At 60.7% G+C, this 113885-nt stretch carries 103 protein-coding genes, 1 tRNA gene, 1 pseudogene and 1 riboswitch (2 of these 106 cut by a window edge); of the genes and pseudogenes, 35 read left to right on the plus strand and 70 right to left on the minus strand.

Features of this window, described 5'->3' with window-relative positions; translation table 11 throughout:
- On the plus strand, nt 1-1780 hold the 3' portion of the coding sequence (locus AC5ZG1_RS06790) for a TonB-dependent receptor plug domain-containing protein (protein WP_496132362.1). The gene continues 68 nt to the left of window position 1, outside the view; only the last 1780 of its 1848 coding nucleotides appear in the window; the start codon falls outside the window, past its left edge; it ends in the stop codon at nt 1778-1780.
- Between the two features lie 31 nt (nt 1781-1811).
- Here AC5ZG1_RS06790 and cobD read toward each other — a convergent pair whose 3' ends face one another.
- Nucleotides 1812-2801: a threonine-phosphate decarboxylase CobD gene (gene cobD, locus AC5ZG1_RS06795; RefSeq protein WP_496132363.1), complete on the minus strand. Its 990-nt coding sequence runs from the start codon at nt 2799-2801 to the stop codon at nt 1812-1814.
- A gap of 9 nt (nt 2802-2810) precedes the next feature.
- Between cobD and AC5ZG1_RS06800 the strand changes: the two genes are divergently transcribed.
- Both AC5ZG1_RS06800 and cbiB read left to right on the plus strand, forming a co-directional pair.
- Nucleotides 2811-3692, plus strand: coding sequence for an ABC transporter substrate-binding protein (locus AC5ZG1_RS06800; protein WP_496132364.1), 882 nt, complete (start codon nt 2811-2813; stop codon nt 3690-3692).
- A gap of 1 nt (nt 3693) precedes the next feature.
- Complete coding sequence (gene cbiB, locus AC5ZG1_RS06805) at nt 3694-4665, plus strand: adenosylcobinamide-phosphate synthase CbiB (protein ID WP_496132365.1); 972 nt, start codon at nt 3694-3696, stop codon at nt 4663-4665.
- Here the strand turns inward: cbiB and AC5ZG1_RS06810 are convergent.
- The 6 genes from AC5ZG1_RS06810 to AC5ZG1_RS06835 are packed head-to-tail and all read right to left on the minus strand — an operon-like array spanning nt 4638 to nt 12476.
- Complete coding sequence (locus AC5ZG1_RS06810) at nt 4638-6125, minus strand: cobyric acid synthase (protein WP_130222914.1); 1488 nt, start codon at nt 6123-6125, stop codon at nt 4638-4640. The genes cbiB and AC5ZG1_RS06810 overlap by 28 nt on opposite strands.
- On the minus strand, nt 6125-6751 hold the full coding sequence (cobO, locus tag AC5ZG1_RS06815; protein WP_464344393.1) for a cob(I)yrinic acid a,c-diamide adenosyltransferase: 627 nt from the start codon (nt 6749-6751) through the stop codon (nt 6125-6127). The genes AC5ZG1_RS06810 and cobO overlap by 1 nt, the downstream gene beginning before the upstream one ends.
- A complete protein-coding gene (gene cobN / locus AC5ZG1_RS06820) occupies nt 6751-10461 on the minus strand; it encodes a cobaltochelatase subunit CobN (protein WP_496132366.1) in 3711 nt (1236 codons plus the stop codon). Before cobN ends, cobO begins: the two co-directional genes overlap by 1 nt.
- A gap of 18 nt (nt 10462-10479) precedes the next feature.
- Complete coding sequence (cobW, locus tag AC5ZG1_RS06825) at nt 10480-11493, minus strand: cobalamin biosynthesis protein CobW (RefSeq protein WP_496132367.1); 1014 nt, start codon at nt 11491-11493, stop codon at nt 10480-10482.
- Nucleotides 11494-11496: 3 nt separating this feature from the next.
- Nucleotides 11497-12030 carry a bifunctional adenosylcobinamide kinase/adenosylcobinamide-phosphate guanylyltransferase gene (gene cobU / locus AC5ZG1_RS06830; RefSeq protein WP_496132368.1) on the minus strand — a complete coding sequence of 178 codons (534 nt, stop codon included), beginning with the start codon at nt 12028-12030 and terminating at the stop codon, nt 11497-11499.
- Nucleotides 12027-12476, minus strand: coding sequence for a DUF1636 domain-containing protein (locus AC5ZG1_RS06835; protein WP_080663539.1), 450 nt, complete (start codon nt 12474-12476; stop codon nt 12027-12029). The genes cobU and AC5ZG1_RS06835 overlap by 4 nt, the downstream gene beginning before the upstream one ends.
- Nucleotides 12477-12586: 110 nt before the next feature.
- Nucleotides 12587-12767: riboswitch (cobalamin riboswitch) on the minus strand.
- A gap of 74 nt (nt 12768-12841) precedes the next feature.
- Between AC5ZG1_RS06835 and cobT the strand changes: the two genes are divergently transcribed.
- From cobT to AC5ZG1_RS06860, 5 genes are read left to right on the plus strand one after another with little or no spacing between them, the layout of a single operon-like run.
- Nucleotides 12842-13897 (plus strand): nicotinate-nucleotide--dimethylbenzimidazole phosphoribosyltransferase, encoded by a 1056-nt coding sequence (gene cobT, locus AC5ZG1_RS06840; RefSeq protein WP_496132369.1) that lies wholly within the window; start codon nt 12842-12844, stop codon nt 13895-13897.
- On the plus strand, nt 13898-14680 hold the full coding sequence (cobS, locus tag AC5ZG1_RS06845) for an adenosylcobinamide-GDP ribazoletransferase (protein ID WP_496132370.1): 783 nt from the start codon (nt 13898-13900) through the stop codon (nt 14678-14680).
- A gap of 28 nt (nt 14681-14708) precedes the next feature.
- Complete coding sequence (locus AC5ZG1_RS06850) at nt 14709-15008, plus strand: hypothetical protein (protein ID WP_130222926.1); 300 nt, start codon at nt 14709-14711, stop codon at nt 15006-15008.
- 25 nt (nt 15009-15033) lie between these two features.
- A complete protein-coding gene (locus tag AC5ZG1_RS06855) occupies nt 15034-15216 on the plus strand; it encodes a CbtB domain-containing protein (RefSeq protein WP_028161697.1) in 183 nt (60 codons plus the stop codon).
- 6 nt (nt 15217-15222) lie between these two features.
- Nucleotides 15223-15930 (plus strand): CbtA family protein, encoded by a 708-nt coding sequence (locus AC5ZG1_RS06860; protein ID WP_496132371.1) that lies wholly within the window; start codon nt 15223-15225, stop codon nt 15928-15930.
- Nucleotides 15931-15965: 35 nt separating this feature from the next.
- On the opposite strand, the gene AC5ZG1_RS06865 is transcribed toward AC5ZG1_RS06860, so the two are convergent.
- From AC5ZG1_RS06865 to AC5ZG1_RS06880, 4 genes are all read right to left on the minus strand, one after another.
- Complete coding sequence (locus tag AC5ZG1_RS06865) at nt 15966-17021, minus strand: hypothetical protein (protein WP_456643685.1); 1056 nt, start codon at nt 17019-17021, stop codon at nt 15966-15968.
- Between the two features lie 29 nt (nt 17022-17050).
- Nucleotides 17051-18076 carry a glycoside hydrolase family 5 protein gene (locus tag AC5ZG1_RS06870; RefSeq protein ID WP_496132372.1) on the minus strand — a complete coding sequence of 342 codons (1026 nt, stop codon included), beginning with the start codon at nt 18074-18076 and terminating at the stop codon, nt 17051-17053.
- Nucleotides 18073-19383 (minus strand): O-antigen ligase family protein, encoded by a 1311-nt coding sequence (locus tag AC5ZG1_RS06875; protein WP_130222933.1) that lies wholly within the window; start codon nt 19381-19383, stop codon nt 18073-18075. Before AC5ZG1_RS06875 ends, AC5ZG1_RS06870 begins: the two co-directional genes overlap by 4 nt.
- A 65-nt stretch (nt 19384-19448) precedes the next feature.
- On the minus strand, nt 19449-20318 hold the full coding sequence (locus tag AC5ZG1_RS06880; protein WP_456643687.1) for a WecB/TagA/CpsF family glycosyltransferase: 870 nt from the start codon (nt 20316-20318) through the stop codon (nt 19449-19451).
- A 476-nt stretch (nt 20319-20794) separates the two neighbouring features.
- Here AC5ZG1_RS06880 and AC5ZG1_RS06885 point away from each other — a divergent pair, with 476 nt between their 5' ends.
- A complete protein-coding gene (locus AC5ZG1_RS06885; RefSeq protein WP_496132507.1) occupies nt 20795-21919 on the plus strand; it encodes a GNAT family N-acetyltransferase in 1125 nt (374 codons plus the stop codon).
- 15 nt (nt 21920-21934) lie between these two features.
- On the opposite strand, the gene AC5ZG1_RS06890 is transcribed toward AC5ZG1_RS06885, so the two are convergent.
- Nucleotides 21935-23155, minus strand: a complete 1221-nt coding sequence (locus AC5ZG1_RS06890) for an FAD-dependent oxidoreductase (protein ID WP_496132373.1) — start codon at nt 23153-23155, stop codon at nt 21935-21937.
- A 530-nt stretch (nt 23156-23685) separates the two neighbouring features.
- On the opposite strand from AC5ZG1_RS06890, the gene AC5ZG1_RS06895 reads away from it, so the two are divergent.
- The gene (locus AC5ZG1_RS06895) at nt 23686-25032 is read left to right on the plus strand and encodes a lipopolysaccharide biosynthesis protein (RefSeq protein WP_456643690.1); all 1347 of its coding nucleotides are present in this window, start codon (nt 23686-23688) and stop codon (nt 25030-25032) included.
- A 16-nt stretch (nt 25033-25048) separates the two neighbouring features.
- Here AC5ZG1_RS06895 and AC5ZG1_RS06900 read toward each other — a convergent pair whose 3' ends face one another.
- On the minus strand, nt 25049-27181 hold the full coding sequence (locus AC5ZG1_RS06900; RefSeq protein ID WP_496132374.1) for a GumC family protein: 2133 nt from the start codon (nt 27179-27181) through the stop codon (nt 25049-25051).
- Nucleotides 27182-27461: 280 nt separating this feature from the next.
- On the opposite strand from AC5ZG1_RS06900, the gene AC5ZG1_RS06905 reads away from it, so the two are divergent.
- Nucleotides 27462-28649, plus strand: a complete 1188-nt coding sequence (locus AC5ZG1_RS06905; protein ID WP_496132375.1) for a glycosyltransferase family 4 protein — start codon at nt 27462-27464, stop codon at nt 28647-28649.
- Nucleotides 28650-28688: 39 nt separating this feature from the next.
- Entirely contained in the window at nt 28689-30272 is a 1584-nt protein-coding gene (locus tag AC5ZG1_RS06910; protein ID WP_456643693.1) for a glucosamine inositolphosphorylceramide transferase family protein, read from the plus strand.
- 99 nt (nt 30273-30371) lie between these two features.
- Here the strand turns inward: AC5ZG1_RS06910 and AC5ZG1_RS06915 are convergent, their stop codons facing one another.
- Nucleotides 30372-30713: a hypothetical protein gene (locus tag AC5ZG1_RS06915; protein WP_028161687.1), complete on the minus strand. Its 342-nt coding sequence runs from the start codon at nt 30711-30713 to the stop codon at nt 30372-30374.
- Nucleotides 30714-31341: 628 nt separating this feature from the next.
- Here AC5ZG1_RS06915 and AC5ZG1_RS06920 point away from each other — a divergent pair.
- A complete protein-coding gene (locus AC5ZG1_RS06920) occupies nt 31342-36159 on the plus strand; it encodes an NAD-glutamate dehydrogenase (RefSeq protein WP_496132376.1) in 4818 nt (1605 codons plus the stop codon).
- Between the two features lie 6 nt (nt 36160-36165).
- Here AC5ZG1_RS06920 and AC5ZG1_RS06925 read toward each other — a convergent pair whose 3' ends face one another.
- The 3 genes from AC5ZG1_RS06925 to AC5ZG1_RS06935 form a co-directional block, all read right to left on the minus strand.
- Nucleotides 36166-37806 (minus strand): Na+/H+ antiporter, encoded by a 1641-nt coding sequence (locus AC5ZG1_RS06925; RefSeq protein WP_496132377.1) that lies wholly within the window; start codon nt 37804-37806, stop codon nt 36166-36168.
- Nucleotides 37807-38013: 207 nt separating this feature from the next.
- Nucleotides 38014-38616: a hypothetical protein gene (locus tag AC5ZG1_RS06930; protein ID WP_130222948.1), complete on the minus strand. Its 603-nt coding sequence runs from the start codon at nt 38614-38616 to the stop codon at nt 38014-38016.
- A 182-nt stretch (nt 38617-38798) separates the two neighbouring features.
- Nucleotides 38799-39785 carry an AraC family transcriptional regulator gene (locus tag AC5ZG1_RS06935; protein WP_496132378.1) on the minus strand — a complete coding sequence of 329 codons (987 nt, stop codon included), beginning with the start codon at nt 39783-39785 and terminating at the stop codon, nt 38799-38801.
- A 216-nt stretch (nt 39786-40001) separates the two neighbouring features.
- Between AC5ZG1_RS06935 and AC5ZG1_RS06940 the strand changes: the two genes are divergently transcribed.
- Together AC5ZG1_RS06940 and metG are read left to right on the plus strand one after the other, a co-directional pair.
- Nucleotides 40002-40580 carry a DUF3047 domain-containing protein gene (locus AC5ZG1_RS06940; RefSeq protein WP_496132379.1) on the plus strand — a complete coding sequence of 193 codons (579 nt, stop codon included), beginning with the start codon at nt 40002-40004 and terminating at the stop codon, nt 40578-40580.
- 432 nt (nt 40581-41012) lie between these two features.
- Nucleotides 41013-42686, plus strand: coding sequence for a methionine--tRNA ligase (gene metG, locus AC5ZG1_RS06945; protein WP_496132380.1), 1674 nt, complete (start codon nt 41013-41015; stop codon nt 42684-42686).
- A 95-nt stretch (nt 42687-42781) separates the two neighbouring features.
- Here metG and AC5ZG1_RS06950 read toward each other — a convergent pair whose 3' ends face one another.
- A complete protein-coding gene (locus AC5ZG1_RS06950; RefSeq protein WP_496132381.1) occupies nt 42782-43366 on the minus strand; it encodes a TetR/AcrR family transcriptional regulator in 585 nt (194 codons plus the stop codon).
- Between the two features lie 122 nt (nt 43367-43488).
- Here AC5ZG1_RS06950 and AC5ZG1_RS06955 point away from each other — a divergent pair, with 122 nt between their 5' ends.
- Nucleotides 43489-44076, plus strand: a complete 588-nt coding sequence (locus tag AC5ZG1_RS06955) for a DUF308 domain-containing protein (RefSeq protein WP_456643700.1) — start codon at nt 43489-43491, stop codon at nt 44074-44076.
- Between the two features lie 509 nt (nt 44077-44585).
- Entirely contained in the window at nt 44586-45266 is a 681-nt protein-coding gene (locus tag AC5ZG1_RS06960; protein ID WP_130222956.1) for a TetR/AcrR family transcriptional regulator, read from the plus strand.
- On the opposite strand, the gene AC5ZG1_RS06965 is transcribed toward AC5ZG1_RS06960, so the two are convergent.
- The 12 genes and pseudogenes from AC5ZG1_RS06965 to AC5ZG1_RS07020 all read right to left on the minus strand — a co-directional run bounded on the left by AC5ZG1_RS06965 (nt 45263) and on the right by AC5ZG1_RS07020 (nt 56087).
- Nucleotides 45263-45802 (minus strand): SCO family protein, encoded by a 540-nt coding sequence (locus tag AC5ZG1_RS06965; RefSeq protein ID WP_496132382.1) that lies wholly within the window; start codon nt 45800-45802, stop codon nt 45263-45265. The two genes, AC5ZG1_RS06960 and AC5ZG1_RS06965, sit on opposite strands and share 4 nt — an antisense overlap.
- 7 nt (nt 45803-45809) lie before the next feature.
- On the minus strand, nt 45810-47426 hold the full coding sequence (locus tag AC5ZG1_RS06970) for a linalool dehydratase/isomerase domain-containing protein (protein WP_496132383.1): 1617 nt from the start codon (nt 47424-47426) through the stop codon (nt 45810-45812).
- Between the two features lie 19 nt (nt 47427-47445).
- Nucleotides 47446-47898 carry a nuclear transport factor 2 family protein gene (locus tag AC5ZG1_RS06975; RefSeq protein WP_496132384.1) on the minus strand — a complete coding sequence of 151 codons (453 nt, stop codon included), beginning with the start codon at nt 47896-47898 and terminating at the stop codon, nt 47446-47448.
- 101 nt (nt 47899-47999) lie between these two features.
- Nucleotides 48000-48701, minus strand: a complete 702-nt coding sequence (locus AC5ZG1_RS06980) for an ABC transporter ATP-binding protein (protein ID WP_496132508.1) — start codon at nt 48699-48701, stop codon at nt 48000-48002.
- Between the two features lie 50 nt (nt 48702-48751).
- Nucleotides 48752-49513, minus strand: a complete 762-nt coding sequence (locus tag AC5ZG1_RS06985; RefSeq protein ID WP_496132385.1) for an ABC transporter ATP-binding protein — start codon at nt 49511-49513, stop codon at nt 48752-48754.
- Complete coding sequence (locus AC5ZG1_RS06990) at nt 49510-50448, minus strand: branched-chain amino acid ABC transporter permease (protein ID WP_496132386.1); 939 nt, start codon at nt 50446-50448, stop codon at nt 49510-49512. Before AC5ZG1_RS06990 ends, AC5ZG1_RS06985 begins: the two co-directional genes overlap by 4 nt.
- Nucleotides 50445-51320, minus strand: a complete 876-nt coding sequence (locus AC5ZG1_RS06995; RefSeq protein WP_456643726.1) for a branched-chain amino acid ABC transporter permease — start codon at nt 51318-51320, stop codon at nt 50445-50447. The genes AC5ZG1_RS06990 and AC5ZG1_RS06995 overlap by 4 nt, the downstream gene beginning before the upstream one ends.
- A gap of 115 nt (nt 51321-51435) precedes the next feature.
- Entirely contained in the window at nt 51436-52587 is a 1152-nt protein-coding gene (locus tag AC5ZG1_RS07000) for an ABC transporter substrate-binding protein (RefSeq protein WP_456643708.1), read from the minus strand.
- Between the two features lie 37 nt (nt 52588-52624).
- Nucleotides 52625-53179, minus strand: coding sequence for a zinc-binding dehydrogenase (locus AC5ZG1_RS07005; protein ID WP_496132509.1), 555 nt, complete (start codon nt 53177-53179; stop codon nt 52625-52627).
- A gap of 87 nt (nt 53180-53266) precedes the next feature.
- A pseudogene (locus tag AC5ZG1_RS07010) lies at nt 53267-53572 on the minus strand (alcohol dehydrogenase catalytic domain-containing protein); the annotation flags it as partial.
- On the minus strand, nt 53569-54363 hold the full coding sequence (locus tag AC5ZG1_RS07015; RefSeq protein ID WP_496132387.1) for an SDR family NAD(P)-dependent oxidoreductase: 795 nt from the start codon (nt 54361-54363) through the stop codon (nt 53569-53571). The pseudogene AC5ZG1_RS07010 and the gene AC5ZG1_RS07015, both read right to left, overlap by 4 nt.
- Nucleotides 54364-54365: 2 nt before the next feature.
- Nucleotides 54366-56087 (minus strand): thiamine pyrophosphate-binding protein, encoded by a 1722-nt coding sequence (locus AC5ZG1_RS07020; RefSeq protein ID WP_496132388.1) that lies wholly within the window; start codon nt 56085-56087, stop codon nt 54366-54368.
- Between the two features lie 179 nt (nt 56088-56266).
- On the opposite strand from AC5ZG1_RS07020, the gene AC5ZG1_RS07025 reads away from it, so the two are divergent.
- Nucleotides 56267-56953: a TetR/AcrR family transcriptional regulator gene (locus AC5ZG1_RS07025; RefSeq protein ID WP_496132389.1), complete on the plus strand. Its 687-nt coding sequence runs from the start codon at nt 56267-56269 to the stop codon at nt 56951-56953.
- Nucleotides 56954-57065: 112 nt separating this feature from the next.
- On the opposite strand, the gene AC5ZG1_RS07030 is transcribed toward AC5ZG1_RS07025, so the two are convergent.
- From AC5ZG1_RS07030 to AC5ZG1_RS07045, 4 genes are read right to left on the minus strand one after another with little or no spacing between them, the layout of a single operon-like run.
- Nucleotides 57066-57398: a non-heme iron oxygenase ferredoxin subunit gene (locus AC5ZG1_RS07030; protein ID WP_456643713.1), complete on the minus strand. Its 333-nt coding sequence runs from the start codon at nt 57396-57398 to the stop codon at nt 57066-57068.
- An 11-nt stretch (nt 57399-57409) separates the two neighbouring features.
- Nucleotides 57410-57940 (minus strand): aromatic-ring-hydroxylating dioxygenase subunit beta, encoded by a 531-nt coding sequence (locus tag AC5ZG1_RS07035; protein ID WP_130222980.1) that lies wholly within the window; start codon nt 57938-57940, stop codon nt 57410-57412.
- Entirely contained in the window at nt 57933-59342 is a 1410-nt protein-coding gene (locus tag AC5ZG1_RS07040; protein ID WP_496132390.1) for an aromatic ring-hydroxylating oxygenase subunit alpha, read from the minus strand. The genes AC5ZG1_RS07035 and AC5ZG1_RS07040 overlap by 8 nt, the downstream gene beginning before the upstream one ends.
- A complete protein-coding gene (locus AC5ZG1_RS07045; protein ID WP_496132391.1) occupies nt 59300-60271 on the minus strand; it encodes a tripartite tricarboxylate transporter substrate binding protein in 972 nt (323 codons plus the stop codon). Before AC5ZG1_RS07045 ends, AC5ZG1_RS07040 begins: the two co-directional genes overlap by 43 nt.
- A 144-nt stretch (nt 60272-60415) precedes the next feature.
- On the opposite strand from AC5ZG1_RS07045, the gene AC5ZG1_RS07050 reads away from it, so the two are divergent.
- The 6 genes from AC5ZG1_RS07050 (at nt 60416) to AC5ZG1_RS07075 (ending at nt 64632) form a co-directional block, all read left to right on the plus strand.
- On the plus strand, nt 60416-61096 hold the full coding sequence (locus tag AC5ZG1_RS07050) for a MarR family winged helix-turn-helix transcriptional regulator (protein WP_496132392.1): 681 nt from the start codon (nt 60416-60418) through the stop codon (nt 61094-61096).
- 251 nt (nt 61097-61347) lie between these two features.
- Entirely contained in the window at nt 61348-61977 is a 630-nt protein-coding gene (locus tag AC5ZG1_RS07055) for a hypothetical protein (protein WP_496132393.1), read from the plus strand.
- Nucleotides 61974-62240, plus strand: coding sequence for an HGGxSTG domain-containing protein (locus tag AC5ZG1_RS07060; protein ID WP_496132394.1), 267 nt, complete (start codon nt 61974-61976; stop codon nt 62238-62240). The genes AC5ZG1_RS07055 and AC5ZG1_RS07060 overlap by 4 nt, the downstream gene beginning before the upstream one ends.
- Before the next feature lie 472 nt (nt 62241-62712).
- Complete coding sequence (locus tag AC5ZG1_RS07065; protein ID WP_028161675.1) at nt 62713-63372, plus strand: outer membrane protein; 660 nt, start codon at nt 62713-62715, stop codon at nt 63370-63372.
- Between the two features lie 307 nt (nt 63373-63679).
- A complete protein-coding gene (locus AC5ZG1_RS07070) occupies nt 63680-64249 on the plus strand; it encodes a peptidase S14 (RefSeq protein WP_496132395.1) in 570 nt (189 codons plus the stop codon).
- Between the two features lie 116 nt (nt 64250-64365).
- A complete protein-coding gene (locus AC5ZG1_RS07075) occupies nt 64366-64632 on the plus strand; it encodes an HGGxSTG domain-containing protein (RefSeq protein ID WP_496132396.1) in 267 nt (88 codons plus the stop codon).
- 332 nt (nt 64633-64964) lie between these two features.
- Here the strand turns inward: AC5ZG1_RS07075 and AC5ZG1_RS07080 are convergent, their stop codons facing one another.
- Together AC5ZG1_RS07080 and AC5ZG1_RS07085 are read right to left on the minus strand one after the other, a co-directional pair.
- Nucleotides 64965-65540, minus strand: a complete 576-nt coding sequence (locus AC5ZG1_RS07080; protein ID WP_496132397.1) for a hypothetical protein — start codon at nt 65538-65540, stop codon at nt 64965-64967.
- 102 nt (nt 65541-65642) lie between these two features.
- On the minus strand, nt 65643-66989 hold the full coding sequence (locus AC5ZG1_RS07085; RefSeq protein ID WP_496132398.1) for an ATP-binding protein: 1347 nt from the start codon (nt 66987-66989) through the stop codon (nt 65643-65645).
- A 166-nt stretch (nt 66990-67155) separates the two neighbouring features.
- Here AC5ZG1_RS07085 and AC5ZG1_RS07090 point away from each other — a divergent pair, with 166 nt between their 5' ends.
- On the plus strand, nt 67156-67425 hold the full coding sequence (locus AC5ZG1_RS07090) for a hypothetical protein (protein ID WP_496132399.1): 270 nt from the start codon (nt 67156-67158) through the stop codon (nt 67423-67425).
- An 82-nt stretch (nt 67426-67507) separates the two neighbouring features.
- Here AC5ZG1_RS07090 and AC5ZG1_RS07095 read toward each other — a convergent pair whose 3' ends face one another.
- The 13 genes from AC5ZG1_RS07095 to AC5ZG1_RS07155 all read right to left on the minus strand — a co-directional run bounded on the left by AC5ZG1_RS07095 (nt 67508) and on the right by AC5ZG1_RS07155 (nt 83283).
- Nucleotides 67508-70297 (minus strand): Ig-like domain repeat protein, encoded by a 2790-nt coding sequence (locus AC5ZG1_RS07095; protein ID WP_496132400.1) that lies wholly within the window; start codon nt 70295-70297, stop codon nt 67508-67510.
- Between the two features lie 156 nt (nt 70298-70453).
- Nucleotides 70454-71962, minus strand: a complete 1509-nt coding sequence (locus AC5ZG1_RS07100) for a tripartite tricarboxylate transporter permease (protein ID WP_496132401.1) — start codon at nt 71960-71962, stop codon at nt 70454-70456.
- A 2-nt stretch (nt 71963-71964) separates the two neighbouring features.
- Nucleotides 71965-72483 carry a tripartite tricarboxylate transporter TctB family protein gene (locus tag AC5ZG1_RS07105; protein ID WP_496132402.1) on the minus strand — a complete coding sequence of 173 codons (519 nt, stop codon included), beginning with the start codon at nt 72481-72483 and terminating at the stop codon, nt 71965-71967.
- Nucleotides 72484-72490: 7 nt separating this feature from the next.
- Nucleotides 72491-73501 (minus strand): Bug family tripartite tricarboxylate transporter substrate binding protein, encoded by a 1011-nt coding sequence (locus tag AC5ZG1_RS07110; RefSeq protein WP_496132403.1) that lies wholly within the window; start codon nt 73499-73501, stop codon nt 72491-72493.
- Between the two features lie 265 nt (nt 73502-73766).
- Nucleotides 73767-75116: an MFS transporter gene (locus tag AC5ZG1_RS07115; protein WP_496132404.1), complete on the minus strand. Its 1350-nt coding sequence runs from the start codon at nt 75114-75116 to the stop codon at nt 73767-73769.
- Nucleotides 75117-75288: 172 nt separating this feature from the next.
- Nucleotides 75289-76341: a 2,5-dihydroxypyridine 5,6-dioxygenase NicX family protein gene (locus tag AC5ZG1_RS07120; protein ID WP_496132405.1), complete on the minus strand. Its 1053-nt coding sequence runs from the start codon at nt 76339-76341 to the stop codon at nt 75289-75291.
- Nucleotides 76322-77212 (minus strand): alpha/beta fold hydrolase, encoded by an 891-nt coding sequence (locus AC5ZG1_RS07125; RefSeq protein ID WP_496132406.1) that lies wholly within the window; start codon nt 77210-77212, stop codon nt 76322-76324. The genes AC5ZG1_RS07120 and AC5ZG1_RS07125 overlap by 20 nt, the downstream gene beginning before the upstream one ends.
- Complete coding sequence (locus tag AC5ZG1_RS07130; protein WP_496132407.1) at nt 77209-77925, minus strand: isochorismatase family protein; 717 nt, start codon at nt 77923-77925, stop codon at nt 77209-77211. Before AC5ZG1_RS07130 ends, AC5ZG1_RS07125 begins: the two co-directional genes overlap by 4 nt.
- Before the next feature lie 33 nt (nt 77926-77958).
- Nucleotides 77959-79170 carry an FAD-dependent monooxygenase gene (locus AC5ZG1_RS07135; RefSeq protein WP_496132408.1) on the minus strand — a complete coding sequence of 404 codons (1212 nt, stop codon included), beginning with the start codon at nt 79168-79170 and terminating at the stop codon, nt 77959-77961.
- A 38-nt stretch (nt 79171-79208) separates the two neighbouring features.
- Nucleotides 79209-79697: a (2Fe-2S)-binding protein gene (locus AC5ZG1_RS07140; protein ID WP_496132409.1), complete on the minus strand. Its 489-nt coding sequence runs from the start codon at nt 79695-79697 to the stop codon at nt 79209-79211.
- A 1-nt stretch (nt 79698) separates the two neighbouring features.
- Nucleotides 79699-80568 (minus strand): FAD binding domain-containing protein, encoded by an 870-nt coding sequence (locus AC5ZG1_RS07145; protein ID WP_496132410.1) that lies wholly within the window; start codon nt 80566-80568, stop codon nt 79699-79701.
- 2 nt (nt 80569-80570) lie between these two features.
- Nucleotides 80571-81008, minus strand: coding sequence for an SRPBCC family protein (locus AC5ZG1_RS07150; RefSeq protein ID WP_456646250.1), 438 nt, complete (start codon nt 81006-81008; stop codon nt 80571-80573).
- Between the two features lie 16 nt (nt 81009-81024).
- Nucleotides 81025-83283, minus strand: a complete 2259-nt coding sequence (locus AC5ZG1_RS07155) for a xanthine dehydrogenase family protein molybdopterin-binding subunit (RefSeq protein ID WP_496132411.1) — start codon at nt 83281-83283, stop codon at nt 81025-81027.
- Between the two features lie 448 nt (nt 83284-83731).
- On the opposite strand from AC5ZG1_RS07155, the gene AC5ZG1_RS07160 reads away from it, so the two are divergent.
- Entirely contained in the window at nt 83732-84199 is a 468-nt protein-coding gene (locus tag AC5ZG1_RS07160; RefSeq protein ID WP_130223022.1) for a MarR family winged helix-turn-helix transcriptional regulator, read from the plus strand.
- A gap of 933 nt (nt 84200-85132) precedes the next feature.
- On the opposite strand, the gene AC5ZG1_RS07165 is transcribed toward AC5ZG1_RS07160, so the two are convergent.
- Together AC5ZG1_RS07165 and AC5ZG1_RS07170 are read right to left on the minus strand one after the other, a co-directional pair.
- Nucleotides 85133-85282, minus strand: coding sequence for a hypothetical protein (locus AC5ZG1_RS07165; protein WP_456646248.1), 150 nt, complete (start codon nt 85280-85282; stop codon nt 85133-85135).
- Between the two features lie 5 nt (nt 85283-85287).
- Nucleotides 85288-85434, minus strand: a complete 147-nt coding sequence (locus AC5ZG1_RS07170; protein ID WP_496132412.1) for a hypothetical protein — start codon at nt 85432-85434, stop codon at nt 85288-85290.
- Nucleotides 85435-85717: 283 nt separating this feature from the next.
- Here AC5ZG1_RS07170 and AC5ZG1_RS07175 point away from each other — a divergent pair, with 283 nt between their 5' ends.
- Complete coding sequence (locus tag AC5ZG1_RS07175; RefSeq protein WP_245287145.1) at nt 85718-86788, plus strand: AraC family transcriptional regulator; 1071 nt, start codon at nt 85718-85720, stop codon at nt 86786-86788.
- 84 nt (nt 86789-86872) lie between these two features.
- On the opposite strand, the gene AC5ZG1_RS07180 is transcribed toward AC5ZG1_RS07175, so the two are convergent.
- From AC5ZG1_RS07180 to AC5ZG1_RS07240, 13 genes are all read right to left on the minus strand, one after another.
- Nucleotides 86873-88105, minus strand: coding sequence for an ABC transporter substrate-binding protein (locus AC5ZG1_RS07180; RefSeq protein WP_496132413.1), 1233 nt, complete (start codon nt 88103-88105; stop codon nt 86873-86875).
- 142 nt (nt 88106-88247) lie between these two features.
- Nucleotides 88248-90119, minus strand: coding sequence for an AMP-dependent synthetase/ligase (locus AC5ZG1_RS07185; protein WP_496132414.1), 1872 nt, complete (start codon nt 90117-90119; stop codon nt 88248-88250).
- 1 nt (nt 90120) lies between these two features.
- Nucleotides 90121-90900, minus strand: a complete 780-nt coding sequence (locus AC5ZG1_RS07190; RefSeq protein WP_456646244.1) for an enoyl-CoA hydratase/isomerase family protein — start codon at nt 90898-90900, stop codon at nt 90121-90123.
- A gap of 29 nt (nt 90901-90929) precedes the next feature.
- Entirely contained in the window at nt 90930-92060 is a 1131-nt protein-coding gene (locus AC5ZG1_RS07195) for an LLM class flavin-dependent oxidoreductase (RefSeq protein WP_456646243.1), read from the minus strand.
- Between the two features lie 227 nt (nt 92061-92287).
- A complete protein-coding gene (locus AC5ZG1_RS07200) occupies nt 92288-93055 on the minus strand; it encodes a creatininase family protein (protein ID WP_496132415.1) in 768 nt (255 codons plus the stop codon).
- A complete protein-coding gene (locus AC5ZG1_RS07205; protein WP_456646241.1) occupies nt 93056-93823 on the minus strand; it encodes an enoyl-CoA hydratase/isomerase family protein in 768 nt (255 codons plus the stop codon).
- A gap of 210 nt (nt 93824-94033) precedes the next feature.
- Entirely contained in the window at nt 94034-94753 is a 720-nt protein-coding gene (locus AC5ZG1_RS07210; protein ID WP_130223033.1) for an ABC transporter ATP-binding protein, read from the minus strand.
- Nucleotides 94746-95471 (minus strand): ABC transporter ATP-binding protein, encoded by a 726-nt coding sequence (locus tag AC5ZG1_RS07215; RefSeq protein WP_456646240.1) that lies wholly within the window; start codon nt 95469-95471, stop codon nt 94746-94748. Before AC5ZG1_RS07215 ends, AC5ZG1_RS07210 begins: the two co-directional genes overlap by 8 nt.
- Nucleotides 95468-96499: a branched-chain amino acid ABC transporter permease gene (locus AC5ZG1_RS07220; protein ID WP_456646239.1), complete on the minus strand. Its 1032-nt coding sequence runs from the start codon at nt 96497-96499 to the stop codon at nt 95468-95470. The genes AC5ZG1_RS07215 and AC5ZG1_RS07220 overlap by 4 nt, the downstream gene beginning before the upstream one ends.
- Nucleotides 96483-97352 (minus strand): branched-chain amino acid ABC transporter permease, encoded by an 870-nt coding sequence (locus tag AC5ZG1_RS07225; RefSeq protein WP_028161635.1) that lies wholly within the window; start codon nt 97350-97352, stop codon nt 96483-96485. Before AC5ZG1_RS07225 ends, AC5ZG1_RS07220 begins: the two co-directional genes overlap by 17 nt.
- 291 nt (nt 97353-97643) lie before the next feature.
- Complete coding sequence (locus tag AC5ZG1_RS07230) at nt 97644-98150, minus strand: flavin reductase family protein (RefSeq protein ID WP_028161633.1); 507 nt, start codon at nt 98148-98150, stop codon at nt 97644-97646.
- A 54-nt stretch (nt 98151-98204) separates the two neighbouring features.
- Nucleotides 98205-98576: a VOC family protein gene (locus AC5ZG1_RS07235; protein ID WP_456646238.1), complete on the minus strand. Its 372-nt coding sequence runs from the start codon at nt 98574-98576 to the stop codon at nt 98205-98207.
- A gap of 445 nt (nt 98577-99021) precedes the next feature.
- Nucleotides 99022-99981, minus strand: a complete 960-nt coding sequence (locus AC5ZG1_RS07240) for a LysR family transcriptional regulator (protein ID WP_496132416.1) — start codon at nt 99979-99981, stop codon at nt 99022-99024.
- A 242-nt stretch (nt 99982-100223) separates the two neighbouring features.
- On the opposite strand from AC5ZG1_RS07240, the gene AC5ZG1_RS07245 reads away from it, so the two are divergent.
- On the plus strand, nt 100224-101027 hold the full coding sequence (locus AC5ZG1_RS07245; RefSeq protein WP_496132417.1) for an AraC family transcriptional regulator: 804 nt from the start codon (nt 100224-100226) through the stop codon (nt 101025-101027).
- Nucleotides 101028-101334: 307 nt separating this feature from the next.
- The gene (locus AC5ZG1_RS07250) at nt 101335-101961 is read left to right on the plus strand and encodes an Lrp/AsnC family transcriptional regulator (protein ID WP_496132418.1); all 627 of its coding nucleotides are present in this window, start codon (nt 101335-101337) and stop codon (nt 101959-101961) included.
- Between the two features lie 305 nt (nt 101962-102266).
- On the opposite strand, the gene AC5ZG1_RS07255 is transcribed toward AC5ZG1_RS07250, so the two are convergent.
- A complete protein-coding gene (locus tag AC5ZG1_RS07255; protein WP_456646235.1) occupies nt 102267-103085 on the minus strand; it encodes an AraC family transcriptional regulator in 819 nt (272 codons plus the stop codon).
- Between the two features lie 94 nt (nt 103086-103179).
- Here AC5ZG1_RS07255 and AC5ZG1_RS07260 point away from each other — a divergent pair, with 94 nt between their 5' ends.
- The 5 genes from AC5ZG1_RS07260 to AC5ZG1_RS07280 all read left to right on the plus strand — a co-directional run bounded on the left by AC5ZG1_RS07260 (nt 103180) and on the right by AC5ZG1_RS07280 (nt 107904).
- Nucleotides 103180-105264: an FUSC family protein gene (locus AC5ZG1_RS07260; RefSeq protein ID WP_496132419.1), complete on the plus strand. Its 2085-nt coding sequence runs from the start codon at nt 103180-103182 to the stop codon at nt 105262-105264.
- Complete coding sequence (locus tag AC5ZG1_RS07265) at nt 105261-105479, plus strand: DUF1656 domain-containing protein (RefSeq protein WP_496132420.1); 219 nt, start codon at nt 105261-105263, stop codon at nt 105477-105479. Before AC5ZG1_RS07260 ends, AC5ZG1_RS07265 begins: the two co-directional genes overlap by 4 nt.
- Nucleotides 105476-106450, plus strand: coding sequence for an HlyD family secretion protein (locus AC5ZG1_RS07270; RefSeq protein ID WP_496132421.1), 975 nt, complete (start codon nt 105476-105478; stop codon nt 106448-106450). Before AC5ZG1_RS07265 ends, AC5ZG1_RS07270 begins: the two co-directional genes overlap by 4 nt.
- A 528-nt stretch (nt 106451-106978) precedes the next feature.
- Nucleotides 106979-107641, plus strand: coding sequence for a hypothetical protein (locus AC5ZG1_RS07275; RefSeq protein WP_496132422.1), 663 nt, complete (start codon nt 106979-106981; stop codon nt 107639-107641).
- The gene (locus tag AC5ZG1_RS07280) at nt 107638-107904 is read left to right on the plus strand and encodes an HGGxSTG domain-containing protein (RefSeq protein WP_496132423.1); all 267 of its coding nucleotides are present in this window, start codon (nt 107638-107640) and stop codon (nt 107902-107904) included. The genes AC5ZG1_RS07275 and AC5ZG1_RS07280 overlap by 4 nt, the downstream gene beginning before the upstream one ends.
- Nucleotides 107905-108658: 754 nt before the next feature.
- Here AC5ZG1_RS07280 and AC5ZG1_RS07285 read toward each other — a convergent pair.
- The 5 genes from AC5ZG1_RS07285 to AC5ZG1_RS07305 form a co-directional block, all read right to left on the minus strand.
- Nucleotides 108659-109615 carry a hypothetical protein gene (locus AC5ZG1_RS07285; protein ID WP_496132424.1) on the minus strand — a complete coding sequence of 319 codons (957 nt, stop codon included), beginning with the start codon at nt 109613-109615 and terminating at the stop codon, nt 108659-108661.
- A gap of 51 nt (nt 109616-109666) precedes the next feature.
- Nucleotides 109667-111193, minus strand: a complete 1527-nt coding sequence (locus tag AC5ZG1_RS07290) for an argonaute/piwi family protein (RefSeq protein ID WP_496132425.1) — start codon at nt 111191-111193, stop codon at nt 109667-109669.
- A complete protein-coding gene (locus tag AC5ZG1_RS07295; RefSeq protein ID WP_496132426.1) occupies nt 111190-112584 on the minus strand; it encodes a toll/interleukin-1 receptor domain-containing protein in 1395 nt (464 codons plus the stop codon). The genes AC5ZG1_RS07290 and AC5ZG1_RS07295 overlap by 4 nt, the downstream gene beginning before the upstream one ends.
- 82 nt (nt 112585-112666) lie before the next feature.
- Nucleotides 112667-112741 (minus strand) — tRNA-Glu (locus AC5ZG1_RS07300).
- 53 nt (nt 112742-112794) lie between these two features.
- The gene (locus tag AC5ZG1_RS07305) at nt 112795-113130 is read right to left on the minus strand and encodes a hypothetical protein (protein ID WP_130223081.1); all 336 of its coding nucleotides are present in this window, start codon (nt 113128-113130) and stop codon (nt 112795-112797) included.
- Between the two features lie 117 nt (nt 113131-113247).
- On the opposite strand from AC5ZG1_RS07305, the gene AC5ZG1_RS07310 reads away from it, so the two are divergent.
- Nucleotides 113248-113885, plus strand: partial view of an RluA family pseudouridine synthase gene (locus tag AC5ZG1_RS07310; RefSeq protein WP_496132510.1) — the 5' portion only. 379 nt of this gene lie beyond the right edge of the window; only the first 638 of its 1017 coding nucleotides appear in the window; it begins with the start codon at nt 113248-113250; its stop codon lies beyond the right edge, outside the window.

Raw genomic sequence — 113885 nt, forward strand, 5'->3', positions numbered from 1 at the left:
AATGCTCGCGACCAGCAATCCGACCTCGCTCGTCGATGCGCTGCGGACCGTGCCGGGACTCGATATCACCGAAAGCGGCGGACCAGGCGCGACGACCAATGTGCGCTTGCGCGGCGCCAATACCGGCCAGACGCTGGTCATGATCGATGGCATCAGGGTCAACGATCCGACCGCCGCCAGCGGCGACTTCGATTTCGCGATGTTCGCCCCGGGCGCGATGCAGCGGATCGAGGTGCTGAAAGGACCGCAGAGCGCGCTCTACGGATCTGACGCGATCGGCGGCGTCGTCAACATCATCACCAAGAAGGGCACCGGTCCGGCACAACTCGACGTCAGCACCGAGGGCGGAAGCTACGGCACGGCGAGCACCAGCGCAGCGCTGACCGGAACCTCTGGGCCGTGGTCCTACGCGTTCACGGGAAGCGGGCAGCACAGCAACGGCTTTTCACGCTACGGCTATCGCATCCCCGCGCTCGAAGCCAAGTATGGCCCGCTCGAGCGCGATGGCTTCGACCGCGTCGGCGGTTCGGCACGCGTCGGCTACGATTCCGGCGAAGGCGTACGGCTGGAGACGGGCATGCTGGCCTCATTCACGCGGTCCGCCTATGATCAGGCCTCCGGAACGTTCCCGGACACGCCGTCGAGCGCGACGCGCCTGCTCGAACAGGTCTGGGGACGCGCGTCGTTCGACACGTTCGGCGGCATTCTCACCCATAGCGTGAGCGCATTTGAGACGCATATCGACCGCTCGTTCGACGACGTCACCTACAAGATCAACAAACTGCCGCAGAACACGACATCCATCCTCTCCAATTTCGTCGGCGACAGCACGGGCCTGGAATATCAGGGCAACCTGAAGGTCGGCCCGCTAGGATCGCTCATCGTCGGATCGCGTGTGCAGCATGAAACGGCGAGCACCTCCACCACCAACCTATTGCCGATTCCTGGAGCGTCGACGCCACAGCTCGCAGGCACGCAAGACACCAATTCAGTGTTTGCGCTCTGGCAACTGCCGATCGGCGAGCGGCTCAACATCACGATGGGCGGCCGGGTTGACGACGTCGTCGATGTGGCACGGTTCGAGACATGGCGAACCACCGCGGCTTACACGATCGCCGAGACCGGCACCAAGCTGCATGCGAGCGCCGGGACAGGCGCCAAGGCCCCGACGCTCTATCAGCTCTATGCGCCGACCTATGGCAATTCCGCGCTCAGTCCCGAGGAGAGCTTCGGCTACGATGCCGGCATCGACCAAAGCCTGTTCGGAGGCCGCGTTGTGGTTTCGCTGACAGGCTTCGGCAACAGGTTCAGCAACCTGATCGACTTTGTGACCGATCCGGCGCACCCGCTCGGGCACTACGTCAACGTCTCGCGTGCCGAAACCGACGGACTGGAACTCGGGGTCAACGTCGATATTCTGCCGGGCTACCTGAAATTCAACGCCGCCTATACCTATCTGCAGGCTAAGGATCTCTCGACCGGCCTGACGCTGGCGCGCCGGCCGGAAAACCTGGCGAGATTCTCGTTCCCGATCACACCGATCGAGGGCTGGCTGATCGAGCCACGCGTGCTCGCGGTATCCACGCGCTACAGCGGTTCAAACGAGACGCTGCCGCTCGCCCCTTACGTCCGCGTCGATCTCTACACCGAATACAAGATCGATGAGACCTGGAAGGTGTACTTGCGCGGCGAGAACATTTTCAATGAGCACTATCAGGAAGTGTACAACTATGGCACGACCGGACCTGCGGCTTACGCCGGGTTCAGTGCCCACTGGTGAAGCGGATGTGATGATGCGCGCGCGGGGTATGCTATTTGACCGAACCAAGCGCGCTGGCCAGGCGATCGAGACCATCGTCCGACGCAAGGCCAAATCGCAGCCATTCGCGTGCGCCGTTAAAGCTCCGGCACCAGATGTGGCGTCGGGCCAATTCGGTGTGCAACGTCGGGGCATCGGGATGGGAGGCAAGGCGAAAGAGCGTAGCCCCTCCAACAAGCTGAAGACCGGCCTCTGTCAGGACATGGTCGAGTTTGGCGGACTGGCGAGCAAGCTTCGCACGCATCGCATCCGCCCAGGATCGATCCCGCAGGGCGGCCGTGCCCAGGTGAAGCGCTGGGCCGGAGACCGGCCAGGGGCCCAGCGCCGCCGATATACGTTCGACGATATCGCGTCGGCCGATCACGAAGCCGAGGCGAAGTCCGGCGAGCCCATAGAACTTGCCGAAGGAACGCAGTATGAGAATGGGAAGATTGGCGCTCATCGCGGCAGCACTGATGCCGGGATCGACATCGGCAAAGGCCTCATCGATAACCAGCCAGCCTCCGCGACGATCGAGCCGTTCGGCAACCTGCCGGAGCGCCCTGCGGTCCGCGATACGTCCATCCGGATTGTTGGGATTGACGACGACAGCGTGAATGGCGCGGTCAGGCAGCGCGGAGAGATCATTCAATGCAATAATCTCTCGGCCTCCGCTGCTCCACGCAGCCGAATGCTCGCCATAGGTCGGAGTGACGATCGCGACCGCTCCGGGCCCGGCGAGATGGGGAATCCATTGAATGAGCGTCTGCGTGCCGGCAGCGGCCGCGATGCCTGCATCGTCGAGCACGCCGTAAGCTTCGCGCGCGGCGGCGAGGAGGTCCTGTTCGTCGGCCCGCGATGGCAGGCGCGTCCACGCACTGTCTGGAATGGAGTGCGGAATCGTCCACGGCCAGGGATTGATTCCGGTCGACAGGTCGAGCCAGTCCGCAGGCTCGCCGCCGTGGTGCGCAATAGCTTCCGTCAGATCACCGCCGTGCTTCATAATCGCTTCATGCCATCAATCGCGCTCCTGCGCGAGACCCTTGTTGGCCTAACGCGGCCGGCGATCGGCGCAACGTTCTTGTTACTCGCGGCACTGTTCGGAGCACATGCCGCCCATGCAGCCGATCTGCCGCGCGTCGCTTCCATCAATGTGTGCACCGACCAACTGCTGCTGGCGCTGGCCGATCCGGGCCAGATTCTCGGCCTCAGTCCCTATTCGCGTGACCCCGCCCGCTCCTGGAACGCGGAAAAAGCCGCAGCCTACCCTCGATTATCGGGCGAAGCAGAAGATGTGCTGATCCTGCAACCGGCCGCCGTGGTCGCCGGCAAGTTCACCAAGCGTGCAACACGGGAGTTGCTGAAGGACAAGGGCGTCCGCGTGATCGAATTCGACGCTGCGCGTTCGCTGGAGGACGTGAAGAGCCAGATTCGGAAAATGGGCGAACTGCTGCACCAGAAGGATCGCGCCGCATCCGAGATACGGCGCTTGGACACGGCAATCCAGCACGCCAGGGAGGCGGTATCGCAGCGATCCTATCGCGTGCTCGCCTTGTCGCGGCGCGGCTGGGTCTCGGGCGGCGGCAGTCTGATCAGTTCCATGCTGGCCACGATCGGCCTCAACAACGCGGCAAGTGACTTCGGCTACAAGCTTGGAGGTTTTGCGTCGCTGGAGGCGATCGTCAAGCTGAGACCCGATCTGCTCCTTGTATCTGACGGCGGCGACTTCGCGGAGGACGAAGGCGAGGCATTCCTGTTGCATCCGGCGCTGGAACGTTTCTATCCGCCGTCGAAGCGACTGGTTATTCCGGAGAAACTGACGGTCTGCGGCGGGCCGATGCTTTCGGAGGCGCTGGAACGCCTCGTCTCCGAACTCGGCCGTGTGGCGCGATGACATGCTGGCGGGAAGCGAGACGATCCTGATCGTTGTGCTGGCGATCGCATTCGACGCGCTTATCGGCGATCCGGATTTGCTGTGGCGGCGTCTCCCTCATCCGGTGACGCTGATGGGCTCCGTGATCGACCTGCTCGATCGCGCGCTGAACCGCGAGCAATGGTCGGCCACACGGCGCAGGGCCGCGGGATGCCTGAGCACGGGCCTGCTGGTCGCGATCTGCGGCGGCCTTGGCCTGCTGCTGGAAGCCACGCTCGGGTGGACGCTGCTCGGGCAAGCAGCCCAAGGGCTCGTGGCCTCCATCCTGATCGCGCAGCGGAGCCTCTATCAACATGTCAACAGGGTCGCCTCCGGCTTCACCGGCGGCGGACTTGCCGAGGCAAGGCGCGCGGTGTCCATGATCGTCGGCCGCGATCCCGAACAGCTCGACACCAGCGGCGTCTCGCGCGCGGCGATCGAATCCAGCGCCGAGAATTTTTCCGACGGCGTCGTCGCGCCGCTGTTCTGGCTGGCGCTGCTCGGGTTGCCGGGATTGTTCGTCTACAAGGTCGTCAATACCGCGGACTCCATGATCGGCCATCGCAGTCCGCGCCACGAATCCTTTGGCTGGGCGGCGGCGCGGCTTGACGATCTGCTCAACCTCGTCCCAGCAAGACTGGCTGCGGTACTGATCGCACTCGCTGCGCCGATTGCAGGTGGCTCCGTCGCGCAGGCATTCAAAGTCATGTGGCGCGACGCTTCAAAGCATAGATCGCCGAATGCGGGCTGGCCGGAAAGCGCCATGGCAGGCGCGCTCGGTCTCGCCCTGGCCGGGCCTCGCCGCTATGGCGACCGCCTCGTCGATGACCCCTTCCTCAACGCCGGCGCCCGGATGAATGCCGGTTCTGCCGATATCCGCCGCGCACTCAAGCTGCTGATGGCCGCCTGCTCGCTCGAAGCAGTCATCTATGCCGCGCTGGCGTTGGTGGTTTGACGGCTCCGCGCGATCTCGAGCATGCGATCGATGTCGAGATGCGCTTCCAGATGGTCGGCCAACGCATCGAGCGCCGATTCGATCCGAGCTTCATAAGCGACAGACGACGCAATGCCGAGATTGGCGAGCCACGCCTTTCGAAAGCTGTCATTGACGAACAGCCCGTGCAGATACGTCCCCTGCACGCGGCCATCGGCCGAGCAGGCCCCATCGGGACGACTGTCGATCATGACCACCGGGCGCTCGCAATCTGCACCGCTGGTGCGGCCGAGATGGATCTCGTAGCCCTCGACCGGGCTGCCTGTGGCGCAATAAACGCCCCGCACAAGCGTCGTCGATTTATGGGCATCCATCGTCGTGGCGATATCGAGCAGCCCGAGTCCCTCGACCGTGCCCGCCGGGCCATCGATGCCAACGGGATCAGCGATCGTCCGGCCAAGCATCTGGTAGCCGCCGCACAGCCCGAGCACCTGACCGCCGCGCCGAACATGCGCCTTGATGTCGATATCCCAGCCTTGCGCGCGCAGGAAGGCGAGATCGCCGATCGTCGATTTGCTGCCGGGCAGGATCACGACATCGGCATTGGCCAGGATCGGTTCGCCCGGCCGCACGAATACCAGCCTGACACCGGGCTCCATGCCCAGCGGGTCCAGATCGTCGAAATTGGCGATGCGCGCGAGCACGGGAACGGCGATGACCCTCCGCGCGGATGACGTCTGCACACGATCGAGATCGACGGCGTCCTCGGCAGGCAGCCAGGCAGCCTCAGGCAGCCACGGCACCACGCCGAGCGAGGGCCAACCGGTCATGCGCGTCACTGCTTCAAGTCCCTGGTCGAACAGCCTGGGATCGCCGCGGAACTTGTTGATCAGAAAGCCATGAATGCGCGCGCGCTCCTCGGCTTCCAGCACGAGATGCGTCCCCACGAGGCTGGCGATGACACCGCCGCGATCGATGTCGCCGAGCAGCACCACGGGTACGTCGGCTGCCGTGGCGAAACCCATGTTGGCGATATCGCCGGCGCGCAGATTGATCTCGGCCGGACTGCCCGCGCCTTCGACCAGCACGATGTCCGCCGCCCGGGCGAGATGTGCGAAACTGTCGAGCACAGCGGGCATCAGCGCCGCCTTCTTTCCGAGATAATCGGCCGCCCGAAGCGTGCTGCGTCGCTGGCCCTGCACGATCACCTGCGCACCGGTGTCGGTCTCGGGCTTTAAGAGCACCGGGTTCATATGGACGCTTGGTGCCATCCGCGCGGCGCGGGCCTGCACCGCCTGCGCGCGGCCGATCTCGCCGCCATCGACCGCCACCGCCGCATTGTTCGACATGTTCTGCGGCTTGAACGGCGCGACCGTGAGGCCGCGCCTCACCAGCGCGCGCGCCAGGCCCGCGACAACAGTCGACTTCCCGGCGTTCGAGCCGGTGGCCTGGATCATCAGCGCCGGCGTCGGCCGCGCCATCAGAATTCTATCCCTTTCTGACCCTTCACCCCAGATCGGAACGGATGCTTGACCAGCGTCATCTCGGTGACCAGATCGGCCATCTCGATCAGTGACGCGTGCGCGTTGCGGCCGGTGATGACGACGTGCTTGTCAGCCGGCTTCTCGTCACGGAGAAATGCAAGAACTTCGTCGATCGGAAGGTAATCGTAACGGAGGACAATGTTGAGTTCGTCCAAGAGGACCATGCGATGGCGATCGTCGCGGATCAGTTCCTTGGCGCGCTCCCAACCCTTCCGGGCAGCTGCAATGTCGCGCTCGCGATCCTGCGTTTCCCAAGTGAACCCTTCGCCCATCACATGCAATGTCACGAGCTCCGGAAACCTGGCCAATACCCGCGCTTCTCCGGTATCCCACTTCGGCGACTTGGTGAATTGCACGACAGCAACAGGATAGCCGTGACCGATATGCCGAAACACCATGCCGAGCGCGGCTGACGTCTTGCCCTTGCCGGTTCCGGTATGCACGATCAAGAGCCCCTTTTCGCCGGTCTTGGTCGCCATGATCTTGTCGCGCGCGGCCTTGTGCTTCCGGGCCTTCTCGCGATGGCGTGCGTTCTCGTCGTCGGCTACGTCGGATGGATTCATCATGCGATTTCTCTCTTTGCTTCGTGCAGGCTTTCGGCAATCAAATCCGCGGCGCGATTGGAGCGTGGCGTCCATAATCCGCGCCTGATGGCTTCCGCGAACCGGGCGGCCATCTCGCGGAGCGCGGCCGGATTGGAGCGCTCGATGAAATCTCGCACCGGGTCGTCCTCGAGATAGGCTGCGAACAATTGATCGAAGTGATGATTTGAGACCGCGTCGGTCGAGGCGGCAAAACCGAACAGATAATCAACGGTCGCGGCCATCTCGAACGCGCCTTTGTAGCCGTGTCGCATGACGCCGACGATCCATTTCGGGTTGGCGGCGCGGCCCCGCACCACGCGCGATATCTCATGCGCCAGCGGTCGCACCGCCGGCATCTCCGGCCGCGACGTATCGATATGCGCGATGCGCGGCGCCTGCCCGCGCAATGTCGATACTGTTGCAGCCAGTCCGCCCATGAACTGATAGTAGTCGTCGGAGTCGAGGATATCGTGCTCGCGGTTGTCCTGGGCCTGCGCGATCAGGTCGACGTCGGCCAACCGCGCGACGAGATCGTCGCGGGCCGCGTTCCCCTCAGCCCCCGCGCCATAGGAATAGCCGCCCCAATCCAGATAGACGTCGGCCAGATCGGCGCGATCGTTCCAGCCGCCTTCGTCGATGAAGGCTTGCAGCCCCGCGCCATAAGCGCCGGGCTTTGAGCCGAACACGCGATGAGCGGCGCGTCGCTCAGCGATGTCGCGGCTGATGCCGCTTGCCTCCAGCGCCTGCCGCCGTCGGCGAACATTCGCCGCGATGGGATTGGCGTCATCAGGTTCGTCGAGCTCCGCGACCGCCGCCACTGCGCTCGCGATGATGTCCATCTGGGTCGGAAATGCATCCCGAAACAGGCCTGACACACGGAACGTGACATCGATGCGCGGACGCTTCAGTTCAGACAGGGACGTGATCGCAAAGCCGGTCACCCGTCCGGAGGTCTCCTCCCACGTTGGCCGAACGCCGATCAAGGCGAGCGCCTGCGCAACGTCATCGCCGCCGGTGCGCATGTTGGCGGTCCCCCAGGCTGACAGCGCAATCGTCCGCGGCCATTCGCCGGTTTCCTGCCAGAAGGATTCGACGAGCCGTTCGGCCGCCGATTGCCCGATCCGCCATGCCGAGGGCGTTGGCACCGCGCGCACGTCGACAGCGAAGAAGTTGCGGCCCGTCGGCAGCACATCGGGCCTGCCGCGCGTCGGCGCGCCCGAGGGACCGGGAAGCACGAAGCGACCGTCAAGGCCGCGCAGCAACGCCATCATCTCCTGCGGCGGGCTCGCGTCGATGGCCGGTCGCAATCTCGTCTCGACCCAATTCAGCGCTGCTTCTGTGCGTACCCATGATGGGTCTGGCTTCATCTCACCCAAGACCAGCCGCGACGCCAGTTCTTCGATCCGCTCGACTGTGTCGCCCGTCGTCCGCCACAAGCCCGAGCCGAGCCCGGCCAGGACCGCCGGCCGTGGCCCTCTGAATGTGCCAGCGAGGTCGCGGGTCAACGGGTCGAAATCGACAAGGCCGAGATCGAGAGCCAGCGAGCGATGCAGCGAGGCGTCTTCAGCCTTGCGGTCCGAGCGTGGCACGCGCGCGATCGACACGAGCAGATCGGCGCATTGTCTCGAATCGGGCGCGCGCCCGAACACGTGGAGTCCGTCGCGGATCTGCATTTCCTTGATGTCGCACAAATGCGCATCGAGAGCGCGCAGCGCCTCGCCGACCGGCATGTCGCGCGTCAGGTTGACGTCTGCATCGAGCTGCTTGGCCCGCGCCGTCGAAAGAATGTCCTCGGCGATCACAGCCGCGCGCTTCGGATCGAGGTCGGTCGCAACCGAATATTCGTCCACCATCGATTCCAGCTGCGCCAGATCGTCATGCAATCCGGCGCGGGTCACCGGCGGCGTCAGATGATCGATTATAACTGCGGATGTCCGGCGCTTGGCCTGGATGCCTTCGCCGGGATCGTTCACGATGAATGGATAGAGATGCGGCAACGGGCCGAGCACCGCGTCCGGCAGGCAATCGGCGGAAAGCCCGGTGCTCTTGCCCGGCAGCCATTCCAGATTGCCATGCTTGCCGAGATGCACGATCGCGTGGGCATCGAACACGCGGCGCAGCCAAAGATAGAATGCCAGATAGTGATGAGGCGGAACGAGGTCCGGATCGTGATAGGAGCTCTTGGGATCGATGTTGTAACCTCGCGCCGGCTGTACGCCGACGACGACGTTGCCGAAGCGATGCAGGCCGAGACGAAACACGCCATTGGCGACATGCGGATCATGGACGGGATCATTCCAACGCTCCGTGACCGCACGCTGAACATTGGGAGAGAGTGCACTAAATGCCGCGCCGTATTCCGCAAGCGGCCATGATGCGCCACCACGCCGCAAGGCGCGGTCTCCGAGCGCATTGGTCGGACCTTCCTGCAACAACCGCATCATGTCGGCCGCATCATCGGGTGCCCCGGAAATCTCGTACCCCTCGTTCCTCATCGCAGCGAGGACTCCGATCAGGCTTTGCGGCGTATCCAGACCGACGCCATTGGCAAGACGGCCGTCGCGGTTGGGATAATTGGCGAGGACAATGGCGACCCGTCGCTGGCTCGCTGGCGTACGGCGTAGCCGCACCCACGCAGCGGCAAGATCGGCCGTCGCCGCCACGCGATCTTCGACCGGCCGAAAGGCCGTCGGCGTGAAGGAGCCAATGCTCTGGCCGGCTTCCTTGAATGCGATGGCATTGGCGAAGATGCGCCCATCGACCTCCGGCAGGACCACATGCATAGCAAGGTCGCGCGGATTGAGGCCGCGGGTCGAGCTTTCCCAGCTCTTGTGGGACATGCCAGCCTGAGCGACCTGCAGCACGGGACAATCGGTCTCGGACAATATCCCCGCATTCTCGCGCGCGGTCGCCGTCGCAAAGGCTGTTGCGTTCACGATGATGTCAGGTGGGTGCGCGGCGAGCGCCGTGCGCAGGAACGCGATCGAACGCTCGTCCTTGAGGCTCGTGACATAGAGCCCGACTGCATTGAGATCGCGCGCCCCCAGCGCCGAGCACAGCGCATTGATCGCAGCGGTATCGCCGCCCGCGACGAGGGCGCGGTAGAAGATTACGGCAGCGTTTGGGCGTTGGTCCGTGACAGGTTCGCCGTTCCAGAAGCCGGCGGCCGGCATTGGCCGCGCCGAGGGCGGCCTGCTGCCGTAGCCGATCAGATTCGCAGCGAAGCAAAGCGCCAACTGCGCGTTGTCGATGCCGCCTTCGGTACAATAGCGCCACAGTTCATAGGTCTCGTCGGCGCCCAGCGTGCCGCGCGCAGCCAATGCGGCGTTCCAGTCGGTTTCTCCGGGAATGCAGGCGAACAACGTCCCGCGCTGGATCGCATCGCGCCGAAGGCTTTCGACACCGTGCGGCCAATAGCTTTCGCCGCCGAGCATCCGAAGAACGACGATCTTGGCTTCGCTGAGCGTACGTTCGACATAGAGATCGACAGAAGCGGGATGACCAAGAGCCAGCAGATTGGTCAGACGGACACTCGGGAAGTCCGCAGGCAATGCCGCATGCGCAGCGCCGAAGGCCGCGAGATCACTGTCCGCGGCGGACAATATCACGATGTCGGCGGTTTCCTGGCCGAGGTCGCGAGCGACATCTCCGTCGTCGATGCTGCCACCGCTGTCGAGTTTCAGATGCATTGATCGCCCTTCGAAAGGCTATCCCGCAAGCGCCCGACGTGCGGCATCGGCGTCGAAGCCCTTCAGGCCGATCACGACAAGATGCTCGGCCTGCCTGGCGTCGGGCCGGGCGAACGCCAGCTCAACACGGCTGCCGACCGCCTGCACCACGATCGGCGCAGGCTTTTCGGAGATGCGCGCATGGCCCTTGACGCGCAGCACCCCCGCGAGACTGAGGACATCGCTGACCCGTGCGCGCATCGCCTCGACGCTCTCGGCCGCCGCAGGCCTTACGACGATACTGTCGAAATCGTCGTGATCGTGCTCCTCTTCCTCTCCGTGATGCCCGGCCCGCGCAGCGAGGTCGTTCTCGGCATCGGCCTTCATCCCGATGAGGACGTCGGGCGCAAGCGCTCCATGGGAGCGTACGACACGGACACCTTGCCTCAATTGTGCAGCAAGCCGGTCTTCGATCCCGGCAAGCACATCCGGCGACACCAGATCGCTCTTGGAAACGACCACGAGGTCGGCACAGGCGAGCTGATCCTCGAACACTTCCTCGATCGGGTCGTCGTGATCGATTTCCTCGTCCGCGGCGCGCTGGGCCGCGACCGCATGTTCGTCGAGCACGACGCGTCCTTCTGATAGCGCCAACGCGTCGACGACCGTCACCACGCCATCGACGGTTGCGCGCGTGCGGACCGCGGGCCACGCGAACGCCTTCAAGAGTGGCTGCGGCAGCGCCAGCCCGGAGGTCTCGATCACGATCGCGTCCAGCGGCTCGTCGCGCGTCAGCAGCTTGTCCATGGTCGGAATGAAATCGTCGGCGACCGTGCAGCAGATGCAGCCATTGGTCAGCTCGACGATGTCGCCGGGCGCACAGGCCTTGGCCGCGCATTCCTCGACAAGACCGCCGTCGAAACCGGCATCTCCGAACTCGTTGACGATGACGGCGATGCGGCGGCCGTCGGCTTGCGTCAGAAGCGAGCGCAACAGTGTCGTCTTGCCGGCACCGAGAAAACCGGTGAGCACGGTGACTGGAACACGGGACATATTTCAGGACTCCTTAAGGGAACGTTTGAGCCACAGCGGAAGGCCGGCCGCGACGAACACGACGTTGGGAACGCTTGAGGCGACCATCTGATTGAGACGGCCCTGCGCATCGCGGAAATCGCGGCCGAGCCTGGTTTCGGGCACGATGCCGAGACCGACCTCGTTCGACACCAGGACAACGGGGTTTGCGGCGACGCCTAGAAATTCCGCGAGCCGTTTCGCCTCGACATCGAGGTCACGCCCGGCGAGCATCAAGTTGGAGAGCCAGAGTGTCAGGCAATCGACCAGGACCGCGCAGCCGGGTCGCGATACCTGCGTCAAGGCATCGATGAGCGCCAACGGCTCCTCCACGGTCGTCCAATCCGAACCGCGCCTGCTGCGATGATGCGCGATCCTGTCCTGCATCTCCTCATCGCCTGCGGTAGCTGTTGCCAGATACACGCGAGCAAGGCCGCTTTCGGCAATCATTCGCTCGGCAAAAGCCGATTTGCCTGAGCGTGCGCCGCCCAGTACCAGCGTGGTCGAGAGATCAGTCATTTCGGAGCGCTGCCATCTTCGGGTGACCAGCGAACGGGCGGCAGCCGCGCCACCATCCCCTTGCGCAGGATCTCGGCGCGCTCGCGCCACGGCACCAGGCCGTAGGTCGATTTGCGATAGGAATCGACGAAAGACGCGACGGCACCGGCGCCCTCGGGCTCGAGATCGCCGAAGAGGAAGGTGTAACCATCCGAGCTCGAAACCGCGACCGTGGTCGGCCGCTTGCACACGCTCAAGCACTGCACGCGCCGGACCTGAACGGCCGCGTCGCGTTTGCCTGTAGCGACCCGGATCGCGTCGAACATGGCGGGCCCGGCCAACACGCCCTCGGACGTCTTGCAGGTGACGCATACGCTCACGACGACGGGACCGCCGGGCGCAGTCGGCGGCAAATATTCGCCCGGGCGAGAATCAGTATCTTGCTGATCGACGTCGTTGCGATCCATCACGATGCTCAAGTCAGGGCCATGACGGCCGCGAGCTTTGTTGGATCGCGTTCGACGGGGGAAGACCATCGAACTCATTCCGTCCGGTGCACCCCGCCCGACGAACCTCCAAAGCACAATGCGCGATGGCAGGTCTCCTGGCTCGCGGGTCGTCGCCTTTCGCCGCCTTCCCGGTCATCCCAGTGGCCTCGGCTTTGGCTCGCCGCTTACAGTTGCGGGGGCAGCGTCGGCATTGCACCGACTTCCCTTTTTCACCTTCCCGAAGGAAGGACCATCGCCGCCACGCTAGCTGTCCCCGCGACGGCGGTCAACCGCAGTTGACCCGCCCGTTTGCTTCGGTCACTTAAGGCGCGCACGAGGAGCCCATGACCTTCCAAATCCCATCCGATTGGCAAATTCCCGCAATCGCTCCGCTCGATCAGACGCTTGCCGCAACGATGCGCGCGCGAATCGACGGCAAAGCCAAGCCGCCGGGCTCACTGGGACGAATCGAAGACCTGGCGGTGCAACTCGGCATGATCGCGCATCCATCCGCCGCAGCGCTGCAAAACGCCGTTCTGCTCGTATTCGCCGGTGATCACGGATTGACGGAAGAAGGCGTTTCGCAATATCCGTCCGCCGTGACGGCCGCGATGGTGAGGACTTATCTCGCAGGCGGAGCGAGCGCCAACGCCTTTGCGGCCGCGTCAGATGTCGGGATCCGCATCGTGGATGCCGGCGTCGCCAGCGAGCTGCCTTCCCATCCCGATCTCCTCAGCATCAAGATTCGGACCGGCACCGCGAATTCTGCGCGTGAGGCAGCGATGTCGGCCCAGGACGCGCACAAGGCGCTCGCGGCCGGCTTTGCCATAGCTTCCAGTGAAATCGATGCTGGGGCCGACATCGTCGCGCTCGGCGAAATGGGAATCGGCAACACGGCGTCATCAGCGCTGCTGGTGCATCGGCTGGCGCCCGCGCCGCTCGATGATTGCATCGGCGTCGGCGCAGGCCAGGACGAGCCAGGCATGGCCCGCAAGCGCGCCGCCATCCACAAGGCAGCCAATCGCAGCGATGCGACCGCGCCGTTCGAGGTACTCCGGGAATTCGGCGGCCTCGAGATCGCGATGATGGCGGGCGCCGCGCTTGGTGCAGCGGCACATCGCCGTCCGGTCGTCATCGACGGCTTCATTTCGTCCGCCGCCGCCCTCGTCGCCGTCAGGCTGGCGCCGGCGACGCGTGACTATTGCGTCTTCGCGCATAGGTCGGCCGAGAAAGGTCACGATATCGTATTGGCGGCACTTCAGGCACAGCCGTTGCTCGCTCTCGACATGAGACTTGGCGAGGGCACCGGCGCACTACTGGCGGTCCCGCTGGTGCGCGCCGCGTCCCGCCTGCTGACCGACGTCGCCGACCTCAGCGATGTGCTGGAAGGAAGGATCTAGATGAGCCTGGATCGTCTTCGCGACGCGGTCCGATTCCTCACCATCATTCCTGTCGGCGCTTCGAACGATGCGCCTGATTCCGAGTGGCTGGTCCGCTCGGCGCAGTTTTTCCCGCTGGTCGGTGCGATCGTCGGTTTGGTTTCGGCGGCGGCTCTTCTGCTGAGCTCGCTCGTATTAGGACCAGTGATCGCGGCGCTCATGGCAGTGTTGGCAAGCGTCCTTCTCACCAGTGGGTTCCACGAGGATGGCCTGGCTGACACCGCTGATGGCTTGGGCGGCGGCTGGACGGTCGAACAGCGTCTCACCATCATGAAGGATAGCCGGATCGGCACCTATGGCACGCTCGCGCTGATCTTCGCGGTCGCATTGCGGGTCGCTGCGCTTGCTGAGATGCCGGCATGGATTGGTGCGGCGGCGCTGATTGCAAGTGGAGCCGGCGGTCGCGCCGTGGGCTTGCCGATCATCGGCTGGATGAAATATGCGGGTAACACCTCCGCGATGAAGGTGGCCTATGCGCCCTCTCCGCTCCGGGCAGGCGAAATCGGTTTCGCGACGATCGTCGCGCTGCTCGCGCTGGCACCGCTCGCCGCGACCTCCGACACGCATGCCCCGATCGCGCTTATTGGCGGCATCGCTTGCGGCATCGCACTGGCAGTTGCGGTCACGCTGTGGTCGCGACGATCGATCGGCGGCTATACCGGCGACGTACTCGGGGCCATCGAGCAGGTGTTCGAGGTTGGCTTCCTGCTCGGCGTTGCTGCCGTCATCCGGTCGGCCATGTGATCTGCGCCTATGTTCGAGTGAATCGTCGATGTCTGACGAAGGCGAACCGATCTGGCGCAGCGACATCGATTCATTGGCATTCCGTCCCTCCGGACACATGGGCATATGCGTCATGCACCGGCGCGCATTCCGGACGCTGCTGGGCTGCATGCCTTCGTCACAGCAGTGCATCGATTTCTACCTGATACACCGGGATTCGTTCGAAGCGGCGGCCCGCGCCAAACTGGCCGCGAGAAGCATCCGGGAAACGGACAACTTTCATCTCACCAGCCGCGACGTCCGTCGCCGGCTAAAAAATTCGGTCGCATCTGATGATGCCGTGGGCTAGAATGACTTGCCGAACGAGGATCATCATGCAGCAGACGCAATCAGCCAATTTTACCACCGTTGCCACCGGAACGAATGTCATCGTTCAGGCCGTTCTGGCGATGGCTCTTGGTTTGTTCGTCGTCGGCATGGTCGGCTTTTCGCACATCAGCGCCGTCCATAACGCCGCCCACGACGTGCGCCATGCCAACGCTTTCCCCTGTCACTGACGACAGATGCACGTCTTCAGATCGATCGTGTTTGCGGCATCGCTTGCCGGATTGATCGTCGGCGCGCTGATATCGGTGGTTCAGTTCTTCGGAACGGTGCCGCTGCTCCAGAAGAGCGAGGTCTTCGAGAAGGCTGCGGCCGATGCACACCACAAGGCTTCCCACGCCGGCAGCGCTGAAGCAGACCATCATCACGATGCGGAATGGGAGCCCGAGGAGGGCTTCCAGCGCAGCGCCCTCACCGTCGCCGCCAACGTCCTTACCGCGATCGGCTTCGGCCTCCTGCTCACCGGCATCTATGCGCTTCGGCAACGACCGGTCCATTGGCGCGAAGGTCTGTTTTGGGGCCTTGCCGGGTTCGCCGTTTTTGTCGCGGCGCCTGGTCTTGGCCTCCCTCCCGAGTTGCCGGGCCTGCCGGTCGCCGATCTCACCGCGCGGCAAATCTGGTGGATCGCAACCGCCGCTCTGACAGCATCAGCGCTCTACCTCCTGATCCTGCGCTCGGAGCCGTGGGCTGCGGTTCTCGGGGTCATACTCATTGTCATCCCGCATCTCGTCGGCGCCCCTGTTGCACCCGAGTCTCATGCCGAAGTGCCAGCGTCCCTTTCGCACCAGTTCGTGGTGACCGTCGTGCTCACCGGACTCCTGTTCTGGAGCCTGCTCGGCGTCGCAACGAGCCTCGCGTTCGATAGAGTATCAAGGAAGCGAAGTTAGGCCGCCGATCGTCAGGCTGGGCGCCCGCCACCTCGTCACCGGAATTGCCAGCACCAGGACGGATCGCCGCGATCGCGGCGCTCCGTCATGTCGACGCGCATGAAACGATCATGCGCGAGCGCGGCGCCGACCCAGAGCTCGTTCCAGGCATCGAACACCGCGGGAGACATCGGCCCGCGCTCTGCCATCAGGCGCCATGAGGTCTGCCGTACCATCGCGGTCGCGCCCTGCACGCGCAACTCGGCGTCGTCGCCCTGCCCACGGGCAATGCGCGCGAAGGCGCTGGCGAAGCCCTCGGCGCCGGGACCGACACCACCGAGCAGCGATGCAACGTCGTCAAAGGTGTGCATCCCGACCAGCCGCGCCGCAGCGCCGGCAAGATGGCCGCCCTCCTCGGGACCGAGCACCGCGATGGTTTCCGGCACGATCGACGTGATGTATTCCATCGCGTAGTTGCGCAGGACCTTTTGAAGGCGCCCTTCGGGCCAGGTGTTTTCGGCAAGCCGTGGCGCAAGATCGACCCGAAACGGGGGACATTGCTCGCCGGGCGAGAACTGCAGCCGTTCATCGGGTGTGAGGTCGTGATCCCACTCCTTGTAGTAGCCTTCCAGGCCGGGCTGTCCGTCGACCGTTTGGCCCGTACAGACGAAGCCCAGCCGCGGATTACCGAGGACGACGCCATTATTGGCGTGCCATCCGCGCAGCATCGCGCGCGACACTTCCGACGGAATGCCGCAGATCGCGGTGCCCGACCAGATCCACCGCGGCGGCGGATATCGTACCCAGGCCTTTTGGTCGCTCTCGTAAACATATTCGACCTTAACGCCGCCGACTTGGTTTGAAAGATAATGGTATTGCGCGCACGCGACCGCGTGCGGAAGCTTGTCGAGCCCGAGCTTTTTCAATCCCGGAACAAAGCGGGCCAGTTGCTGGCGTCGGAAGGTCCGAAAGACCACCTCCGCCGCTCGCGCGGCGCCGGCGCGCGACGATAGCATCAGGATGAGGCCCGTGAGATAGGAATGGTAGATCAGTTCGACGGCCCGATAGGCGGCGACGTCATCCTTGGCTCGGCTCTCCGCGCTTCCGCTCAATTTTTCTTCTCCAAACCTGCGACTATGCTTCACTGCCCCGACGGAATGAGAGCGCGCAAAATGTTCCGATTCCACATTTGACGGACGCTATCGAACGCAGCGAAATCGTGGTCGAATTGCCAGTAGGCCCATGCCCAGCCAAATCGGTCAGCGTTTCGCGCCACGAACGACAAGTATCTCTGGCGGCTTTCAGATGGCGCGCGCTCATAAACCCCGAACTCGCCGAGATAGATCGGACGTTTCTCGCGGCGTGACCAAAGATTGATTCTGGTGAAATCAGCGACAACTCTCGCTTCGTCCTCAGAGGTTCCCCAATCCAGCGGGCCGATCGTCGAAAATGTTCGCGACCATGGCGCGCCTTGATGGGTAAACCTTATCGGCGCGTAATAGTGAAAAGTCACGATCAGTTTTCTGTCGTCAGCCGGCAGAGTCAACTCGTGAATAGGCGCATCGTCGGTGTTGAGAACAGCGACAATGACAGTTCGCTCAGGGTTCGCAACCCTGATAATGCCGAGACATTCATTGAGAAGTGAGTTCCATTCGGCCGAGGTCATATGTCCCCCAGGCTCGTTCAGAATTTCGAATACAAGCGCAGGATACTTCCCTGCATAGCGCGACGCGATCTGCTTCCAGAATGATTTGAGCTTGTCGGCGCATCGCGAGATATAACGCTGGCAAAAATCGGTGTCGTGCTCATCCAGAATGGGAATGAGCTTCCTTGCAAGAACCTCTTCGATAACTCTATCGAGGCGCTTCAAGACGGCTTCATCAAGGATGTTATCCGAATCCATATGCTTGAAGCCGAAGAAATTGATTCTGACATGTGAGAAGCCGGCCCTTTGAATTGCGGTCAGGTTCTCCAAACGGAATGGGGCATTTTCGGCGCCCTCCCAGATGCCGTCATATCCCAGGATATTGATGCCGCGTCCCAAGCCCGCGACGTCGCGAAACGCGATCTGCTCGGATCCGTAGGCTCGCGGGATCCACATTGCCAAGACGAAAGCCAGCAGGAGGAACTTGAGGGCCGCTGGCCGGCGGGCAAGTGTGGCGATCATTGCTCCGCCAACTCACGATCGCCGTGATCTTCCGGCAGCACCGGCCGACAGGTTGCGAGGAAGAAGACCAGCAACAGCACCGATGTAAACATCGTGGAACGGAGGAATATCGTCTCCGTAAAATTGGTCTGAAAACTGAGGACGGAGAACCCTATGATCAGGGCACAATGAAACCGATCGATCGATCGGGATGAAATCAGATGGAGCACCTTGTTCGAAAACAGGAAGACGCTTGCCGCAAAAAGCAAATAACCCAAAAGCCCCGTTTCCATGAGAATGGTGATGTAGCCGCTGTGGTAGTTGTCGAGCACCCAACCGTGATTCTGCTCGAAATAATCATAGATCGATTGGGTCGTCCAAAATCCGTTTATTCCAAAGCCAAGCAAGGGCGCATCGTCGAAGTGGCTTATCGCGTACTGCCAAATGAAGGTTCTCTCCGTGAAGTCGATCGTCGTGTCAAACAAATGGATGGAGTCGTATCCGGTCACGTAGAAATACAGGATCAGCAAGCCCGCCATGATGCACATGACAAAGGGCAACACCGCATAGACTTTCATGCAATTCACCGACCGCAAGGAGGTGAACAGCAATCCGCAGGCCGCCAACGCCACCGCACCGGCGCCTCGCGAGCCCGAAGCCAGGACGCACGTTGAAGCGAGCAAGAACGTGACAAGGAAGGGTAGCCATCTTTGCCCTGTCGTCTTTCGATAATAGGCAAAGAACATGAGATAGGCTCCGACGAAGCCTAGTGTTTGCTTTGACTCATAAACACCTTGCCATTGGCCGTTGTGCATCCAACTGCTGTCAACTCCTATGTCCGGCACGAACACGGCGAACAAAGCGGATGCCGCAACCAGTACCAGGAGGCCCCGAGTGACCGATTTGACAATGTCGTCAATATCCAGTCGCGTGATAAGACAGAATGCGCCGAGGGTCGTTATTGCAAGAGCCGCGCTTTTCATGATGGCCGCGAGGCTCAGGTTCGTCCAAAACACGGAAATGGCGGCAAGGACATAGAATGAAACGATCCCGATCAAGTCGGGGTTGAACCCGAGCCGCAGATTAGGTCGCACAAACGCGCTTGCATAAATCAGCACAATCCACATCGACAGCGCAGCGAACTGCTGCAGATAGGTCTGTTCCACCGCCAATAGGGCAGTGTTGAGGGTCCCCATCGATGCCACCACATTGATGGTGATGGACCAATTCATGATGGCCTTTGCGGCCCGCTCGATGTCGACACCGCGCATGTGCGGGATCGCGCCGTCAAGCGCGCCCGCATCCACCTGAATTTGTGCTCCGGTCATGGAATGAGCTTCGTGAAGCGCGGTTAATTATTTGCTATTGCAACCGCTCGGCACGGCACGCAGCGTCAGTCGCGCTCGGTTGGCGTGGAATGGCTCCGGTTAAATAGCAGATAGAGCGCGCGCGGATTGGTAGTCAGATAGCGCCAGAACAGCCGGCGCGGCTCGAGCCAGATCCGCCAGGCCCATTCCAGCCCGACATTCTGCATCCATTGCGGCGCGCGGCGGCGGCTGCCGGAGAGGAAGTTGAACAGCCCGCCCGAGGTCTTGATGACACCGACGTTGGAGAGCCGTGGCGTGAACTCCTCGACAAAGGCCTGCTCATAGGGCACGCCGAGCGCGACCCAGAGATAGTCGGGCGCCAACGCATTGATCTCGTCGACCTTGGCACGTAGCGCGTCGCCGCGCAGATAGCCATGCGAATGGCCGACGATCTTCAGCTTCGGATACATCCTGCGGACATTGGCGACAGCGGCGGCATTCTCCGCCTCGTCGGCGCCGAACATGTAGAAGGAGAGCCCGGCCGCCTCGGCCTTGCGCGCGACGACGTGGAACAGGTCGGTTGTGGCAACCCGCTCCGGCAGCGGCTGCGATGACTTGAACCGTGACACCGTGACCAGCGGCTGTCCGTCGGCATTGATGAGGTCGGCGGCGCGGAACAGGCGGTCCGTCATCGGCTCGGTCGAGCAGCGTGCCACCACCTCGCCATTCGCCGACGTCAGATAGAGCGGACGGCCAGCGCGGCGTTTTGGCGAAACCTGTTCGATCATGAAATCGGCGGTCTGCTCGAGATCGAGTACGGCGAGCCGAAGCCCTCCGACCGTGACGCGGGGGATCTCGGCGGTGGCCGCCCTGCCGATGAGGTTCGCGCGACGCTCGCGCACATTGTCTTTCTCTGACGCTTCACGGCGTGAAGCTGCGCCCGTCGACGACTGCATCGGCGCTCCCCGCGAGGTGTCGCAAATCCGGACGGTTGAGACAGTCCGACCGAAACCGACACGCCAATTGCGTTCGTCCGCGTCCCCTGACATCGAAATCGGGCCGGAAATCAGCTCTTTCATCATGATTCAAGCACTTCAGTTGGAGATCTCTGTCGTTGTCCACTCCAACTGCAATATGCAGTCCATCGGCGCCCCCGAGTCCGCGCGACGGTTCGACGCTGCGCGAACTGGTTAACTATTCGCAAAGGTGTGGAGCGCTCGCTAACCATAACAAAACGTTACACGTCGCGCGGCGGTGGCAAGGTCGGCCCGCTATCAAGACATTTGGTAGGAGTCCGCGCAGCGGGCGGCAACCACGATACATTAATACAGATCGCACTCGGCCCGTGTCTCCGCCAATCTGCGTGTGCTAGAAGGTCGCAGCTCCGGCTCGGCCGGCATTTTCGAAAAAGTCCGGTTTGTCTGTCGCACGTATGAACAAGAATAATAGCGACGCGTTCGATGTCTGCATCGAAAACGCATTTGATTTTTTGTCTCAAGAATACGCCGAACTGTTTGCTGGCTCGGACGCCACGGCGTTCCAGCATCCGGTGTGGCTGGACACGCTATATCGCAAGCTTGCGCCCGTCGCGGCAGCAAAACCCCTGATCGTCACGGTCCGCCGTCGCGCGACCGGAAAACTGGCGATGGTGCTGCCTTTGATGCGGGTGCCGCGTGGGCCGATGCGGACGGTTGAATTCGCTGACCTCCGCGTGTCCGATTATCTGACCCCTGTGTGCACGGCCGAGATATTTTCCGAACTGCTCCAGGACGAGGATGCCTGCCTGACGCTCCGCAGGCTTGTCAGGCCGTTCGACTTCTTGCGTATGTGCAAGCTTCCTGATGGAAGAATGCCGATCGAGAACCTTCTTGCAGCGCCTCGCCGTACGGTCATGGAGATGAATGCCTACGCGACAGCGCTAGTCGCCCCGTTCGAGCAATGGCGGGCGGGCGCGCTGAGCCGCTCCTATCAGAAAGAACTCGCAAAGAAGCTGCGTCAGCTACAAAAGAAGGGCGCGTTGAGCTTTTCATGCTGCGACGACGATGCATCCATCATGGCCGCGATGGAGATGATGAAGAACTTTCGAGGCCCGCGGTTTCGAGCCCAGGGCGATGGCGACCTGTTGCAGCGTCCCGAATATTTCGACTTCTATTCCACCGTGGCGCTCCGCGGCCTCAGTGCCTTTGTTCGTCTCTACACTATGAAAATGGACGGCAACCTGATTGCGGCAGTGCTGGGATTGTGCCACCGCGGCCGTTTCCTCGTCATTATGAGCGCATTCGACATCACGGGATACAAGAGCCAATCCATTGGCGCGCTGATGTTCGAACAAGTCGCCAGGGATTGCATCGAGCGCGGGGATCAGATCCTGGACTTCACCATTGGCGACGAACCGTACAAGAAGATGTTTGGCGGCCAGCCCTCGCCGTTGTCGAGCGTGACTCAGGCGGGTAGCGTCGCCGGCTCCCTTGCTCTGTTCGCGTTACGACAGGCGCCCTGGATCAAACTGGCCGCCAAGCGGATGGCCGAATTCAAGCTGCGGCCGGTCCGTACCTGAGCTTAAACCTGCTCACTAGGCACGAAGCGCGCCACGGACACGTGCGATCCATCCCGGCCTGATACCGTCGACCCGATAGGTGATATTGCGACGAAGAAAATGCACCCTGCGCCGCACGTTCCATCTTATGTCGCTGCTCGACGTCAGTGCCTGCCGAAAACGCGCCATTTGCAGGGAGTGTTGGTCGGCAGCCACTTTGTCCGGATCGGAGTAGAACTCCGATATCTTGTCCTTGCCCATGCCGCCGGTTTCGAGCCAGCGCGGCACATATTCCATGCAAAGACGCTCGACATCCACCAGAAGACGGCTCACTCCGGTGCCGGCTGCAGGACAGTTGGTTTGAAACGCGTCGCCAATCAGCACGACGCCCGGCTGCAGATGGCCTTCGGCGACAGACAGGTCCATCACCCAATTCTGCACCTGACCGATGACGCTGAAATCTCCGAGATAGGACTGCAATCCCGGCATGAGCCGCAGCAACGTTGATCCGGTCTGCCGCCTCAGCTCGCGCATGATCGGATCGGTCGAATCGCGAAACATGAACAGGTTTGCCCGCATGCCACCCCGCACCGGAAACAAACTGAGATAGTCGACGCCGTCGATGGCCCGTTCGCCATAGCAGGTGAGCGCCTCGAATTCAAACGGCAAATTGTCCGGACGGGCAATCGTGAAGCCGAACGAAACCGAATGACGCTCGGCGAGAATGCGCCGCGTGATTCCGAGGCCGTATCCAAGAGCTCCGGCCATACCCGTCGCCAGGACAACGAGACGCGCAGTGACGCGCGCTCCGGACGCCAAAACGAGATGCTGAACGTCATCGCTGCAGCTCACAGCGGTCACCTGGTCGACAATGAAGCCGGAATGACCCGGCATCAGACGTCGTGCCAGGCCAACGAGGTCCGCATAGGGAAGGCCGTAGGTTTGGCCGGCACTGACGTCGACCACCCGGCCTTCTCTGATATTAATCACGCGGTCGTATGCGCACGCGACCGCCTCGAGTTCGCGGATGAAACCCAGCCTGCGAAAGACATCGACTTGTCGGCCGGCGATCTTCTCGACGCGGAATTCTTCCGGATAAACCGCTCGCTTGTCGATCAGGACGACCTGGTAGCCAGCCCTGGCGAGGACTGCCGCCGCGAGCGATCCCGCCAGCCCGCCGCCGACAATCGCTACGTCCGTGGTGATGGTTTCACGTCCCTCTTCCGCGATCGGTTGTATCACCTCATTCACCATCATGTTTGCCGGCTCTGACGATTGATACCGGCCGAACTGCAATTTTCTCGCCTGATATCCACTTCGCCGAACCGGCACGATCATTTTTGAGCATCGCAGTTAACGCCCGCGGCCTAGTCCAGATCTGGCGACGTCCCGGCACGCGCCTTGCTCAAAGAGTATCGTGGAATCTATTTCCCGCTTACTCAGCACTAGGGTGAACCATTGTTTATCGTCAGGTCAGCAGGTCATTTACGTGCAAACGGCCGGTGGCTGTGCAGATTTGGCTTCGGCAATCATCTTCGTGCCGCCGCAGCGGCGATCCTGGGAAACCATCGTTTGCCCTGTCTGAAGACAGTCGGGACAGCGGCGTTCCACAATAGAGCAAGGCCGCAGGTCCGCCGGAGAGGGCAAGTTTGCGCCGGTGCATTTACCGGGTGGGGAGAACGAAATCTTAGGTGCCGAACATTAACACTCTCGGCTCGCGTGCGTGTTAGGCACTGGGCCATTGTCTGCTACGAGCATCTTGAAAGGAAAGATGCCTTGTACTTCGCATGATCGAATCCATTCTCCAATTGATGCGACGCGACGTGACGCGCGGTGTCGCCGGGACCATCCTTCTGAAGGTTGGCAGCGGCGGCCTTGCGTTTGCGCTGTTCTCGCTGGCAGCACGAACCATGTCGCCGGATGCGTTCGGCGCTTTCGCGATGTGGCTTTCCGTCGCTCAGATCGCATCCGTCGTGGGGCTGGTCGGCCAGGAACTGCTCCTGGTTCGTTTCTTGAACGAGTACCAGGTGCGCGAACAGGCCGATCTCGCCAAAGGTGTGCTGCTATCGAGCCTGAAGATCTCCTCCATTGGGATGATGGTCGTCATTGCCGCGATCGCGGCGGGCGCGAGCGTGCGGGGCGATACGTGGCTGCTGATCCTGGCCGTATCCGCCTTTACGGCCGTGAATGCAGGGCTGATGCTCGGCAGCCAGATTGCACGATCGCTCATCAGCATTCTGATGGGGGAAGGCAATCGGGAGTTTTTCTGGCGGGTCGTCGTCGTGCTGTTTTTAGTAGCGATATTGTTCGGCCATGCGCGACTCGATCCCGAACAGTTGCTTACCGTGATGGCGGTCGCCATGGCCATGGGGCTCGTCGTTCAGGTCCTTTCGATCGCACGCGCTCTGCCGAATTTGCGCGATGTGCCGCCGCGCTCGGAGAACTCACGCTGGAGATCGAGCGCGCTTCGCTACTGGGTTTCTTCCATTCTTGAAGCGGCCAATCAGTACTTCGACGTGATCCTGATTTACTGGATGCTGGATCCGGCCACGGCCGGCATCTATTTTGCCGCCTCCCGTCTGGCGAACATCTTCGCCATGCTCTCTGCCGCACTTTATAGTTTCGGAGCGCGCCGCCTGCCCTCGCTCTACTTCAGTAAAAATCATCAAGAGTTCAGCCACACGCTGCAGCTCATGGCGGAGGTGACCGCGCTTTGCGTCATCGCCGGGCTCGTCCTTGTCTGGATCGGCGCACCCCATCTTCTCGGCCTGTTCGGACCTCATTTCGCAGCCCAGCAATGGGTACTGATCGTGCTTGCGCTCGGAACGGCTTTTCAGGCAGCTGGTGGTCCGTCCGCAGCCATCCTGCAGGTGACCGGCCATGAGGGTGACTATGTTCCCGTCATCGCCGGGAACGTCGTGCTGCGGCTGATCGGATTCCTCGTTCTAATTCCCTGGCTCGGCGTGCTCGGCGCCGCGATTTCGGCCACTGTTTCGCTGGCGGTCGCCACCATCGCCCTCAACGTCCTGTGCCGCCGCCGCACCGGCGTTGATGCTTCGATCCTGGTACTTTCTCGCCGCTTGTCCTCGAAAGCCGAACCGTATCCGGTTCGTGCCGCAGACTCGAAGGATTAGAAGGATTAGAGGTAACTCAGCCCGCCAGTCCCAAGGTCTCGCGCTGAGATTGAGCAATGACGGAACTGATGGATACGCGATTGACGACAAGCCCCATCGGCACCGCGCCGGACTTCGACAAGCCAGCCGCAGCCCGCTGAATTGCCGCCGGAGCGGCAGCTCCGTCGCGAACGACCACGACGATCAGATCGGCATGGGCCGCCAGCGTCCTCACGTCGGGTTGTGCAGCAAGAGACGATGCGTCGACGACGATCAGATCGAACTCCTTGCGAATGTCGTCGGCAGGGAGCGCGCCTGTTTGCGTGCCGGCACTCAAGAGCACACTGACAGAGCGAAGATCTGTCTTGGTGATGCCCTGCTCCTGCCGGTCGGCCGCAACCGGCTTTGCAGCGGACAGATCCGATTGCAGCTCGATCAGAACACTCAGCATCCCCTTGTTCACGGCCGACCGATTGAGCGATCGTGCGACAGTGCTGCCTCCCGCGCCGTTCTCGGTCGACATCACGAGGGCTACCTTGCCACCGGATCCCGGCAACTCGTCGATTTTCCCGATCAGCGAGCGCAGGTAGGCACTCAGATCGAGCTCGGCGGCTGCCGCAATCGGCTTTTGCCAGACGCTTCTGGTGAATTCCCGTGCCGGCAGGTCGGGAATGCGGGCCCAGACCGGCAGCTTCGGCAGCAATTCGGGCTGGGGTGGTGATGCCGCCTGGGGCAATTCGGGCTGGAGCGAAGGTGAATTTGCCCGGCGAACCTTCGGAGTGGGCTTCTCTAGAATGTTCTTAATGTCCGGTACGGCAACTGCCGCCGTCGATATCAATATCGAGGCAATCGCAAGCACGGCGAGGAGCAATGCGAGCGGCGGCCGGGTCGGACGAAGCGGTGGAATGGCAAGCGAAGCGATCTTGGTCTGCGAGCTCTGCAGCAGGCGCTGCTCGTTGGTGGTCTTGGACCGCGACAGAAATTGCTCGTAGATATTCCTATTGGCTTCCGCGTCGCGCTGCAGCTCCTGCAGTCTGACGAGCGCCTGGCCGTCGACCAGTATCTGCGATTCGACCGCCTTCAACTGATCTTCCAGCGATCTCTGTTGCTCGCGTTGGGCCTCATATTCAGACTTTGCAGTTTCGATGTTCTTCTTCCGCTCGATCTCAATCTGCCTGTTGAGATCGTTCAACTGGCTGTATGATATGACGAGGTCAGGATGGCGATCGCCGAACACCGCGCGTTTCTGCGCGATCTGGTCGTTGAGCGCCGACCTCTGAGCTCGCAGGGCACTCAGCAGGTCTTGTCGAACCGGCCCATCGACATTCGCTTTGAGGTCGCGTTGCGCCTGCTCGTAGCGAGCCCTTGCTTCTTCGGTACGAGCGCGAGCGGCTGAAACCTGCTGCGTCAGATCGGTAACGCGCAATTGCTGGGTCGTGGCGTCCTTGCCGGCATTGACGATCCTGTGCTCGAGCTTGAAGGCGGCAACGGCATCCTCTGATGTCCTCAGCCGGTCATTCAACGTCTTGAGCCGGCCACTGAGCCAATCGGCTGCTTCGTCGGTCGCCTCAGTGCGGACACGGCCCTGGTTAGCGACGAACGCCTCAGCTATGGCGTTGGCGTAGTAAGCCGCTCGCTCCGGACGGTTCGAAGTGAATTTGAAGCCGATAACGTAGGTGAGCCCACGGCGGGAAATATCGAGCCGGTTGCGGAATCTTTCGAGCAGACGCGTGGTGTCGGATTGACCGCCGGCGATGTCTTCATCCTCTCGAACCTTGAGCTGCTCGATAAGCGGGCGGAGGAAGCCATCGGACTTGGCGATTTCAACCAGGCTCTGAAGCGCGGCGGCATCCTGGCCGATACCCGGCAACACGTCCTGATCCGTGGTCACGCGCTGCTCTCGGGGATCGACAACGACCAGCGCTGTGGCCGCATACCGAACCGGAATCAGCAACAGAGCGATGACACCAATGGCGAAGATGGCCAGCGCGAGCATCAAGATGCGTCGACCGTTTTCCCGCAGAAAGGAAAGCATGCCGGAGAAGGTTAGCAATCCCTTAACGCGTTCCGCGGGTCCGGTGCCAGGCGGCGGACGCGGAGCCTCCCACGACGCCGCCGTGGGCTCCGTCTGACCGGAACGTCTCGGGCCTGCGCGGCTACCGAACATCATGGGTTTTGACTCGAATTCAACTGGCAGACACTGTTCAGTGGCCCTGCCCCCAACGTAAATATCTATGGTTAATCGGCGGTTACCCTCTCTCGCCAACGCCGTAACCAATTAGTTAACGAACTGGCTCTATGTTGCGCGCGGATGCAACGACATCTCCCCTGTGAGCGAGATGCGCTGCATTAACCCCATTGTGCGCTGGCCGGTGTAGGACCGAGCATCGCGTGATAGGCATTGCGAAAATCGGGGAAGAATCCCCACTCCCTCAACCGTTGAGGAATCCGTGTTCCGTTACCAGCCAAGCACAGAATTGCGCGAGGCACCGATACGATCGTCGGCAGCGTCACGCGATCGGTCAAACAGCATCAAGCCAAAGCGACGTGTCGTTCTGGTGCAGACCCAGGCGGAGAACGCCGGTGCTCAGGAGATCACAAGGCTGCTTGGTGCCGGCCTGACGGCGCGCGGCTATGAGGTCTTCAATCTCTTCTTCTTCCGCAAGTCAGATTCCTTCGACGAGCCGCCGAACACGTTCTATTGCGCGCAGAACCGGCCAGGAAATCCGCTGGCGCTGCTCCGCATGCTGTGGACGCTCGGCGGCCATATCAGGGCCATCAGACCCGATGTCGTCCTCACGTTCCAGCATTTTGGCAATGTGATCGGCGGAGGCGTATCGCGCCTCGTCAGTCGCGCTCCGGTTATCGCCAACCAGGTTTCATCGGCGATGTCGATGAGCTGGCCGGTCCGCGCCGCCGACATCGTCATGGGCAGCGTCGGCTTCTACAATTGCATAACGCTCAACTCGCGGGAGATGGAGCGTGAGTACGCGCGTTACCCCGCCCCTTATCGATTGCGCATGAAGCATGTCCCACACGGCTTCGACGACAAATCGCTTGATCTGCCGAAGGATGTCGCGCGGCAACAGTTCAAACTGCCGCCGGATCGCGTGCTGCTCGGTTGCGCTGCAAGATTGCACCCCCACAAACGGCTCGATGCGGCAATACGCCTCTTAGGCAGTGAACCGTCCTGGCATCTCGCGCTGGCCGGCCAAGGCGCCGACGAGGAACGGCTAAGGCTGTTGGCAGACGAGTTGAAAGTATCCGACAGATTGCATCTTGTCGGCGAGATTCCGCCGCGGCGGATGGCCGACTTTCTCGCCTGCCTCGACGTGTTCGTGTTCCCGACGCAAGCTGAAACCTTTGGCCTCGCCGCGGTCGAAGCTGCAAACGCAGGTGTTCCTTCGGTCGTGAACGATCTCCCCGTTCTGCGAGAGGTGCTGTCGTTTGAAGGAAAACCCACGGCGCTCTTTGTCGATGCCTCGGACAATGCGGAATTATCCGCCGCCGTTTCCGCAATTTTAACAAACAGAACGTTGCGCGACGAACTGCGGCAAAACGCCAAGGGCCTGAGGTCGCGCTATTCGGTAGACAGCATGGTGGAGGAATACGTCCAAATTCTCAGCCAGGCTGTTTGATCGGCACGCATTAGGCACATGAGCGCAGATGGGCCGGACATGATTATCGAATTTCGCTGCGAACGCGAGCATGCACGGCGGTGGATGTCCCGCGAGGCGCTGTCCGTCGGCGGCCGGGATGTCCCGGTTCAAATCGCGTGGACAACAACTTCGGAATCTCGGCCTGCTGGCTTGGAGGCGCTGTTCGAACTTGAACGGATGGTATTGCGGAGGGGCCAGCGCAGCGGCGCCGACAAACTGAAAGTCATCCCGGAACGGTCGCAGGCCCAGGCCGGCAAGGCCGACGTGATTGTCGACTTTACACGCGCCGGCCGCGATCCGGACTGCTCCGCCCGGCTATATCTGCGCCCGCAGTTCAATGGGATACCAGGGGAAACTGCAGCGCTGGCAGCCATACTCGCGGGTGACTTGCCGATTATCGAAATCGTCAATGAACTCGACGGCAGGGTGCTCGATCGCGGTCATCCGTCCGGAGAAATTGCAGTCGGCTTGAGCGGTGCGCTCGAAACAGTCATGGCGCGAACCCTGACCATGCTGACAGCGATCCTGTCAGGAGCGCCAAGACTAGTTCCGGAGCTGGCTTCGTCAGCCAGCAAAAGCACCCCACGACCGGCGGCCACCTATGTTCTGCGCGGCCTGGCCGTATCGATCGCGAAAGAAATATATCGCCTTTGCTGCTATGCGCCTCATTGGCACATCGGATGGCGCTACAGTGAAAATGCCGACGTGTGGCGATCCGGAGATCTATCCGGGCCCGACTGGAAAGTGCTCGGGGATCCCGGAGATCATTTCTACGCCGATCCCTTCCCCGTCAAATGGAAGGGAAGGACATTCGTTTTCTTCGAAGATCTCGATCACCGGGTGGGCAAGGGCATCATTTCCGCGGTCGAGTTCGACCGCACCGGTCCGGTCGCAAACGTCGTCCCCGTGCTGGAAGAGCCATGGCATCTGTCCTATCCCTTTCTGATCGAGGACAATGGCGAACTCTGGATGATCCCGGAGAGCACAGAGCATCGGGACGTCGCGGTTTACAAATGCGTTCGGTTCCCGGACAAATGGGAGCGTCACTGCACGCTGCTGTCAGGGCTTGAACTGGCCGACGTGACCATCACGCGGCACAACGGCATGTACTATCTGTTCGGCGCCTGGCGCGACGGCACCGGAGGCTATTCCGATACGTTGGCGATCTTTTATGCCGAGCAACTCTTCGGACCCTGGCTGCCACATGCGAGCAATCCGGTTCTGATGGACCGCGCAAGCGCGCGGCCGGCGGGCAACTTTGTGACCATCAATGGAAGCCTGTGGCGGCCGGTCCAGGATTGCTCCGACGGATATGGCGCAGCGCTCGGTCTTGCCGAAGTTCTCGAACTGTCGCCGACCACGTTCAGACAGGTCGTTCGGCACTCCCTTAAGCCAGGGCCTGCATGGCCAGGCAGGAAGCTGCACACGCTGAACCGCTGCGGCCAGCTCGAGGTGATAGACGGATCGCGGGTGCAGCCGAAGATCATGGCTTTCGTGGACGGACCTGCACCGGCCGTTTCGGCATCCTCTGGGAGTGATGCAGCTCGACGGGAGCCAGCCCGATCGCGAAGCGCCCCTAACAGCGTTCTGGCCGCCGATTAGTCTTTGCGCTGGTCGGCGATGATCACCGATACGGTTCGCGCTTATCAAGTCAGCCAGATGTAAGAAGAAAGCCCGCGCGTCGCGGGCTTTCTTTCTCCGCTACCAGCCGCGATAACCGCCGGTACCGAAGCTGAAGGTGACACCTGGTCCGCCGCCGTAGTACGGCCGCTGATATCCATAGCTGTTGTAGTATGGGCGATAATAGCCATGGCGGTGGTAGCCATAGCGATGATAGCCGTAGCGGTGGTAGCCGTAGTGGTGGTGATGACGGTGCATTCCGTAGTGATGGTGGTGATGGCCCCTTCCACGAGCGCTCAGATCGGTGGACCGGCTCTCATAGCTGCCCGCCTTCGCCGCCGCCTGCCGATCCGCCGCATTTGCGGCCGAACTACCAATCAGCGCTGCAGCCCCGACCGCCAACGTGATCGCTAACCTCTTCATGGTCGCACTCCATTTCGTGTGTGAAGTTCAATCCCACAAGGAGCGCCACGTTCCGGGCTGCGACATAATACCCAGCCGTTTAGCTGCGGTTCATCTCCATGAACAAGTCCCTTTCGCGAAGTGGATGATGACATTACTTACGGCCTCATTGCGCAATCCTTCAGGTCGCGACCGCTGACAACAACACATCGCGTTCTTCAGCATCCGTTCGCCCCTCCTCGAGCGGTAGCGCGTGACAACGATCGGAAAACGGACGCGTCGGTGCGCCAGGCCTGCGGGCGCAGTGAAGCCAGCCGACGCCTTGCCTGCGACCCGCAGGTCGCCATCAACAGCGAATTCATACGCGATTGAAATTCCTGTGCTTTCCAGACTGCCCGCGAGAGTCGACGGCACCGATTTCGGCTTCACGCTGCACCGCAATGCCCATCGGTGCGCTGACGACAGCTCACCCCTTGCTCCCGCGAAGATGATATAACATCGGACATCAGGAGCTATCGAGGCTCCGCGACCAAGGATTTGGCTTACGCAATCAACTGAGATCAAGACGACGGCGCTCGAAGAGGTGCACTCCGAAATCAGGCAGGCGATCGCGACTGCGGTCGGCCGGCGCGGGAAATGGAGGACGTTAATGGCGTGGCGTGACGACAAGGCCCGAGCAACCCTGATCCACGAGGCCGGCGGGAGCGTGCAGCCGGGCAAGACGCCACGAGCCTTTGCCGAGCTTCTGTTTGGCCACAGCAACATCGAAGACCTCGCCAACTACGATGCCGTGTCGCTGGCCTTTTTGGCAGAACAAGCCTGGGAACATGTGCAGCGGCGTACCGCTGATCGTGCCGACATCCGCGTTATCAATCCGATGATGCCAGACGGGCGCGAGATCTCCGTGCTGGAAATACTCAACGACAACATGCCCTTCCTGTTCGATTCCACGATGGCGGAGCTCGCCGAGCAGGGCGTCGAGGTCACGCTGGTCGCCCATCCGATCATTGCCGTGGAACGCAACGAGCAGGGCAAGCTGCTGCATTTCTACGGCGAGACGCTCCCCGAGGGGGTAAACGGCGAGCGCGAAAGCCTCATTCACTTCCACATCGCACGCCTGGACGCCGAGGCTGACCGCCAGAAGCTGATCGACGGCCTCACCAAGACGCTGAGCGACGTGCGCGCCTGCGTCACCGACTGGCGCGCCATGCGCGCTCGCGTCGAGCAGGCGATCAAGACCTTCAGCTCCAATCCGCCGCCGATGCCGATCGACGAGGTCGCCGAAGCCACCCAGTTCCTGCAATGGCTGTGCGCCGACAATTTCACTTTTCTCGGCCTGCGCGAATACCGCTTCGCGCCGGATAGCGACGCGCCGGACGGCATCACCACCGGCGAAGGCCTCGGCATCCTGCGCGATCCCGATGTGAAGGTGCTGCGCCGCGGCGCCGAAATGGTGGTGATGACGTCGGAGATCCGCGCATTCATGCGAGAGCCTACCCTGCTCATCGTCATCAAGGCCAATGTGAGCAGCCGCGTCCATCGCCGCGTCCGGATGGATTATGTGGGCATCAAGCTCTTTACGCCCGACGGCCGGCTCGACGGCGAATTGCGCCTCGTCGGCCTGTTCACCTCGGCCGCCTATACCCGTTCGGTGCGGCAGATTCCCTATGTCCGCCACAAGGTGGCGCAGGTGCTCGAACGCGCCGGCTTCGAGCCGGACAGCCATTCGGGCAAGGCGCTCCTGCATATCCTTGAAGAATATCCGCGCGACGAGCTGGTCCAGGTCGACGTCGAGACTCTCTACAATTTCGTGATGGAGATCCTGACGCTCTATGAGCGTCCCCGCGTGCGCGCGCTGGCGCGCGCGGATAAATTCAACCGTTTCGTCTCCATCCTCGCCTTCATTCCGCGTGACAAATACGACACCGACGTCCGTACACGCGTCGCAGGCTTCCTGGCGCGGGTCTATAACGGGCAAGTGGCAGCCTCCTACGCAGCTTTCCCTGAAGGGTCGCTTGCCCGCATCCACTACATCATTGCGCGCTTTGAGGGCGATACGCCTGTCATCGAGCGCGCCACGCTCGAATCCGGAATCAGCGCCATCGCCGCAACATGGGCTGACAAGCTGAAAGCCGCGCTTGCGACCACCGCTGACGGCATGCGAGCCCGCCTGATCGCCAATCGTTATGCACGAGCCTTTACCGGCGGCTATACCGAGGTCTTCGACACCTCTCAGGCGATTGCCGATATCGCCATCATCGAAAAGCTCACTGCCGCTCGCTCCGTGGCACTTTCGGTTCACCGCATCGACGGCGACGATCCGACGCGCTTCGGCCTCAAGGTCTTTTCGCGCGGCGCGCCCTTGTCGCTGTCGTATCGGGTGCCGGTGATCGAAAACCACGGCCTGCGCGTCGTGAACGAGCGCACCTATGAGATCAGGCCGAGCGCCACACCCTCACCTGCACCGGTTTGGCTGCACGACATGACGATCGAGACCAATGATGGCAAGCCGATCGTCATCACCGCGGAATTCGCCCGACGTCTGGAAGCCTCGATCATGGCGGTAGTGGGCGATCGCGCGGAATCCGACGGATACAACGCGCTGATCCTGCGCACGGTCCTGAGCTGGCGCGAAGTCTCGGCCATCCGCGCCCTCTCCCGCTACCTGCATCAGATCCGCGTCCCGTTCACTCAGGACTACATGTGGGAGACTCTGCGCAAGAACACCGCGATCACCACCAGCATCGTCGCTCTGTTCCAGGCTCGCTTCGACCCACGCCTCACCGCGACCGATGCCGAGCGCTCGGCGCGCGAGACGGCCCTGCTCGCCGAGATTGAAGAGCAGCTCAAATCCGTCGCCTCATTGGATGAAGACCGTATCCTCCGCCGTTTCACCAATCTGGTGCAGGCCGCCATCCGCACCAATCTATGGCAGCTCGGTCCGGACGGGCATCCGCGGCCGGTGATCTCCGTTAAATTCGACGCGCGCAAGATTGAGGAGCTGCCTGCACCCCAGCCGCTCTACGAGATCTTCGTCTATTCGCCGCGTGTCGAGGGCATTCATCTGCGTTTTGGCAAGGTCGCGCGCGGCGGACTACGCTGGTCCGACCGGCCGCAGGATTTCCGCACCGAGATCCTCGGTCTGGTCAAGGCGCAGCAGGTCAAGAACGCCGTCATCGTGCCGGTCGGCGCCAAGGGCGGCTTCGTGCCCAAACGTCTGCCACCGCCTTCCAATCGGGAGGCCTGGATGGCGGAAGGCACCGAAGCCTACCGCATCTTCGTTCGCTCGCTGCTTGAACTCACCGACAATCTCGACGGCGACACCATCGTGCCGCCCGAAGACACCGTGCGGCACGATGGCGACGACCCCTATCTCGTTGTCGCAGCCGACAAGGGCACCGCGACCTTTTCCGACATCGCCAACGCGATCTCGACGGAGAAGGGACATTGGCTCGGCGATGCTTTCGCCTCCGGCGGCAGCCAGGGCTATGATCACAAGAAAATGGGCATCACGGCACGCGGCGCGTGGGAAGCGGTCAAGCGCCATTTCCGCGAACTCGGCACCGATATCCAGACCAAGCCCTTCACCGCTGTCGGCGTCGGCGACATGTCCGGAGACGTCTTCGGCAATGGCATGCTGCTCTCGCCGGCGACCAGGCTCATTGCGGCTTTCGATCACCGCGATATTTTCATCGACCCCTCACCCGATCTCGCCGCCAGCCACGCCGAGCGCCAACGCCTGTTCGACCTGCCGCGGTCGAGTTGGCAGGACTACGACAAGTCAAAGATCTCGCCCGGCGGCGGGGTATTCTCGCGTTCGCTCAAGGCGATCCCGTTGGCGGTGGAAGTGCGGACCTTGCTTGATCTCGACAAGCCGCAGGCCACGCCTTTCGAGGTGATCACGGCGATCCTCAAGGCACGCGTCGACCTTCTCTGGTTTGGCGGCATCGGCACCTATATCCGCGCATCAGGGGAAAGCGACGACCAGGTCGGCGATCGCGCCAACGATCCGATCCGTGTCACCGGCGCTGATATCCGCGCGCGGGTGATCGGCGAAGGGGCCAATCTCGGCGTTACGCAGCGTGGCCGCATCGAAGCCGCGCAGAAAGGCGTCAAGCTCAACACCGACGCCATCGACAATTCGGCCGGGGTCAACACCTCCGACGTCGAGGTCAATATCAAGATCGCACTGGCGCGTCCCGAACGCGAAGGACGTCTCAGTCCGAACGACCGCAACATGCTGCTTGCCGCGATGACCGATGAGGTCGGCGCCCTGGTGTTGCGCAACAATTATCTGCAGTCGCTCGCGCTTTCGCTGGCCGAACGTAAGGGCCTCGCCGAGACCGGCTTCCTCACGCGGCTGATGCAATCGCTCGAGCAGCGTGGCCTGCTCAGCCGCGCCGTGGAATTCCTGCCAGACGATGCGGCGATTGCCGAACGCGCCCGGCGCGGCCAATCCTTGACTCGGCCAGAGCTGGCCGTTCTGCTCGCTTACGCCAAGCTGACACTTTACGACGATCTGCTCGTCACCCGCGTGCCTGATGATCCATATCTCGCCCGCGAACTATCCGAATACTTCCCGCGCGAGGTTCAGGACAAATTCCCCGCTGCAGTGGAACAGCATCGCCTTCGCCGGGAGATTATCGCAACCAATCTCGCCAATGCTTTTGTCAATCGCGGCGGCCCGGCCTGTGTCGTGCGCCTGATCGACGAGACGGATGCCGATGTGTCGACGATTGTCATGGCCTTCGTGGCGGTTGACGAGTGCTACGGCCTGAAGCGGCTCAATGACGCGATCGATGGGCTGGATACTCGCATCGCCGGGCAAGTGCAACTCGGCCTCTACGCGGCGATTCAAGATCTGCTGGTCTCACGTATGCTCTGGTACGTGCGCAACGTCGATTTCAAATCGGGTCTGGACGCGGTCATCGCCCGCTTCGGCCCGAGCATCAGCGAAATCGCCGCCGGATTGGATAAGACCCTGCCGGACGACGTGCAGGCCGGGCGCAGCAAGCGGCGGCAGGACCTGATCGATGCCGGCGTCCCGGGCGAGCTCGCGATCGAGCTCGCTGATCTCGACGCCCTGGTCTCGGCACCGGATATCGTAACCGTCGCGGAGCGCACCGGCCGGACCATCGGCGACGCCGCTACGACCTTCTTCGCCGCGGAGGCCAATTTCCGCCTCGATCGCCTCATCGCCGCCGCGCGCAGCGTGTCGGCAAACGACAATTACGAACGTCTCGCCATTGATCGCGCCGTCGACCAGATCGCCGCCGCCGAAAGAAGACTGGCTGCGGACATGCTGGCAACCGGCCAATGCGGCCAGCAAGCCGCGGGCGACTGGCTCGCCGCTCATCCTGAAGCCACGCGCATCCGCCGCTCGGTCGAGGAAATCGCAGCCAGCGGCCTGACGCTCGCCAAGCTGACGGTCGCGGCAAACATGCTGGGGGATATGGTCAAGAGCTGAGCGGGCTCAAGCTGTCGGGAAGCGGGATTCCAGGAGGTCGACTTCCCTGACCAACTTGCGGGCAATCTCGTCCGAGAGCTGCCGGCTACGCGCGATGCGGTACAGTTCGGCCCGTTCGGCGCGGAGTCCGATAAGACGGAGGCGGCGTTCGACGTCGTCGATTTTCTGCGCTAGTTCGGCTTCCTGTCCGACCTTGGAACGCCCGTCGATACGCTGGCGATATAGCGCCATGATGCGAACGCCGGCATCGGTATAAAGATCGGCGTCAACTTGCCCTTCACCCATGTCGTGCTGGGCCTGCTCGATCGCCCGGATCGCGGCTTCCGCCGCAGCGATGCGCGCGCGATCTTCTTCGGCCTGATGCGATGGCTCGGGTGGAAGCTCCAGATCCCTCAGCAAGAACGGCAGCGTCATGCTGGCAGCGACCAAAGATACGATGATGACGCCTGCGGCGAGAAAGATCGCGAGATCGCGTGCCGGAAACGGCGAACCATCGTTCATCGTCAACGGCAGTGTCAGCACGCCCGCAAGAGTAATGGCGCCGCGCACCCCGGCAATCGAGGTCGCCGCGATCAGGCGCCAGCTCGGAATATAGGGCTTCTCGCCCTTCAGATGTGCGCGAAACAACGTAAATCGTAGGGACGTCCAGACCCAGACGAACCGCAATGCAGCCAGAGCGAGATTGATCGCGACGACATAGACGAGGAGCCAGAGCGGCGCATGATGCCCGGTCTCCTGGACCACTCTCGCCGCGCCATCGAAGAGCTGCGGGAGCTGTTCGCCAAGCAGGACGAAGATCACGCCGTTCGCGGTGAATTGCACCAGGTCCCAGACGGCACTCCGGCGAATGCGGGTCGCAGGTAATGCCTGCCCGCTCTGCTCGACGTAGCTCATGGTGATCCCGGCGGCGACGGCTGCAAGAATGCCCGAACAATGCACGTATTCGGCCAGGAGATAGGCGCCGAACGGAATCAGTAAACTGATCAGGATCTGCGAGCCCGTCTCTTCGCCAAAATGGCGCGAGACCCAATTCTTCGCGACGGTCACCGCCCATGTCACAACGACGCCGATGGCGATGCCACCGGTCGCAAGCCAAAGGAACGTTCCGAACGCGGCGAAGGCCGAAAACGAACCGGTCAGAGCTGCAGCAACGGCAAACCGCATACAGACCAGGCCCGATGCGTCGTTGAGCAACGATTCTCCCTCGAGGATGTGCATGAGCCGGCGGGGAATTGGTATGCGCGCGGCGATCGCGGAAACGGCAATCGGATCGGTGGGGGAGATGACTGCGGCGAGCGCGAAAGCGACGGCGAGAGGCATCGCCGGAATGATCCAATTAACGAAATATCCGACACCGACGACCGTGAATACGACGAGGCCGAACGCCAACTCCAGGATCGTCCCCTTGTCGCGAAATAGTCCTTCCTTGGGGATGCGCCAGCCGTCCAGAAACAACAGTGGAGGCAGGAACAGCAGGAAGAAAATGTCCGGTTTCAATTGGACGCCGAGGTCGGCCACGGCAGCAATCAGCACGCCGATGACGATCTGAACGAGCGGCAGGGGAAGCGATATCGGCAACATGCGGGCAACTCCGCCGCTGACGACCACCGCCAGCAGCAGAATCAAAGCAACGGTAACGGTCTCCACGCTCTCTCTCGCATGCGCAATGCCCGGGATTTACCGCGCATCATAGCGACGCCACCCAAATCATTCCACCATCCATCCCGCGCCCCACCTCCACCCGGGTCTGTCCTCGCGTTCCAATTACAGGTATGGCAATTTACTATCTCGTTCCTCAGGTTCTGGATGAACTTCCTGATGAACGATCCGCGGGCCGACCACCGCCGGTGTTTATTATGGCTTGGCGCCGATCTTGATATGGATCGCGTCGGCGCTTTCCTGATGATCCGGGACCTGTTTCACGATTGCGGTCAATCCCTCGTTGCGCATGGCGTGCAGAAGGACAGCGGCTGGCTTGCCCGCCGCTCCCCAATCCGAGTGTCGCGATTCGGCGATCTGCACCTCGACGCCCTTGAACACGACGATGCCGGCCGCAGGCTTTCCCGGCGGGATGTATCCAGAGCCTTGTGCAACCGCCTGTCTCTTCCAACCAGCGACATCAAGCGCCTTTCCGACATCTTCCATCAAGGCAACAGCTTCGGGGTCAAGCTCGACCGAGAAATCGAACGGAGTGCCACGAAATTCCTTGAGGGCATCGGCAATCCGCTGTTGGGATGCGGGACCGAACGTCCGCGGGCTGTCGGCCCAATATGCCAGAGCGACGCCGACCAGGACGAGAGCGGCAAATGTGATCGCCAGTCCTCGCTCCCAGGCGCCTTTCGAAATCCCGAGAACCAGAAGAGCGACCTCGCCGCTCAACCCTATCAGAAGCAGGATCTCCCCGATCTCCTTCACCCAGCTGAAGAGGACCAGGGAAAAGGCGGCAGTATTTAACATCAAGCTCTCCAAGTCGCAGGCTGGCAGGCGGCTTGGGGGACCGCATCACTCGTAACTGCGGATTCGACATGCGAAGGTCTGGACCTAAGCAACGGGAGATTAATAAGTCGCTAGCGGTCAAGGCGCGCATCGTGCGGTGGTTCGTCGCGCGGATCCGGCGCGGGTGCGCGGGGATCCGATAACTACCGCAGTCCCGCTCGCACGGCCATGGCACGCACATCGGAAGGTGTGAGACCATAGGCCCGGCGGAAGGTTCGGTTGAAATAGGACAGATCACCAAATCCGACCTGAAAGGCGATTGCGCTGATGGCTCTGTCGGCAAACCGCAGGTCTTTGAGCATGCGATACGCGCGAGCGAGGCGCTGCTCGAGCACGAAAGCTGAAAACGATGTCCCCTCGGCCTCGAATAGCTTGCGGATATAGCTCGGCGAGATTCCCTGACGCTGCGCGATAGCGACAATATCCAGATCAGGCCGGCAAAGATTGTCGTCGATATCTGCCTTGATGGCCTTGAGCCGCGCGGCGCGCAGTCCACGCCCCCTGGCCGCCTCGGCGAAGTCTTGGGTCGCACCGATTGCGAGCGCGGCGAGGTCGATAACGTGGGTCGCGGCGGTTCGCGTGAGACCCGGTGCCTCGGCCGGCCCTCCCTGCCGCAGGGCCTCGACATATCGGATCAGCAGCCGCAGCGCATCGTTGTCCGGCGGAATCTGGCGTGCATATGCGGCACCGAGATCCGGGACCAGGGCGGCCAGATCTGGTCGCGGGAGCGCGATCGTGAGAAAGCTGCCATGACAATGCATGGTGCTCACCGATGGATCGGTGGCCGAGAGAACGACACCACCTCCCGCACGGCCCACGATCTCCCGGCCGAACTGCAACGTGCTCGATTTGCCGCTGATCAGAACGGAGATGCCGACGAGATCCTTCGATTTTGCGAGATGTTCTCGGGTGATGTGATAATGGGCTGCGGAGCGGGATCCGGAAACGATCCCGACCCCAGGCAAGGCCTGAAACGTCACGCTCGCCTGGAACGGAACATCGTCGATCGGTTCGATATCGACATTCGCAATGTTGCGGCCATAGATCTCGCGCCACATTACAAGGCGCTTGGCTTCCGGAAACTCATCAGTCGACACCGTGAGCGGCGCAAGCCGTCCCGAATCGTTCATTTCAACCTCATCATCGGCGGGACGCGCGGGCGGCGCTTCTGCTCCAAGATCAAAAGCACGCTGCAACGGACCAAGATCGCGCCGTCATTTTGAACGCTCTGTCTAGACCAATTCCTCCGCAAATGGCTAAGGAAGGTCTGCCGGCGGGCCTTCGCCGCGGAACTGGCGCGGCTCCAGTCGCCCCGCAAGCTGCCCGCGGGCTGGCACAACTTCTTCATGCTGGGCGGCGGCCCGGTCATCTTCAATGATATCGGCAATGGCGCGATTGCCATCGAGCCGCTGAAGAACGCCGGCATTCTGCAGCGCCCCGTCGGCATCGAACTGAAGCCGCAGACCAAACTGAGCTGGCGCTGGATCGTCGAGGAGCTGCCGTCTCGGCTGCCGGAAAACCAGCTCACCTCGCACGACTACCTCTCCATCGCCGCGGAGTTCGACGACGGCCAGGACCTCACCTACTTCTGGAGTTCGAGCCTGCCGATCGGCACCGCGTTCCGCTGCCCGATTCCGCGCTGGACACCGCTCGAGTCGCACATGGCGGTCCGCAGCGGTTTCGCCGATCTCGGCAAGTGGGTCAGCGACGAGCGCGACATCTACGCGGACTACAAGGAGCACGTCGGCGGCCCTGCCAGAACCGTCGTCAACATCTGGCTGCTGGGCGTCTCTCTCTTCCAGCGCCGCAGCGGCTCGTGCCGCTTCGCCGACATGCAGATCTCCCATCCGGGCGCCGGAGCCCTGAAGCTTTGCGACAACGCGGGAGTGAACCGGTTCAATCGGCTCGCCGCTAGCAGTTCTTAGGACGTGGAAAATCGCTTAAGGCCCGAGGCTCGACCAGCAGGCCCTGTCGTTCGTAGCGGCGGCGCGTCCTGCTGAAGCGCACGACGACGGCATACCGGGCACTGTTCGCCTTCGCGCGCCGCGTGAGCAGCGCATCGCCCGCCGGCAGAAACTCGAGATCATCGAGGCCAACGCAGTGCAGGCATGCCGGGCCGATCGGTCAAGCGTCGCCGCTTGCGCAGGAAAAGATTCGAAATTATATGGTGGCTAAGATACAAGGTAGCACATGACTTTCCTCTTCGCGAAATTCGAGATGCGAATGCCCGTCCCGCAGGAGATTGGCTGGAGGGATTAAGCGCGCACACGCGCCGTTCGGACGAAGCGGACCCGAGCCCTCCCATCCTGCGGAGGGCTTTTTAGTGTCCGCGTCCTCTCGGCCACACGGAGTGCGTCATGACGAAGTATCTGATAACAAGCGCGTTACCCTACATAAACGGCGTCAAGCATCTCGGGAATCTGGCGGGCTCTCTGCTGCCAGCGGACGTCCACGCCAGATTCAGACGACAGACCGGCGCGGATGTTCTCTTCATTTGCGGCACCGACGAACACGGCACGCCGGCGGAACTCGCCGCGGCCGAAGCACGCTGCGATGTCGCCTCCTACTGCGAGCGTCAGCATTTCGTTCAGCGCGACCTCTATCGTCGACTTCATCTATCCTTCGACCACTTCGGAAGGTCGTCGTCGCGCCGCAATCATTCCTTGACGCAGCACTTTTTCTCGCAACTCGATAGGAACGGCTTCATCGAGGAGCGCACGCTCAATCAGGTGTTCAGTGCGACGGACGATCGCTTCCTGCCCGATCGTTACGTCGTCGGCACCTGCCCGCATTGCGGATCGAGCCGCGCCCGCGGCGATCAATGCGAAGTCTGCGCGCGACAGCTCGATCCGACGGATCTGATCGCGCCGCGCTCGGCGATATCCGGCGCCACCGATCTGGAGGTGCGCCAGACACGCCATCTTTTTCTCCGACAAACCACCATTGAAGCCGATCTACGCGAATGGCTATCCTCGCGTTCGGGCTGGCCGCCGTTGGTGACTTCGATCGCCAACAAGTGGTTGGACGAAGGCATCCGCGATCGCTGCATCACCCGGGATCTTTCATGGGGAATACCGGTCCCGAAACCGGGCTACGATGGGAAGGTCTTCTACGTTTGGTTCGATGCGCCGATCGCGTACATCGCAGCGACTCAGGAGTGGTCGGACGCCGACCCCGAGCGGAGGGATTGGAGATCGTGGTGGCTGGACGCGTCGGACGTTCGATATGTGCAATTCCTGGGAAAGGACAACATACCGTTTCATGCCGTCAGCTTCCCTTGCACCCTGCTGGGGTCCCGCGAGCCCTGGACCACCGTCGACGTTATCAAGGGCGTGAACTGGCTCAACTATGAGGGCGGCAAGTTCTCGACCAGTTCGGGTCGCGGCATCTTTCTCGATCAGGCACTTGAATTGCTGCCGGCGGACCGATGGCGATGGTGGCTGACGGCCAACGCGCCGGAAACATCCGACGTCGATTTTTCATTCTCCCGGTTCGCGACTGACGTCGATCACGATCTTGCCGACACGTTCGGCAACTTCGTGCAGCGCGTCTTGAGCTTCGTGGTCTCGCGATACGACGGCGTGGTCCCAGGCGGCGTTTCCGATCCGGTCGATGGCGAACTCTCCGCCCGGATCGAGGCCTTAGTCGGTCAGTTGCGCGAGCGCCAGGAAGCTCTGGCCCTGCGGGGCACCGCGGATGCCGTACGCACGATATGGAAGACGGCGAACGCCTACCTCGTCGCAAAAGCACCCTGGTCGCTTATCGCTTCAGATCCGGACGAGGCCGCTTTGGTGATTAGAACCGCCGTGAATCTCATCGGCATTTGCGCGCGCGCCGCCTGGCCGATCGTTCCGGATGCTGCGGAAAAGGCGCTCGAAGCGATCGGCGACTTGGAAGCGGTGCCAGCGTTCCCTTCGACGGATCACCTGACCCGAATTCCGGCCGGTCGCCGGATTAGCCATCCCGGACCACTGTTCGCGAAGCTCGGGGCCGAGTGGGCAGCTTCGCAGCGTCAGAAATTCGGCGGATAGAGCGTGCGCGATCGGGCCGCTTTACCCCCCGGTCCACGAAGTGCGCCCTGGTGAATGCTAAGCAGCCGCTTCGTCGCGAGAGCTCAAACCGGCTCTCACTGTCTGTTACAAAGTCGATCGATCAGCCGATCGGTGACAGCGCCGAATATCTTGGGATCGTCATAGGCACGCGCCGACAGCATTGCTCCATGAACGGTCGCCATGAAGGCCTCCGCTTCAATTCGGGGAGCATCAGTCAGCGCAAGTCTTCCCTCTCGCTGGCCACGCGCGAGGACCGAGGTCAGCCAAGCTGAGAGCGCCCGGAAATGGGCTCTTACTTCGAGGGCCACTTCCGCCGGGAGAACAGGAAGTTCGCTCGCCAAGAGAGCGCACACACAGAATGGCGCGCTGGCGTCTCTGATGCAGGCCGCCCAATAACCCGTATAGCTCCGAAGCAGTTCGAGCGGATCGGAAGTCTGTCGTTCCAGGTGTGCGATACCGGCGACGGCCTCCTCCCGATATTGAGCGATCAGCGTACGCACCAAATCCGCTTTGGTCGGGAAATGATGATGAATGCTTGGCTTGCGAATGCCGACAACCTCCGCAATGTCGGCGTAGCTGAAGCCGTTGTAGCCACCGGCTATGATCAGGGTCCGCGCGCAAGCAAGGATGTCGTCTGCGGTGGTGGATAGGTTGCTCATGCTTGGCATCACTACCTTCTAGTTGGTAGAGTGTCAATCGATGAAAGCGGTTGGCTTGCGGCTATTGACACCCGCCACCATCCTACCTACTAGTAGGAAGACAAATAGCGGAGTTATCACACATGCAAAGTCAACGATCGCAAGTTCCGACCGTCTCGGCGTCCGGTTGGTTGAAGGGATATTACTATGTTCGCGCGGCCTTTTCGCTGATCTGGGTAGCTCTCGCCTTCACCCTTGGACGCCACGTTCCGCAAGTCGCTGCGGTCATGTTGATTGTCTACCCGGCTTGGGACGCGGCCGCGAACTATGTGGATGCGGCGAGCAACGGCGGCCTCGTCGGCAACCCGAGCCAGACGCTCAATCTCGTGGTCAGTACACTCACGATGTTCGGTGTCGCCGCCGCGCTTACGCAAAGCATGAACGCCGTTCTGGCCGTCTTCGGTGTGTGGGCCGTTCTGTCCGGCGCATTCCAACTCGCGACGGGCGTCCGCCGCTGGAAATCCTATGGAGCACAATGGGCGATGATTCTGAGCGGCGCGCAATCCGCCCTGGCTGGAGTGTTCTTCATTCACGCAGCGGGCGGCGCGAACGTGCCGAGCATCGCCGACATCGCACCCTACGCTGCCTTTGGCGCCTTCTACTTCCTAATTTCGGCGATCTGGCTGACGGTAAGGGACGCTCGTCGCGGAACGATCCATACCGCCGCGTAGGGACGGTCGCCCTAACGGGAAACGGAGCGTTGCTCGACGCGTAGCGGGCAGCGCGCCGAGTAGGCGTCGGCTCATGGGTTTGTTTTCGAGGAGCGGATGCCCGTCGAAAAAAGGCTTTATCGGTCAGCCTTCAGCTCTCGGTGCGAAGCGGGCGCGGGATTACGCTGTGAGACAATCTGATCGAACGCGGATCGAATTCGCCGAGCCACCAACTACATCAGCCGCCCCTCACGATCAGCTTGCCATCGTCCCATTGTACAGCCTTGGCAAAGTTTTTTTTCAAATCCGTCGACGAACTTCTCGCGATACTTGATCGTCCTATTCCGCCTTCCACGCTCGCAAGTGATGTCAAACGGAGCCGAACGATGGTCCGCGGCGTCCAGCGGGCTGTTTTGGTCGGCGCTTCGAGCGCAAATCGGCGCCGAACTGCCATTTGCAAAGATCGCTTCTACAGGTAAATCGAGCAAGCTCCTGATTGCGAGCCGAGACCCTGCTGCAAGAGCCCAAACATGAAGCGCGAACAATCGACCAACGAAAATAGACCTGTCCTCGGGAGACGGCCTGCGCCAGGCGCGCGGGCGCGGACTGACGAACAAAAAAAGGATGTCAGAGATAATCTGATCGCTGTCGGACGGCACTTGTTTGCTGTCGAGGATCCATCGACAGTCTCTTTGCGCAAGATTGCAGCCAAGGCCGGTTACTCACCAGGGACGGTCTACAAGTATTTTAGGGATCAGCACGAGCTATTCATCGCGGTACGCGAACAGGACATGTCCCGCGTGGTGGACAATCTGGAAAGGATAGCGAAGCGGGTTGCCGACCCGAAAGAGCGGTTGCGGACGGTCTTCCTCGCTGCCATCCGGCACTGGCTGAAACGACCCGAAGAGTTCAGGGTCCTGTTCTCAATTCGTCCTGAACAGTCCGCCAAGCCGGGCCGGTCGCCGTTCGGACGTTCGGCTGTAGTGCTCCGGTCCTACTCACTCTATCGGCAGCTGGTAGACGACCTTTTTGCTCCATACGCTACGCCCCCATGCTCGCCACGCGTGGCGACCGACACTCTGATCGCCGCGACCCACGGAATCGTCGCTTTCACCCTGCACACCCACACTCTCGAATGGTCCAGCCCGATCAAGATGGCGGAAGAGGTGCTCGATGCCCTCCTCTCCACCTGGCTTCGGCACGAACGCTAGACATTTCCGCAAATAGCAGATGTGCAGCGGATGTGCCTGCCGATACGTTGAACCAATTCGTCCTCGTCGCTCGGATCGGTGAAATGCGTGATATACTTGCCGTCAGGTCCGACCAGATACGTGAAAGCCGTATGGGGCATTTGATACCCGGCCGCGTCATCCGGATCCGCCGCGCGCCTCGCGAAGACCTTATAGAGCCTTTTGACGTGCTCGATGTTGTCCCGCGAGCCGGTCAAGCCGGTGAAATGCGGGAATTTGCCTTCCAGGAAAGCCTTCATGACAGCCGGAGTATCGCGCTCCGGATCGACCGTGATGTAGAGCGGTCGGAGGTGCGTGGCCAACGGCCCGAGTCGGTCGATGACCCGCGATAGACATAAAAGAGCCGCCGGGCACACGGCCCGGCAATGGGTGAAACCGAAGAACAGCAACATGAATTGGCCGCGATAGCTACCATCGGTTACGGGGTTGCCGTAATGATCGATCAGATCGAAGGAACCTCCGACCCGGGCGGTCTGACCGCTGCCCGATTCTCCCATACAACAGTCAGACATCGCCAATCTCAAGAATGAGCGTGGTCGGCTTCTCCAGCCGAAGGCCCACGGCAAGAGTCTGGTCGCGCGCTGCGACGTGCACGGAATCCGCACTCACGAGCGCCCCGTCGCGACTGTCGGAGACAGCGACGTCGTCGATGAAGAGGGTCCAACTCGCATTCGGCGCCAGTGGTCCAATGTCAAGGTCAACATCTAGCGCACCCGCGTCTCTCGGTTGGAGCGTCGCGACCAGACATCTCTCAACTTGATCGTACACTGCGCGCGTTACGTCGACACCGGACGTGATCCGCCGCAGGGCCGGAAGAGCAAAATGCTCACCGTTCCAAGGCTTGTTATAAAGAGCCCAAAGCCCGTCGGGCACGTTGAGACGAGCGTAGGCCAGCATCGCGTTGCCGGTGAGCCGATCCATACGGATGAGGTTGCCAGCCTCATCATAGGATTGATCGCTGCGCGGATAGTAGAGGCCGCCGTCGCTCCAGGTCGGCGACATGTGTCGGTCGGCATGCGCGAGCAGACCTTTCAGGTCGCTATCCCCCATTTCGGAGAGCAGCATGGCGACGTAACCAAAATCCGGCATTGGCCATGGATAGGCGCGATCCTCGATGCCATCGACCGAACGACCGTTATCGAGCGCCTTGCGCGCTTGCGGCACCACGGAGTTCGGGTAAAGCGATACTAGGCCGTCACGACCGTACTTCAGGACTCCCCGCAATTGATCCCGATAGATTCCGTGTACGAAATCGCGGTTCCATGTGTTCATGACTGCACCGCCCCATGCTGTCCAACCGACGCTTTTCGGCGGCACGAAATCATCTTGCTCGACGCGCCACCAACCGTGAAACCAACCTTCCGCCGAGAAGATGCCTTTCTTGCCCCAAGCCGCGCGGTAGCTCCGCGTTGCTTCGTCGGCCACCGAGGTCCCTTTGCGCACGTCCGAGAAACGGAAACCAAGCATGGGAAATTGATTGCAGACGATGAAGATACAGTTCGGTTCGCAGGCTACGCCCAGCCAGCCGTTTTCGACCATCTGCCAGTAGATGACCTCGTTGAGTGAGCTGCGACTATACTCGAACTTTTCAGGCCCCATCCCCCAGAAGATCGGGTTATGCACGAAGGTCAATGCGGCGGGCTGATCGTAGCTGTCGTCGTTGAACAGCATGCCATACATGCCCACCATGGCCGACAAATGTCCGCTATACATAATGTTCTCGCGGACCACCGGATCGGTCCATCCCTGTCGCAGCTCTTTGATGTCCGGATTGACGTACAGCCCCGACTGGCTCGTGTCCTTCCAGTACCCCCAGACCTCGCGGCGCAGCATCTTGTGGATCAGCCTGTCGAAAGTGCCGCGAAATGCTGCGGGCGCCGCCGGCAATCGGTGATAATGGGCCAAGCCGATCGCATAAGCCATCTGCGCAAGCTGATAGCGATAGGAGTCCAGCCATTCCTGCCCAGGGTCCGGGATACCCATTTTGGACCATTCGCCGTCGGGCTGACTGGCAAGATTCTGGATATGACGCAAATGGCCGAGTTGCAGCGGATCGAGGACAGGAAACCGCGAAACGTCGGGCGCCTTCCGATTGACCTTTCCTAGCTTCGAAGCCGGCATGTTATCGCTCCTTCGGTTCCTAGATGTGGTCGAGATCGCGAAATGGGGCCTGCTGACCGTCAGGCATCAGGCTTCTGTCGTAGTATTCCGAGCACCTGGCTATTTTACCATCGTCTGCGATGGCCAATACGGCGCACAGACGAGCACGAAAGGTCTTGCCCGTTACGACTACTTTGCCTCCGCCGAGGCTCTCGCCGTCGAAGGTCCCCTCACCGACTGCTTGAACCACCACGACAGAATCACCGGCTATGATTCTCTCGGGGACCATTCGAAAGCCGGAAATGGCGCGATGCCAGAGTTGATGATGACGCCTCATGAAGTCGCGGCCGCGACGCAACGCGGCGAAGGCCGTATCCATGTACTCACCATCTTCTCTGAAGAGGCGCGCGAACTCGTCGGCGTCGTGCTTGTTCCATCCCTCCACCCAGGACCGGCCGACATTCTCCAGTGTCTGTTTGTCCAATCTGGTCACGCCGAATTTTCTCCCTTTTTCATCATCCTTGGTGCTTGGAGAACGACCTGAGTCCCGCTTTGATGATACGATGGTCGATGTCTATCACCTGAGCCTCTACACTACATTCCGAGATATGCGCGCTTCACGTCATCGCTCTGCAGCAAGTCGGGTCCGGATCCCGACTTGACGATCCGGCCGGTCTCTACGACGTAACCGACGTCGGCGATCGCCAATGCAGCGCGCGCATTCTGCTCGACCAGGAGAATGGTTATGCCATCCTGTCGCAGCCGATCCACCACGCGTAAGATCTCCGCCGCGAGAAGCGGCGCAAGTCCGAGCGACGGTTCGTCGAGCAGCAGCAGCTTTGGCTCGCCCATCAGGGCGCGCGCGATCGCAAGCATCTGTTGCTGACCGCCCGAAAGCGTTCCGGCCGGCAACTTGCGCTTCACCTTCAGCACAGGGAAGAGCGAATAGGCCTGCTCCATGCGCTGGTCGATTTGACCGTTCTGCCGGCGATAGGCACCGAGACGGATGTTGTCCTCGACGGACATCGGACCGAAGACTTGGCGCCCCTCCGGAGCCTGGCAGATGCCGAGTGCCACGCGCTTGTGGGACGCAAGCCGCGAAATGTCGGCGCCCTCGAAGCGGATCGTCCCGGTTGCGGCACGATGCACGCCGGAGAGGACGCGCAGGAGCGTCGTCTTGCCGGCGCCGTTGGCACCCACCAGCGCGACCAATTGTCCCCTCGCCACGGCGAAATCGAGTCCATGAAGCGCTTCGATCGGTCCGTATCGAGCTTTGAGCCCGCTAACTTCGAGCAGCGGCTCGTCTTCTGTGGAGGGCATGGCGGATGCCAACTGATGAATAACGCTCATGCGGCAGCTCCGAGATAAGCCGCAATGACCTGCGGATCAGCCCGCACGTCTTCCGGTCGGCCTTCGGCAAGCTTTCTGCCGTAGTCGAGGACCAAAATGCGCGTCGATACCCGCATCACCAGCTTCATGTCGTGCTCGACGAGAACGATGGTCACTCCTGTCGCCGCGATGCGTTCGATTAAGACGGAGATTTCTTCCGTTTCGACGTGATTGAGCCCGGCGGCCGGCTCGTCGAGAAGCAGTATCTGCGGCTTCGCAGCCAGCGCCCGCGCTATTTCAAGGCGTTTCAACGCCCCATACGGCATTTGCGATGCTTGCGCTTTCCGGTACTGGGACAAACCAACGAAGGCCATCAGTGCGTCCGCTTCTGCGCGCAAATCCGCATCTTGCTTGCGGATATGCCGCAAATGCAACAGCGCGCTCACGAAGCCTGGATCCAAACGGATATGACCGCCGATCATCACGTTGGAGATGGCGTCCATGTTCATGCATATCTGGAGCTTCTGAAACGTGCGGCTAAGACCCAGTCTGGCGAGCTTGTCCGGCGATCGACCCGAGGTAGGCTCACCTATCATGGTGATGGTGCCCGCAGTAGGTAGATAGATTCCCGACAGCAAGTTGACGACCGTCGTCTTACCGGCTCCGTTGGGCCCGATGATCGAGTAAATGGATCCGGGTTCGACCGTGAACGACAGATCGTCGACTGCCGTAACACCGCCGAATCGCTTCGATAGATTTCTGACCTCGAGCGAGTTCATGTCTGGACCCTCGCCACTAGATCGCGCACCGTCGGCACGAGGCCATTGGGCATGAAGATCATAGTTGCGACCAGTATGATGCCGAACACCACTGTCTCGCCGCCCTCGAAGGCTGAAAGAGCTTGCGGAAGCACGGTCAGCATGACCGCGCCGATCAATGAGCCCGCGATAGATGCCATACCGCCCACGATTACCATCGCCATCAGCGTAATCGAACGCACGAAGCCCGCGCTATCGGGCGTCGCGAACTCCAGATAGTGCCCCTCGAGACTCCCCATGACGCTCGCTACAATGGCGGAAAGTACGAATACCTTCACCTTCACGCTGGTGACGTCGACGCCGGCGACACGGGCGGCTACTTCCGAGCCACGGATCGCCTGTAGGGCACGTCCAGCGGGCGAGTGCACGAGGTTTGTCGCCGCCCAGACGGCGATCAGCAACAGCGTGGAGACCAGAAGATACCAGTTGCGGTCACCTCTCAGTTGCCATGGGCCGATCGCCAATGCCGGAACGGACATGCCGTCCGACCCGCCCGTGTATTGCATCTCGTTGTTGAGCACGATGGAGACGATGATGCCCATGCCGAGCGTTGCCATCGCCAGATGGTGACCCTTCAGGCTCAGGATCGGCCGTGCGATCACGAAGGCCAGGATGCCGGTACCTGCTGCGCCCATTCCAAGCGCGACAAGCGGCGGCAAGCCGGCATGCGTCGTCAAGATCGCGGAAGCGTATGTGCCCAGGCCGAGAAAGCCGGCATGACCAAGACTGATCTGTCCGGTGTAGCCGAACAGCAGGTTCAACCCGATCACGACGACCGCGTTGATGATCGTTCGGATCGCCATATCGTAGACAAAGGCGTTGGGTCCCAGCAGGGGAAAGATCGCGAGCCCAGCAACCAAGACTCCGAGCCCGGCGAAGCGTGGTGAGATATTCATACGCGATCCGAGGTCTTGGCACCGAATAGGCCGTGCGGTGCGAGAAAGAAAAGCAGGATGATCAGGACGAAGGCGACCGCGTCCTTATAGGCGGCGGAAATGTACGCGGCCGTCATCGCCTCGATCACTCCGAGGGCTAATCCGCCCACGACCGCTCCGACCGAACTACCGAGGCCACCGAAGGCGGCGGCGACGAAGCCTTTGAGTCCAAGCATGGTGCCGGCGCTGTAGCTAGTGAAAGTGAGCGGGGCCAGCAGCACGCCCCCGATCGCACCTAGCGCCGCCGAAAGGGCGAACGAAAGCGTCAGCACTCCCATCGTGTTGATGCCAACGAGCTGAGCGGCCAGTGGATTGTGTGAAGTGGCGACCAGAGCCTTGCCGTGCATAGTCGCGTTGAAATACCAGAACAGGGCAATCACGATGACGAGTGAAATCCCCATGATCCAAAGCGCCTGCGGAGCCAGCGCAGCGCCAAGGACATTCAGAGGGCGGTCATCGGAAAGCCCGGGCAAGGCATGGTTCCCCTTGCCTAGCCCGATTTCGACAGCGCCTCGGATTACCTGGCCGGCTCCAAGCGTGATGATTATCAGCGAAGTCATCGAAGTCGTACGTGCCGGTTCAACAGCGAATTTGGCCATAGCGAAGCCGACGAGCGTGGTGAACGCGATAGCGATGGCAAGCGAACTCGACAAGGGAAAGCCGGCTGCGACCAACGCCGAGGCCGTCATCGCGCCCAGCATGATGAATTCACCCTGGGCGAAATTGATCATTCCGCTCGCGTTATAGACGAGGGTGTAGCCGAGAGCCGCGAGTGCGTAGGTCGCGCCCACGGTCAGGCCTGCCAGTAGGAACTGAAGGAATTGCGATAGCATTGGTTGCTCCGTAGGCGCTGAAGAGGCGTTCTTCAGCGCGCACACATCGGCCGCTGCGTCGACGCCGCGGCATCCCGTCATCAGGGGATGTCGGCGAGCCGTTTCGCGGATCGGACTAGTTTTCCGGCACGAATTTTCCGTGTTTGACGACGTGCATCCGCAAGGACGTCAACGCGAGACCCAGATGGTCTGTCTCAGACATCGTGAACACGCCATTAAGGCCTGGGAGCTTGCGCGTTTCCTCGATCGCTTGGCGTACCTTTGCCTTGTCGGTCGAGCCTGCACGGCGGATCGCGTCGACTGCGATGACAATGGCGTCGTACGAATTGCCGGCGAATGGCGACGGCGTTTCCTTGTACATCTCCTTGTAGCCGGCGTAGAAGCCGTCGATCACGGGCTTCTGTGGATCGTCGGCTGCGACGCCATCCGGAACGACGAAGCCAGCCGTCGGCATCCGCGCGCCTTCGGAAGCGCTCCCCGTCAGGTTCAAGAATTCCTGATTGACGACGGCATGCGGCAGGTAGAGCGGCAGCTTGATATCCAGTCTTGCCTTGTTCTTGACCGCCATCGCCGGACTGGTGCCGGCGCCGCAGAAGATCAACAGAGCCTCAACTCCTGGCGCATTCTTGATCGTCGTTAGCTGCGGTGTAATGTCGGTGTCCTTCGGACCATACTTCTCGTCGGCAACCACCGTGATGCCGTAGCTCGCGGCATTCTCCAGGATTTCCTTGCGGCCGGATTGCCCGAAGCCCGCCGTTTCGGACAGAAGGCCGATCTTCGTGTAGCCCTTCGCCTTCATGTCCTGAAGAATGCGCTGAGCGACCTGACGATCGGTGTGTGGTGTCTTGAACACCCACTTCTTCACGGGATCGACGATCGGCAGCCCTCCGCCGACCGAAATGTAGGGAATCTCAGCCCGTTCGACCAGCGGTATCATTGCCATTGCGCTCGGCGTGATAGTTCCTCCGATGATGAGGTCCACACGGTCCGACTCGATCAACCGCTTGGTCAGTGAGCTCGACCGAGCAGGTTCGGATGCGTCGTCGTACGATACGAGTTCGACTTTGCGTCCGAGCACCCCGCCGCCATCGTTGATCTTCTTGACATATAGCTCAACGGCCTTCTGTTCGGGATCGCCGATGAAGCCAACGACTCCCGTCGTCGACAGCAGAATGCCGATCTTGATGGGATCGTCCGCCGCGTTTACAGCATGCGACGCGGCAACCACAGCCATCGCCGCTAACAGATTCTTAAACAGTCTCTTCATTTTTCCTTCCCCCGATTGGTTCCGATCTTCCGTCGGCTTAGTCCGCGATGCTGAAGTGCACTTTGACGCTGGCGGGATCTCCGGCTCCCATCAAAAGTGCGGCGAATACGTCCGCACTCCGACGGAATGGAACGGAAGCGATCCAGCGTGTGTCGAGGCTTTTGGCGAGGCCTATCGATTCGACGAACTCGTCGTGCGAGTAGGCGAAGGAGCCTCGTATGGTGCGTTCACCTGCAACCACAGGCCCGCCCGCGACCGCAAATTCGGGAGAATGCAGACCTACCAGGATGGCTGTGCCTCCCGGGCGAATATTTTCGACTGCATTTCGGCGTGTCGTGACGGCGCCGACTGTGTCGAAGGCCGCATCGTAGATGCCTTCCGCCGTCTCAGTGGCAACATCGGCACCGCATTGTAATGCCATGGCCCGCCGCTCAGGGGCGATATCCGTGACGGTAATGTTCGCTACTCCGTTCTCCTTGAGCACATGAAGCAGCGACATGCCGATCGGTCCGGCACCCAGCACGGCAACGTCGCGCCGCGGCATCGGCGACAGCCGCCACGCGTGCAGCGCCGTCGCGATCGGTTCGACCATTGCGGCCCGCGTCAGGTCTAGCTGGCTTACTTCGACGAGACTAGGCGCCGGGACCAAAACGCTTTCGGCGAACGCGCCATTGCGATGAACACCCAAGACCTGACGCTTCTCGCAGAGATGGCGACACCGCTCGCGGCAGGCACGGCATTCTCCGCAGGACAGGATCGGATTAGCGACGACGAGCGCACCGTCCCGCTGCCTGCGACCGACGAATTCGTGTCCGATGGTCAAGCCGATCGGTAGCGCTGGCCGGCCACTTCGGACCGCACCGAGGTCGGTTCCGCAGACCCCGGCGACCAGGACGTCGACGATCTCCTCGCCTGCGGCCGGTCGCGGCGAAGGAATGTCGGCGAAGCGCACCGAGTGGTCGCCTGCGTAGATTAGCGCCTTCATGAGGCGGTCCTCGGAGCCGACCGGGAAGCCAGGCTGGGATAGCGACGGTTAAGCGCACCGCCGTCGACATAGATTGTATCGCCGGTGATATAGCTTGCTTCATCCGACGCCAGAAACGCCGCAACAGCCGCCACCTCATCGGGCTGACCGGGACGGCCCAGCAAGATATTGTCGACGAACTCGGCGCGAGCCTGTGGCAACGACAGCAGCCGACTGACCATTGGTGTTTCGGTGAGCCCTGGCCCGATCCCAACGACGCGAATTTTGTGCGCTGCCAATTCCATGGCCGCGACTCGCGTCAGCATCGCCGCGCCGGCTTTCGAGGCGCAGTAGGCGGACAGACCTTCACCCGGCTGCTCTGCGTTGGTGGAGATGAAGTTCACGATAACTCCGCCGCGCACCTTCATTTGCAGCGCCTGGTATTTGCAGCACAGAAACAATCCGGTGAGATTTACGTCTTGCACGCGCCGCCACTGCTCAAGCGTCTGATCGGTCAGCGCCAAGCTGATTCCGATTCCCGCAGCATTGATGCCGATATCCAGACGTCCGAACGATTTCGCGATTGCATCTGTCGCATTCGCGACGGCGGCCTCACTGACCACGTCAGCGGCGAGGGCCAGCCCCTCGCCCTTCAACATACCTACCGTAACTTTGGCTGCGTCCAGGTCGCGATCAACCACCGCAACGCGCGCTCCATCTTGCGATAGTCGGCGCGCGACGGCCTGCCCCATGCCGGATCCCCCGCCGACCACCATTGCGACTCTGCCATCCAAACGAGGGTTAGATGCCATCGTCACACCTCCAAAACATCGGCATAGGGAACGCGCGCTTTGCCTTCGGGACTGCGCAAGCCTTGCGCGGCAAGTCCCATGAAGCGCTGAGTGATCGGGTTCATCACCGGCTTGGTCATTACATTGATGCAGGCCGGCCGGTTGGCGGCGAGTGCACGCTTTAAGGCCGGTCCCAGTTCCTCGAAGCTGGTTACGTATTCCGGGTGCGCTCCGAACCCGGCGGCCGCGAGATCGTAGCGCGTCGCGGCAAGGTCCGACGCGACGCGCTTGCCAGGCCCATAGATCAGATCTTGGCCGTGGGCGGACATGCCCCACTGCTGGTCATTGTTGACGACCACTACGACGGGGAGATTGTGACGCACCATCGTGTCGAATTCCGCGAAGTTGAACCCGACGGCACCGTCGCCGCAGAAGCAGATCACGCGCTTGTCGGGGTGGGCGACCTGCGCGCCGACGGCGAGCGGCATACCTTCGCCCATGATCCCCATATAGCCATGACCGAGCCAACGATCGGGCTTGCTGCTTGCGGCGAAGCCATCGAACCAGGCCGGCGTTTCGCCACCATCGAGCACAAAGATCGCATCGTCCGGAGCCGCCGAGGCGAGCGTGGAAGCCAACAATGCAGGGGTGAGCCCCTCACTCGGGCTTGGAGCCGGAGGTGTCGGCGCATGATCCCCTCGGAGACCGGCCAACCACTCGCGGCGGTCGGGCCACGGGCCATTGCCTGCTTGCGCGATCAGCGCCTCCAGCATTTCCCGGCAGTCGGACACGATGCCGAGCTCCACGCCGCGCACGCGGCCGATCTCTTCAGCCGCAATATCAACTTGAATGATCTTGGCGTCAGCCGGAATGACGGACTTGCGGCGGCCTCCGGTGTAGAGACCAAGCCGCGCGCCCAGCAGCAGCACGACATCCGGCTGCCCGGCTCCGCGGGCTGCGGCTGCGCCCAGCGTTCCGAAACCCCGCACCCAGAGAGGATTGTCGGTCGCCAGCGCGCCGCGCGACTTGTTGTTGGTCGCGACGGGGATGCCGGACAAATCTGCAAACCGCGTCAGTAGAGGGCCGCCTCCCGAATAAGCGACGCCGCCACCGGCGAGTATGACGGGACGCTCGGCACTTCGCAGCAATTCGAGCGCGTCCGCCACCGCGGCCGTTGACGGCGCGGGCCGCGATACCCTCGCCTCGCCATCGGGATAAGCGACATCGCCCTCTTCGACCAGAGCGAACAACACGTCGCTCGGGAGATCGAGATAAACCGGCCCGGGCCGCCCCTCTCGCGCGATGTGGAAAGCCCGCCCGAGGAGGTCTGGCAACCTCTCGACATGCGTGACACGATGAGACCATTTGGTGATACCTCCCATCACCGATAACTGGTCGTAGCCGCTGTTGACCGGCAGTGCGTCGAAGTCTCGCAATGGCGGCGCCCCTCCGAGAAACACGCTTGCGACGCAGTCGGAATAGGCATTGGCGACCGCCGTGACCACGTTCGTAATGCCACCACCTGCGGTAACCATTGCCACACCGACCTTTCCGGTCGTTCGCGCATATCCGGTCGCGGCAATCCCCGCCGCCTGTTCGTGTCGATGATCGATGATGCGGAAGCCTTCCGCCACCGCCGCCTGATAGACGCAGTCGAGGTGACCGCCATGCAGCGTGAAGATGGTGTCTACGCCGAACCGCTTCAGCGTTGCGACCAAAGCCTGCCCACCATCAATTTGAGCCACCGCGAGCCTCCCATCGTTCTTTTTGGACGGCCGCACCGACCGCCGAAGCTTTCGAAAAACTATCTGAACGCGTTCAATAATGTCAATCACAAAAATGAACGCGTTTATTTATTTGGGCACGGCTTGTTGCGGCAAGGCTTCCTCACCGGATAAAAGAGGCAGCACATCCAGAGGTTCACTTGAGCAAGACACCTCCAGCGAAGCTTGCGAAGGCCCGGCGAGAGCCGCGAGCCCGCGCCAACACGACCAAGGCTAGGAACGAGCTCCGTGCGGCCTTCATCAAAGCAGGTCGCAAGCTTTTGGCTGATCGGGGATCAAAAAACGTGTCGCTGCGCAGTATCGCGGCAGCAGCCGGCTATTCGCCCGGAACGATCTACCAATACTTTGACGATCATCGCGCGCTGCTGCTTGCAATCCGCGAAGAGGACATGCTGTCGGCCGTAGTCGCCTTCGAGGGAATCGCCGCGAGCGAGCCAGACCCCGAGCAACGGGTGATCAAAGTCTTCCTTGGAGTAGCGCGGTACTGGCTCGACAATTTCGACCATTATCAAATGCTGTTCTCTCTTCCGCCACACAAGATTGCGGTCAAGGACGCAACGGGAGTCCCCTTCGGACGCTCTGCGATCGTGGCACGCTCCTATTCTCTCTACGATCGAATAGTCAGGGATCTGCTCGCCGACTGCGGCTCCTCCTCGCTCGACGCCAAGTGCGCGGTTGACAGCCTGATCGCGGCCGTACACGGGATCGTCGCGTTTCCGATTTACACGCGCACGATGAATTGGACAGACCCGTTGAAAATGACGGAATTCGTCGTCACTTCCCTTATCGACTCGTGGCGGCGGCCGCCTTGTCAGGATCGCGCATAATGCAGCCGCAAAATGCCTTGTGGGCTTGGACAAGCGAAGCGGCGTTGCGAGATAGATAATAGGTACCTTCGCCAAGTCCGCTATTCTCGTCCACTTTCTCCGACGCGAACTCTTAGCTTGGGATCAACACCTCGACATTGGTACCGACTACGCGAGTCATGAACGTTTCAAGGTCAACTTCGGCGGGGCTGCTCAGCGCTTCTCCGGTCCGTATATCGAAGCGAGCGTTGTGAAGCGGGCACTCGATCTCGCAGCCCTCCATCAAGCCATCGGTGAGCAGCGCCGAGGCATGCGTGCAGATATTCGACGTCGCGTAGTATGTTCCGTCAACCAAATAGACCGCGATCTCATGCTGCCCCACACTGCAGGCAGCGGGCGCGTCTACCGCAACATCCGTCACCGCCACTGCCACGCACCACGTGCCGTTCGTCGTTTCGACGGTCATGTAAACGCCTCCTAGATGCTGTAAAAATCGACGACAGTTGGAATGCAGTCGTTCATGATGACAATCTTCTTGCGAGCGATGCGGTAGCCCTCGGGGCTGCGAACCAGCGTATGCTCGTAGACCCCGAAATGCAGATGCTGCCGCCGCGTTCGCGGATCGAACACGTGCGTTGTCCAAGAGGACCGCGCCTCGACGAAAGATTCGTCCCGCTCCGACAACACTGTGTTCGTAATAACGTGCAGGGTACGAGGTAACGGCAATGCCGTGATCGACTTGCGCGACTGGATGCGGCCGATCCGCTCCTGCAACTGGGCTCGGGAGGTGTGATAGATGAAGGATATCTGGGTATCCGGATCGGTCACCAGATCGTATTCGTTGAGCCACGACGGCACCCAGAACACGGCATCGGCGCGATAGAGCTCGGCCCAGGCGTCCCACGCCTTGTCGTCGAGAAGATGCGCCTCGACGAACAACAGCCGCTCCACCTCGGCATGATCGTGAAGTGATGCCGAACGATGATTGAGGGGCGCAGCGTCAGGCATTGTTCGCCCCCTTGGTCGCGAGTTCCAGCAACCGGCGCCATTCCCGGTAGCCCGAATGGAAGTTGGTTTCACCGCCGAAGCCGGGTTTACCGAATGCGTACTCTTGCGGCGAGATGCCAAGCTCGCTCACGTGATCGCCGGCCACCCCCATGGGTTCAAGACCTCTCAAATGCCCAAGCGTGTCACCGGCCTGCGCCGCGTATCCGGTCTGACAGAATTCGTACATCACGTTGTCGTCGGAGGTCGCAAGCCCGCTTGGATTGAAGAAATCCTCGTATGCCCTGATACGGAAACGACGCGCATCGGCGCTCTCGCCGACCGGTGCCAGGCAATGCGAGGTCATCTCCGTCTTGTCGACCGACAGCGGCCTCCATGTGCGCAGCTGCGCGGAGCTGATGTCGATGATCTGCAAATTTGGAAAGATGGTAAGGTTGCGCTGCCGCAGCATCCACTTCAATCTGATGTCGCCGACCCGGCTCTTTACTTCAGCCAGGCCTGCCGGATCTGCAGCCAGCGCACGCCCGTAGCGCATCTGTCGCTTGATCGACCAGTTGACCGCGTGGCCGTTCTTGAAATTGAAGCTCCCTTGTCCCTCAACTTCGTCCGGCTTCTCGCTCGTGAATCCGACGGTATCGCCGGATTTGACGCGTTGCGCCAGGATATCGACGTATGAACTGTGCGTCGATGCGAAATGATAATAGTCGAGGCCGTTCTCGAACTGCAGCTTCCAGTTGGCGTCGAAAGTGTAAGTGATGTCGCCGGGCACGAACTCGAGCTGGCCTACGGGGCTTTGGTCGGCAACGAGGTCGATAAATGTCCTGGCGTCATCGAGGTATTCCGGCAGCGACGGCACGTCGGCCGACAGGCTGGCAAAAATGAGTCCGCGGTAGCTGTCCAGCCGCGCGACCGGAACGAGGTCGCGATCAGCTCCGTCGAAGCCGGCGGGGTACTGACCATCCTCCCGGTCGGTCACCGCGATATTCTTGCCTGCGCTGTCGTAAGCCCATCCGTGATAGCGGCAGACATGGAACTTCTGCCGTCCTCGCTTAAAAGGGCAAACGACGGTGGCGCGGTGTCGGCAGGTGTTCAGAAAGCATCCGATCCTGCCTTCCCCGTCGCGCATCAGCAATACCGGCTGACGGCCGATAAAGGTGGTGACGTAGTCGTGCGGGCGCGGAATCTGGGACTCGAGGCCCACGAACGACCATGTCGCCTCGAAGATGTGCTTCATCTCCAGATCGAAGATCTCCGCATCGGTAAAGGCATCGCGCGATACATGAAACGCCTTGTCCGCGGGACGGTCATCGACGAGGCATTCGGGACGATGGTGAACAGTCATTGTCGGCTCCTTTTCGTCGGTCAGTTCAGCCGAATGCTGGCGTCGGAGGCGATCTTCTTCCATTTGTCGATTTCACCGACCACGAAGCGATCGAAGTCCTGCGGGGTCGAACCGACCGGCTGCATGCCGAAAGCCTCGGCCTTGGCAGCGAAGCCCGGCGACTTAACGAACGCAATCAGGTCGCTCGACAAGGCGTTGACTGCCAGGTCCGGAGTCTTGGCCGGCACCACCAGCCCGAACATCGAGTTCGCCTCGTAGCCGGGATAGGTCTCGCCGATGCAGGCATACTGCGGCGCATTGGGAATGCGAGTGGCGTTGGTGACGCCCAGGACTTTGATGGTCTTCTCCCGCACGTGCTGCTGTACGGAATGCCATACGTCGAACATCAACGGCACGCGGTTGGCGAGGACGTCGGTGAGGGCGTTTGCGCTCCCGTTGTAGGGAACGTGCAGCATCTTGATATCGGCCATCTTCTGCAACAGTTCGGCTGCCATATGAGTAGCGGTCGCCGGACCCGGCGTGGCGTAAGCCAGCGGCTCATTCTGCGTACGGGCGGCTTTCACCAGGCCGGGAATGTCGTCGGCCGGGAACGAGGGATTGGCCACGACCACCATATGGGCCTCGGCCAGTTGGGTAAGCCCGCGCAGGTCGCGCACGGTGTCGAACGGCATCTGGGCGCGCACCGCAGGATTGATGACATGGGCGGTGATGACCACGCCGATGGTGTGTCCGTCCGGAGCCGACTTGGCGACGGCGTCCGTACCGATCAAGGTGCCCGCGCCCGGCTTGTTCTCGACGATCACGGGTACGGACCATTTCGCGGCCATTGCATCGCTAATGATTCGAGCGATGACGTCGGTCGGCCCGCCAGCCGTGAATGGCACGATGAAACGGACGTTATGCGAAGGAAACCGATCCTGCGCCGATGTCTTGGCGCCGGAAAACCCGGCGAAAGCCGACATTGCAGCGAGAAGCCGTCGACGGTCTATCATGGTGTTCCTCACCTTCGGGCCGTCACGCGGCCGCATACGCCCTCTCGGTCGGGGCACTTCGCGAGGCACCATAGTTGCTTTTACACCTATTGCAAGAATGACCGATCCGGTACGTTGAGCCGTCAGGCCAACAGAACCCGGGACATGGTCTCGCGGCCGCTCCAAGGCGCAGACAGAAAATTGGCGATAGTCATGGCAAAAGCGAAGAAGTCCTCTGCGACAGGTACGATGAAGCGGAAGTCGAGGGACCTCAGGCCGTCGATCGATCACGATAGGCGCGTCATCGACTTCGACCGTTACATTCCCACTGTCGTTTCGCGCCTCATGACCCGCTTGAGGGCATCGGCCCAGATCTTTTTCGATGAACGGTTCGGGATAACGCGGCTGGACTGGCGGATCATATCGTTTCTTGCGGCAAAGGGGCCTTCGAGCGCCTACGATATCTGGACGCTTGGAAGTCTGGACAAGGCCGCCGTCAGCCGCGCGCTTCGCGTTCTGTCCGACCGCAAGATCGTCACGATCAAGAACGTGTCCGGAAGCTCTCGGCGGCGGACCGTCATTGCCTTGACGCGTCAAGGCCAAGAACTCAACGATCGATGTTTCGTCGAGATCGTAAAGCGACACGACAGGCTGCTCGGAGGCCTTAGTCGAAAGCAGATTGAGGACTTCATCCTCACCGCTCAGCATTTGGAGAGCCGCATCGCCTTCATGGACAAGGATGATGAATGTCCCTCCTCGAATTTCGACGTGACCAAAGAGCCCGAATATCGAAAACAACCCCATGCAAAGGTGCAGGCGGCAGCTAGCGCTCGAATGGCAACTTGACACGTCGGGCAAATCAGGGGCATTCCTTCATCATCCCGCAATCTTGTAAACGCCTGTCGCCCCGCAATAGCGGGCGCGTCGGTTGCGACCTGCGGTCCAAGAATCCTCACCCGCATCCTCACCCACAATTGAAATTGCACCGGCTCCGCGCGGCGAACGATGGCCTCGCGCGTGGCCGAACCGCGCCCGCTTGCCGCGCGCATGCCAGGGAGTCTCGACATGAACACCGCCCAAGCCTCACCATGCCAAACATGATCGCCGCAACCGACCCGGCCAAGGCTGCCACGGCCCCGCGGATAAGGCTCTCGTCGCACGGATTCTCCATCGACCATCCCGACCCGGAGCTCGGCGAACAGCTGATGGCGAACGCGCTGGGGGCAACCGATCGCGACGCGATGGACGGCATCCTCCGGCAATTGGTCAGGGCCAGCGTGAGCGACGGAAGCCCCGACGAGGTCAACCTGTCCTTCATGATTTCAATGGTGAAGAGCATTCGCCCAAGGGATTCCATCGAGGCCATGCTGGTGGCGCAGATGGTTTCGGTTCATGTGATGGCGATGCGATGTGCCCATCACCTCGCCAGCGCCGACGACCTCGCCCAGCACGACAGCGCCGCGCGCGCCTTGGGCCGGCTCGCCCGCACCTTTCCCGCCCAGATCGAGGCGCTGAACCGCTACCGCAGCCATGGCGAGCCCGCCATCACCGTGCAGAACGTGAAGGTGGAGGACGGCGGCAAGGCCATTGTCGGCAACGTCACGCAGCACGCGAGCGTGATCGTTTCGGACAAGAACCGGGCCTCGGCAGCGCGGAATGCGCCGAAGGCCTCGGGCGCCAAGCGAGGGCATGCTTCCGCTGATGCCAAGCGGGAAGCGCAGCCATGAGCAATCACATCAGAAATACTGGCCCGATGCTGGCGAGCCCACTTTGTGGCGCCAAAACGCGTTGCGGCTGCGCGTGCCGCTCGCCGGCGGTACACGGCAAAAAACGCTGCCGCATGCACGGCGGCGCCCAGGGATCCGGCGCGCCAAGGGCAAACCAAAACGCGCGCAAGCACGGCCTGTTCACCAGGGATGCGATCGCCGAGCGAAGGCAGATTCAGGCGGTGTTGGGGGAGGCGCGGAAGCTGCTGGAGGAGATGAAGTGACTTGCAGGCGACGATTCATCATCGCGCCTTCCGCTGGATCCGCTTTGAACCCTGCCGACGTATCGGTGGGGTCTCTTCGTCATTGGGATTGGAAGCGGCAGGGCGCACCGGCTCCGCCGCAATCGCACGCGCGATCTCCCAGCCACGGCCTGTCCGGATGGTCCTCGCATACCCGGCTGCAGCTAATCGCACCTGGCGGAACTGAATCACGAGAACAGTTCCTTCACGCGCCTGAAGCTCGGGTGCGTCAGATCTTAACCTCAGTGTGAGCCCGCTTCAGGCGCCATTCAGCGGATAGTTCGATCGTCCGAGCGCGTTTAAGCGTACAACGAGCTTCTCGGCTTCCTCTGTCAGGTATGATGCAACAGCGCCACACTTCAGGTGATTTGTCAAAAGTCGGGTGGTTCCGATTGTCGAAAATGCGTTGGGCGCGTTAGCCCGTGCAAGTTAGAGCTTGCTAGTGGAGAAACGTATGAAACGCGCTCTTTTGACTTCCGCCGCACTGCTTATGTTGGCGGGTACTGCTTCGGCCGCTGATCTTGCCGCCCGTCCCTACACGAAGGCGCCGCCCCCCGCGGTCGCTCCGGTCTACAACTGGACCGGATTCTATATCGGTGGTCACATTGGTGGAGCCTTCGGTGGTGACAGCAACGTCCTCGATCCGAGCTTCGGGAACAACGACGACGGCACGTTCATGGGTGGTGGACAGGTTGGCTTTGACTATCAGTTCTCGCCGAACTGGGTATTCGGCCTCGAAGCCAACTATAGTTTTCTCGATACCAACAGCAGCTTCGCCAATCGTGGCCTCGGCTCGGTGACCGGCCGTCTAGGCTATACCTGGGGACCGGCTTTGCTGTACGTCAAAGGCGGTTATGCTTGGGCTGACACGCGCTTCACCAATGGCTTCAACGGCGACAATGATCGCAACGGCTACACCGTCGGTGCCGGCCTCGAATACATGTTCGCCCAGAACTGGTCGGCCAAGCTCGAATACCAGTACTATGACTTCGGCAACGTCGATGTGTTCTTGGCGGGGTTGCCGGTCGGCAGCTTCCGCAACGACGAACACACCGTCAAGGCGGGCCTGAACTACCGCTTCAATTTGGGCGGCCCCGGCCTCGTGACGTACTAACCCGAGCGACAGCTCGAAGGCAAAAGGTCGGCATCTGCCGGCCTTTTGTTTTGCGGCGAATGAGGCGAGGCCGCCAAGGCCTCGCCTCCAAGACCGGCCCCGTTATAGCGTTCGGATAGCGGCGCTTTTTATTGCGCCTTAATTTTTTCCTGCAGCCACAGCGGCTGCCCTGTTCGAACTGGAATGAGAAGGCTGGGTTATCGATTCCCGGCTTTCAACGGAACCTTGAGGCTCAGATCGCGTTGCAGGGTGCTACCCCGCGATCTTCTGCTGGTTTTCTTCATCGCTCGATATTGAGGTGATCAGGATGTCCGCCGATATCCTTCCGGCATCCGCCTTCCAGAATCCCGCCGTCGCTCTCTCAGGGGTGATCGACTACAGCATGTATGTCAGCTTCCGCCAGCAATTCGACAATGCGGCAGGCCAGCATCTCGTCGTGATCGAACTTTCAACCCTTGGCGGCGATCCGGAGGTAGCGCGCATGATGGGCGAGGACATCCGCTATACGAGCGAGATGGAGCCGGCGCGGCGTTTGGTATTCCTCGGCAAGGCTGCGATCTATTCAGCCGGGACGACCTTTATGAGTTTCTTCGCCCGCGAGAATCGGTATCTGACCCGCGGCTCCCGCCTCATGATCCACGAGCGCAAACTGACGCGGACCCTGAATATCGACGGGCCGCTCACCGTGTGCCGTGCCAACGTGCAGGCGATCATCAACGAAATTCAGTGCTCGATCGATATCCAGAACGAGGGGTTTCAGAACCTCATCAGCGGTTCGAGCGTGACGCTTGAGGAAGTCATCCGGCGCGCCCCATCGAACTGGTACGTCGAGGCGAACGAGGCGCTGAAGCTCGGGCTAATCGCGGGGGTGTTATGACCCAAGCGACGAGAGCAGGTGATGCATCGGCCGGCATCCGCGGCGCGGAAGGCGCCGAAGGCCGCTAGCGCCAAGCGAGGGCAAGCTTCCGCTGATGCCAAGCGGGACGCACAGCCATGAGCGATCACATCAGAAATACCGCCCCGATGCTGGCGAGCCCACGTTGTGGCGCCAAAACCCGCACCAGTGGCGCGTGCCGCTCGCCGGCGGTGCACGGCAAGAAGCGCTGCCGCATGCACGGCGGCGCACCGGGATCCGGCGCGCCAAAGGCAAACCAGAACGCGCGCAAGCACGGCCTGTTCACCAGCGATGCGATCGCAGAGCGGAGAGATACGAGCGCGGTATTGGGTGAAGCGCGGAAGCTGCTGGAAAGGATGAAGTGATTGGCGTCCGCGAACGGCGCGCTAACAAAAAGAAATCAGCGAGAGATTAATCCCCTCGGGTAAAGGGTCAGTCTGAACGGCAACCCTTGGGGGTCGCCTGCGCCGATATCGCAAGAATCGGTGGTTGCAGGAGCTGCACAACACCCGATTCTTGCGGTAGATTAAATAGGAAATTCCGAGGCTGGCTGCATGAATAGATCGCAGATGAGTTTTATCTGGCGCGCCGTTCAGAATAAAACTGCGAACTCATATGTAGTTGAGATTGCAATGTAATGCCGGAGCGTACTTGCCACGCAGAGCGCTCCTCCTTCCGTCGAATTTGTCCCTCGGGGTTACCGGATCGCCATGGCATCGATCTCTGCACGCCTCTCGTAAATGGCCGAGGCCATAGCCAGTAGAGTATCGACGCTACGGCCGTATACGGAAACGCCCCCTGAGCTGTTATACTCGAGGCCTGCGCCTGCCTCTTCGGCCGCCCCCTCGATAAAGGGGAAGACCGCGGGACAGCAGAAAAACGCAACCAGCGGGTACTCCTCGTTGTGATCCCCGCCGAAAGCTCCGCCATTGCAGCTGTAGAACGGAAGGCACCGCGCCGCCTTCAGTGCCGAAACTAAGGCGCTCGTGCCCAAGTCGAAGCCGGGAGCTTCGAAATCTTCGTAAGATTCTTCAAGCCAATTCGCATAGGCAGCCTCCCAATCTTTCGCTTTCTCCAACGCTTCGATGGTCGCCAATTCTTGCGTCAGTGCATGCTGGGCTTCAGTCCAAGAGATGTCGTCTAGGTCGATGTACTCACGATTGCCGCCTAAGGTCTCCGACTCGCGTTCTTTCTGGCTCGGCCAGTAACAGCCCTCGGCATTGGCATCGCGCGAAACCGAAATGTCGAAAAGCTTTCCGCGAGAACCCGTCATTTCGCACCTCTCTTTCGTCTCCGGTCTGACGTTCTTGAGGCGGCCGGTTCGGCGCGCACCTTGAGTTTCGGCAGTTCGCGCGCAATCCGGGCCGTGGCCGCGTCATCGTCGGTTATCCTCGACAACGGCCTCCTTCCATTCACTGCGCAGCAGGTCGAACTTGGCGACGAAACTCTTCTCCGAATCATCGAGGAAGGAGGCGATAGCGTCGATGTTGGCCTCGATCCGCGCCTTGACCACGTCGCCGGGTTCGTCCGCGCCGATGTCGGCTTCGGCCTGCGAGACGGCGGATCTGAGGTCGGCCATCTCGTCGCTCGCCGCTCCGAAGAGATCGCGGTATTCGCGGTAGGACGCCTCCAGATTTCCGAGTTTGCGTGGCGCTGCAGGCGGTTTGAACTCCTGAAGTTCGCGAGAAAGGTTTCGGACTTCGTCGTAACCGAAGACGTCCTTTGAAGCCAAAATCCGTCTCACTCGCTGCCCGAAATGCAGCAAGACTTCGTAGGTGAAATCCGGCTCCTTGCGGGCGAACGGATCGATGAAGCCGGACAACGTCCGGAAAAGGAGATCCTGGACACTCTTACGCTCATCGTCGTCGGCAGGCCCTGGTTGCACCCATTGTGCGAGATCATGGTGCACGCCGATCATGTATAATGCGGTTCCGTGTGTCTTCAGACCGGTATAGACGGGCCATTCCTCGAAATGACGCCGCTCGATTTGCAGCGGAGATGACCAGAACGAGGTCAATTCGTCGTGGGTGGCTGAGCCGATGTTCTGGGAGTTTTCATAATCGGAGAAGCGTCGCCAGCCGGCATGAAGGCGTGCGACCCGCGAGTCGGGGTCCCGTTTCGCTTCCGCAGCAGAAATCCCGAAGTTCGAACGGAGGATGTCGGACATGCTCTTCAGAACGCCCGTGATGTCCGCTGCATCGTTGAATTCGACGATGGGGATGCGGATGTCCTGGATGAGGAGAAACGGGTTCTCGAACAGCCGCCAATCGACCAGGACCGCCGCGAAACGGTCTCGGATGGTTTTGGAGAGTACGAGCGTAACCGGCGCGAGGAAGGCCGCGGATAGCCGCCCTATGCCCTTCTCGCCCTGTCGGACGCGTTCGCGGAGACCAAAGGTCTCCTCCGGCTCGTCAACATCATCGTCCTCGATCTTGGACTCGGTGCCGATGACCAACCAGCGGTCCCGGAATGTCTCGTACGACATACCAGCGCCGTCATCCACTACGAGTGCAATCTCCGGAGATCCGTCGAAGATATGGAGCGAGGCGTCACGGGCGTAAGCGTCGTACGAATTCTTCCAGAGTTCGCTGACGGCTGTCGGTGCGTCGGCGATCTGGCCTCGTCCTAGGTGGTCGATCGTGCGTGCGCGGGTCTGAAACGTGACCCCGCTCGGCGGTTGAGGTGTCGCCGTCTGCTTGGTGGGCTTTGCGGATAGAGCCATCAATCATTTCCACGTTCGTCAGAAGCCGCGAATCGCAGCCGTCGGATTTCGGACGAACATCAATGCATACAATAAGTTAGCGGAACCATACCACCGCAATTATCTCGAGGTGTAGCGTAACAACATGACAACCTTGAAGAATTTTCTACGATCGCGGAATCAGACGATGGTCGAGGTCGACTGCCATAATCAAAGGCACACCATCCGATCTTTGCCAATGACGCTCGACACGCGAAAGGCAGCCCTTCCGGGTCGCCTGCGCCTATATCGCAAGAATTGGTGGTTGCGGCGGGCTGGATTTAAAACCTACACGAACTTAGCGAGCCCACCGCCGAGCATTGCAAATCTGGAATGGTGGGGGAGAGACATCCGCGAGCGCGTTTCGCGTCAAACCGTCCAGCAAAACGCAATCGCGCAAAATCATAGTCTGGCGTGAAAAAGCGTAAGCATGGCGCGCCACCCAGAACAAAACTGCGAACTCTTATGTAATTGAAATTAATATATAAATCTTCGTCGCCTCAAAACGGAACCGATGCTCGTCCACGGAACGTCCAGATTTGCACGTTGCTGCCGATGCCGCCGAGTTCGGCGCCAAGAGCGACGGTGGCCTCGTTGCCGAGGCGCGCCGCCAACCCTCCCGTTACACGCGCGGACCAGCCATCGAGCAGCGGGACGGAGGCGAGCGGCACGGCCCCGGCCAGCGCCAAGGCGGCGGCATCATCGCCGGTAAAGTAGTAATCCGCGTACAAACCGGCATAAGGCGCGAGCGTCACGGCGGCTCCGGTGAGCCAGGGATAGCTGAGCTTGATGCCGGCCGAGGCGCGCCCGGTGAAGAAAGTGCGGTCCGCCTGCAGAGTGCCGAGCGAGTCCGTATAGGCGTTCTCCCGCTCCCACAGCGCATAGAGCTTCGCCGAAGGTTCGATATCGAAACCATGGGTCTTGTAGTTGCCGGTCAGCCCGCTCGACACCAGCCAGCGATGGCCGCTGAAGGTGCCCGTGGCGGTGCCTGCGGTGCCGTCATAGCCGATCCCGGAATACGCCGCGGCTGCGTCGAAGCGCAGTCCCGGCGCGAACCTCCAGCCGAGGTATGAACCTAAGGTCCAGCCATCGCCCTTGAGGTGCCCGCTCAAGGTATCGGACCGGTAGTCGAAGGTCTCGTAGCCGCCGAGCGCACCGACCAGAAGATTCGGTGTGACCCTGCGCGTAAGGCCCAGCAGCGCATTGATCTGGCTGCCGTACAGAATCGGTGTCGATGTCGACGAGCCCCAGCGATCGATGCCGCTGCCTCTGACATCCGCCCACAACAGCCAGTCCTTCCGCGCGACGTAGCCAGACGCGGGCGCCTTGGCGGGCATCGCATTGCGATTGATTGCCGCAAACGCGTTGTCGACCCGGGATGCGCCCTGCGGCAATTGCGACTGCACATAGCCGTTGGCGCCGCCCGGCAGGCCGCCGCCGCTGCGCCCGTACGATCCATTCCATCGATCCGACACGTCGGCGCCGGCGGTAGCGGCCTGCGGCTGATCGGGATCGGCGGAGAAGTTGAAACGGATGCTGCCTCCGCCCGGCGAGACCAGGCTGCCACCATCGCTGAAGCCCTCGGAGATCGCGGTGTCGATCGCGCCTGCAATGGCTGCGCCGGAGTTTTGCGCCACGGTCTTGGTTGCGATGATCTGCAAGGCCCGCAGCTTCAGACTGTCCTGTGGCGTGTTCACCGCCTGCAGCAGCGCTGCCGACGTGCTGGCCTTGAACGTGCCATTGCCGGCATAGGTTGCGGTGATGGTATGGGTGCCGGCCGTCAGCGCCGAGGTCGTCAGGCTGGCGACCCCGCCGGCCAAGGTGGCGCTGCCGATCGCAGCGCCGCCATCGTCGAATCTCACCGTGCCGGTCGGCGTATCGCCCCCGCTTGACACCGTTGCTGTGAACGTCACCGCCTGTCCCGGCGTGCTGGGATTGGCAGATGAGACGAGGACCGTCGACGTCGTCCCCTGGGTCACGGCCTGGCTCAGCACCGATGATGTGCTGGACGTGTTGTTGGCATCGCCGCCGTAGACTGCCGTGATCGCATGGGTTCCGGATGTCAGCGCCGATGTGGTCAACGTCGCCAGTCCGCCAACGAGGGGGCCGGTGCCCAGTGTCGTCGTACCGTCCATGAATGTGACCGTGCCGGTGGGCGTGCCGCTGGTGCCAGTCACGGTTGCGGTGAAGGTGACAGCCTGTCCCGGCGTGCTTGGATTGACCGACGAAACGAGGACTGTCGCCGTCGCCGCCTGGTTGACAGCCTGGTTCAGCACCGATGACGTACTCGACATGTTGTTGGTATCGCCGCCATAGACTGCCGTGATCGCATGCGTTCCGGGCGTCAGCGCCGATGTGGTGAACGTTGCCAGTCCGCCACTGAGGGTGCCGGTGCCCAGCGTCGTCGTGCCGTCCTGGAACGTCACCGTGCCAGTGGGCGATGAGCCCGACACTGTCGCGGTGAAGGTGACGGCCTGTCCCGGAAGGCTCGGGCTGGGTGACGCAACCAACGTAATGCTGCTGATCGCCCTGGCGATGACGATGTCCTGGGTCACCTGGCTCGCGGCCGCGACGGTGGTTCCATTGCCGGCCTGATCGGCGGCCACCGTGCACGTGCCTACGCTGATCATGGTCACGATACCGCCGAAAACCGTGCAGACGCCCGGGGTCAGCGAGGAATAGGTTACCGCCAGGCCGCTGCTTGCCGAGGCCAGCGGACTGAGCACAAACGTGCCGCCGCTGACAAAGGTCCGTCCCGTCTGGGCGCCGAAGGTGATGGTCTGGCTGATCGGTCCGACTGTATAGTTATTTGAAACGGCGGTGCCGATGCCGGCTTCCAAGCCTAAGTTCACCACCCCGGACAGGTCCACAACGACCTGATTGGTTGCCGCCGGCGCACCCGAATTTGCAGTGAGGTCGACGGTGTAGGTGATGTTGTCCGAGGTTCTGAGAGTGGACGCGGTCGCATTGGTGAGCGTCAAGGCAAGGAGAGTAAAGCCGGTCACGGCTTCAGAGAACGAGATTGTCACGTTCGCCGGCTCACCATACGCCAGCTGATTCGGGGTAACGGTGACAGTCGCTGTCGGGGGCGCCGCATGGGCTGACGTCGAAACGGCAAGAAATGCGAAAACAATCAGTGCGGCCAGCTTGATGCTGCCGACAATGCGACCAAACCCAGACACAAGGCCCCCAGCACGTCTTCTTGCGATATTCCCAGTCAGTCGCAATTGATCGCATACATGTCGGGACGCGTCGAGCGCAAATAAATGCGCGCCGTCCCGCGGGCGCATGGCGGTGACGGCCGTTGCGGCGTTATGGCGCTCGATTTCTCACAGGACACTGTTCGAGGTCACAATCGAACGACCGCTCTGCGGTCCCACCCGCGTCCCTCCATGCAGCACCGCTTGGCGGCTTGCGCCGCATTCGAAGCGGTGCCGAACTATCCCTTACGATTGCTGCGAAAGGCGGCTCCCGCGCGTGATCCACACGGCAATGGTGGGACCGACGACTGCCACTACGCAAAGGGCCGAAAGCACGGCGCTGATCGGCCGCGTGACGAAGATCGTGAGATCCCCGCCACTCAGGAACAGCGTTTCGCGCAACGCCTTCTCGAAGATCGGGCCGATCACCAAGCCGAGAATCATCGGCGCGAGATCAAAACCGATCTGGCGCAAAACCGACCCGACGGCTCCGAAGCCGACCAGAACGCAAAGGTCCCAGTAGCTGTTTCGCATCGTGTAGACGCCGATGAAGCTGACGGCGAAAATGAAGGCGATCAATGTGTATTGCGGAACGCGCAGCAGCCGGACCCACATCCCGACCAGCGGCAAATTCAGGGCGAGCAACGCCACATTTCCGATATACATGGACGCGAGGAGGCCCCACACGACGTTTGGGTGTTGGGACAGCAGCAGCGGCCCGGGCTGTATGCCTTGAACGATAAGCGCCCCGAGCATCAACGCCACGTTCGGCGTGAAAGGAATCCCGAGACTCAGGACAGGCACCAGCGCGGAGGTTGCGACCGCATTGTTCGCCGCTTCCGGCCCGGCAAAGCCCTCGATCGCTCCCTTGCCGAACTCGTCCCGGTGCTTTCGGGCGATGGCCTTTTCGACGCCGTAGGAGGCGAAGGTCGATGTGAGAGAGCCCGGGCCGGGCAACAGTCCGATAAGAAAGCCGATGCCCGACCCTCGCACGATGGCTGGCCACGCACGCGACCACTCGCGGCGCGTCGGGATCATTTCCCGCAAACGCACGGTGGTGGCACGCGGAAATCCTTCGTTCGAGGCGAGGACGTGGAACAGCTCGCTCAGTCCGTACAGGCCCAGCGCGACCGGCACGAGATCAAAGCCCAATGCCAACGTACTCGTGTTGAATGTAAAGCGCGTGTCGCCACTGACGGCATCGACGCCGATCGTCGCCAGAGCCATGCCGATCAAAAGCATGACCATGTTCTGGGCTGGATCGTTTCCAGTGATGCGCACCAGCGTCAAACCGCCCAAAAGCGCCAGAAGGCAGAACTCCGGAGACGAGAAGCGCAGCGCAACGTCGGCTAGCAGCGTGGCGAACAGGCTGAGCCCGACAATGCTGATCGTTCCGGCGATGAACGATCCCACGGCGCAAATCATCAAGGCAGCGCCGGCTCGTCCCTTTCTCGCGAATTCGTAACCGTCGATCGTCGTGACGATAGATCCGCTTTCGCCGGGGATCCTGAGGAGGATCGCCGTGGTCGATCCGCCGTACATGGCACCGTAGTAAATCCCGGCCAACATGATCAGACCGGTCACTGCGGAAAAATGGATCGTGATCGGCATCAGGATTGCCATCGCGCCCAGCACGCCGAGACCTGGCAGAACGCCGGTGGCGGTGCCCACAAGCGCCCCGAGCAGTGCGGCCGCAATGTTCACGGGCTGGAGAGCCACGGCGAAGCCGCCAAGCATGTTACCGAGCAGATCCATGGTCAGCCCCTGAAAATGACAGCGAGAAGGGAGCCGAACGGCAGCGATACCTTCAAGCCCAATGAGAAGACAATCCAGAACGCAACAGGTGTTGCCGCGCTGAGAACGACGGCACTCGTCCATGGTGCGCCGGCAAGACGTCCCATCAACAGGAGGAAGATCCCGGTCGTCAGGAAAATCCCAAAGAAGGGCAGCCCGACGATGAATATCACGCAAAGGAAAAAGGCGACCCCGACGCGCAGCGCCGCGCTGCCCCGGGGCCAGGGACCGAGATCAGCAGATAGGCCGCGGTTACGAACCGTCACCAATGCGCCGAATAGCACCCAGCAGACCGCCACCAGGACGGGTACGGCGCCGACGCCCGTTCCCGGTGGGTCGCCCATCGGCAGTTCGATGGCCTGATAGAGATAGAACAGTCCCGCGACCGTCAGGATGAGCGATGTGAGCCTGATTCCGGTGGTCGATGCCGGAGCATTGGCCGCTGTCGAAGCGTCGGTCTTGATGACTATCGCCTGGTCCATCTGCGGCCTACTTTCCGCTCGCGGTCGATGGAGCCGTGGCGTTGAATATCTCCGTGAACTGACGGGTCATCTTCTCGCCATCGGTGAATTGCACCTGAATGTTCTGAGCGGTGAGCACCCGCATAAAGTCGGGATCGGACACGGCCTGCTTCACGGCCTCGACGAGAACGCGACGTTTGGCCTCAGGAATTCCCTTCGGAGCATAGACCACGTAGTCGCTGGTGGTGACGACGTCGTAGCCCAGTTCCTTGAACGTCGGGACATCCGGGTTCGAGCTCATCCGCTCGGGACCGAACACCGCCAGCGGACGCGCTTTTCCGACTTCGACCTGGGCCTTCAGCCCCGGCCAAGTGAGCGCCGCAAGTTCGGTGTTCTTTCCGAGGAAGGAGGCAACGCCGTCCGCATCGCCGCTATAGGGGACGAACCTCACGTTGATGTTCGCCTTCTTGGCGAAAGCGTCCCAAGTGTACTGATTGATTCCGCCCGCAATGCTGGCGACCTTCAGCTTCCCGGGGTTCTCCTTCGCGTACTTCACCACGTCATCCAGCGTCTTCAACGGCGAGTCCGCCTGAATGCAGATGGTGTTGTAGACGATGCCAATGCCGCCCAGAATATCGTACGTGCTGGGGTTTCCCCAGGACAATCCCTTGACCGTATGCACGGCGATCGTCATCGGACTGTTCGTTGCGACACCGATCTGGTATCCGTCCGGCTCGGCCGTGACGACGGCGGTGACACCGCGCGTTCCGGCTCCCCCGGCAATGTTCTCAATCGCAACCGGTTGCTTGAGCGGCTTTTCAAGTGCTCGTCCGAGCGCGCGGGCAATCGCGTCCGATCCGCCGCCAGCGCCGTAATTGACAGTCAGGGTGACCGGCTTCGTAGGAAACGGGTCGTCGGCAGCTTGCGCGAGAGACCCGGCAGGGGAAAGATTAGCAGCGATGGTCATTACAACTAACATGCGCATCTTGAGTGATCCTCGAATTGTCCGACGAATGATCTGAGGCCGGCTATCGACCAAGCGCGCGCTCAACTCCGGACGCGCAAGTTCGCCCCTTATCCAGGAGCCGTTGACCCAAGATCAGCGAGCGTAACGATATTTTGATCATCACTTGTGTACAAGCACAAAACTTGTTCGCAAGCGCAAAACTTGCAAGCAGTGCCTGGCGATTTTGAAAGCGCTGTGCCGTCCCGTCAGCGGGTGTGCATGAGTTCCGCCGCATGCATCGACGAGACAAGCGGGTCGACAACGCCTATCTCGCCGGTCAAGCGTCCCTCCACCAGGGTCAAACACCCGACACCGAAGCGGCCTTCATTGTGGGTTCCGTTTCCATGTCGACCTTAAAGCCCTTCGCGGACAAATCGCGACCGAGGGTCTCTGGAAGCAGAAGAGAGGCGATAATGAACACAGTCGCAGCAGGAAGGGCCACCGCAACCATGCCGTTGAGCAAGCTTCCACCGAAGTGAGCGGCCGCAAGAGGCACAATCACAGGCGCTATGCTGCCGAGCCCGCGACCGCCCATATAGAACGTCGACACCGCCGTCGCGCGCAGGTTGACCGGATAGAGCTCGGATATCCAGACACCGGTCACGCCCAGCGCCACATTGCCCATGCCGAAGCCGATGTAGAGCCAGAACATCGGCCATTCAGTCTTCGATCCGGCGTAGAGCTGGCTGCCCCAGACGGCCATACCGACCAGAGACCCGACCCAAAACAGCGCGGGCACAAGCGCTCCGAAGCGGCGGCCAGCCCGGTCGTTGAAAAAGCCGTTCGCGAGATAGCAAATGCCGCTGACCACGGAGAGCAGAACTGCCGTCGTGCGAACAACATCACCCGGCGTATGCATATCCCGCAGCAGCAGTGTCGGAATAAAGGAGACGACGCTATAGTAGCAGAGCATGTAGCTCATCAGCCATACGAAGGCGATGACGGTCTGCCGTGCCAGCCCGTTGCGGAATAGATCCGCAAGCGGAAGTGTACGAGCTTCTGCAGTAGCCCGGCCGGCCTTGCGTTGCGCCTCATACTCCAGCCAGATCTTGGATTCAGGCATGAAGAAGCGAATGAAGATAATCAGCAGGATGGGTACGCCGCCACTCAGCAGGCCGATGCGCCAGCTCCACTCGTCGCTAAACGTCGCAATCAGCCAGATGCCAACGATTGAAGCTGTGGATGACGCGATCACAGCACAGCCTTGAAGGGCAGCCGCACCAAAACCGCGGCTGTTCTTCTTCCAGGCCTCGTTGAAGAGCACCATGCCGACGCCGTACTCGCCGCCAAGACCAATGCCGGTGATGAACCGTAGGACGGCAAGGGACCAGTAATTCCATGCGAACGCCGAAATGATCGCGGCAACCGAAAACAATGCGATTGTGAGTTGAAGCGAGGTCTTTCGGCCAAGTCGATCACCGATGACGCCGAATAGCGCTCCGCCGATGGCCGATCCGAACAATGTGAGAGCTTGCAGCGAGCCGACCTCGGTCAACGATAACGACATCGATCGCTGAATCGCAGGCAAGAGGAACGGAAATATCAGAACATCGTAGAAATCGAGTATGTAGCCCAGCATCGCTGAGATCATAATCGAATACCGTTGCCCCGGCGTGTAGTCTTCCGAACTCGAGATGGTTGCCGACATGTGACGCGTTTCCTATTGGAGGATTGAAGTCGATAGACGTGCCCGAGACGCTTGCCGCGTCTTTGAGAGCCGAAAATGCAAACGTTCGGCTCCATTGGGAGCCGCCAACGCGACTCCGGTAGCATTCGGTGTCGCCTTCACGACTCCCGGTTGGGTGGTTGATACTCAGCGCTTAGCGGCCCGGCGCCCTCAGCTCCGGATAAGCAAACTCGCCCTTGTCGAGGATGTGGATATCGTCGAGCCACAGGCTGCAGCCGCGAAGCGGGATGTCCAAATGACACGGCGTGTCATTCGTACCGCCGAGCTCCGTGTTCGGACCCGTCGAGAACAGCACGTTTCCGTAGAAGGAGAGCGCATTCATGATGTGCTCCAACGACAGCTCCTGGGAAGCCGCGATGTGGTGCCAGGCGGCACGCTCGTTCGACCCCCAGCCGATATGCGAGATCGCCCAGCCGCGCGGATCGCCGAAGCTGTCGATATAATTCTTGATGAGCAGCGCGTCGGTGCCTTCGCCCTTGAGGTCGACGATATAGCCGTCCTTGATGGTCAGCGTGACCGGCGACTGGATGTAACGCTTGAACGCACAGAGGATGTCACCGGGCATCAGCACCACCGTGCCGTTGACCTCGCCGTCGGTCGCCTGAGTGAAGGCAAAGCCTGACGGGAAGTGATCCCAGCGCCCAGGCTCATCCGTGTATCCGTATTCGGAAATGACGGGGTATTGCTTCAGGCCATAAGTTACGTCCGTTCCGCCCGGCGACGTGATCCGCATTTTGCGGGCCGACTGCAGGAGGGTTCGAGAGAGCTCCGTTCGCCGGCGCAGATCTTCAGTCGGAAACATCTTCTTGAGGATGTGGAATGGCTCCATCACGCGCAAGATGCGCGTGCCCGCTTCCTGAATTTCGAGCTGCTCACGAGAGAACAGCAACCCGAGGAGATCGATCACCATATCCACGCGCTTGAGCGTATCGATCGCCGGCTGGTTGCCCGTGAGCGCATGCCGGCCCTGCAAGCCCGCGACCTTGCCCTGGCCGTACTTGGGCACGTTGAGATGAAAGGTCGTTGCGCCCAGGCTCTGCGCGGCCAGCATGAAGGCCTGGGCGTATTCCTGCTGATCCTCGCCGCCGCTCAGGACCGTAACGACTTCGCCCTTCTTCACCTTGCAGAGTGCCAGCTCGGCCTTGAAGAGCTCGAGCATTTCAACATCAACGATTTGTCGGGACATCTTCACTGATCTCCTGTTTGCCTAACCTAGACAAGCGGCCGTCGAACCGATCGCGCGGCCGCGCTAGAAGCTCTTCAACGATCGAAAGGAAGCCCTCGGTATCGTCGATCTGCATTTGGTGACCCGCGCTTTGCAGCGTCCTGATCGCGATTGACGGCAGCAATCCGCGAATTTCTTCTTCATCTTCGGGCAGAATGACCCCTCCCCGCCCCGCGACGATCAACGCGGTCGGAACGCTGAGATGGGCGAGATCGCGATGAATGTCATCGTGATGAAAGCCCTTGTGGCTCTCGATGAGCGCACGCTCGTCGCAGGTATGCATCCACTCGGCCCGGGTGCGGATGTGCTGCTCGGGCCACCGCGGAGCAGAGGGGCTTCGCAGCGCCGCGTCGGCTTCTCCGCGCTTCGCGCTTTCAAGCAATTTGAGAAGCGGTTCGACCGGAATCGGATAGGCGCGACGTCCAGGACCTGAGACCGGCGGGTCGACCAGTATCAGTTGCTCCATGGACGATGGCCGCCAACGCCCGGCGCGGATTCCGATGCGGCCACCCATCGAGTGGCCCAGCAGCGTGTAAGGGCCCGTTCCGAGCGCTTCAGCAAACCCGATGAGGTCGGATGCGCATGCGTCGAGCGAATAGTCGAGATGCGGGCCGCTTTCGGAAAGGCCGCGACCGCGGACATCGAGCACGAAAACGTCGTGTCCGGAGCACAGACGCTCTGCGATGAAGGCCCATTGCGCCGCAGTCGTCGAGATGCCGGGGACAATGATGACCGCCGGCCCGGACCCGCCGAACCGCAGATAATGCTGCCGAATGCCGTTGGCACGTACATGCGCGCCGTAAAGCAATCCGGATGCCGCGGCGCCGCTCACGTTCTCTGATCCTCTGTGTGGTCATCCGACAGCGCGTGAAGCCGCTCGATAGCGGCCTGCGTCGGCATGACGTCCGCGTATTTGCTGGCGATATCGAACAGGTTGACGGCGTGGGACGTGGGCGAGCGGTCGTAGACGGCGTCGCTCGGCACAATTGATTTGAAGTTCAGCGCGCACGCATCCACGACCGAGGCCCGCACGCAGCCGCTGGTCGTGCAGCCGGTCACCACCAGCGAGTCGACGCCGGCACCGATCAGATACGTCGCAAGCGGAGTGCCGAAGAACGCGCTTGCCTGAGTCTTCGGCAGGAGCAACTCGCCGGGCTCCGGAGCCACCTCGCGGACAAAGTCATAGCCCTCAGGCGGGATCCGCATGATACCGGGAATCTTCGAGGAGAACGCGCCCTGGTCCTGGCCCACCTTCCGTGCGACATGCGGGAAAATCACCGGCCACTTCTTTTCGCGAAACAGCCGCACCAATTCGGCGATGTGTGCGATGGCGTGCCAACCGGCTTCGCCGCAGCTAGTCGGGTATTGCTTGATCGCTTCGCGGATCGGCATCGGCCGGTTGCCGACCGAGCGATACTGCACGTCGATGACCAGCAATGCCGGTCGTTTGCCGAATCCCGCCGCGCCACCCAGCCCGGCGAGGGCATAGGTCTCGCGCTCGTCCAGCGGTATCACATCGTCCCAGGGCTGCTTGGTGCCGGTCACGGCTGCGCTCCAGCGGTCACACTCGCGGGCATGTCAGTGAAGCGGCACGGTGGTCGCATCGTACTGGTAGATCCAATCGTATCGCGCAGCCGATGCTTCCGGCGCCCACTGGGTCTTGATGTAGTCACCCGCCGTCTCCGGCTTGCTCAGCGCCTGGTTATGGAAGATCGGCAGCATGCCGGCCGCGGACTTCGTGACCATGGTGGTGCGATCGAGCCGCAGGCCCTGATACGTCTTGAATGCCACCGCGATGTCATCGGGATTCTCCTCGAAGCAGCGGGCGAGGACGGATGCATCCTCCAGGGCCATGTTCACACCCTGCCCGAGGTACGGCAGCATCGAATGGCAGGCGTCGCCGAGCAGGGTGATGCGTCCCTTCGACCACGTACCCAGCGACGGCCGCACGAACAGGCCCCACTTGTTCAGGGTATCCACGTTCCTGACCAGCTCGACGATGTCCGGATGCCAGCCCTCGAAGTCCTTCAGGCAGTCCTCGACCGAGCCCTTCTCCGACCAGGATTCGAGCAGCCAGTCGTTATGGTCGACTTGGCCCGAAAAGGTCATCATGACCGTGTTCTGCCAGCGCACCGGGTAGGCCGTGACGTGAGCGGTGGGCCCGATCCAGGTTGCCACCTCGGGTTCGCGCTGATGCGGCGCAAGGCGGTCGACCGGCACGAGACCACGCCAGGCGATGGCCTTCGTGTACTGGCTCTCGATGTTGCCGATCAGGCCAAGACGGACCTTCGAATGAGCACCGTCAGCGCCTATCAGGGCGCGCCCTTCGACTTCGGAGCCGTCAGCGAGCTTGGCCCGAACCCCTTCGTCGTTTTGACTGAACCCGACAACGTGGGCGTTCAGATGAATGGCGCCCGGCTTCAACTGGCGCACGCCGTCAACGAGGATCTTCAGCAGGTGAGCACGCAGCAGCAAATAGGGCTGGTTGCGCGCCGCGTCGGAGCTGCGGTTGTAGAGGGGCCACCTATCACCGGTGTTCCAGAGCCGGATCGAGCGTCGCTCGGCCGCGATGCAGTTCTGCTCGACCTGTTCGGTGAGGCCGAGATCCCGAAGAACGCGCACGCCGTTCATGGAGATCCAAAGACCCGCTCCCACTTCGCGCAACTCAGACGCTTGCTCAAATACGTCACAATCGATGCCGCGACGAAGCAGCGATAGCGCCATCGCCAAGCCGCCAATGCCGGCGCCGGCAATGAGGACGCTTGATTTATTGACCTGTTCAATGCTCATGACATCTCCAAACGATAATTGCGCTGTCTCGCAACGGGTTAGGCGGCATCTTCGGAGACTTGCTCGGCGGCAAGGCTCCTTACGGCCTCGAAAATCTTGGTGTAGCCGGTGCAACGGCAGAGGTTGCCGTGCAGGTAGTGACGGATTTGTTCGTCGGTCGGGTGCGGCGTCGCCTTTAGCAACGCCGTGACCGCCATGATGAAGCCCGGCGTGCAGAAGCCGCACTGAAGGCCCCCGTGAAGCACGAACGCCTTCTGAATCCGTGACAGGCCATCGGGCGGCGTCACGCCCTCGATGGTCGTGACCTCGCGCTGATCGACATCGACGGCGAGTGTGGTGCAACTCGAAATCGGCTCACCGTCGAGCAGAACGGTGCACGCGCCGCACACCTCCATGTCACAGGAACGCTTGGTTCCCTTCAAGCCAAGGCGATCCCGGATAAGGTCGATCAATAGCGTATGGGTTGGAACGTCGATCGCGATCGCCTGACCGTTCAACGAGAATGAGATTCGCAACACATCTGTCATTTCACGCGCTCCCGGCTGCGGCGAGCGCCTCTTCCGCGTTTCGCAGAAGCAAGACACCCGCAAGGTGGCGCTTATAGTCGGCGCCGCCATGCCGATCCTCGTTGACTTCCAGCTCACCCAGCGCCGTCGGGAGCACCGCCTCGATAGCCGGGCGGACTTCGGCGACGGATATGCCCTGGAGGACATCTTCGATGGCCTTTAAAGGCTGAGGTCGAGAACCGAGCGCTCCGACCCGCACGCGGGCGCTTCTGATCGTCCTTCCGCCGGAGCCCAGCGACCAGGCCATCGCGACATTCACCGAGGGCCTCTCACCATGCTTGAAGCGCCGATAGGTCACAGGTCCGGTCGGGCGCGGAAACACAATGATCGTCAGTAGCTCATCCGGCTCCCGCACCGTTTCCAGCTCACTCCGGATGAAATCGTCAGCGTGAACGACACGCGTGCCGCCGGGGCCATTAAGCACCAGCCGAGCGTCCAGAGCCGCGAGCATAGTCGGCGGATCGGCGTGGGGCTCTCCGAAGCACAGATTGCCTCCGATCGTTCCGACGCTGCGGACCCTGACGTTCGCGACGTTGGCACAGAGCGAGGACAGCGCCGGCACATGCTCGCGAATAACAGGATCACTGGCGATCTTGTTGTGCGTACAGCGCGCACCGATTTCGATGTCATTCGCATCGTTGAGAACAATGCGATCAAGTCCAAGGATTCCCTTGATATCGATAAGCCGGTCCGTATGGATGACGCGCAGCTTCATCGCCAGCAGCAGTTCGGTTCCGCCGGAGTAGAACATGCCGTCGCCGGACTCTCCGACCGCACGCACGGCGTCGGCGATCGTCGAAGGCCTCTCGAATGCGAAGGGTGAAGGCAGCATGATCAGGCCGCGCCCAACATTTCTTTGAGCCGCTTCTCGAACTCCTCGAAGTTCTGATCGACGCGACGCTTGATGACGCCGAACCCCATAGTCGCGAGGCGACCTTGCACGTCGACCTTCGCGTCCACTGCGAATGTGGACCCCGCCCCTTCCGGCGTCACGGTCACGTCGAGAACAACCGCCAGCCTCGTCCCGGTGATCTTGTCGCGACCCGTGGCGCGCGTGCGGACGTGAGACGGCTCCGTTATCGATTCAACGATGATGTCGGCCGGGACCTCGAGCTTGAAGGGGCCGATCTTCTGTTTGACGGTCGCTTTGTAAGTTGCAAGCCGCTCGATTTCCTCGACGTTTTCGCAGCCGGGGATGCAACCCGATATGCGAGGGACGTCGAGCAGCGTGCTCCAAAGCTCTGCCGGTGTCGCTGGCACCACCATCGACATATTGAATTCCATGAATTCAGCTCCTCTTCTGCAGGGCGCGCCATACCTTTTCGGGCGTCATTGGTAGGTCGGTGATCCGAATGCCGTAGGTGGAGAACAGCGCGTTGGCGATCGCTGGCGCGACCGGAAGGATCGCCCCCTCGCCCATTCCCTTGGCGCCGCCTGGACCAGGACCGTCGCCGTTTTCGACAAGGATGGTGTCAAACACGGCAGGAACGTCGGAGATGCGCGGTATCGAATAATCGATCGGCGTCGCATTGATCGGCTGGCCATCCTCGAACTCCAGCACTTCATAAAGCGCGTGTCCGAGGCCCATGATGGCAGCCCCCTCGTCCTGCCCTTCCGCCGCGACGCGATTGATCACGCGGCCGACGTCAGCGGCGCTGGCATATCGGGGGACATGGATCTCGCCGGTGTCTTCATCGACAACGATTTCAGCGAGGCCCGCGGAAGTCTCCCAGAACAGAGGGGACTCGACCAGGGCGCCGTTCTTCGAGCGCGGCGTAATCGCACCGCGGCCGATGACCTCTCCCGAATCGACACCCAACGTGCGGTGAAAAATCTGATGGAAAGTGAGAACCTCTGATCCGGTAGAGACACCACCCTCAACAAGCGACAGGTTCTCCCGGGGAAGCTCCCAGACGTCAGCGACCATGTCGAGGATCTGATCGGCTGCGTCGAGTGCGGCATTTTCGACGGAAAGGCCGACGACAACGGTCGATCGGCTTGCGCCTGTGCCCCAATCGTAAGGGGCCACGGAGGTATCGGTGCGCAAGACGGTTACCGCCGAGATCGGCTGCTTCAAGGTCTGCGCCGCGATCCGCCCCATAGTCGCGTGCGCCCCCTGGCCGACTTCGATGCTGGAAACCGAAACGAGGATCGACCCGTCGATCTTGAGACGTACGATCGCGTTACTGATCGGCGTATTGGCGGGATCGGTTGCTGCGACTGCCAGTCCGCGCGCCTGCCGGTTGGACGCCTTCACCTCCGATGCGAACGACTGGGTCACCCGGCCCATCAGATCGCTCATATCCATATCGAGCGCCCGCAAATCGGGTCGGATGCGCTCACCGCGGGACGCCAGGTTCAGCAACCGAAACTCGGCCGGATCCATGCCGATTGCCGCCGCGACATTATCCATGTGCGATTCTTTGGCCCAAACAGCTTGCGGCCCCCCGATCGAGCGGAAAGCTGCACCTGGAACGGTGTTCGTGTAGACCGCACACGCCTCGAGGCGCAGATTGGGCACCACGTAAGGGCCGATGATGCGATTTGCCGATTTCGTGGCGACGGCTGAGCCTGTGTCGGAATATGCCCCGCCATCGAGCAGCAGCTTGGCGGTCTTAGCGAGGATCCGCCCCTTGGCGTCCACCGCCGTTCGGATCGTGATGTCGGCGCCCAGCCTTCGGCAGGTGAGCATTGATTCAGTCATGGATTGGGCAACGCGAACCGGGCGCTGCACCTTCCACGAAGCGGCCGCAACCAAAGGCTCGATCTTCACCGAGGCCTTGCCGCCAAACCCTCCGCCGACAAACGGAACGATGACGCGGACCTTGGCCAACGGCAGTCCGTAGAGCCGCGACAGCACTTTCTGAACAGCGGTCGGCGTTTGTGCACCTGCCCAGACCGTCAGGGAGTCCCGCTGGAAATCCGCAATGACCGCATGCGGCTCCATTGCGAAGTGAGAAATGGCCGGGAAGGTGAAACGGTCTTCGTGGATGTAGGCCGCGGCCGCCTCCGCGGCGTCAACGTCTCCGACGTTGTTCCGGTAAGTGTGGAATATATTGCTGTTCTGGGTCGGCCGGGCCCCGCCCTTGAAGTAAAAGTCTTCGAGATTTTCGTGGCGCTCATGGATGAGCGACGCACCTTCCGCAATGGCTTCCTGGATGGTCGTTGCGCGCGGAAGCTCCTCGTATTCGACATCGACCAGTTCTGCGGCATTTTCCGCGATCTCGATCGTCTCCGCGATCACTACGGCGACGGGTTCGCCCACATATCGCACACGGTCGGTGGCGATGATCGGCCGATCCTTGAGCACAACGCCCCAGCAACCGAACGAAGCGACATCTTCGCCGATGAGCACGTCCACGACGCCGTGCATCGATCGTGCAGCGTTCGTATCGATCGAAACGATGCGGGCATGAATGGCCGGCGAGCGAACCACAAACCCATGCAGCATTCCCGGAACCGTCAGGTCGGTCACGTACTCGGCGCGCCCCGTGACCTTCTCAATCAGGTCGGGTCGAACGGAACTCATGTTGTCAGTTGCCGACATCCGCAAATCCGATGGTATCCAGATGCCTCCGCCGAAGATTGCGGGGCCTGCTTGGCTCCTTACGAAGGCAATCCGCGGACGCTAAGCCATTTATCACTCGTATGCAAGTGCTACGCTTGTACACAACTAATGAGATCGTGTGCATCGGCCCCAGAATGGAGACAGGGCGCGACAAGTCGCTTGCACCCAATGTTCACCGCCGCGCGGTTTCAATCCTTCGATGTCCTAGATTTCAGCGCCCGGAAGCCGATGCGCCGGAAAAGGGGCCGGCCATCGCCGAAGCGCCTCGACGCGGCAGAGCGCGATAAAGCAGACTGAGGTCCAACAAAGATGGATTCCTGAGTTCAACGAATGTAGACAATCGACCAGCGCCGAAGACTTTCGGAGCTGAACAGTCACACTCTTCTAAAAATGAGCTAAGGCAACGTACCGCGAGGGGACGAAAGTCGTGCAATCGAAAACAAAGGCGCGCTCGGCGGAGAAGCTGAAGCAAGCTGTACAGTCCTACAGGCTGGATGACGCACCGGGCTTCTTATTGCGCGTCGCGCTCCGTACTCACACGTCCATCTTTGCCGCGAAGATGATTGAAGAACTAACTGCACCCCAATTCTCAACGCTGGCGAAATTGAGAGAGGTCGGACCCTGTTCTCAAAACCACCTAGGACGGCTGATTCACTACGACTCAGCCACAATCACCGGCGTTATCAATCGTCTCAAATCACGCGGCCTGATCAAGAGCTCCAAGGATCCCTTGGATCCACGACGGCGGGAAATCGATTTGACTGAAAAGGGCAGGCGCGTAGCGGATGCCGCGATCGAGACTGTTGGTGAGATTTCAAGCGAGACATTCGCTCCCTTGACCCGGGAAGAATTTCGAACGCTGACCGAACTTCTCAAGAAAATCATACGCCGCTGAACCGGCAGTGGTCCACATTGACGATCATCGATGAGCCGAATCGTTGGCCAATCATTTCAGCCGACTGCGGTGAGACAAGATGGCCCGGCGATGGAGCCGGGCCAAGTAAAGGGAGGAAGCGAAAGATGGTAATCTCTCGCGAAACGCCGAATGCGGATTTCGATCGAAGACAGCTCAACGAACGATCTCAGCAGCAGAACTATCAGACATTCCGCACAGCATTTTGTGCTGAAGACGATGCCACTGCATAACTTTTCCGGCATCTCCATCGCACAGATCTCAGTCACATACCGACTCCGACACTGCCACGCGAAGAACACGACGGCGCGAGTGAGCGGCGAACGCCTCTTCCACAACGTTGTCTAAGGCCAAGAACTCCACGTCCTCCTCGCCAAGCCGGCCGCCGGCCGCCTCCCGCTCCGCACGAGGTGATGCACTTCCCTCCTACACTTGGCAGGCAGCAGCGCGGGCGACTTCCGCAACGCGTGCAGGGCAGGTCAGGTGCGATCAATGTCGCCATAGTGAAGATATTCTCTGAGTGGCTATCCTCAATTGTTTCTGCGTAGCGTGCGGATAATCTTTGTTCTGAAGCGCGCCAGGTCGAAGAAAAGTTTTGGCACTCTCTTAACCGCAACCGCTTTGCCATCGATTGCGAGATGTAGAACTCGGACCAATCTAGCGAGACCGATTTCCATAAATGCCTCCCGAACATGTAGGTCATTGGCTATCGTGAGCTGGTTGTTCACTACGACGATGGACGACGCTAGATTAGGCTCCCTCTCCAGAACGAAGTCTCGGCATGCTGCCGCAAACTCCTCCTCTTGAGCGCTCAAAGGGATGCTGAAGACACTCCAAGCATCTTCCGCCATATTCCAGGTCCTTTATGGCAGCCGGCGGCGGGACAGCCGCATGCCGCCTTTCGCTTTTCGATTTCTAATGGCTCACGCGCTTCGGCGCTTTCTTCCCGCTCGGCAACACGTCCATGCAAACACCTTCATAGATTTCCGCAGCCATGCCTATCGTCTCTCCAAACGCGGGATGCGGATAAATGGTGTTGCCGATATCAATCGCATCGGCGCCCATCCCAGCTATATCTCTCCGATCATGTCGCCAGCGTGCGGGCCAACGATGACGCCGCCGACAATGCAATGCGTCTCCTGGTCGAAGGTCAGCACTTCGTCATTCCACGATTGCGCATCGGCCACCTTGATCAGCGGATCGCTGTGAACGGTCATTCTGGTTGGTTCTAGCGAACTCCTTCCTTGGTAGCATTGAGTTGTCCGGCATGTTTGCCGAAGATCCAACCCATCTGACAGAATGCGCAGCTAAAGGGGACGCGCTATCGCCTATACCTGGCATTCTCTGCCGCACCGCGCATAGGAGCAGAGCCGATAAGAACTCTTCTGCACGGAGACGGGTGAAACGCGCCATTCTGCCGCGGCCGGATTCGCACGCATGAATTGCAGTCGCTTTCGTCGCGCAACCGGGTCGAGGCTCTCTCAACGATCCGCAGGCAGGATGCCAAGCGGCGACCGCGACCACCAGGGACCGATCGCCTCGCGGCCGCGCGCCGGACGGGCCGCATTCAGTGTTCTGCCGCGAAATTTTTCCTCCGCCGCCCTACTTTTCCGTGACGATCATGTTTCAGCGAGCTATCCTTTGAGGGGATCCTTCGCCTTATCGCCGCCCGACAGATTGGAACTGCAGTTTCAACGAGTGAATTCGATGCGCAAGTCACCCGCTTTTGAAACGGATGACGGCTTTGCCCGAATGAATTTGCCGGACCTTCGGATCAATTACGATCCGATCGATCCAGACCAGTTCGACCGACCAGTCGTCTCCTTCTGCCTCGAGACAGGTCAGGACAACGACGAGCTGCCACTTCATTCGCACAAGAAGGGGCAGTTGGTGGTCGCCTCTCATGGATCGGTCATGTGCCGTGTACCGGGCGGATTATGGATCGTTCCGCCGCAGGGTGCCGTATGGATACCCGCCGGCGTTCTGCACAGCAACTGCGTGTCAGACAACGGAAAAGTCTACGTCGTCTTCATCGATCCGCAGGCGAGTACGCTTCCAACCACCTGCTGCACATTCACGATATCGTCGCTCGTCCGCGAGTTGATACATCGATTGTCCGTATTTCCGCCCTTGTATCCGATCGAGGGACCGACAAGTCGACTTGGGCGCGTATTGCTCGACGAACTGGTGCAGATGTCCACCGAACATATGTACCTACCTATCTCCTCCGATAGTCGACTTCAGCATCTGGCCGCCTCCCTTCTCAATGATCCTGCCGATCGGAGTACGGTCGAGGAGTTGGCTGCTCGATATGCGATGAGCGAGCGCACATTCGCCCGTCTGGTATTCAAGGAAACCGGGCTGACGTTCGGGCGCTGGAGACAGCGGCTCCACATCTTGGTCGCGTTGCAGCGACTATCGGACGGATCTTCCGTCCAGGCCGTGTCACTCGATCTGGGCTATGAAACGCCTAGCGCCTTCATAACCATGTTCAAGAAGACAATGGGTAAGAGCCCCCGTCGCTTCCTCGCTGAGCGGTCCAGCTTCGCCAGCCGGGAGCCGTTCGTATAACGCGATAATCGGAGAGTCAGAGAGCTCGACCATCGAAGAGCTGCGGCCCCGGCGCGATTGTCGGGGCCGCATCGCTTCTCTCGTTTACCGCGCGTTGAACGGAACCAGCGGATACTGCAGTTCCGCCTCCGCAACGGCCCGCGGCGAGACTACACGAGGCCTTCCATTCTGGGCCTGCAGCATGGTTATGTCGCTGCCCATATTCTGGCCGGTAGCATCAAATTTGATCTTGCCGCTCGACATCAGGAACGGCGTCATGTCAGTCGTCTTGAGCGCAGCATGGATTGCTGCAGATTCCGGGGAAGCTGCGCGGGTCACCGCATCTCCGACAATCTGCACGGCTTCGAACGCGCATCCCGCGTTTCCATCGAACCAGTCGTTTGGATAGTCGGCGGCGAACCGCTTGAGAATGGCTTCGGTGTCCGGTGCCTTCGGGTTGCACCACAAGCCTGTCGCGATTCCGCCGTCGCCATATTTGCCCAGCGCGTCGTAATACGCTTTATCCTGCACGCCGTTGGAGTTCGGCGAGAAGATCATCTTGGGATTCCACCCCTGCTTGATGCATTCCCGAATGATCATGATGGAGTCATTGACGCGCGTCACCGAGACGAGCGCATCGGCCCCCGACGCCTTGGCCTTCGCGACCTCAACCGAGAGGTCCTTGGCCCGCTCGTCATACGGAACGTACTGAGCGATCTTCACCGGAACGTTCTCTTCCTTCCAGGCCTGATCGATGCTTGCCGCGGTCGATTGGCCCATCGTGTTGTTGAGATGTAGAACGGCAACGCTCGTCGGCGGATCCTTCAGCGTCGACAGGACCGACTTCAAGTCGGCGAGAGACTTCCTGACGATCGTCAGCGACGTGGGGTAGTAGCGAAAGACCTGGGTGAACCCTTGCGATGTCACCTGGGTCGCGCTTGCGATATGCACCACCATCGGAACGGCTGCGGCCTCCGCGGCCTGAAGCGCCGAGATGGTTGCTCCTGAGTCCCAGGCTCCAATGAGTACCGTGCAACCTTGCCTGATGAGGCCTTCGGCGGCGATTCGCCCGTTCTCCGGTCTGCTCTGCGTATCCGCATGGATGACTTCGATGTCGATTCCGAACTTCTCTTTGGCGAACTTCACACCGACGTTGATACCGCGCACGCAAGCCTGTCCGGGGAACGCCAACACACCGCTGCTGGGCATGATCGCGCCGACTCGCACCTTGGCGGGGGTCGCCGCCTTGACCGGCCACGATACAAGCCCGGCAGCGATGGCAACGCCACTGCCGAGTACGGTGCGGCGCGTTATCCCGTTTCCGATGCGATTCTTCATGTGATGTCCCCTTCTGTTGACTGCAATGAATATTGAGACGGTTCGGTAGGAAACTTCATGGATGACGGTGCGCGCTGAAGCTCGAAATCTGCAGCGACACGCGCCCTGCACGTATGATTTGCGTAAGCGGCAATGGTTCAGATCACATTCCCATCTCGGTCTTGATCAGGTTCTCTTCGGTGTCGTCGTAAAGCGTATCGATCAGCGACCGGTATCGTTCCATCAGTTGCTTTCGGCGCTTTTTTCGTGTCGGCGTCATCACGCCATTCTCCGGAGACAGCTCCTCCGGCAGTATTCGAAAGGCCTTGATTTGCTCGGCTCTCGCCAGCCGGCTGTTTGCTTTGGCAATCTCGCCTTCAATCATTCGGACGACCACCTCGGAATTCGCCAGGTCCGAATACTGCGCGATCTTGAGATCGCGCGATTTCGCCCAATCCATCGTCGCGGTCGCGTCGACTTCGATCAACGCGGTGAGATACTTCTTTCCTTCTCCAATGACCGCCGCTTCGGAGATGAACGGACTATGCCGGATCTCGTTTTCGATCTGGGTCGGGCTAATTGACTTCCCGTTGGAGGTATTGATGATTTCCTTCTTGCGATCAATCAGCTTGAAAAGCCCGGTCGGCCCGACTTCGACGATATCTCCGGTATAGAGCCAACCGTCCCGCAGAGCCGACTTGGTTTCCTCGGGCTTGTTCCAGTATCCAACAAAGAGTCCCGGTCCGCGGGTGATCATTTCCCCGTCTTCAAGAACCGCTGTCTCCCACGCCGGATCCTGCAAAGGCACTCCGACAGTGCCAGCCTCGGGCCATTCTGCCATCTGGACCAGGTTGGCTCCGACCAGTTCTGTCTGGCCGTAGCACTCCTTGAGCTGAAGTCCCCACAATTGCCACAGAGACATCAGTTCGGAAGGCATCGCCGCCGAGGACGTGAAGGCAACCGTGAGCTCTTCGAATCCGACTTCGGCAAGCAATGGACGGAATATCTGTTTCCGGCAGACCTCGAAGAGCCCGGATATGAAGGGGTCTGGCTCACCACCAGCCTGACGATCATCAAGCGCCTTGCGGGCGATCTTCATCGCGAATTGATAGTCCTGCTTCTGCCTCGCAGATCCGGAATGAACCTTGCTGAGGATCTGCGTAGCAAACCGCTGAAAGAACCGCGGCGGCGCCATGAAGTAGGTCGGCCTGACTTCCTTGATCGTTTGAGCGAAATCCGCGCTCGTCTCGCCAAAGTACGGAACCATTTTTGCGATCAATGGCATTGTCGTGGCTTGCGCGCGCGCGACGGTATGCGACATCGGCAGATGGACGACAACGCGATGCGTGTCGGTGCGCATGCGCGTGGTAAACGTCGTCACGCAGTGCGCGCCGGCGAGCAACGAGAGATGGGTCAGCATCGCACCTTTCGGGAAGCCTGTAGTACCGGAGGTATACCCGATGCTCGCCAGGTCACTGGCCTTGGCTTTCGCCGCCTGCTCCCGCAAAAATGCGTCGGTGTCGACTGGAGCCGTCCCACAAAATTCCTTCAGGGAGACGACATTTGCCGCTCCGCCGGCCCCGTTCCATGCACCATCCAGCATGATGATCTTTTTCAGCTTTTCAGCCTGGCCGGATCCAAGGACGATGCCCAGCTGAAGCTCGCTGCCGACGAAGGCAAAGGACGCTCCGGAATCGCTCAGATAGTAGCCGACTTCTTCCGGCGATGAGGTAAAGTAGACACCGACCATTACTGCGCCGGCGCAGATCGTCGCCATGTCCGCAAGCAGCCACTCCTGGGACACGTCCCCCATGATGGCGATGCGGTCGCCGCGCTCGAGCCCGGCTTTCTGCAGGGCGACCGCCAGGCTCGCGACCCGATCCGAATACTGCTTCCACGTCACGGCGATCCACTCGCCGTGACGCTTCTGATGATACGCGACCGTATTCGGACGTTCCGCTCTTCGCGCGCCCAGAAGCTGCGGAATGGTCACGTCGACGAGTTGAGCTCCCGACGTAAGGGATTCGACGTTCATCTTATCGCTCCGCGAAGCGCTTCCGCTTCTCCGCAAATGCGGCTACAGCCTCACGACGCTCTGGCGAGGCGAAGGTAAGCATCTCAAGCGCGGCCGAAGTATCGAGAAGCAGGTGTGCGTACTGCTTGATGATCTTGTTGACGCTGTATTTCGTCCAAATGATCGATTCCTGCGGGCCCCCCGCAAGCATCTCGGCGTATTCGATCGCAGCGTCTTTGACGTCCCGGTTCGAAATGACTTCGTTGATCATCCCCATCGACGCCGCCTTCTCTGCGGAAATGAAATCGCCCGTCATGAGATAGTGTTTCGCGCGCACAGGCCCCATCAAGAGAGGCCAGATCACCGCACCACCGTCGCCCGCGACGACGCCAGCGGTTACGTGCGTATCAGCAAATCGCGCGGTCGGGCTTGCGAAGATGACGTCGCAAAACAGGGCGAGCGTTGCGCCAAGCCCGACGGCAACGCCGTTGACCGCCGCGATGAGCGGCACCTCGACTTCGAGCATGTTGCGGATAAGGTGACGTCCGCTCCTTGTCGGCGACGGAAGCTTGCCCTTGTCGAGCGACTTCTGATCGCCGCCCGAACAGAAGCCGCGCCCCGCGCCGGTCAGCACGATCGCACGGACCGACTTGTCCTTATCGAGATCCACGAAGACCTGCTCCAGTTCCTCGTGCATGTCCCAATTGATCGCGTTCAGAATTTCCGGCCGGTTCATCGTCACGACGGCAACGCCGCTGGCGCGCTTCTCGATGATCAGATACTTGTAGCCATGCTGTTGCATTGGTCTTTCCCTTTTATTTCTTTACGAATTTACTTCTGAGGCCGCATCGCTCGAATTTGCCCCAGGATGTCTTCCGTGGGCCGCACGACGTTGTTTCTGTCGTTGAAATGGGGAATCACATAGCGCCCGACCATCTCGATCGCTTCCATGATCTTCTCGTGGTTCACCGAATCGAGATGAAGAAGCACCTCATCGATCCCGAGCGCCTGGAACTTTTCGATCTGGCGAATGACGGTGTCGGGGCTTCCGCAGACCGTCGTCGCGGAGTGGTTAAGCAGATAGTCCCAGTCCTTTGCGGCACGTTCCATCGCTGGGACGCTTTCGCTCATGTACGCATAGTCATCAGCAAGTTTCGCCAAGCGGGGATACGCGTCGGTGGAGATCCTCGCATAGTGCATCAGAGGCTCAGCGTAGTCGTCCTTCGCCTTCTGGTCCGTGGGGCCGATGCCGAAGAAGAGCGGAATGCCGATGCGAGGACGCTCGAGCGGGCCGAGTTCGTCCCGTCTCCAAGCACTGCGATACGCGTTGATCAGCCTTTCCTGGATTTCCCACCCTTGGTAGATGTTGCTGCTCATCACGGCCAGCCCTTCGGAGCCGGCCCAGCTGTGACTGCGTTCGCTGGTCGCGGCAATGCCGATGACCGGATGCGGCTTCTGAACCGGCTTCGGGACGAGCATTCGCGGTGGAATCTGGTAATATTTGCCCTCGAAAGTGAAGATATCCTCGCGCATCGACTTCTTCAGAAGCGCGAGACCTTCCTCCATCTGCGCAAGCGTTTCACTTGGATCGACATTGAACGCGCGCATTGCGATGGTCGTATTGGCACGGCCGCCGTAAAATTCCATGCGGCCATGGGATAGGATATCGGTGACCGCCAATCGCTCTGCCGACCGCAAAGCGTGATTGATCCTGTGCGGCATCAGGGTAACCGCGGACCGCAGCTTCACGCGCGACGTCACGGCGGCGAGGTAGCCATATACGACTTCAGGCGCTGAGCTCGAGATGCCACCGAGCGCTACGTGCTGCTCGGAAAGCGCGACGCAGTCGAACCCGACCTTTTCCGCGAGGCGCACCTCGTCCACCAATTCATGAAGTCGGCGAGCATAGCTCTGCCCGACCTGGGTTTCTTGCTCCGACCAAAACCCGAACGTAAGTGCCATCTTTTAAAATCCTCTGGGAGATTCGAGATCGGCACAGCGTTTCATAGGCGGAGCAACATTTTCGTTCGAATGCTGGTCGTCGTTACATAACTTTCCAAATTTTGTGCTGTAAGCAGCCAGACTACGCTCCCGTCCCCGACCAACACTTGTTGCGGGCCGCAACGTCGTTTTCCTGCGCTGGCAGCTTCCTGTGTTGGCGGCACGCATGAGGTGCAACCGGCGTCAACTTATTTACCGAACGAGGCGGCCAGAAGATCCGTTATCGCCTCAAGGCATCGCTCGCCGATTTCGACGGTCGAACCATGCGGATCGCCAATGACGCCGTTGTCCGTGATCGACTTGATCCCATTCTTCCACATGGAGTGAAGCTGCTCTTCAGATAGCCCGCCTAGGTGTCCCACTTCGAACCGATCCAGCCGCACGCTATCGGGGCGGAGACACATCATGAGAGATGTCTCCGCTATATCGGCATGCCCACCGACTGCATTCGGGTCACCTCCGGCATCTTCAACGGCGCTTCGCCAGCTGTCGATCCAAGCGATAGAGTCACAGAATGCGTCGATCTCAACATCTTTCGGAACCGCGCGCCTCAACCGAGGAAGAATGTCGCGCAGGACGGGAAAGTTTCCGATATGTCCGGAGAAGAGCAGAATCCGCCTGAAACCATGCAGCGCGAGACTTGTGCAGTAGTCCAGGCAGATTGCTTCAAACGTTTCCGGTCGAAGGGAGATGGTGCCAGGAAAGACAAGATGGTGAGCTGAACAGCCGACCTTGATCGTAGGGGCTATCAGGGCATTGCCAAGACGCCGCGCCACTTTCGCCGCGAGCGCGTCAGCGTGATCGGCATCCATGCAAAGCGGAAGATGCGGTCCATGCTGCTCGACAGCGCCGCATGGGATTAGGACCGTCGAACCTCCTTGCGCCAGGGCAGCCGATACCTCCTCGAAGCTCATGAACTCCAGGCGGATTTCTTCAGGAGATGCCAATGCGGTCATTCATTCCTTCTTTGAATTCTTCGATAGAAAGCGGGCACGCGCGTCCGCTGAACTATTCTCGGTCAGATAAGCGTTGAGATCTTCAATCGTCATCACCTCGAGCGAGGCGTCATCCATTTGTCCTGTCAAGTTCAACGAGCGTTTGATCGCGGCAAACAGCTTTTTCTCCTTTCCGCGAAGATGCTTGCATACCTCCACGGCACGGCCCAGCACTTTCGCGGTGGTTGTGATCTCGTTGATCGCGCCAATTTCGAGCGCTTTCTGCGCGTCGACTAACTCGCCCCAATAGAGCAATGCTTGTGCTTCACGAAGCCCCAGCTTCTGGACTGCTTGCCGCATTCCTTTGGCTGCGGGCAAGAGGCCGTGGTTGATTTCCGGAAACGCGATCTTGCACTCGCGATTTGCGACGACGTAGTCGGCATGAAGAAGAAATTCGAGCGCCCCTCCGACCGCATACCCTCGCACGGCACATACGACGGGGCCTGGATATCTCTCCATCTCGCAAAGAAGCGCATGGAAGACCCTCATGCGGGGTCTAGATATTTCGAGGCCGGCCACTTCCTTTATGTCGCCGCCCGCACTGAAGAAGCGATCACCTTGACCCGTCAATACAATGCCTGGCGGCGACACTTGAGTAGACAATGCACGAATAGTGTTCAGCAAGCGATTGATTAGTCCGTTATTCACGGCATTTGCTGGTGGCCTATTCATGGTCAGCGTGACTATGTCGAGGTCGCGCTCGATTATGAGGTCGTCATCGTTTTCCATAGGGAAAGCTTAAGCGACATGCCTCCGAATTGATTGCTGTACACCGTTTCCGTGTCAGCGCATATCGACACAAACAGTCGCTGGAGCGCCGTATCGCGGCATTTTATGCTCCGGCTTCCCAGCGCTTCCGCCGACCTGCAAAGCCGGTTAGCCATGAAGGACAGAGCCGGTCTCGTTGAGCGGCCTGACACCGGGAGGGCGAAGCGCTCACTACATTCCGAGATATGCGCGCTGAATCTCGGAGTTGTTCAGCAGTTCGTGGCTCGATCCGTGGAGTACGATAGAGCCGTTTTCCAAGACATAGCCGCGATTGCTCAACGCGAGAGATTTCGCGACGTTTTGTTCGACCAACAACACCGTTATCCCTTGCTCGTGCAAGGACTTCACTACTCCAAACATCACGTCCGTCAAAGCGGGCGACAGCCCAATAGACGGCTCGTCGAACATGACTACTTCCGGCTTCGACATGATTGCGCGTCCAATAGCCAACATCTGCTGTTCGCCGCCGGATAACGTCCCGGCAAATTGTCGCCTACGCTCTCGAAGCCTCTCGAACAATTGATAGACGAACTCGAGCGTTTCGAGGTGGTTGGCCTTCGCGCGCTTAAGCGATCCGCCCAGGAGCAGATTTTCTTCGACGGAAAGGCTTCCAAAAATCTGTCGACCTTCGGCGACCTGCGCAATGCCGAGTTCGCAGATGTCCCACGGCGGCATCCCGGTAATATCAACGCCCTTCATCTTCACGACACCACTCGAGGATGGAACGATGCCTGAGATTGATCTGATCAGCGAAGTCTTTCCCGCACCATTCGCACCCACGACACAGATCAACTCGCCCTTGTGGATCTGCAAGGATACGCCGTTCAAGGCATTCGATCCGTCGTATGCGACACAAAGCCCGTCGATCGATAAAAGCGCCTCGTCAAGCATGGAAGCCCGTCCCCAGATAGCTTTCAAGGACCCTCGGATCCGCGACCACCTCTCTAGGACTTCCTTCCGCGATTTTGGCGCCATGATGAAGCACTACGACGCTCGACGCGATTTCCATCACGATCCGCATAACGTGCTCGACGAGCAGGATCGTTAGTCCACTGTCGGCAAGTTTCTGCAGTACGCGGACCACTCCCGCAGCTTCGGTGGGTCGGAGGCCCGCCATTACCTCGTCCAGCAGCAGTAGTTTGGGTCGCGTCGATAGCGCTTTGGCCATCTCCAGCATTTTCCGGTCCGGCAGCGTCAGCTGGTCCGTCCTCGCATCCGCTTTGCCGGCGAGTCCAACGCTTTCGAGAGAATCGTATGCCTTCGATCTCGCCTCGTTTACGTTCTTGGTCCAGCTGAAGGCTCCGACCATTGCGTTCTCGAGTACTGACATATCGCGCATCGGTCGCACGATTTGGAATGTTCGCGCGATACCTATCCTGCAGACTACTTCAGGCGGTGTATTCTCGATCGAACGCCCCTCGAAGAACACCTGTCCACTGGTCGGCCTCATGGCGCCGGCAACGAGATTGAAACATGTCGTCTTTCCTGCCCCGTTCGGCCCGATCAGCGCGGTGATACTTCGGGCTTCCAGTGCGAAGCTCACGTCGTTCACCGCGACCAGTCCCCCGAACGATCGGGAGAGGTTCTTTACCTCGAGCAGACTTGTCATTTTTCGGCCCTCCTCGGTTGCGGGAGCCACACTCGGGACGGCACCCGGATTGCCTTGCAGAGCCGGACGATCGCCGGCCAAATGCCGTCGGGTAGGAACCAGATCACCAAAATCAGAACGATACCGTACGTAATATTGTTCAGCCCCGGGATCCGAAGACTGTCGCCGAGGGCGCTCATCAAATGGTTCAGAGGAATAGCCGTGAGCGATCCGACCAGCGGACCGAACGTCGTGCCTAACCCGCCGACCACGGGCCCTATCAGGACGTCAACGGAGAGCCCCATGCCCATAATCGAATCTGGAAATATCGATCCTTGCACGAGTGCTAGAATTCCACCACCCACCGCCGCCGTCGCCGCCGATATCGAGATCACGAGGATTTTGTGCCGGAATGTGCGGACGCCGAGCGCGCGTGCAGCCCCGTCATCATCCCTCATTGCGCGCCAGACATATCCGAAATACGATCGCGAGATAAGTTCAGTTCCCACGATCCCCAGTGCCGCCAGAGCAAGAGCGATAAAGTAGTAGAAACGCGCATCCCCTCGAAGCATCGAGATTTCGATTGCGCCGGTTGGCGCAGGAAAGAACAGCCCCTGCATTGCGCCAACAAACTCCCAGCCACTGAACATAATCCTGGCGAACTCCGCGGCAGCAACCGTCAGCAGCGCGAAATAGATTCCGCGCACTTCGAACCGGAAACTCAACCACGCCAGCACCGCGCCGACGGATCCGGCAATGAACATTCCGACCAGAAGGCCTATCCATGGAGAAATGCCGTACTTTACATCGAGGACGCCCACTGAATAAGCTCCTAAGCCGACAAATAGGGCGTGACCGATCGATAGTTGCCCACCGATCCCGAGCATCAAATTCCAAGATTGCCCCAAGAAAGTGAAGAGCAATACAATCGTCATCAGCGAGATGACGTACGGGTTTGCCAGAGCACCGACTAAAGCGAGGACAACCAAGAGCATTGCTCCGGCGAGCCACGGCCCCATTTCAGTCGCACCATCAAATCTCTTTTGCACCAAAAAGCCCTCTCGGACGGAAAATCAGGATGATGATCAGGAGCGCATAAGGAAGCGCCGTCTTCATCGACGGAGCGAACATCAACGCCGCGATTGCCTCGGCGACGCCGATCACCAATCCACCCAAGAGTGCTCCACTGAAGCTGCCGAGGCCGCCGACGATAACCGTCACAAAAGCCAGCAGAGTAAAGTCGACAGCTAGATATGGTTGGGCGTCGAACAAAGGAGATATCAATGCGCCGGCTACGCCCGCGCAGGCCGCTCCGACACCAAAGGTCACCGCATAGACCCGAGGAATGTTTAACCCCACGATCAGGCCGCCCAACCGATTGTCTGCGGACGCTCGCAAAGACCGACCGAACGATGAAAACTTCAGATACGCTCCTAACAAGGCAATGAGCAGGCCCGCAGTCGCCGCCGCTTGAAGTCTCGCCAGGTCCAATGTCACGAAACCGAGCGATACGGTTTGAAACGACAGCTGAGAAGGAGTCGGGCGCGGATCCGGTCCGAACGCCACCAGCAGCGCGCCGCTGAAGAGCAGCGACAGACCGATGAAAACAATGAACTGATAGTGATGGGGCCGGTTGACGAACCGCTTTACGATCAGGGTTTCCAAAAAGTATCCGAAGACGAACATCACGACCGCCGCGATTGCCGCCGCGACAATGATTGGAACGTCCCAAAGGCGGACTGCCCAATAGCCGATGTAGACGCCGAAGACGACCATCTCCCCGTGCGCGAAGTTGACGACCCGCATGACGCCAAAAATGATCGTCAGGCCGAGCGCCACGAGGCCGTAGACGAGACCGAGCAGAATGCCACTCGCGAGAACATTGAGCCAAAGCGACAACATTAGCGGACACTGAATGGTACGAGTGGATACCGCGGCTTGAATACGGCGATGCTCAAACCCGCGACGACTTGCGGCTGGCTTCCCTTTGCTTGAATCGAACCGACTCTGGCGTTGTTGCTGCGGCCGCCTTCGTCGACGTCTATCGTCCCCCCGTACATCAGAATTGGCTCCATGTTGGTCGACTTAATGGATGATCTCCCGCGGATAACCGCGTTCGCGACGATCTGCATGCTTCGAACGCAGATCCCGGGCTCGGGCCCCGACATAAGAGGGGTACGCGCCGGCGGTCGCTTAGCGCTTAGGTACAGTGAATTCGCCATTCACATAGACAAGAGGTTCGAGATCAGCGTTTGTCGCCTGTGCAACCACCTCGCCGATGAAGATCGTATGACTTCCAGCGTCGTACGAATCGGAAACCCGACAATCAAAGCTACAAATTGCCTGGATGAGACTCGGCGCTCCCGTAGCGAGTTCGCGCCACACACCTTCGCTGAAACGTATATCGCCTTTGCTCCCGTCCTGCCCCGCGAATTTCTGCGCCAGCGCAACGTGATCTGCCGCGAGGATATTCCAACAGAATGATCTGCTCTGCTTTATCGTATCGTGGGCGCCAGCCGACTTATTGACGCAGACGAGCACGCTCGATGGCTCGGTCGACAACGAACAGCCCGCTGTCAGCGTCAAGCCGTGCCTGCCCGGCTGCGTACCCGTAGTTACGATAGACACGGCGCCCGGCACGTTGCGCATTGCGCTGCGGAATTCTGTGCTGCTGAACACCGGGGTTTCTTGACTAGGCATAGGCGACACTCGGAAGTTCATGATGATAAGTTGCCCCGACACATAGAACTGAAGTCATTCAGAGGGTTGATCTGCCGCCCTACTCGCAACTTGAATGAGCTGGATCGTATTATGTTGCGGGTCCCTGAAATGGGCCACCCGGCCATGCGCTCCCATATCCCGGATTTCACCAAGCACCTCAGCCCCCTCCGCCCGCGCGCGTTCGACAGCCATCTCCAAATCATCCACCTCGAATACGAGGACCGCATTGTGAGACTGCTCGGACACGGATTCAGCCGGGCTTGCGATACAAAAGGCAGCTTTCTCTCCTACGAATTGGATCCACTTGCCACGGTCAGCGAAGCGGATCGTCAATCCGAGAGCCTCGTAGAACTTGGCTAACCCTTCGGGTTCGACGGCAGTAAGATAGACTTGCTTAAGCTTCACTTTCTCACTCCCGATTCCGAACGGGCCGTCGATCTGCGATCTCTGAAAACTTCAATTGTCCTGCAATTGTGACGCCGCTTTCTCAGCATTAATGCTCAAACAGTTTGTCGCCCACCTAGCTGATCAGCATTTTATGCTGCAGCACACAGACTTTAGCATCATTACACACCGGCGCGCGCGGCGAGCGGAGGCGATTTATCTCTGCTGGGTTTCGACCTGTTTCGATCGCAAATGCGCTTGCCATACTTGATGTCATCGCATCGCCGGCCATCTCGATGCTGTTCCCTGGACACTTATCGATGCTTTCTGCTCTTGGACTGAGCAAATCGTCATTGCTTTGTGCAGTACGCGCCTATTTTTTCGACTTCTCACGCACCAACGCGAACAAAGCGGAACATGCCAGCGACCCCAACCACATCCTGTCGAACCAGAACGTCGTGCAACTTCATACGCTGAAAGCCGGAGTGCTTCGGTCGCTTCCTTGGTCTCGACCTTCGCCTGGATCCGCGGAAAGCAAAGCGCGAATTTCTCGTAGCTCCTGCAGGATGAAATTCAGGACCGCGCGCGTACGTGGCGCAAGATGCCGGCGCGAGGAGTAGACCAGGCTGAACGGAATGTTCGGAGACGGGAAGTTGTTCAGCACACGGACGAGCTGGCCGCTGCGCAAATCGTCGAACACGTCGACCAGCGCGAGATGGGCAATCCCGTATCCGCTTCGTGCAGCCAGATGCACGGCGCTCGCGTCATTGGCGAGAAATCCGCCCGACACGCGAAATTGCTGGGCACCCTTATTGGTCACGAACGTCCACATGTCGGAGTTCTGGTTGCTGGCGTGGACGATGCAGGTGTGCTGCGCTAGTTCCGCGGGCAAGGAAGGCTCGCCGTGCTTTTCGATATAGCTGGGCGCGGCCACGGCGACGCGTGAAAATGTGCCGGCGTGACGAACAATCAATGATGCATCTGATATCTCGCCAATACGCATCGCAAGATCGAGACGATCTTCGATCATGTCGCCGATTCGATCGCTCACCACCAATTCGACCTTCAGCCCCGGGTGATCCGCCAGTAACTCGGGCAGACGTTGCGCCAGAAAGCGACCAGCGGTACCCGTCACGCCAACCCGGACCAATCCGATCGGAGAGGTACTCTGTCGTCCCACAGCCGTCAGCATATCCTCGACGCCGTCCAATATCGGTCGTGCAAGGACGACAAGCATCTGCCCGTCATCGGTGAGGCTGATCTTTCGCGTAGTGCGATGGAATAAGCGAACGCCAAAACGCTCTTCGAGCTGCGAAATCTGGCGGGCGACCGCAGCCTGGCTTACGTCGCACTCGCGCGCCACGGCCGAGAACGAAAGAACTTCCGCCACGCGTACGAAAATGCCGAGGCTACCGAGAAGGTCCATCGCTCGTATACCTGTTCTAAGGCCCCGATACCTTCAGACGCGCTTTCTCGAGCCCTTCCTCAAGAGAGAACAGTTTTCCACTGAGCTCACTTTGCGATTGAAGATTCGAATTGACCATTCGGGAAATAAGAACGCGCATTTGCATCTTGCCTCAATAGATGGCGCTATTCCCTACACTTCCGCAGCGGCGAAAGGACTAAGTTACCTTGCCAAATCATCTCCAAATATCGACAATTGCGGACATGACCGTGCAGTTGAGTTTTTCTGACTTCGATCCGGACGATTGTCCCGTCGCGGCCACTGCCGTTCGAATGGACGTCTTAGATAACGAGAACGAGACGCCGATCCACACTCACAGAAAAGGTCAGCTCGTTTTGGCACTCCGTGGTGGAATCACCTGCGACGTTCCAGGCACTCGCTGGATAGTACCTCCGCAGTCCGGCGTGTGGATCCCGGGCGGCCTTGAGCACAGCAACAAGGCAACAGCAAACGCGATGATTTGCCTTCTGTTCGTCGAGCCGGATTCAGCGGCCCTTCCGGAAAGATGCTGCACATTGTCGATCAGCCCGATGGTCCGCGAGATGATTCTCCGGCTCGCGGTCATGCCGCGACATTATGATCCTGACAGTCATTGTGGTCGGCTTGCCAGAGTTCTGCTTGATGAATTGACCGTCCAGCCGGTCGAGGATCTTTCGCTGCCCATTTCCGGTAACGCAAAACTTCAGCTCATAGCCGACGCTCTGACCAGAACTCCAGCCGATAGATCTTCATTGGCTGGATGGGCCGATCGTGTAGCGATGAGCGAACGATCGCTTTCTCGGCTGGTCGAGCGGGAGACAGGTCTGACCTTCGGACGCTGGCGACAGCAAATACACCTAATGGTCGCGTTGCGGGAACTCTGCGGTGGCGCGATGGTCCATCAGGTGGCAGCCACGTTGGGCTACGGCTCTACCACTGCATTCATTACGATGTTCAAGAAGGCTCTGGGGAAATCTCCTGCCAAATACTTTCAAGAACGCTCCGAGCAGGCGTCAGTGGCAGATTAAGACGATTGCTTTTTATTTCTTCTATCGGTCGCAGGATCCGCCTTTTGTGTTCGGACTCTAGCCGTTCGGTCGCAGGCGTTTGAGCACGCACACTTGTTTTCGAATGGACGGCATCCCGCCACGGGTTGCCTCATGCCTGCACGGCCAGCCCTGAGAAATTGACGGTTTTTCGATATAAGTCGTCATTTTGTCGAAATTTCGCAGTCGCAACTGCGGTTAGCATCTCTGTCATCGAGATGTCACCACGCGAGATAACGCGCGGGGCCGGGCCTCGATAAAGCTACCGCTTGCCCTGGGAGAAGACGATATGACAACCACGGCTCTCGACAGGATCGACATAAAGATTCTGAATGAACTGCAGCAGAACGCCGACTTAACCAACGTCGAGCTTGCTTCCCGCGTCAATCTTTCACCGTCGCCCTGCCTCGCCCGAGTTCGTACGCTTGAAAAGCTCGGGGTGATAGATCGACGAATTGCCGTACTGGATCCGGCGGTCCTCGGCATCTGCGTTACCGCCTTCATCCAAGTCAAGCTTGAAAAGCAAGTCCAGCTATCACTTGAGAACTTCACGCGCACAATTGATCGCTTGAGCCAGGTGATGGAGTGTTACCTGATGACGGGAGACAGCGACTATCTTCTCCGCGTGATGGTGTCCGACATCGAGGCTCTTGAAGACCTCATCGTCAACAAGCTTTCGCGCATACCGGGTGTTTCGAGCATTCGTTCAAACTTGGCTTTGAAGCGGATTTCTCACAAGACGGTACTTCCTATCGACTCAAACCAGCCAGTTCAGATCAAGTCATGCAACCTGGCTTCCAAGCGCATCGAGAGACCGGCTAAGCCACAATACGACGCAGCCCCTCAGACGAGGATCGACGGCGGCATGAGCATCGAGACTTCGCGCACCCTTGATCATAATGCGGCCAGCTTTTAGCGACATCGTCAATCCATCGCTTCAAAGGTCTGTCCGGATTCGGAATCGAGATCGTTCGAAACGAAGAACTTTGATTTCAATCCTCAGGGGAAGTGATCTTAAAAGACGGCTGGTCGCCTCATCGGTAATCTTTGACGCTGCTCGATCGACCGAGCAACCTAGTGACGGAGTGCGATCGGGAATATTCCTCGTTCGTGCGATTGGCTGGCGGCCGTCGTTGAAGATATATCGATGCCGGAAAGAGCGCTCGATCTCGTGCTTCGCGCTCGGCACCGGATCTCTCGCTGCTGCAGGATCTAGTTGAACTACGGTTCCGCCGCCCCTTCGCCCCGCTTGTTGACGCGATCGGAAAAATACCGCGCCGGCGATTTGCCGAGCGCCTTCTTGAACATTGTTATAAATGCGCTAACGGAATCGTAGCCGAGAACTTCAGATACCGATTGCACAGACTCTCCCGCGGATAACCGCTGAAGAGCGATTATGATGTGGAGTTGTTGACGCCAGCGACTGAACGTCATGCCGGTCTCGGCGACGACGAGGCGCATGAGCGTCCGTTCGCCGAGCGCAATGGCCTCGCCCCATTCTGCTACGGTGCGGCGATCCGCAGGATTTTCCATCAAGGCATCGGCGATCGCGCGTAGTTTTGAGTGGCGCGTAACTGGAAGATGCAATTGCTCGGTCGGCATCTCGATAAGCTCGTTCAGCAGAACCGCGACGATATGAGCCGTTGGTCCTTCCGGATTATAGAGGGGCGGCAGCGTCGCCAAGCGATGGATTAGTTCGTGCAGAAGAGGGGTGATCGACAGCGTGCAGCACTCCTTCGGAACGGATGCCGCATTCATGTCGACGTATAGGAAATAGATGCTGGCATTGGCGGTCGCTCGATTGCTGTGCAGCATGCCGCCGGGGATCCAGACGCCGCATCGCGGAGGCACCATCCAAAGTCCACTGGGGGCCTCGCACGTCACGCCACCGCGGTGCGCCAAAACCAACTGTCCTTTCCGATGTGTGTGGATCGGAACTTCGTCTTCCTTCTCCTGAGTATTGACCATGAGCGCAGCGACCGGGCGGTCCAGCGCGTCGGGATCCAATTCACGGTAGTACTGGAGGAGAGAGCCACGCATTGTCATAACTTAGCAATTATTTGGCAAAGTGGCGAAATTCCTGGCGCGCTGCAAGTTCTATCGTTCGGGTGCTTCACGGACCCGACGTAGAACCATGACACGAATCACTCTGTCCCGAATTTTCGGACACATCGCATTTCCAGGTACCCTCGACCCCAAGTGGGCGCTGCTATCGGCCAATTCGTTCATTGCGGCGATGCTCGCAATTTATCTGGCGTTTCGTCTCGGCCTACAGAGACCCTACTGGGCAATGCTCACCGTCTATCTTACTGCCCAACCACTCGCCGGCGCGGTCCGTTCACGGGCCGTTTACCGTCTGCTCGGCACACTGCTCGGCGCCTGCGCCGCCGTGGCGTTTGTTCCGATCTTGGTCGATCAGCCGACCTTGATGACCGTTGCCATCACGGGCTGGGCGGCGTTCTGTCTGTACGTCTCCCTTCAAGACCGGACTCCCCGCAGTTACGCCTTCATGCTGGCGGGGTACACGGCGACGACCGTCGCGTTCTCAAGCGTAGCTGCTCCTCATTTGGTTTTCGACGTCGCCTTGGCACGCGTCGAGGAAATCGCGCTCGGGATCTGCTGTGCAACAGTCGTCCATACGCTGCTGTTTCCGAGCGATGTCACAGGCGCCCTGACCAAGGCAATCGATGCTGCGGTTCGTGATGCATTCGCTTGGACGGCGGATGTCTTTCTGGATCACACTCCAACGCAAGGAAACTCCGCGCGCTGGCGGTTGGCCGCTGACATCACCCACTTCGAAGTGCTATCAACCCACCTCAGCTACGACACAGCCGCGACAAAGCCGGAGCTGTGGGCGATTCGTGCCTTGCAGGACAAGCTCGCGCTCGTGCTACCCATGCTCACGGCGATCGAAGATAGGCTCGCTGCGCTCGGCGCGCGACGCACGCCGGAATTGGATCAACTTCTCTCGCAACTCGGCGAATGGGCGCGCGATCCAATTGAATCGCGGCTGAGCGCGACCGAGTTGCTCCGCCGATGCGCGGAATTTGACGCTGCACTGCCCGCCGCGCAAGACGAATGGGACAGGCTTCTCGCATCCAGCATGATCGCCAAGTCGGCGGCATTAATCGAAGCACTGGCTGCAACCCACGAACTCTCCGCGATCATCCATGGATCGCAAGTTCCTTCCAACCCGACAACGGCATCTCGCCCGAAAGTCCGCCGCGCCAAGAGAACTCTCCATCGTGACCAGGGGCTCGCTGCCTTGTCCGTCGTCGCTCTTTTCGCGGCCGTGCTTGGCTGCTGCACCGTTTGGATCGCAACCGCCTGGCCGGAAGGTGGCATCGCCGCGCAGATAGCCACGATCGCCGCAGCGCTCTACAGCAGCCTCGACGATCCCGCTCCGACCCTGATGTCCTATACGATCTGGACAGTGGCGTCGCTGCCGATCGCGGCCATCTACCTGTTTCTGATCTTCCCAGCGATCGACGGATTTCCAATGTTAGCAGCCGCGCTGGCTCCGCCGTTCCTCATCATCGGTTATCTGCAGGCCAATCCGCGTCACATCCTCAAGGCGTTGGCCCTCGGCCTCGGTCTGATCGGGGCGCTTGATCTTCAAAACAGGTTCTCGGCCGACTTCGCTTCGTTCGCCAACACCAATGCCGCCTCACTCATCGGCCTCATTGCCGCCTTCCTGGCTGTCCGCACATTCCGCTCGGTGACCGCAAAGCACGCTGCGAGGCGCCTAATCCGGCACGGATGGGTCGACCTGGCGATCCTCGCCGGCGCCCGCCGACCGATGAACCGAGAGCGGTGGGTGGGCGTGATGCTCGACCGTCTCGGCCTGGTCATTCCAAGATTGGCGCTATCCGGCGCGGATGTAGAGGCAGAAGCCGGCCGCTCGCTGGCCGCGCTGCAGATGGGCCTGGACTTGCTCGACTTAAAGTCGAGCGTGGTGAGCGTTAACGGCCAGCGGAGCACGACTCTCGGGGATCTCCCCGCCAAGCTGTCGCACGCCTTCCGACGGTTTGCGTCGGGGGACAGCGAGCTTCGTCCAACCGAGGCACAGGCGCTGCTCGCGGCGATCGATGTGGAGCTGCGCCAGCATTGCAAATCGGACGCCGCAATCCAACGAACACGGCTGCCCGCATTGGTCGGCCTACGTCGCGTGCTCTTCCCGAATGCGCCAGCTCCAACTTTTGATGAAGTTGCGCAATGAACGAAGAGATCAACGTCGCAGGTGTGTTCGTGCCGACCTTTGTCGTCGCCTGCGTCTTCGCACTCGGGCTCGGGATCACTTTGTCCGCAGTGCTCAAGAGATTCGTTTCGTCAGGGATCAAGAGCTTGGCGTGGCACCCGGCGCTATTCGAATTCGCGATCTTCGCGATCCTCGTCGATATATCCTACACTTTCTTGGGGAAGTTGCTGCCATGACCGGGAGAGGCTCGATTCTGCCGCGCATCTTTGTCACCACGTTGGTTCTCACCATTGCGGCACCGGTCGCCATCGGCATGTGGGACCACTACGAAGAAGCTCCCTGGACGCGGGACGGCCACGTCAGGGCCGACGTTGTCGTCGTCGCTCCCGACGTTTCCGGCCTGGTCGAGGAAGTTCTGATCAAAGATAATCAGGCGGTTCGCAAAGGGGACGTTTTACTTCGATTGGATCCGGAGCGATTTCGTCTGGCGGTCCGACAGGCAGAGGCTGTGGTGGCAAACCGGGAAGCCGCCCTTGAGAGAGCCGCGAGCGATCGCACCCGCTATGAAAAGCTGAGCGATGGGGTCATCTCTCAACAGCAGCGCGAGACGGTCCGCGCCGCAGACCTTCAGGCCAAGGCTGCCTATAATCAGGCCCTAGCGGATTTGGATGTCGCACGTCTCAATCTGACTCGATCTGAGATCCGCGCCCCAGTGAATGGTCACGTGACGAACTTCGATCTGCATCCAGGTTCCTACCTTCCGGCGGGTCGAGGCATCATGGCTTTGATCGAGACCGACACGGTGCGCGTCGAAGGCTACTTTGAGGAGACGAAACTCGCACGCATCCATGTAGGCGACGCTGCCGATGTCAGGTTGATGGGCGGTTCGATCCTGAGAGGAAAAGTTGATAGCATCGCCCGCGGAATCGAAGATCGTGAACGAAGTTCGGGTGCGAGCATGCTTGCCAATATCAATCCGACCTTCTCGTGGGTGAGGCTCGCTCAGCGCATTCCGGTCCGGATCAAACTCAACGTGAATGACAATGCGGATGAATTGATCGTCGGGCGAACCGTCACCGTTCAGATCGACAGCGACACCGGTCTCAATCCAGTGGTCACGTCAATGCTCGGGTCGGGTATCTCGCGCCTTTTGCGGGTGTTCGATCGGGAAGACGGCCTCGGGCGATCAGCAGCGCGTAAGCTTTGAACGAACCTACTGGCGCAATCGTACAAAGTCATACTCCAGCGTGGAAAGGCGCAGCATGGCGCGCCACTCAGAATAAAACTGCGAACTCTTATGTAATTGAGATGGGGTATAATGCTCTTAGGCGCCCCGCAGGAATATTCATATGCAGGTCGGCCATGCAACTCGATACCCGCTATCGTGCGTATCGCACCGTGCCTTTGCCTGCGGGTGACGTTGGAGAACTTCCCTTCGAAGATGCGCGCTCTCAAATATCGAAAACAACCCCATGCAAAGGTGCAGGCGGCAGCTAGCGCTGGAATAGCAACTTGACACGTCAGGCAAATCAGGGGCATTCCTTGATCATTCCGCAATCTTGTAACGCCCGTCGGTCCGCGAGTAGCGGGCGCGTCGGTTGCGACCTGCGGTCCAGGAATCCTCACCCGCATCCTCACCCACGATTGAAATTGCACCGGCTCCGCGCGGCGAACGATGGCCTCGCGCGTGGCCGAACCGCGCGCGCTTGCCGCGCGCGTGCCAGGAAGTCTCGACATGACCACCGCCCCAAGCCTCACCATGCCAAAGACGATCGCCGCAACCGACCCGGCCAAAGCTGCCACGGCCCCGCGGATAAGGCTCTCGTCACAGGGATTCTCCATCGACCATCCCGATCCGGAGCTCGGCGAACAGCTCATGGCGAACGCGCTGGGGGCAACCGATCGCGAAGCGATGGATGGCATCCTGCGGCAATTGGTTAGGGCCAGCGTGAGCGGCGGGAGCCCCGACGAGGTCAACCTCTCGTTCATGATTTCAATGATGAAGAGCATTCGTCCAAGGGATTCCGTCGAGGCCATGCTGGTGGCGCAGATGGTTTCGGTTCATGTGATGGCGATGCGATGTGCCCATCACCTTGCCAGTGCCGACGACCTCACCCAGCACGACAGCGCCGCGCGCGCATTGGGCAGGCTCACCCGCACGTTTCCTGCCCAGATCGAGGCGCTGAGCCGCTACCGGAGCCATGGCGAGCCCGCCATCACCGTGCAGAACGTGAAGGTGGAGGACGGCGGCAAGGCCATCGTCGGCAACGTCACGCAGCATGCGAGCGTGATCGTTTCGGACAAAGGCCCGGCATCCGCGGCGCGGAAGGCGCGGAAGGCTTCTAGCTCCAAGCGAGGGCAAGCTTCCGCTGATGCCAAGCGCGACGCACAGGGATGAGCGATCACATCAGAAACACCGGCCCGATGCTGGCGAGCCCACGTTGTGGCGCCAAAACCCGCACCAGTGGCGCGTGCCGCTCGCCGGCGGTGCACGGCAAGAAGCGCTGCCGCATGCACGGCGGCGCACCGGGATCCGGCGCGCCAAGGGCAAACCAGAACGCGCGCAAGCACGGCCTGTTCACCAGGGATGCGATCGCCGAGCGAAGGCAGATTGGGGAGTTGCTGCGTGAGGCGCGGAAGCTGCTGGAAGAGATGAGGTGATTGGAACTACTTTCGCCAGTTTTTTCCGGCATAAGCTCGTAGATCGTCAGCACATGCTTATCGTCCTGCGCGCGAATGCGCCCAGCAAAGCGCATCCTCCCCCTGATTTTCTCGGACATGCTGACCGAAGAAGAGTGCGGCCAGCTCATCAAGAAGGAACGCGAGCTTCGAAAGCTGGATCGGCCGACGATATTTTTGTGGCACGGCGATTGGTGCGAGGCGAACGGGCGGCGCGAGGCTGGCACTAGGCAGAGCTTCGGCCGCGATTTCCGAGCGGTTGTGGCCGGTCTGCGGATTTCGTGGCCCCGCGTGGAAGGATCGCAAGTCCGACACTACGAAGGTATTGGGCTCCTGAGTGAAGGCCCGCCGCCATCGGTGCATGATCGGTGAACAACGAGCATAAATGGGCAGTGACCTAGTTTCGCGAGCTACGAGCAGCGTGAAGGCGCTCCCGATCGCGCCAGTGAGGGTCCTGCAAATCTCGTTGTAATTCCGCGACCACCTTTTCCGCGTCAGCGCGGGTCTTGGCAGCAATAGCATGAACTCGCTTGGACTCGGTTTTAACGCCATCGATCCGAACAGCCAAATGAGGCATTCCCTTCTCTGGAGGATCATAGACAGCGAACGCAATTTGCATCGGTAATCTCCATTTCCAAGTTCCTCGTTATACCTTATCAAAACTTATGCCGAGTGGTGACGGACGAACTTGACGACAAGCCCCCTGAGAGCGCAAGTCGCTTCGGTCGATCGATCGTCACCAGACGTCCTTCGGCGAAACGGAGATGGCTTTTTTGCGTTCGAGGTCATCGACGAAGGCCGTCCATGCGGCCTTGCCAACCCGCAGCGAGCAGTAGGCACCGGCCATGGCCGCGAATGCCTTTAGGACAACCAGCATGTCCTCGACGAAGCCAGATAACTGCGTCGGCACGGAAGTCCCGTAGGCAAGATAGATGGCGTCGCGGTAGTTCGCCTTCCCGCGATATCTCGATGCCTGGTGCAGAAAAGCGATGCCGCGGCGGGCATAGCCCGCATCGCGCAGTTCGCGAGCCGCCTTCGTCCGGAAATCGGAAACTCCTAGCGCCTTGAATGCGGCCGCCTCTCTCACTCGCTCCTCCACATTCCATCGCTCCCAGCCCGCCGTGCCGGATAGGTACTCCGCGCAACACCCCCAGGCTTCTTGCGCGGTCGTGGGTTCGTTGACTAGCGAGTGTCGACCCCGCGCCCTCACCGGAGTGAGTTCGACATCGACCGTGCTCGGGACGATGCTCGATAGGCAATCGCCGAAGGGAGGCATTGCTAGGTTCTTCGCCGGAAAGCGCTCCTGCCACTTCCTCGCGGTCTCCGTGTGATTGTCCTGAAACGAGCCGTCCATCGCCGCCGTCATAGCGGACGCGGCGCTGTAGACCCCGTAGTACCAGGCCACTATTGCTGTCCGCGCGACATCCGCCTTATTCGGAGCCAACGTCAGAGCCTGCAACGCGGCGATCTGGTTGAGAACGAACAGAAGCTGTTCGCACACGGTGTTGAACTCGCGATCGGGGACGACGCGCGCCTGGACCTTCACGTAGAAGGTACGACCCTCGGCGAAATCGAGGCTCTGGTCGGCAGCGAGGATCGCAAGCGCGCGCATCCAATTGATCGTCGACGGAAGCGCGAAGCGTGCGTCCGGCACATCGCGCGGAGCTTCCGTCAGGGTGCCGTGCGTCTGCATCCGCGAATAGAGGGACGGCGTCTTCGGACCGACAGCCATGGTGCGTTCGCCTCAGATGTAGAACTTGAAAGGCAGCGGCGTGTGCGGCGTGATGGGGCCCGCCGTGAGTATCTCGCCAACCAGGTCTGCGAAGCGCAAGGTGACGGGAAGACCGTCGCAGAACTCGGCGGCGTTGAAGTTCAGCTTGGTCAGCGACATCACGTCCCGCATGACCTGCTCGATGTCGGCCGAGCCCCGCCTGATCTCCACGGTCAGCGGATTCGGCACCTCCCTCCCCGGATAGGTGCGCAGGCGCGGAATGTAGCCCCTTGTCCAAAGATAGCCCGAGGTCTCAGACGTCACGACGGCGGTCCCGCGCAGCGCAGCATTGGCGCCATAGCGGAGGGCTTTGATATCCGCGTTGTCGCGGATTTGAACGCCGACGAGCTTGGTCGATTGCGGCACGGCGCTGGCGAAGCCGGTCCATTCGTTGGCGGCGAAGTTCGTCTTGCCGTGAATGAAGAGCTCGGCCGGAGCCGCCCCATGATTGTCCTTGTAGGCCCGGACGATCATCGCCATAAGCTTCGCCGCTTGATCCTGATCGAGATGGAATGCGTCGTTCTTCTCTGAATACCAGGGACCAACGGCGCCTCTGAACACCAGGCCATCGCCGGAACCGAGGAACATCTGCGCGCCACAGCAGGCGTTATCTCGCCCGCTAGGTCGCTCGATCCGCTTGAACACCAGACCGACGTAGCAGACTCCGTCACGCAGTTCGGCCAGGCGCCATGGTCTCCCGCCGATCTTGTAGAAGCTGGTCGTCGAAAGGTTCCAAGCGATGGTCGCCGGATCCTGCATCCGCGATTTCGCCTTCTCGGTCGGCGGATCGAGTGTGACCTCCTTGGCTACCTGGACCACCTGGCCGGTGTCCATCAGCCTAGCCTTGAGCTGGTTGTGAAAGTTGAGTTCATATTCGTAGACCGCCGCAGCCTCCATCTCCTCCGAAAACATTGATCCCTTGGTGAGGATGGAGCGCGCCGCCTTCATACCGAGTTTGCGAGTCCCGGGCGTGCGGAGCTTCACGGGGACTGTCGACTTAGGCCGGCCGTATTTGTAGACCTCATTTGGGACGATCGCGAACCACAACTGCGGGCGCGCTTCCTCCTCGCGGAGATACTTGCGCATTGCCTCTTCGTAGAGCGCGACCGCCGAATAGATCGCTTGATGCCTGTCGGCGTCCAGGATCCGGCGACTGAGCTCGCCAGCATCGATCAGGCACGATGCGAACGGCTTGCTGGGCCATGCGGCACCATAGACCGCCTCGAACCCAGGCCAGACGAACGTGTTGGCTTCATTGCGCTTGCGGTCGGGCGCCGGCGCCGGCGCGTCGATGAATTTTTCGATGGACGCGACCCACTTCGAATACTTCTCGAGACCGGCCGGCGTGGCGATCACACCGACGTCCATGCGCGCGGGATTCTGTCCTGACGCGACCGGCCCGAATAGGAAAAGACCATCCTTCGGGTGCTCGGTACTCTGATCGTGGCCGAATGTCAGCCGAGGTTCCTCAATGTGGATCGCCCGCCAAGCCGCCGTCATTCGTCCTCGTCCTCGGTATCGTCGTCCTCGCCGAGATCATCGGTCTCATCCGGCTCCTCCGGCTCGCCTTCCTCGTCGACGACGTCCAGATCGAACGGCATGCGCATCGCGGCAACGAGCTTCAATCCGTCGCCCGCGACCGACCAGCTACGATGCTCGCCGAGGGCGATCAGCACGCTTTCGGCCCCGCCGCCGAAGAACTCGAAGAAGGCCTGCCAAAGCGGGCGCCAGACGTGATTGAACCAGCTCTTGCAGAAGCGCCGCCGGAATTTCGTCATCTCATCGGCATCCCGCAGCGGCTCTCTGCCGTCCCGGGTGAAGACGACATAGGGCCGCAATCGCACCGTCGGCGTCTCGCCGAGCCGCAGCACGGCGCGCATGCCCAGGTGCCAGTGCGCATTGAGGACCTTGCTGAAGCCGACGACCTGCTTGTAGGTCCGCTTGCCCTTGGCGTTGACGTAGTAGACACGGTCGTCCGGAAGCAGCTCCTTGGGAAAGAACATCACCGTGCCCGAAGAAGCTGCGTAGGAGAGAAGCCCACGCGCCGCGAGATGGTCTTCGAATGATTCCCGGAGCATCCGGACTGCCCAGTTGTTGGCGTCGCCCCGGCGCGGACCGACGGGATCGGTGACCGCGCCCTCGAGGAAGTCCTTCAAGGGCGCCGCGCCCCGCAACGACACCGACAGTTCCGGCGGCAGTTGCGCCTGAATCTCATGGGCAGAGGCAAAGCTCACCAGCAGGCGATTGTGCATAGTGTGCGGATACGGCAGGGTCTCAATGGCCTGCTCAAACCTCTTGTTCTCGCCGTCGTACTCGTAGAAGGAAATCTCATCCGGCAGCCGGACGATGGGAATGACGCTGGTGAGCAACGGCTCCTCGCCGCGCTCGACAACCACGTCGGACCTCACGGATGCCTGACTCCATCGATCGAACTCGGCGGAAAGGTCCGTCACCACGCGCGGCACCTTGGCCTTCGTCAGCGTCTCGACGAGTACTGCGAGTTTAGCGCCCCATCCGGCCGTGAAGTCGATTGCGTTGAGCTGGTGTATCTGGATCGGCAGGTCCGCGAAGGGGATGTCGTCGATCCGGACCGGGATGATGAATTCCGCATCCTTGAGCGACTTCTTGACCGCATCCGCGACGGAGATCTCGTTCCTGACGCCGCTGCGGTTGGGATCGCAGCTCGCCTTGGAAACCACGAAGACGACCTTGAGCGTCCTTTTCCGGAGCGCGTCCTCGATGCTAGTCCAGAACGGCGTCCCGCCGGCGAGATCGAAGATGTCGGCCCATACCTTGTAACCGAACCCCGTCAGCCTAGTCCCCAGCCAACGCACGAACTCGTTGTCCTCCGGAGTTGCGTGGCTGATGAAGATAACGTCACGCTCGGACATTCCGGAGGGACCGTCGTGGAATGGGTAATGCAGGCCAGATTCGTATAAGAAAAAAGCGACCTGCAACGTGACGATCGGTCGCTGGCGCTCCCTAGGGGAATCGAACCCCTGTTTCAGCCTTGAGAGGGCCGCGTCCTAACCGCTAGACGAAGGGAGCGTTGCGGTCTCAGGCAATAGCCTCGAAAACCGAAAACTGCAAGCGAGCTTGGCTCAGGGTTCGCTGACGAAGCGGAGTTTTCCTGCGGGTTTCAGCGTTTTCGCGTCGAAGGTGCGGATTTCGGTCGCCCCGCCTATATCGAGGGTCACCACCAGGCGGTCGCCGGCGATGCCGGTGGAGACGATGCGGGCGCCCTTCGGCAGGGTGGCCGTGATGTCGGTGGTGGCGGCAGGGCTTCCCTCCCCGCGGTAAAAGCGATACCCGACGGCGATGAGGACCACGGCCACTGCCAGCGCCGAGGTCAGGCCCGCGATCAGCATCATCCGCCGCACCCGCGCGATCAGGGCGGCCTGCTCTTGGGTCGGTTCAGGGATCGTTGCGTCGGTCATGGGCGGCTCTTTAAACATGATCTGCGGAAGTGGAAACCGGTTTTGCCGAAGAAAGTAAGCGTGAACGAAGAAGAACGGGGCGCCCCCTGCCCCGACGTCCCCTCTGGCGGCCAACGGCTGACGGTCGTCGTTCAGGGCGATGAGGGCTCGCCCCGGCTCGACCGTGTCCTCGCCGCGCGCCTGCCGGAATTGTCGCGGTCGCGGCTGAAGGCGCTGATCCTCGCCGGTTCCGTCACGGTGAAGGACGCTCCCATCCGCGACCCTGCTTTTCACGTCGCCGCAGGCGATACGGTTATAGTCGAGGTTCCGGAGGCGGTGCCGCCGGAGCCGAAGGGCGAGGATATCGCGCTCGATATCATCTATGAGGACGACGACCTGATCGTCATCGACAAGCCGGCCGGCCTCGTGGTGCATCCCGCCGCCGGTCATGAGAGCGGCACGCTGGTCAACGCCCTGATCGCCCATTGCGGCGCGAGCCTTTCCGGCATCGGCGGGGTGCGGCGTCCGGGGATCGTCCACCGGCTGGACAAGGATACCACCGGCTTGATGGTGGTCGCCAAGAACGACCAGGCCCACCAGTCGCTGACCGCGCAATTTGCCGACCATGGCCGCACCGGGGAGATGGAGCGCGGCTATATGGCTTTCATCTGGGGAGTGCCGAACCGCCAGCGCGGTACCATCGACGCGCCGATCGACCGTCATCCGCATGCGCGCGAGAAGATGGCGGTGCGCGAAGGCGGTCGCGAGGCGATCAC

The organism is Bradyrhizobium sp. Leo78, from assembly GCF_059512425.1.

What these genes read in the sequence shown, in the direction of transcription:
- cobD (WP_496132363.1), bottom strand. Translation starts at nt 2,801, where the DNA reads ATGAAGCACGGCGGTGATCTGACGGAAGCTATTGCGCACCACGGCGGC.
- AC5ZG1_RS06800 (WP_496132364.1), top strand. Translation starts at nt 2,811, where the DNA reads ATGCCATCAATCGCGCTCCTGCGCGAGACCCTTGTTGGCCTAACGCGG.
- cbiB (WP_496132365.1), top strand. Translation starts at nt 3,694, where the DNA reads ATGCTGGCGGGAAGCGAGACGATCCTGATCGTTGTGCTGGCGATCGCA.
- AC5ZG1_RS06810 (WP_130222914.1), bottom strand. Translation starts at nt 6,125, where the DNA reads ATGGCGCGGCCGACGCCGGCGCTGATGATCCAGGCCACCGGCTCGAAC.
- cobO (WP_464344393.1), bottom strand. Translation starts at nt 6,751, where the DNA reads ATGAATCCATCCGACGTAGCCGACGACGAGAACGCACGCCATCGCGAG.
- cobN (WP_496132366.1), bottom strand. Translation starts at nt 10,461, where the DNA reads ATGCATCTGAAACTCGACAGCGGTGGCAGCATCGACGACGGAGATGTC.
- cobW (WP_496132367.1), bottom strand. Translation starts at nt 11,493, where the DNA reads ATGTCCCGTGTTCCAGTCACCGTGCTCACCGGTTTTCTCGGTGCCGGC.
- cobU (WP_496132368.1), bottom strand. Translation starts at nt 12,030, where the DNA reads ATGACTGATCTCTCGACCACGCTGGTACTGGGCGGCGCACGCTCAGGC.
- AC5ZG1_RS06835 (WP_080663539.1), bottom strand. Translation starts at nt 12,476, where the DNA reads ATGGATCGCAACGACGTCGATCAGCAAGATACTGATTCTCGCCCGGGC.
- cobT (WP_496132369.1), top strand. Translation starts at nt 12,842, where the DNA reads ATGACCTTCCAAATCCCATCCGATTGGCAAATTCCCGCAATCGCTCCG.
- cobS (WP_496132370.1), top strand. Translation starts at nt 13,898, where the DNA reads ATGAGCCTGGATCGTCTTCGCGACGCGGTCCGATTCCTCACCATCATT.
- AC5ZG1_RS06850 (WP_130222926.1), top strand. Translation starts at nt 14,709, where the DNA reads ATGTCTGACGAAGGCGAACCGATCTGGCGCAGCGACATCGATTCATTG.
- AC5ZG1_RS06855 (WP_028161697.1), top strand. Translation starts at nt 15,034, where the DNA reads ATGCAGCAGACGCAATCAGCCAATTTTACCACCGTTGCCACCGGAACG.
- AC5ZG1_RS06860 (WP_496132371.1), top strand. Translation starts at nt 15,223, where the DNA reads ATGCACGTCTTCAGATCGATCGTGTTTGCGGCATCGCTTGCCGGATTG.
- AC5ZG1_RS06870 (WP_496132372.1), bottom strand. Translation starts at nt 18,076, where the DNA reads ATGATCGCCACACTTGCCCGCCGGCCAGCGGCCCTCAAGTTCCTCCTG.
- AC5ZG1_RS06875 (WP_130222933.1), bottom strand. Translation starts at nt 19,383, where the DNA reads ATGACCGGAGCACAAATTCAGGTGGATGCGGGCGCGCTTGACGGCGCG.
- AC5ZG1_RS06880 (WP_456643687.1), bottom strand. Translation starts at nt 20,318, where the DNA reads ATGCAGTCGTCGACGGGCGCAGCTTCACGCCGTGAAGCGTCAGAGAAA.
- AC5ZG1_RS06885 (WP_496132507.1), top strand. Translation starts at nt 20,795, where the DNA reads ATGAACAAGAATAATAGCGACGCGTTCGATGTCTGCATCGAAAACGCA.
- AC5ZG1_RS06890 (WP_496132373.1), bottom strand. Translation starts at nt 23,155, where the DNA reads ATGATGGTGAATGAGGTGATACAACCGATCGCGGAAGAGGGACGTGAA.
- AC5ZG1_RS06895 (WP_456643690.1), top strand. Translation starts at nt 23,686, where the DNA reads ATGATCGAATCCATTCTCCAATTGATGCGACGCGACGTGACGCGCGGT.
- AC5ZG1_RS06900 (WP_496132374.1), bottom strand. Translation starts at nt 27,181, where the DNA reads ATGATGTTCGGTAGCCGCGCAGGCCCGAGACGTTCCGGTCAGACGGAG.
- AC5ZG1_RS06910 (WP_456643693.1), top strand. Translation starts at nt 28,689, where the DNA reads ATGATTATCGAATTTCGCTGCGAACGCGAGCATGCACGGCGGTGGATG.
- AC5ZG1_RS06915 (WP_028161687.1), bottom strand. Translation starts at nt 30,713, where the DNA reads ATGAAGAGGTTAGCGATCACGTTGGCGGTCGGGGCTGCAGCGCTGATT.
- AC5ZG1_RS06920 (WP_496132376.1), top strand. Translation starts at nt 31,342, where the DNA reads ATGGCGTGGCGTGACGACAAGGCCCGAGCAACCCTGATCCACGAGGCC.
- AC5ZG1_RS06930 (WP_130222948.1), bottom strand. Translation starts at nt 38,616, where the DNA reads ATGTTAAATACTGCCGCCTTTTCCCTGGTCCTCTTCAGCTGGGTGAAG.
- AC5ZG1_RS06935 (WP_496132378.1), bottom strand. Translation starts at nt 39,785, where the DNA reads ATGAACGATTCGGGACGGCTTGCGCCGCTCACGGTGTCGACTGATGAG.
- AC5ZG1_RS06940 (WP_496132379.1), top strand. Translation starts at nt 40,002, where the DNA reads ATGCTGGGCGGCGGCCCGGTCATCTTCAATGATATCGGCAATGGCGCG.
- metG (WP_496132380.1), top strand. Translation starts at nt 41,013, where the DNA reads ATGACGAAGTATCTGATAACAAGCGCGTTACCCTACATAAACGGCGTC.
- AC5ZG1_RS06950 (WP_496132381.1), bottom strand. Translation starts at nt 43,366, where the DNA reads ATGAGCAACCTATCCACCACCGCAGACGACATCCTTGCTTGCGCGCGG.
- AC5ZG1_RS06955 (WP_456643700.1), top strand. Translation starts at nt 43,489, where the DNA reads ATGCAAAGTCAACGATCGCAAGTTCCGACCGTCTCGGCGTCCGGTTGG.
- AC5ZG1_RS06960 (WP_130222956.1), top strand. Translation starts at nt 44,586, where the DNA reads ATGAAGCGCGAACAATCGACCAACGAAAATAGACCTGTCCTCGGGAGA.
- AC5ZG1_RS06965 (WP_496132382.1), bottom strand. Translation starts at nt 45,802, where the DNA reads ATGGGAGAATCGGGCAGCGGTCAGACCGCCCGGGTCGGAGGTTCCTTC.
- AC5ZG1_RS06970 (WP_496132383.1), bottom strand. Translation starts at nt 47,426, where the DNA reads ATGCCGGCTTCGAAGCTAGGAAAGGTCAATCGGAAGGCGCCCGACGTT.
- AC5ZG1_RS06985 (WP_496132385.1), bottom strand. Translation starts at nt 49,513, where the DNA reads ATGAACTCGCTCGAGGTCAGAAATCTATCGAAGCGATTCGGCGGTGTT.
- AC5ZG1_RS06990 (WP_496132386.1), bottom strand. Translation starts at nt 50,448, where the DNA reads ATGAATATCTCACCACGCTTCGCCGGGCTCGGAGTCTTGGTTGCTGGG.
- AC5ZG1_RS06995 (WP_456643726.1), bottom strand. Translation starts at nt 51,320, where the DNA reads ATGCTATCGCAATTCCTTCAGTTCCTACTGGCAGGCCTGACCGTGGGC.
- AC5ZG1_RS07000 (WP_456643708.1), bottom strand. Translation starts at nt 52,587, where the DNA reads ATGAAGAGACTGTTTAAGAATCTGTTAGCGGCGATGGCTGTGGTTGCC.
- AC5ZG1_RS07005 (WP_496132509.1), bottom strand. Translation starts at nt 53,179, where the DNA reads ATGGTCGAACCGATCGCGACGGCGCTGCACGCGTGGCGGCTGTCGCCG.
- AC5ZG1_RS07015 (WP_496132387.1), bottom strand. Translation starts at nt 54,363, where the DNA reads ATGGCATCTAACCCTCGTTTGGATGGCAGAGTCGCAATGGTGGTCGGC.
- AC5ZG1_RS07030 (WP_456643713.1), bottom strand. Translation starts at nt 57,398, where the DNA reads ATGACCGTCGAAACGACGAACGGCACGTGGTGCGTGGCAGTGGCGGTG.
- AC5ZG1_RS07035 (WP_130222980.1), bottom strand. Translation starts at nt 57,940, where the DNA reads ATGCCTGACGCTGCGCCCCTCAATCATCGTTCGGCATCACTTCACGAT.
- AC5ZG1_RS07040 (WP_496132390.1), bottom strand. Translation starts at nt 59,342, where the DNA reads ATGGAAGAAGATCGCCTCCGACGCCAGCATTCGGCTGAACTGACCGAC.
- AC5ZG1_RS07045 (WP_496132391.1), bottom strand. Translation starts at nt 60,271, where the DNA reads ATGATAGACCGTCGACGGCTTCTCGCTGCAATGTCGGCTTTCGCCGGG.
- AC5ZG1_RS07050 (WP_496132392.1), top strand. Translation starts at nt 60,416, where the DNA reads ATGGTCTCGCGGCCGCTCCAAGGCGCAGACAGAAAATTGGCGATAGTC.
- AC5ZG1_RS07055 (WP_496132393.1), top strand. Translation starts at nt 61,348, where the DNA reads ATGATCGCCGCAACCGACCCGGCCAAGGCTGCCACGGCCCCGCGGATA.
- AC5ZG1_RS07060 (WP_496132394.1), top strand. Translation starts at nt 61,974, where the DNA reads ATGAGCAATCACATCAGAAATACTGGCCCGATGCTGGCGAGCCCACTT.
- AC5ZG1_RS07065 (WP_028161675.1), top strand. Translation starts at nt 62,713, where the DNA reads ATGAAACGCGCTCTTTTGACTTCCGCCGCACTGCTTATGTTGGCGGGT.
- AC5ZG1_RS07070 (WP_496132395.1), top strand. Translation starts at nt 63,680, where the DNA reads ATGTCCGCCGATATCCTTCCGGCATCCGCCTTCCAGAATCCCGCCGTC.
- AC5ZG1_RS07075 (WP_496132396.1), top strand. Translation starts at nt 64,366, where the DNA reads ATGAGCGATCACATCAGAAATACCGCCCCGATGCTGGCGAGCCCACGT.
- AC5ZG1_RS07080 (WP_496132397.1), bottom strand. Translation starts at nt 65,540, where the DNA reads ATGACGGGTTCTCGCGGAAAGCTTTTCGACATTTCGGTTTCGCGCGAT.
- AC5ZG1_RS07085 (WP_496132398.1), bottom strand. Translation starts at nt 66,989, where the DNA reads ATGGCTCTATCCGCAAAGCCCACCAAGCAGACGGCGACACCTCAACCG.
- AC5ZG1_RS07090 (WP_496132399.1), top strand. Translation starts at nt 67,156, where the DNA reads ATGGTCGAGGTCGACTGCCATAATCAAAGGCACACCATCCGATCTTTG.
- AC5ZG1_RS07095 (WP_496132400.1), bottom strand. Translation starts at nt 70,297, where the DNA reads ATGCGCCCGCGGGACGGCGCGCATTTATTTGCGCTCGACGCGTCCCGA.
- AC5ZG1_RS07100 (WP_496132401.1), bottom strand. Translation starts at nt 71,962, where the DNA reads ATGGATCTGCTCGGTAACATGCTTGGCGGCTTCGCCGTGGCTCTCCAG.
- AC5ZG1_RS07105 (WP_496132402.1), bottom strand. Translation starts at nt 72,483, where the DNA reads ATGGACCAGGCGATAGTCATCAAGACCGACGCTTCGACAGCGGCCAAT.
- AC5ZG1_RS07115 (WP_496132404.1), bottom strand. Translation starts at nt 75,116, where the DNA reads ATGTCGGCAACCATCTCGAGTTCGGAAGACTACACGCCGGGGCAACGG.
- AC5ZG1_RS07120 (WP_496132405.1), bottom strand. Translation starts at nt 76,341, where the DNA reads ATGTCCCGACAAATCGTTGATGTTGAAATGCTCGAGCTCTTCAAGGCC.
- AC5ZG1_RS07135 (WP_496132408.1), bottom strand. Translation starts at nt 79,170, where the DNA reads ATGAGCATTGAACAGGTCAATAAATCAAGCGTCCTCATTGCCGGCGCC.
- AC5ZG1_RS07140 (WP_496132409.1), bottom strand. Translation starts at nt 79,697, where the DNA reads ATGACAGATGTGTTGCGAATCTCATTCTCGTTGAACGGTCAGGCGATC.
- AC5ZG1_RS07145 (WP_496132410.1), bottom strand. Translation starts at nt 80,568, where the DNA reads ATGCTGCCTTCACCCTTCGCATTCGAGAGGCCTTCGACGATCGCCGAC.
- AC5ZG1_RS07150 (WP_456646250.1), bottom strand. Translation starts at nt 81,008, where the DNA reads ATGTCGATGGTGGTGCCAGCGACACCGGCAGAGCTTTGGAGCACGCTG.
- AC5ZG1_RS07155 (WP_496132411.1), bottom strand. Translation starts at nt 83,283, where the DNA reads ATGTCGGCAACTGACAACATGAGTTCCGTTCGACCCGACCTGATTGAG.
- AC5ZG1_RS07165 (WP_456646248.1), bottom strand. Translation starts at nt 85,282, where the DNA reads ATGGGCGCCGATGCGATTGATATCGGCAACACCATTTATCCGCATCCC.
- AC5ZG1_RS07170 (WP_496132412.1), bottom strand. Translation starts at nt 85,434, where the DNA reads ATGACCGTTCACAGCGATCCGCTGATCAAGGTGGCCGATGCGCAATCG.
- AC5ZG1_RS07175 (WP_245287145.1), top strand. Translation starts at nt 85,718, where the DNA reads ATGCCAAGCGGCGACCGCGACCACCAGGGACCGATCGCCTCGCGGCCG.
- AC5ZG1_RS07180 (WP_496132413.1), bottom strand. Translation starts at nt 88,105, where the DNA reads ATGAAGAATCGCATCGGAAACGGGATAACGCGCCGCACCGTACTCGGC.
- AC5ZG1_RS07185 (WP_496132414.1), bottom strand. Translation starts at nt 90,119, where the DNA reads ATGAACGTCGAATCCCTTACGTCGGGAGCTCAACTCGTCGACGTGACC.
- AC5ZG1_RS07190 (WP_456646244.1), bottom strand. Translation starts at nt 90,900, where the DNA reads ATGCAACAGCATGGCTACAAGTATCTGATCATCGAGAAGCGCGCCAGC.
- AC5ZG1_RS07195 (WP_456646243.1), bottom strand. Translation starts at nt 92,060, where the DNA reads ATGGCACTTACGTTCGGGTTTTGGTCGGAGCAAGAAACCCAGGTCGGG.
- AC5ZG1_RS07200 (WP_496132415.1), bottom strand. Translation starts at nt 93,055, where the DNA reads ATGACCGCATTGGCATCTCCTGAAGAAATCCGCCTGGAGTTCATGAGC.
- AC5ZG1_RS07205 (WP_456646241.1), bottom strand. Translation starts at nt 93,823, where the DNA reads ATGGAAAACGATGACGACCTCATAATCGAGCGCGACCTCGACATAGTC.
- AC5ZG1_RS07210 (WP_130223033.1), bottom strand. Translation starts at nt 94,753, where the DNA reads ATGCTTGACGAGGCGCTTTTATCGATCGACGGGCTTTGTGTCGCATAC.
- AC5ZG1_RS07215 (WP_456646240.1), bottom strand. Translation starts at nt 95,471, where the DNA reads ATGACAAGTCTGCTCGAGGTAAAGAACCTCTCCCGATCGTTCGGGGGA.
- AC5ZG1_RS07225 (WP_028161635.1), bottom strand. Translation starts at nt 97,352, where the DNA reads ATGTTGTCGCTTTGGCTCAATGTTCTCGCGAGTGGCATTCTGCTCGGT.
- AC5ZG1_RS07230 (WP_028161633.1), bottom strand. Translation starts at nt 98,150, where the DNA reads ATGCCTAGTCAAGAAACCCCGGTGTTCAGCAGCACAGAATTCCGCAGC.
- AC5ZG1_RS07240 (WP_496132416.1), bottom strand. Translation starts at nt 99,981, where the DNA reads ATGGACCTTCTCGGTAGCCTCGGCATTTTCGTACGCGTGGCGGAAGTT.
- AC5ZG1_RS07245 (WP_496132417.1), top strand. Translation starts at nt 100,224, where the DNA reads ATGACCGTGCAGTTGAGTTTTTCTGACTTCGATCCGGACGATTGTCCC.
- AC5ZG1_RS07250 (WP_496132418.1), top strand. Translation starts at nt 101,335, where the DNA reads ATGACAACCACGGCTCTCGACAGGATCGACATAAAGATTCTGAATGAA.
- AC5ZG1_RS07255 (WP_456646235.1), bottom strand. Translation starts at nt 103,085, where the DNA reads ATGCGTGGCTCTCTCCTCCAGTACTACCGTGAATTGGATCCCGACGCG.
- AC5ZG1_RS07260 (WP_496132419.1), top strand. Translation starts at nt 103,180, where the DNA reads ATGACACGAATCACTCTGTCCCGAATTTTCGGACACATCGCATTTCCA.
- AC5ZG1_RS07265 (WP_496132420.1), top strand. Translation starts at nt 105,261, where the DNA reads ATGAACGAAGAGATCAACGTCGCAGGTGTGTTCGTGCCGACCTTTGTC.
- AC5ZG1_RS07270 (WP_496132421.1), top strand. Translation starts at nt 105,476, where the DNA reads ATGACCGGGAGAGGCTCGATTCTGCCGCGCATCTTTGTCACCACGTTG.
- AC5ZG1_RS07275 (WP_496132422.1), top strand. Translation starts at nt 106,979, where the DNA reads ATGACCACCGCCCCAAGCCTCACCATGCCAAAGACGATCGCCGCAACC.
- AC5ZG1_RS07280 (WP_496132423.1), top strand. Translation starts at nt 107,638, where the DNA reads ATGAGCGATCACATCAGAAACACCGGCCCGATGCTGGCGAGCCCACGT.
- AC5ZG1_RS07285 (WP_496132424.1), bottom strand. Translation starts at nt 109,615, where the DNA reads ATGCAGACGCACGGCACCCTGACGGAAGCTCCGCGCGATGTGCCGGAC.
- AC5ZG1_RS07290 (WP_496132425.1), bottom strand. Translation starts at nt 111,193, where the DNA reads ATGACGGCGGCTTGGCGGGCGATCCACATTGAGGAACCTCGGCTGACA.
- AC5ZG1_RS07295 (WP_496132426.1), bottom strand. Translation starts at nt 112,584, where the DNA reads ATGTCCGAGCGTGACGTTATCTTCATCAGCCACGCAACTCCGGAGGAC.
- AC5ZG1_RS07305 (WP_130223081.1), bottom strand. Translation starts at nt 113,130, where the DNA reads ATGACCGACGCAACGATCCCTGAACCGACCCAAGAGCAGGCCGCCCTG.